The sequence below is a fragment of the Microvirga flavescens genome (assembly GCF_003290125.1).
Classification (GTDB): domain Bacteria; phylum Pseudomonadota; class Alphaproteobacteria; order Rhizobiales; family Beijerinckiaceae; genus Microvirga; species Microvirga flavescens.
Genome location: NZ_QMKH01000004.1, coordinates 1 through 115,343, shown reverse-complemented (window position 1 = coordinate 115,343; position 115,343 = coordinate 1). Strand labels below are relative to the sequence as shown.

99 protein-coding genes, 1 tRNA gene, 1 pseudogene, 1 CRISPR repeat array and 2 riboswitches (1 of these 104 running past the window's edge) are annotated in these 115,343 nt (G+C 60.7%); of the genes and pseudogenes, 46 read left to right on the top strand and 55 right to left on the bottom strand.

Annotated features, from left to right (window positions below; translation table 11 throughout):
• Positions 1-1,408, top strand: the 3' portion of a protein-coding gene (hydA, locus tag DQW91_RS09800; protein ID WP_112663443.1) for a dihydropyrimidinase. 32 nt of this gene lie to the left of the window's left edge; the window shows 1,408 of its 1,440 coding nt (coding positions 33-1,440); the start codon falls outside the window, past its left edge; its stop codon occupies positions 1,406-1,408.
• A 15-nt stretch (positions 1,409-1,423) separates the two neighbouring features.
• Positions 1,424-2,662, top strand: coding sequence for a Zn-dependent hydrolase (locus DQW91_RS09795; protein ID WP_112663442.1), 1,239 nt, complete (start codon positions 1,424-1,426; stop codon positions 2,660-2,662).
• Positions 2,663-2,695: 33 nt separating this feature from the next.
• On the opposite strand, the gene DQW91_RS09790 is transcribed toward DQW91_RS09795, so the two are convergent.
• Positions 2,696-3,625: a formylglycine-generating enzyme family protein gene (locus DQW91_RS09790; RefSeq protein WP_245410976.1), complete on the bottom strand. Its 930-nt coding sequence runs from the start codon at positions 3,623-3,625 to the stop codon at positions 2,696-2,698.
• A gap of 209 nt (positions 3,626-3,834) precedes the next feature.
• Positions 3,835-4,923: a calcium-binding protein gene (locus tag DQW91_RS16580; protein ID WP_157961396.1), complete on the bottom strand. Its 1,089-nt coding sequence runs from the start codon at positions 4,921-4,923 to the stop codon at positions 3,835-3,837.
• A 468-nt stretch (positions 4,924-5,391) separates the two neighbouring features.
• Between DQW91_RS16580 and DQW91_RS09775 the strand changes: the two genes are divergently transcribed.
• From DQW91_RS09775 to DQW91_RS09765, 3 genes and pseudogenes are all read left to right on the top strand, one after another.
• On the top strand, positions 5,392-6,813 hold the full coding sequence (locus tag DQW91_RS09775; RefSeq protein WP_112663438.1) for a calcium-binding protein: 1,422 nt from the start codon (positions 5,392-5,394) through the stop codon (positions 6,811-6,813).
• Positions 6,814-7,005: 192 nt separating this feature from the next.
• Positions 7,006-7,119: pseudogene (locus DQW91_RS16995) on the top strand (winged helix-turn-helix domain-containing protein); the annotation flags it as partial.
• A 374-nt stretch (positions 7,120-7,493) separates the two neighbouring features.
• The gene (locus DQW91_RS09765; protein ID WP_112663436.1) at positions 7,494-8,456 is read left to right on the top strand and encodes a hypothetical protein; all 963 of its coding nucleotides are present in this window, start codon (positions 7,494-7,496) and stop codon (positions 8,454-8,456) included.
• Positions 8,457-8,635: 179 nt separating this feature from the next.
• On the opposite strand, the gene DQW91_RS16570 is transcribed toward DQW91_RS09765, so the two are convergent.
• Positions 8,636-8,863 (bottom strand): hypothetical protein, encoded by a 228-nt coding sequence (locus tag DQW91_RS16570; protein ID WP_157961395.1) that lies wholly within the window; start codon positions 8,861-8,863, stop codon positions 8,636-8,638.
• 56 nt (positions 8,864-8,919) lie between these two features.
• On the bottom strand, positions 8,920-10,167 hold the full coding sequence (locus DQW91_RS09760; RefSeq protein ID WP_157961394.1) for a hypothetical protein: 1,248 nt from the start codon (positions 10,165-10,167) through the stop codon (positions 8,920-8,922).
• Positions 10,168-10,764: 597 nt separating this feature from the next.
• Here DQW91_RS09760 and DQW91_RS09755 point away from each other — a divergent pair.
• Positions 10,765-11,178 (top strand): helix-turn-helix domain-containing protein, encoded by a 414-nt coding sequence (locus tag DQW91_RS09755; RefSeq protein ID WP_112663434.1) that lies wholly within the window; start codon positions 10,765-10,767, stop codon positions 11,176-11,178.
• 96 nt (positions 11,179-11,274) lie between these two features.
• Here DQW91_RS09755 and DQW91_RS09750 read toward each other — a convergent pair whose 3' ends face one another.
• The 7 genes from DQW91_RS09750 to DQW91_RS09720 all read right to left on the bottom strand — a co-directional run bounded on the left by DQW91_RS09750 (position 11,275) and on the right by DQW91_RS09720 (position 22,068).
• Positions 11,275-12,579 carry a UDP-glucose dehydrogenase family protein gene (locus tag DQW91_RS09750; RefSeq protein ID WP_112663433.1) on the bottom strand — a complete coding sequence of 435 codons (1,305 nt, stop codon included), beginning with the start codon at positions 12,577-12,579 and terminating at the stop codon, positions 11,275-11,277.
• Between the two features lie 476 nt (positions 12,580-13,055).
• The gene (locus DQW91_RS09745) at positions 13,056-14,135 is read right to left on the bottom strand and encodes a hypothetical protein (protein WP_112663432.1); all 1,080 of its coding nucleotides are present in this window, start codon (positions 14,133-14,135) and stop codon (positions 13,056-13,058) included.
• A gap of 83 nt (positions 14,136-14,218) precedes the next feature.
• The gene (locus DQW91_RS09740) at positions 14,219-15,154 is read right to left on the bottom strand and encodes a site-specific integrase (RefSeq protein WP_112663431.1); all 936 of its coding nucleotides are present in this window, start codon (positions 15,152-15,154) and stop codon (positions 14,219-14,221) included.
• Positions 15,155-15,312: 158 nt separating this feature from the next.
• Positions 15,313-16,070: direct repeats of the CRISPR family, unit length 32 nt; unit sequence CCGCTAGACCACGATCTCTAAGCTGCTAGTCT.
• A gap of 73 nt (positions 16,071-16,143) precedes the next feature.
• Positions 16,144-16,449, bottom strand: coding sequence for a CRISPR-associated endonuclease Cas2 (cas2, locus tag DQW91_RS09735; RefSeq protein ID WP_198411843.1), 306 nt, complete (start codon positions 16,447-16,449; stop codon positions 16,144-16,146).
• Positions 16,450-16,478: 29 nt separating this feature from the next.
• Positions 16,479-17,402: a type II CRISPR-associated endonuclease Cas1 gene (gene cas1, locus DQW91_RS09730; RefSeq protein WP_112663429.1), complete on the bottom strand. Its 924-nt coding sequence runs from the start codon at positions 17,400-17,402 to the stop codon at positions 16,479-16,481.
• A gap of 12 nt (positions 17,403-17,414) precedes the next feature.
• A complete protein-coding gene (cas9, locus tag DQW91_RS09725) occupies positions 17,415-20,687 on the bottom strand; it encodes a type II CRISPR RNA-guided endonuclease Cas9 (RefSeq protein WP_245410974.1) in 3,273 nt (1,090 codons plus the stop codon).
• A gap of 406 nt (positions 20,688-21,093) precedes the next feature.
• A complete protein-coding gene (locus tag DQW91_RS09720) occupies positions 21,094-22,068 on the bottom strand; it encodes a hypothetical protein (RefSeq protein ID WP_157961393.1) in 975 nt (324 codons plus the stop codon).
• A 199-nt stretch (positions 22,069-22,267) separates the two neighbouring features.
• Between DQW91_RS09720 and DQW91_RS16565 the strand changes: the two genes are divergently transcribed.
• Positions 22,268-22,600 carry a helix-turn-helix domain-containing protein gene (locus DQW91_RS16565; protein ID WP_157961392.1) on the top strand — a complete coding sequence of 111 codons (333 nt, stop codon included), beginning with the start codon at positions 22,268-22,270 and terminating at the stop codon, positions 22,598-22,600.
• 82 nt (positions 22,601-22,682) lie between these two features.
• Here DQW91_RS16565 and DQW91_RS09710 read toward each other — a convergent pair whose 3' ends face one another.
• The 3 genes from DQW91_RS09710 to DQW91_RS09700 form a co-directional block, all read right to left on the bottom strand.
• A complete protein-coding gene (locus DQW91_RS09710; protein ID WP_112663426.1) occupies positions 22,683-23,723 on the bottom strand; it encodes a hypothetical protein in 1,041 nt (346 codons plus the stop codon).
• A gap of 15 nt (positions 23,724-23,738) precedes the next feature.
• Positions 23,739-25,439 carry a site-specific integrase gene (locus DQW91_RS09705; RefSeq protein ID WP_157961391.1) on the bottom strand — a complete coding sequence of 567 codons (1,701 nt, stop codon included), beginning with the start codon at positions 25,437-25,439 and terminating at the stop codon, positions 23,739-23,741.
• Positions 25,440-25,536: 97 nt separating this feature from the next.
• A tRNA-Ser gene (locus tag DQW91_RS09700) sits at positions 25,537-25,626 on the bottom strand.
• Positions 25,627-26,057: 431 nt separating this feature from the next.
• Here DQW91_RS09700 and DQW91_RS09695 point away from each other — a divergent pair.
• The 9 genes from DQW91_RS09695 (at position 26,058) to DQW91_RS09655 (ending at position 34,202) form a co-directional block, all read left to right on the top strand.
• The gene (locus DQW91_RS09695) at positions 26,058-27,083 is read left to right on the top strand and encodes a septal ring lytic transglycosylase RlpA family protein (protein ID WP_112663424.1); all 1,026 of its coding nucleotides are present in this window, start codon (positions 26,058-26,060) and stop codon (positions 27,081-27,083) included.
• Positions 27,084-27,164: 81 nt separating this feature from the next.
• The gene (locus DQW91_RS09690; RefSeq protein WP_112663423.1) at positions 27,165-28,406 is read left to right on the top strand and encodes a D-alanyl-D-alanine carboxypeptidase family protein; all 1,242 of its coding nucleotides are present in this window, start codon (positions 27,165-27,167) and stop codon (positions 28,404-28,406) included.
• Positions 28,403-29,080: a dTMP kinase gene (tmk, locus tag DQW91_RS09685; protein ID WP_112663422.1), complete on the top strand. Its 678-nt coding sequence runs from the start codon at positions 28,403-28,405 to the stop codon at positions 29,078-29,080. The genes DQW91_RS09690 and tmk overlap by 4 nt, the downstream gene beginning before the upstream one ends.
• The gene (locus DQW91_RS09680) at positions 29,070-30,131 is read left to right on the top strand and encodes a DNA polymerase III subunit delta' (protein WP_112663421.1); all 1,062 of its coding nucleotides are present in this window, start codon (positions 29,070-29,072) and stop codon (positions 30,129-30,131) included. The genes tmk and DQW91_RS09680 overlap by 11 nt, the downstream gene beginning before the upstream one ends.
• Before the next feature lie 26 nt (positions 30,132-30,157).
• Positions 30,158-31,714, top strand: a complete 1,557-nt coding sequence (gene metG, locus DQW91_RS09675; protein WP_112663420.1) for a methionine--tRNA ligase — start codon at positions 30,158-30,160, stop codon at positions 31,712-31,714.
• Between the two features lie 119 nt (positions 31,715-31,833).
• The gene (locus DQW91_RS09670) at positions 31,834-32,631 is read left to right on the top strand and encodes a TatD family hydrolase (protein WP_112663419.1); all 798 of its coding nucleotides are present in this window, start codon (positions 31,834-31,836) and stop codon (positions 32,629-32,631) included.
• On the top strand, positions 32,628-33,428 hold the full coding sequence (locus DQW91_RS09665) for an MBL fold metallo-hydrolase (RefSeq protein WP_112663418.1): 801 nt from the start codon (positions 32,628-32,630) through the stop codon (positions 33,426-33,428). The genes DQW91_RS09670 and DQW91_RS09665 overlap by 4 nt, the downstream gene beginning before the upstream one ends.
• Positions 33,429-33,777: 349 nt before the next feature.
• Entirely contained in the window at positions 33,778-33,981 is a 204-nt protein-coding gene (locus tag DQW91_RS16860) for a DUF6634 family protein (protein ID WP_198411832.1), read from the top strand.
• On the top strand, positions 33,978-34,202 hold the full coding sequence (locus tag DQW91_RS09655) for a hypothetical protein (protein ID WP_112663417.1): 225 nt from the start codon (positions 33,978-33,980) through the stop codon (positions 34,200-34,202). Before DQW91_RS16860 ends, DQW91_RS09655 begins: the two co-directional genes overlap by 4 nt.
• A 145-nt stretch (positions 34,203-34,347) precedes the next feature.
• Here DQW91_RS09655 and DQW91_RS09650 read toward each other — a convergent pair whose 3' ends face one another.
• From DQW91_RS09650 to cobD, 4 genes are all read right to left on the bottom strand, one after another.
• Positions 34,348-35,064 (bottom strand): CbtA family protein, encoded by a 717-nt coding sequence (locus tag DQW91_RS09650; RefSeq protein WP_112663416.1) that lies wholly within the window; start codon positions 35,062-35,064, stop codon positions 34,348-34,350.
• 11 nt (positions 35,065-35,075) lie between these two features.
• Positions 35,076-35,261 carry a CbtB domain-containing protein gene (locus DQW91_RS09645; RefSeq protein ID WP_112663415.1) on the bottom strand — a complete coding sequence of 62 codons (186 nt, stop codon included), beginning with the start codon at positions 35,259-35,261 and terminating at the stop codon, positions 35,076-35,078.
• A 33-nt stretch (positions 35,262-35,294) separates the two neighbouring features.
• Positions 35,295-35,492: riboswitch (cobalamin riboswitch) on the bottom strand.
• Between the two features lie 350 nt (positions 35,493-35,842).
• Positions 35,843-36,604 (bottom strand): precorrin-6A synthase (deacetylating), encoded by a 762-nt coding sequence (gene cobF, locus DQW91_RS09635; RefSeq protein WP_112663413.1) that lies wholly within the window; start codon positions 36,602-36,604, stop codon positions 35,843-35,845.
• On the bottom strand, positions 36,601-37,635 hold the full coding sequence (gene cobD / locus DQW91_RS09630; protein WP_112663652.1) for a threonine-phosphate decarboxylase CobD: 1,035 nt from the start codon (positions 37,633-37,635) through the stop codon (positions 36,601-36,603). The genes cobF and cobD overlap by 4 nt, the downstream gene beginning before the upstream one ends.
• An 11-nt stretch (positions 37,636-37,646) precedes the next feature.
• Between cobD and cbiB the strand changes: the two genes are divergently transcribed.
• Positions 37,647-38,636, top strand: a complete 990-nt coding sequence (gene cbiB / locus DQW91_RS09625) for an adenosylcobinamide-phosphate synthase CbiB (RefSeq protein WP_112663412.1) — start codon at positions 37,647-37,649, stop codon at positions 38,634-38,636.
• Here the strand turns inward: cbiB and DQW91_RS09620 are convergent.
• Complete coding sequence (locus tag DQW91_RS09620) at positions 38,620-40,068, bottom strand: cobyric acid synthase (protein WP_112663411.1); 1,449 nt, start codon at positions 40,066-40,068, stop codon at positions 38,620-38,622. The genes cbiB and DQW91_RS09620 overlap by 17 nt on opposite strands.
• Positions 40,069-40,079: 11 nt before the next feature.
• Positions 40,080-40,688, bottom strand: coding sequence for a cob(I)yrinic acid a,c-diamide adenosyltransferase (cobO, locus tag DQW91_RS09615; RefSeq protein WP_112663410.1), 609 nt, complete (start codon positions 40,686-40,688; stop codon positions 40,080-40,082).
• 115 nt (positions 40,689-40,803) lie between these two features.
• A riboswitch (cobalamin riboswitch) is annotated at positions 40,804-40,992 on the top strand.
• A 187-nt stretch (positions 40,993-41,179) separates the two neighbouring features.
• Between cobO and DQW91_RS09610 the strand changes: the two genes are divergently transcribed.
• From DQW91_RS09610 to cobJ, 7 genes are read left to right on the top strand one after another with little or no spacing between them, the layout of a single operon-like run.
• Positions 41,180-41,560 carry a DUF1636 family protein gene (locus tag DQW91_RS09610; protein WP_112663409.1) on the top strand — a complete coding sequence of 127 codons (381 nt, stop codon included), beginning with the start codon at positions 41,180-41,182 and terminating at the stop codon, positions 41,558-41,560.
• A gap of 33 nt (positions 41,561-41,593) precedes the next feature.
• Complete coding sequence (cobW, locus tag DQW91_RS09605) at positions 41,594-42,631, top strand: cobalamin biosynthesis protein CobW (RefSeq protein ID WP_112663408.1); 1,038 nt, start codon at positions 41,594-41,596, stop codon at positions 42,629-42,631.
• A gap of 1 nt (position 42,632) precedes the next feature.
• Positions 42,633-45,941, top strand: coding sequence for a cobaltochelatase subunit CobN (gene cobN, locus DQW91_RS09600; RefSeq protein WP_112663407.1), 3,309 nt, complete (start codon positions 42,633-42,635; stop codon positions 45,939-45,941).
• Complete coding sequence (cobG, locus tag DQW91_RS09595; RefSeq protein ID WP_112663406.1) at positions 45,938-47,236, top strand: precorrin-3B synthase; 1,299 nt, start codon at positions 45,938-45,940, stop codon at positions 47,234-47,236. Before cobN ends, cobG begins: the two co-directional genes overlap by 4 nt.
• Positions 47,233-47,865 (top strand): precorrin-8X methylmutase, encoded by a 633-nt coding sequence (locus DQW91_RS09590; protein WP_112663405.1) that lies wholly within the window; start codon positions 47,233-47,235, stop codon positions 47,863-47,865. The genes cobG and DQW91_RS09590 overlap by 4 nt, the downstream gene beginning before the upstream one ends.
• Positions 47,866-47,872: 7 nt before the next feature.
• Positions 47,873-48,613: a precorrin-2 C(20)-methyltransferase gene (locus tag DQW91_RS09585; RefSeq protein ID WP_112663404.1), complete on the top strand. Its 741-nt coding sequence runs from the start codon at positions 47,873-47,875 to the stop codon at positions 48,611-48,613.
• Complete coding sequence (cobJ, locus tag DQW91_RS09580) at positions 48,610-49,374, top strand: precorrin-3B C(17)-methyltransferase (protein WP_112663403.1); 765 nt, start codon at positions 48,610-48,612, stop codon at positions 49,372-49,374. Before DQW91_RS09585 ends, cobJ begins: the two co-directional genes overlap by 4 nt.
• On the opposite strand, the gene DQW91_RS09575 is transcribed toward cobJ, so the two are convergent.
• Positions 49,356-50,108, bottom strand: coding sequence for a cobalt-precorrin-6A reductase (locus DQW91_RS09575; RefSeq protein ID WP_112663402.1), 753 nt, complete (start codon positions 50,106-50,108; stop codon positions 49,356-49,358). The two genes, cobJ and DQW91_RS09575, sit on opposite strands and share 19 nt — an antisense overlap.
• Here DQW91_RS09575 and cbiE point away from each other — a divergent pair.
• The 5 genes from cbiE to DQW91_RS09550 are packed head-to-tail and all read left to right on the top strand — an operon-like array spanning position 50,107 to position 54,656.
• Positions 50,107-51,357 (top strand): precorrin-6y C5,15-methyltransferase (decarboxylating) subunit CbiE, encoded by a 1,251-nt coding sequence (gene cbiE / locus DQW91_RS09570; RefSeq protein WP_112663401.1) that lies wholly within the window; start codon positions 50,107-50,109, stop codon positions 51,355-51,357. The genes DQW91_RS09575 and cbiE overlap by 2 nt on opposite strands.
• On the top strand, positions 51,354-51,746 hold the full coding sequence (locus DQW91_RS09565) for a cobalamin biosynthesis protein (RefSeq protein WP_198411831.1): 393 nt from the start codon (positions 51,354-51,356) through the stop codon (positions 51,744-51,746). Before cbiE ends, DQW91_RS09565 begins: the two co-directional genes overlap by 4 nt.
• Positions 51,743-52,516 (top strand): precorrin-4 C(11)-methyltransferase, encoded by a 774-nt coding sequence (cobM, locus tag DQW91_RS09560; RefSeq protein WP_112663399.1) that lies wholly within the window; start codon positions 51,743-51,745, stop codon positions 52,514-52,516. Before DQW91_RS09565 ends, cobM begins: the two co-directional genes overlap by 4 nt.
• 20 nt (positions 52,517-52,536) lie before the next feature.
• Positions 52,537-53,331, top strand: coding sequence for a uroporphyrinogen-III C-methyltransferase (cobA, locus tag DQW91_RS09555; protein WP_112663651.1), 795 nt, complete (start codon positions 52,537-52,539; stop codon positions 53,329-53,331).
• A complete protein-coding gene (locus DQW91_RS09550) occupies positions 53,328-54,656 on the top strand; it encodes a cobyrinic acid a,c-diamide synthase CobB (RefSeq protein WP_112663398.1) in 1,329 nt (442 codons plus the stop codon). The genes cobA and DQW91_RS09550 overlap by 4 nt, the downstream gene beginning before the upstream one ends.
• A gap of 323 nt (positions 54,657-54,979) precedes the next feature.
• On the opposite strand, the gene DQW91_RS09545 is transcribed toward DQW91_RS09550, so the two are convergent.
• The 4 genes from DQW91_RS09545 to folE all read right to left on the bottom strand — a co-directional run bounded on the left by DQW91_RS09545 (position 54,980) and on the right by folE (position 61,138).
• Positions 54,980-58,984, bottom strand: coding sequence for a Pls/PosA family non-ribosomal peptide synthetase (locus DQW91_RS09545; protein WP_112663397.1), 4,005 nt, complete (start codon positions 58,982-58,984; stop codon positions 54,980-54,982).
• Positions 58,981-59,763: a 4'-phosphopantetheinyl transferase family protein gene (locus DQW91_RS09540; protein ID WP_112663396.1), complete on the bottom strand. Its 783-nt coding sequence runs from the start codon at positions 59,761-59,763 to the stop codon at positions 58,981-58,983. Before DQW91_RS09540 ends, DQW91_RS09545 begins: the two co-directional genes overlap by 4 nt.
• 148 nt (positions 59,764-59,911) lie before the next feature.
• Entirely contained in the window at positions 59,912-60,415 is a 504-nt protein-coding gene (locus tag DQW91_RS09535; RefSeq protein WP_112663395.1) for a 6-pyruvoyl trahydropterin synthase family protein, read from the bottom strand.
• A 36-nt stretch (positions 60,416-60,451) separates the two neighbouring features.
• Positions 60,452-61,138 (bottom strand): GTP cyclohydrolase I, encoded by a 687-nt coding sequence (gene folE, locus DQW91_RS09530; RefSeq protein ID WP_157961390.1) that lies wholly within the window; start codon positions 61,136-61,138, stop codon positions 60,452-60,454.
• 166 nt (positions 61,139-61,304) lie between these two features.
• On the opposite strand from folE, the gene DQW91_RS09525 reads away from it, so the two are divergent.
• From DQW91_RS09525 to mazG, 4 genes are all read left to right on the top strand, one after another.
• Positions 61,305-61,829: a putative pterin-binding protein gene (locus DQW91_RS09525; RefSeq protein WP_112663393.1), complete on the top strand. Its 525-nt coding sequence runs from the start codon at positions 61,305-61,307 to the stop codon at positions 61,827-61,829.
• Between the two features lie 31 nt (positions 61,830-61,860).
• Positions 61,861-64,287: a putative bifunctional diguanylate cyclase/phosphodiesterase gene (locus DQW91_RS09520; RefSeq protein WP_112663392.1), complete on the top strand. Its 2,427-nt coding sequence runs from the start codon at positions 61,861-61,863 to the stop codon at positions 64,285-64,287.
• 131 nt (positions 64,288-64,418) lie between these two features.
• Positions 64,419-66,263, top strand: a complete 1,845-nt coding sequence (locus DQW91_RS09515; RefSeq protein WP_112663391.1) for a mechanosensitive ion channel family protein — start codon at positions 64,419-64,421, stop codon at positions 66,261-66,263.
• A gap of 61 nt (positions 66,264-66,324) precedes the next feature.
• Positions 66,325-67,155: a nucleoside triphosphate pyrophosphohydrolase gene (mazG, locus tag DQW91_RS09510; RefSeq protein WP_112663390.1), complete on the top strand. Its 831-nt coding sequence runs from the start codon at positions 66,325-66,327 to the stop codon at positions 67,153-67,155.
• Here mazG and hflX read toward each other — a convergent pair.
• From hflX to dusB, 7 genes are all read right to left on the bottom strand, one after another.
• On the bottom strand, positions 67,152-68,552 hold the full coding sequence (gene hflX / locus DQW91_RS09505) for a GTPase HflX (protein WP_112663389.1): 1,401 nt from the start codon (positions 68,550-68,552) through the stop codon (positions 67,152-67,154). The two genes, mazG and hflX, sit on opposite strands and share 4 nt — an antisense overlap.
• A 1-nt stretch (position 68,553) precedes the next feature.
• The gene (hfq, locus tag DQW91_RS09500; protein WP_112663388.1) at positions 68,554-68,811 is read right to left on the bottom strand and encodes an RNA chaperone Hfq; all 258 of its coding nucleotides are present in this window, start codon (positions 68,809-68,811) and stop codon (positions 68,554-68,556) included.
• Between the two features lie 165 nt (positions 68,812-68,976).
• Positions 68,977-70,347, bottom strand: a complete 1,371-nt coding sequence (gene ntrX / locus DQW91_RS09495; RefSeq protein ID WP_112663387.1) for a nitrogen assimilation response regulator NtrX — start codon at positions 70,345-70,347, stop codon at positions 68,977-68,979.
• Positions 70,344-72,623 carry a sensor histidine kinase NtrY-like gene (locus DQW91_RS09490; RefSeq protein WP_245410973.1) on the bottom strand — a complete coding sequence of 760 codons (2,280 nt, stop codon included), beginning with the start codon at positions 72,621-72,623 and terminating at the stop codon, positions 70,344-70,346. Before DQW91_RS09490 ends, ntrX begins: the two co-directional genes overlap by 4 nt.
• Before the next feature lie 68 nt (positions 72,624-72,691).
• Positions 72,692-74,149 (bottom strand): nitrogen regulation protein NR(I), encoded by a 1,458-nt coding sequence (ntrC, locus tag DQW91_RS09485; protein ID WP_112663386.1) that lies wholly within the window; start codon positions 74,147-74,149, stop codon positions 72,692-72,694.
• Between the two features lie 9 nt (positions 74,150-74,158).
• On the bottom strand, positions 74,159-75,256 hold the full coding sequence (locus DQW91_RS09480) for a two-component system sensor histidine kinase NtrB (protein WP_112663385.1): 1,098 nt from the start codon (positions 75,254-75,256) through the stop codon (positions 74,159-74,161).
• Positions 75,256-76,272, bottom strand: a complete 1,017-nt coding sequence (dusB, locus tag DQW91_RS09475; protein WP_112663384.1) for a tRNA dihydrouridine synthase DusB — start codon at positions 76,270-76,272, stop codon at positions 75,256-75,258. Before dusB ends, DQW91_RS09480 begins: the two co-directional genes overlap by 1 nt.
• Before the next feature lie 133 nt (positions 76,273-76,405).
• On the opposite strand from dusB, the gene DQW91_RS09470 reads away from it, so the two are divergent.
• Both DQW91_RS09470 and DQW91_RS09465 read left to right on the top strand, forming a co-directional pair.
• Entirely contained in the window at positions 76,406-77,605 is a 1,200-nt protein-coding gene (locus tag DQW91_RS09470; RefSeq protein WP_112663383.1) for a bifunctional 2-C-methyl-D-erythritol 4-phosphate cytidylyltransferase/2-C-methyl-D-erythritol 2,4-cyclodiphosphate synthase, read from the top strand.
• Entirely contained in the window at positions 77,602-78,096 is a 495-nt protein-coding gene (locus DQW91_RS09465) for a CinA family protein (RefSeq protein WP_112663382.1), read from the top strand. The genes DQW91_RS09470 and DQW91_RS09465 overlap by 4 nt, the downstream gene beginning before the upstream one ends.
• Here the strand turns inward: DQW91_RS09465 and DQW91_RS09460 are convergent.
• The 4 genes from DQW91_RS09460 to DQW91_RS09445 form a co-directional block, all read right to left on the bottom strand.
• Positions 78,093-78,575, bottom strand: coding sequence for a type II toxin-antitoxin system RatA family toxin (locus DQW91_RS09460; RefSeq protein WP_112663381.1), 483 nt, complete (start codon positions 78,573-78,575; stop codon positions 78,093-78,095). The two genes, DQW91_RS09465 and DQW91_RS09460, sit on opposite strands and share 4 nt — an antisense overlap.
• Positions 78,576-78,578: 3 nt before the next feature.
• Positions 78,579-79,112: an AAA family ATPase gene (locus DQW91_RS09455; protein WP_112663380.1), complete on the bottom strand. Its 534-nt coding sequence runs from the start codon at positions 79,110-79,112 to the stop codon at positions 78,579-78,581.
• Positions 79,113-79,119: 7 nt separating this feature from the next.
• Complete coding sequence (gene lipA / locus DQW91_RS09450) at positions 79,120-80,082, bottom strand: lipoyl synthase (protein WP_112663379.1); 963 nt, start codon at positions 80,080-80,082, stop codon at positions 79,120-79,122.
• Positions 80,083-80,205: 123 nt separating this feature from the next.
• On the bottom strand, positions 80,206-80,466 hold the full coding sequence (locus DQW91_RS09445; RefSeq protein WP_112663378.1) for a GlsB/YeaQ/YmgE family stress response membrane protein: 261 nt from the start codon (positions 80,464-80,466) through the stop codon (positions 80,206-80,208).
• A 387-nt stretch (positions 80,467-80,853) separates the two neighbouring features.
• Between DQW91_RS09445 and DQW91_RS09440 the strand changes: the two genes are divergently transcribed.
• Both DQW91_RS09440 and DQW91_RS09435 read left to right on the top strand, forming a co-directional pair.
• A complete protein-coding gene (locus tag DQW91_RS09440) occupies positions 80,854-82,476 on the top strand; it encodes an ABC-F family ATP-binding cassette domain-containing protein (protein ID WP_112663377.1) in 1,623 nt (540 codons plus the stop codon).
• A 76-nt stretch (positions 82,477-82,552) separates the two neighbouring features.
• Positions 82,553-83,437 (top strand): alpha/beta hydrolase, encoded by an 885-nt coding sequence (locus tag DQW91_RS09435; RefSeq protein ID WP_112663376.1) that lies wholly within the window; start codon positions 82,553-82,555, stop codon positions 83,435-83,437.
• A 52-nt stretch (positions 83,438-83,489) separates the two neighbouring features.
• Here the strand turns inward: DQW91_RS09435 and lpdA are convergent, their stop codons facing one another.
• The 9 genes from lpdA to eno form a co-directional block, all read right to left on the bottom strand.
• Complete coding sequence (lpdA, locus tag DQW91_RS09430) at positions 83,490-84,926, bottom strand: dihydrolipoyl dehydrogenase (protein WP_112663375.1); 1,437 nt, start codon at positions 84,924-84,926, stop codon at positions 83,490-83,492.
• A 50-nt stretch (positions 84,927-84,976) separates the two neighbouring features.
• Entirely contained in the window at positions 84,977-85,405 is a 429-nt protein-coding gene (locus DQW91_RS09425) for a hypothetical protein (RefSeq protein WP_157961389.1), read from the bottom strand.
• The gene (locus tag DQW91_RS09420) at positions 85,402-86,745 is read right to left on the bottom strand and encodes a pyruvate dehydrogenase complex dihydrolipoamide acetyltransferase (protein ID WP_112663373.1); all 1,344 of its coding nucleotides are present in this window, start codon (positions 86,743-86,745) and stop codon (positions 85,402-85,404) included. The genes DQW91_RS09425 and DQW91_RS09420 overlap by 4 nt, the downstream gene beginning before the upstream one ends.
• Before the next feature lie 26 nt (positions 86,746-86,771).
• On the bottom strand, positions 86,772-87,068 hold the full coding sequence (locus tag DQW91_RS09415; protein WP_112663372.1) for a DUF5076 domain-containing protein: 297 nt from the start codon (positions 87,066-87,068) through the stop codon (positions 86,772-86,774).
• A gap of 3 nt (positions 87,069-87,071) precedes the next feature.
• Positions 87,072-88,466 carry a pyruvate dehydrogenase complex E1 component subunit beta gene (locus DQW91_RS09410; protein ID WP_112663371.1) on the bottom strand — a complete coding sequence of 465 codons (1,395 nt, stop codon included), beginning with the start codon at positions 88,464-88,466 and terminating at the stop codon, positions 87,072-87,074.
• 56 nt (positions 88,467-88,522) lie between these two features.
• Positions 88,523-89,584: a pyruvate dehydrogenase (acetyl-transferring) E1 component subunit alpha gene (pdhA, locus tag DQW91_RS09405; RefSeq protein WP_112663370.1), complete on the bottom strand. Its 1,062-nt coding sequence runs from the start codon at positions 89,582-89,584 to the stop codon at positions 88,523-88,525.
• A gap of 172 nt (positions 89,585-89,756) precedes the next feature.
• Entirely contained in the window at positions 89,757-90,071 is a 315-nt protein-coding gene (locus DQW91_RS09400; RefSeq protein ID WP_112663369.1) for an FtsB family cell division protein, read from the bottom strand.
• Positions 90,072-90,143: 72 nt separating this feature from the next.
• On the bottom strand, positions 90,144-90,668 hold the full coding sequence (locus tag DQW91_RS09395) for an Hsp20/alpha crystallin family protein (protein WP_112663368.1): 525 nt from the start codon (positions 90,666-90,668) through the stop codon (positions 90,144-90,146).
• Between the two features lie 425 nt (positions 90,669-91,093).
• Positions 91,094-92,377 carry a phosphopyruvate hydratase gene (gene eno / locus DQW91_RS09390; RefSeq protein ID WP_112663367.1) on the bottom strand — a complete coding sequence of 428 codons (1,284 nt, stop codon included), beginning with the start codon at positions 92,375-92,377 and terminating at the stop codon, positions 91,094-91,096.
• A 144-nt stretch (positions 92,378-92,521) separates the two neighbouring features.
• Here eno and queF point away from each other — a divergent pair, with 144 nt between their 5' ends.
• On the top strand, positions 92,522-92,974 hold the full coding sequence (gene queF / locus DQW91_RS09385; protein WP_112663366.1) for a preQ(1) synthase: 453 nt from the start codon (positions 92,522-92,524) through the stop codon (positions 92,972-92,974).
• On the opposite strand, the gene DQW91_RS09380 is transcribed toward queF, so the two are convergent.
• The 9 genes from DQW91_RS09380 to tpiA all read right to left on the bottom strand — a co-directional run bounded on the left by DQW91_RS09380 (position 92,956) and on the right by tpiA (position 100,473).
• A complete protein-coding gene (locus DQW91_RS09380) occupies positions 92,956-94,125 on the bottom strand; it encodes an MFS transporter (RefSeq protein ID WP_112663365.1) in 1,170 nt (389 codons plus the stop codon). The two genes, queF and DQW91_RS09380, sit on opposite strands and share 19 nt — an antisense overlap.
• Positions 94,126-94,244: 119 nt before the next feature.
• Positions 94,245-95,081 (bottom strand): 3-deoxy-8-phosphooctulonate synthase, encoded by an 837-nt coding sequence (gene kdsA / locus DQW91_RS09375; protein ID WP_112663364.1) that lies wholly within the window; start codon positions 95,079-95,081, stop codon positions 94,245-94,247.
• A 127-nt stretch (positions 95,082-95,208) separates the two neighbouring features.
• Entirely contained in the window at positions 95,209-95,613 is a 405-nt protein-coding gene (locus tag DQW91_RS09370) for a DUF350 domain-containing protein (protein ID WP_198411842.1), read from the bottom strand.
• A gap of 39 nt (positions 95,614-95,652) precedes the next feature.
• Positions 95,653-96,372 (bottom strand): VOC family protein, encoded by a 720-nt coding sequence (locus tag DQW91_RS09365; RefSeq protein ID WP_281024021.1) that lies wholly within the window; start codon positions 96,370-96,372, stop codon positions 95,653-95,655.
• On the bottom strand, positions 96,357-96,518 hold the full coding sequence (locus DQW91_RS17210; protein ID WP_281024020.1) for a VOC family protein: 162 nt from the start codon (positions 96,516-96,518) through the stop codon (positions 96,357-96,359). Before DQW91_RS17210 ends, DQW91_RS09365 begins: the two co-directional genes overlap by 16 nt.
• 138 nt (positions 96,519-96,656) lie before the next feature.
• On the bottom strand, positions 96,657-97,268 hold the full coding sequence (locus tag DQW91_RS09360) for a hypothetical protein (protein WP_112663362.1): 612 nt from the start codon (positions 97,266-97,268) through the stop codon (positions 96,657-96,659).
• A 5-nt stretch (positions 97,269-97,273) separates the two neighbouring features.
• Positions 97,274-98,902, bottom strand: a complete 1,629-nt coding sequence (locus DQW91_RS09355) for a CTP synthase (RefSeq protein WP_112663361.1) — start codon at positions 98,900-98,902, stop codon at positions 97,274-97,276.
• Positions 98,903-99,012: 110 nt separating this feature from the next.
• On the bottom strand, positions 99,013-99,411 hold the full coding sequence (secG, locus tag DQW91_RS09350; protein WP_112663360.1) for a preprotein translocase subunit SecG: 399 nt from the start codon (positions 99,409-99,411) through the stop codon (positions 99,013-99,015).
• A 294-nt stretch (positions 99,412-99,705) separates the two neighbouring features.
• Positions 99,706-100,473 (bottom strand): triose-phosphate isomerase, encoded by a 768-nt coding sequence (gene tpiA, locus DQW91_RS09345; protein ID WP_112663359.1) that lies wholly within the window; start codon positions 100,471-100,473, stop codon positions 99,706-99,708.
• Positions 100,474-100,608: 135 nt separating this feature from the next.
• Between tpiA and DQW91_RS09340 the strand changes: the two genes are divergently transcribed.
• The 8 genes from DQW91_RS09340 to DQW91_RS09305 all read left to right on the top strand — a co-directional run bounded on the left by DQW91_RS09340 (position 100,609) and on the right by DQW91_RS09305 (position 111,839).
• Positions 100,609-102,507, top strand: coding sequence for a SurA N-terminal domain-containing protein (locus DQW91_RS09340; protein WP_112663358.1), 1,899 nt, complete (start codon positions 100,609-100,611; stop codon positions 102,505-102,507).
• A gap of 3 nt (positions 102,508-102,510) precedes the next feature.
• Positions 102,511-104,019, top strand: coding sequence for an anthranilate synthase component I (gene trpE / locus DQW91_RS09335; RefSeq protein WP_112663357.1), 1,509 nt, complete (start codon positions 102,511-102,513; stop codon positions 104,017-104,019).
• A gap of 74 nt (positions 104,020-104,093) precedes the next feature.
• The gene (locus tag DQW91_RS09330; protein ID WP_112663356.1) at positions 104,094-104,699 is read left to right on the top strand and encodes an anthranilate synthase component II; all 606 of its coding nucleotides are present in this window, start codon (positions 104,094-104,096) and stop codon (positions 104,697-104,699) included.
• Between the two features lie 58 nt (positions 104,700-104,757).
• Positions 104,758-105,771 (top strand): anthranilate phosphoribosyltransferase, encoded by a 1,014-nt coding sequence (gene trpD / locus DQW91_RS09325; RefSeq protein ID WP_112663355.1) that lies wholly within the window; start codon positions 104,758-104,760, stop codon positions 105,769-105,771.
• A gap of 8 nt (positions 105,772-105,779) precedes the next feature.
• A complete protein-coding gene (gene trpC, locus DQW91_RS09320; protein ID WP_112663354.1) occupies positions 105,780-106,580 on the top strand; it encodes an indole-3-glycerol phosphate synthase TrpC in 801 nt (266 codons plus the stop codon).
• A complete protein-coding gene (moaC, locus tag DQW91_RS09315) occupies positions 106,577-107,053 on the top strand; it encodes a cyclic pyranopterin monophosphate synthase MoaC (RefSeq protein ID WP_112663353.1) in 477 nt (158 codons plus the stop codon). The genes trpC and moaC overlap by 4 nt, the downstream gene beginning before the upstream one ends.
• Before the next feature lie 10 nt (positions 107,054-107,063).
• Positions 107,064-108,293 carry a molybdopterin molybdotransferase MoeA gene (locus DQW91_RS09310; RefSeq protein ID WP_112663352.1) on the top strand — a complete coding sequence of 410 codons (1,230 nt, stop codon included), beginning with the start codon at positions 107,064-107,066 and terminating at the stop codon, positions 108,291-108,293.
• A gap of 228 nt (positions 108,294-108,521) precedes the next feature.
• The gene (locus DQW91_RS09305) at positions 108,522-111,839 is read left to right on the top strand and encodes a hypothetical protein (protein WP_112663351.1); all 3,318 of its coding nucleotides are present in this window, start codon (positions 108,522-108,524) and stop codon (positions 111,837-111,839) included.
• 383 nt (positions 111,840-112,222) lie between these two features.
• Here DQW91_RS09305 and DQW91_RS09300 read toward each other — a convergent pair.
• Positions 112,223-115,343, bottom strand: a 3,121-nt coding sequence (locus DQW91_RS09300) for a cadherin domain-containing protein (RefSeq protein ID WP_198411830.1), incomplete at its 5' end; no start/stop codon positions are given.

The window sequence follows — 115,343 nt, the reverse complement described above, 5'->3', positions numbered from 1 at the left end:
TAATGCTGACTTGAGCCGCCGGGCCGATGTTTTGGTGGACGGTGAACGGATCGTCGCCGTCGGCGAAAACCTCGAAGCGCCAGCTGGAACCGAAATCGTCGATGCGGGCGGCGCTTACGTCATGCCGGGCGGCATCGACCCGCACACGCACATGGAGTTCCTGTTCATGGGAACCGTGTCGGCAGACGATTTCGAGTGGGGCACCAAGGCGGCCTTGTCGGGCGGCACCACGACAATCGTGGACTTCTGCATTCCGGGCCAGAACCAATCCCTCGTCGATGCTTATCGCGACTGGCGGAACAAGTCCGAAAAGGCGGCGGGCGATTATTCGTACCACCTCGCGGTCACCACTTGGTCCGATCAGGTCGAACGCGAGATGGGGGAGATCGTGAACACCCACGGGGTGAACACCTTCAAGCATTTCATGGCCTATAAGGGCGCGCTGATGGTGGATGACGACATCCTCTTCCGCTCCTTCAAGCGCTGCGCGGAGCTTGGCGCCACGGCCCTCGTTCATGCCGAGAACGGCGACGTGGTCGCTCAGATGCAGGAAGACTTTATCGCCCAAGGCAAGACCGGCCCCGAATTCCACGCCTATTCCCGCCCGCCAGCGGTGGAGGGGGAGGCGGCCCAGCGCGCGATCGTCATCGCCGACATGGCTGGCTGCCCGCTCTATATCGTCCACACGTCATCCAAGCCCGCTCATGAGGCGATTGCCCGCGCGCGTGCTGCGGGTCAGCGCGTGTTCGGCGAGCCGTTGATCCAGCACCTCGTGCTCGATGATACGGACTATCTCAACAAGAGCTGGGATCACGCGGCACAACGCGTGATGTCTCCGCCCTTCCGCCACAAATCCCATCAGGACAGCCTCTGGGCGGGCTTGCAATCGGGCTCGCTGCAGGTCGTCGCCACCGACCATTGCTCCTTCACCATGGAGCAGAAGCGCATCGGCAAGAACGACTTCCGCATCATCCCGAACGGCACGGGCGGGCTCGAGGATCGCATGCCGGTGCTCTGGAGCGCCGGCGTGAATTCCGGCAGGCTGACGCCGAACGAGTTCGTCGCAGCGACGTCGGCCAACGCGGCCCGCATTCTCAACATGTACCCCCAAAAAGGCGTTATCATGCCGGGAGCCGACGCGGACATCGTGATCTGGGATCCGAAGGCGACCAAGACCGTTTCGGCCAAGACCCAGGTCAGCCGCATCGAATACAACGTGTTCGAAGGCTTCGAACTCACGGGCCTGCCCGCAAAGGTCTATCTGCGCGGGCAGTTGGCGGCGGAGAACGGACAGGTGAAGGCACAGCGCGGCCAAGGCCGTTTCGTCTCCCGCCGTCCGCTCCCGGCCTTTGCTGAAGCGCAGCGCCGCTGGAAAGCGAGCACTGCGCCGAAGGCCGTGGTTCGCTGAAACGAGGGCGAGATCATGCAAAACCTCACCATCAATCCGCAGCGCCTTTGGGACAGCCTGATGGAAACCGCCAAAATCGGCGGCACCACCAAGGGGGGAATTTGCCGGCTCACCCTGACGGATTTCGACAAGCAGGTTCGCGACTGGTTCCGCAGCCAATGCGAGACGCTCGGTTGCACGGTCACTGTCGATCAGGTCGGCAACATGTTCGCGTTCAGGCCGGGCAAGCGGAATGACGTGGAGCCGATTGCCATCGGCAGCCACCTCGACACGCAGCCGACCGGCGGCAAGTTCGACGGCATTCTCGGCGTTCTCGGTGGTCTGGAGGCCCTGCGCACGATCCACGATCTCGGTTACGAGACCAACGCCCCGCTGATGCTCGTCAACTGGACGAACGAGGAAGGCTCGCGCTTTGCCCCCGCCATGCTGGGCTCAGGCGTATATGCAGGCGTGTTCGACCGCGCCTTCGCCGATAGCCGGGAGGACAGGCAGGGCGTGCGCTTTGCCGATGCTATCGAGAGCATCGGCTATCGTGGCACGGCGGCCCCGGGTTCGGTGAAGTTCGGCGCAATGTTCGAGCTTCATATCGAACAAGGGCCGATCCTCGAAGCCGAACAGAAAGTCGTCGGCGTCGTCACCGGCGTTCAAGGCATGCGCTGGTATGAGGTCGAGCTGACAGGCCGTGAGGCCCATACAGGCTCGACCCCCATGAGCCTGCGCACGAACGCTCTTCTGGGCGCAGCGCGGCTTGTCGAGCGGGTGGACCAGATCGCTCTTGAGCACGCACCGTCCGCAGTCGGCACGGTCGGCCTTCTGGAGGTGAAGCCCAATTCCCGCAATGTGATCCCGGGCCACGTCTTCTTCACCGTCGATTTTCGGCATCCGGACGATGCGGTGCTGGACGTGATGGAACGCAAGCTGATGGAGGCCATTCCCGCCATCGCGAAGGAAATCGGCCTCGAAGCCGAAGCGAAGAAGGTATGGGATTCCCCCGCCGTTCGCTTCGATCCAGATTGCGTCGCGGCGGTGCGCGCTGGAACCGAAAAGGCGAGTCTTCCGGCAAGGGACATGGTGTCCGGGGCAGGGCACGATGCCGCTTACATCGCCCGCGTCGCGCCGACCACGATGATCTTCGTGCCATGCGAAGGGGGATTGAGTCACAACGAAGCGGAGAGCACCACCCTTGAAGAATGTGGCGCTGGGGCGCAGGTTCTGTTGAACGCGATCCTGGAATACGACCAACGCTACGCGTGACCAGCGCGGTTCGAGGGGGCGGCATGCGTACCGCTACCTCACGACACAGCGGAAGCCGACATGGCTCGTGGACGTATCGATAGGCTCCGGATGGCGCGCGGCCGGACGGTAGCGTCGGCAATAGGACGGCGCGCAAAGATGTGAGCCGCCTTTCAGCACCTTGCGAGGAATGCGGATCTGCGGCTGACAGGGATCGTAGCTTTGATCTTCCCGGCCTCCGCGTGGGTTGTGTGGAACGCAACATGGCCTCTCTGCATCGGCGGGGTGCTTCGAAGCGTAGAAATCGCTCGTCCATTCCCACACATTGCCGATCATGTCGTAGAGGCCGTGGCCATTGGGCGGGAAAGCCATGACGGGTGACGTCCGCTCGTAGCCGTCTTCGCGTGTGTTCTGGAGCGGAAAAGCTCCCTGCCACGTGTTCGCCATGTGGCGACCCTCCGGAGTGAGTTCGTCGCCCCAGGCATACTCGGCTCCGTCGAGGCCACCGCGCGCGGCGAATTCCCACTCAGCTTCCGTCGGCAATTCCTTGCCTACCCAGGCGGCGTAGGACACGGCATCGGGATAGGCCACATGAACGACCGGGTGATTATCCAGGCCTTTGATCGAGGATCCTGGTCCATAGGGCCGCCTCCAGTTCGCCCCGAACCTGAAGGTCCACCACTGGCTCCAATCGTTCAGATTGACCGGATGGGACGGCGGATTGAACACAAGAGAGCCCGCCTTCAGCATGTGCGGCAATGCGCCGGGATAATCCTTGGGATCGGGTTTTGTCTCTGCAACGGTAACATGCCCCGTCGCCGCGACGAAGGCGCTGAACTCCCGGTTGGTGACAGGCGTCCGGTCTATCCAGAATCCGTCGACGGTCACACGGTGGACGGGCGCTTCCTCGGGATAGTGATTGTCCGACCCCATGCGAAATGTGCCCCCCTCGATCCTCACCATTTCAGCGTGACGGTGGCTCATGGCTTCTCCTTAGGACATGTCCGTGGGCGGGGCGGCAGAAGGGCAGCCAAGGTCCCGGCGATAAACGCGAATGCCCGTCAAAGGTTGCCGTCGCTAACGGATGGGTTCTGATCAGAACCAGATCGGAGCGCACGCAGCGCTGTAGCGAGGTCTTGCCGTCACGAGTCCCGCCATCTGGGGAACTGCCCACGAAGACGAGGGAAGGGGCACTACACCAACAGGAAGTCGTTGTGGGCGAGATCGACGGGCTTGTTGGCCAGCGTGGCAATCTTGATTTGCGCCTTCGATCCCGTCCCGTCCGGGTCGTAATAGAGTGCGCCCGTCCCCTTGTCGTAGATGATGCGATCATCCGCGTCGTGCGCCTTGGCGCCCTTGTAGAAGACTTTTGATTTCAGCGCGCCTGTACCTGCCCCTTTAAAGATCGCCTTCGACAACCAAATCGTGTCGTCCGCATGGCTGAAGTCGGTGATTGTATCGACATTGCCCGACTTGCTGAGCGCGGTGTCGAAGGCGAAGATGTCCATACCCACGCCGCCAGTCAGGATATCCCGGCCGAGCCCACCATGGAGCTTGTCGTTGCCTTCATCACCAAGCAGCGTGTCGTTACCCACGCCGCCCATGAGGAGATCGTTGCCAAGGCCGCCGGAGAACGAGTCGTCGTCGATACCGCCGGTAGCTGTATCGTTACCCAGACCGCCAGAGAGCAGGCCGGACAGCCGCCCCGAAGCACCGCTATAAACATCGTCGCCCTCGCTGAGCTCGACAATGCCAACAATCCTGCCGGTATTGATGATCGTATCGATACTGCCGGAGGCGTAAAAAGCATACTTGCCCTGGATGAGGCCGCTGTTGGTGATGGTCACCGCCTCGTCTGCGTTGTGGAGCACACCATAAGTGCGACCAGCGATGGTGCCGGAATTGACGAGCGTCGTAGACGTGGCGGCATTCGCCGAGTTCAGGACAACACCGGCACTCGAACCAAAAATGTCCCCAGCATTGGTAAATTGGGTGCCATAACCAAAGGCTACGAATCCTGTATCGCCATAGCCCCGAATGAACGCACCGGCATGGACGTCAATCGTATGCCCTTGAGCGGCTGAGCCGTCCCCGAGTCGAATGCCGCTCGCGGTGGTGCTGACGACAGTGCCGTAGATGTCGGCAACGTTCCCCGTCCCCTGGAAATAAATGGCACGAGAACCGGTGACGCTGAGGGTGACGGTGGGGCCGATGAAGATACTCTCGCCATTCGCGGCGCTATTGACCGCCGTCGTTCCGGAGATCGGAGCGTACCAAGCCATGACCTATTTCCTCTCTATGGGCCGCGCACAAAGCCAAACTTGGCTTTGACCAGCTCTCTTCAAGAGACTAGGGGGCAAAATGGTGGAGGGAGTGGGAGAAGATTGCCAATTTTCCGATTTGAGAGGTCGCGGCGAGGGCACGCCTTGAACACTATACCTCTACGCCGGCTGAAGGTGTAATGCAGATCAGTTCCCTCTCTATCAAGACGATAATGTCGAACGTATTTACGCGTGCATCATCTCAAATTCTTCTAAGGCTATAAAAAATAAGCGTTAAGTCAGCTTCAGTCATATGAAAATTACTCACTTCACTCATTTCCCCATCTAAACAGAGAGTGCGCGCCCCCCTCCATCGCGGACAATCTTCCCTTGAGAAGACCTGAGCGAGAACAAGGCTAACTCAACGGGGGCAAGTAATTGGCGTCCAAAGCCCAATGGGGATGATGGACGCAGACCCGGGAGAAAATTATGGCTGTTAATCAACTCATGCAGGCTCACGATGAATTCTTCGATGGGACCGGTGGTATTATAACCTATGGAGGGTGGGTCCCTGGCACTATGATTATTTACGCAGACGGACACATTGATTTGGACCGCCCAAGTAGACCTCCTGCGCCATCTACGCCATCTGTTGAAATTAACGTTCTACCGCCATCGTTCTTGCCCATCGATTTTGATGGGGATTATCACAATGACTTCCTTTACGGCGAGGCAGAAGACCTTGCAGCGGAGGTCAACTATACAGGCACTTCTGGCTTTACGATTGTCAGTTACAGCGCTTCCACATCGGGCCTCGTCGCAAGTTTGAGCGAACCGTCAATTAATACTGGAGACGCAAAAGGAGACACTTACGGTCCTTCCGTCGAGGGCTTAGGTGGCACCGCCTTCAACGACGTCTTGTATGGCAGCAATCTCGGAAACATACTTTTGGGAGGTGCTGGCGCTGACCAACTCTTCGGACTTGGAGGCGATGACAGGCTGTTCGGGGACGGTGGAAACGACACTGTCGATGGTGGCTATGGTAATGACGTCCTGAGCGGAAATACCGGTAATGACGTCCTGTTCGGACGTTATGGGAACGATTGGCTCGATGGCGGTGGCGGCAATGATCACCTCGACGCTGGCGAAGACAATGATGTGATCTTCGGCGCAGGCGGCGATGATACAATCATCGGCTGGACTGGCAATGACATCCTTGCTGGTGGAATCGGCGCGGATTCGCTTGACGGTGGCGACGGTTTTGATACCGCCGTTTATTCAAGCACAACGTCTGGGATACGTGTGAGCTTGATGAATCCATCGATCAACACAGGCGAAGCGCAGGGCGACGTATTTGTCAGTATCGAAGGGCTACAGGGGACAACATACAGCGACATGCTGCAAGGCAACGGAGCAGCGAATGAGCTGCAGGGACTGGGTGGCAACGACGAGCTCCTGGGAGGTGCCGGGGCCGACACCCTCGATGGCGGTGCCTCTTACGACACGCTGGTAGGCGGCGACGGGTCGGACGTACTGAGCGGCAGCAGCGGCCGGGACGTGTTCCGGTTTGACTGGACGCTGGGTTCCAGCAACGTGGATACGATCACCGACTTCAATGTGACCGAAGGCGACAAGATCGAGCTCGAGACCCACGTGTTCCGGAAATTTCCGGATGTCGTGGTCGAGGAAACGGACGATGGGCTGATCGTCTATAACAGTCAGCTACAGGCAACGCAGTTTAAAATCGGGTCTGAAGCGACGACTGCGGCCCACCGGATCATCTACAACAGCACGACGGGTGCGCTGTTCTATGACGCCGATGGCACGGGCGCAGGCGTGCAGGTGCAGTTCGCGCAGCTGAAAGCGGGTCTCGCCCTCTCCGCCTCAAGCTTCGGTCTCTACACCCTCTAATTACGAGGCCCCCTTGCAACGGCGGCAGTCGGCACTGAGAGTGCCGACTGTTTTCGCGCTCGAAGGCAGGACGGTCGGGAATTTCTGGGTCGATATAACCCGCTCTACGGCGTTCACGAACTTCGTTCAGATTTGGCAGATGGAAGGCCGAACGCGAAAATGAAAACGTCACAGCCGTCTGGGGCGGCGGCGGCTCACGAGAACGACACGCAGTATTTGCGAGTCTACATCGGCCAACTTCGGCGGAAGATCGAAGCCAATCCGTCAGATCCCCGCTTCCTCCTGACAGAAATCGGGTATCGGGTATCGATTTCTCGATACGCACATCAACGAATGAACTGGCGGAGGGGGTGGGAGAAGATTGCCAATTTGCCAGGCAAGGAAAGCTAAGGTTTCGCTGGCCGCTGAACGTGTCGATCAACCGTTTCTGTACCAGATTAACGTACTAAGGCAATTCCCTTGGTCTGTATGTAAGCCACCAAATGACCTCAAAGACCTTCGTTGGCCTAAGATAACCGTTTAGTGTCCTCTGTCAGGCCATCAGGTTTTCGAGATCGATAATTTTGGGGTTGTCAGTGCTCCCCGTGAAGTTCAATAGACCAGACGATCAGGATGTCCGCACTGCCTATGCGGCGGACACTTCTCACTAAATTTTGACAGTCGATATCTACGGGGCAAGTATGCAGGATATCCTATTCGTTGGGACAAAGAAGAACGCACTGCATGGGAATGGCAAGGTTGGGTATTTTTTCCAGTATGCAGAACCGATCTTGAACCGGTGTGGCCTTAACGTCTTCAAGTACGAGAGTTTTGATGCATTAGAAGCGCGCATTTCTCAGCACAAGCGAGCTGTTGTTGCTCTCATATACAATGAGGAGGAATCCTTTGAGGAGGTGTTGAACACGGAAGACCTGTGTTCAAATCACTTGGAGCGGTTTCTGCTGGTACACCCTTACAAGACTGGGCAGATCGTTAGCAGCAAGGCCGCCTCCAACGAGGCGTTTTCGAAACGGGGTATCAACGTTCCGCCGATGGCGGCGGGCACAACCGCGTTAGGGAAAGTGTTCTCGAATGTGATTCAAGGGTCCGGCCAAGCGGTTTCAACAAGACACGCGGGTGAAACGTTGGATGAGCGGCGGTACAATACAGCCTTCATTAACACGGTGCATAGCTTCAGAGGAAAGGACTACTTTGTCTCGCTTCGGGCCATGTGTGTTGGTGGAGTTTGCCACTCCGTTTACGTGCGGTGCCGTCCGGTCGATGAAGGGAACCCATCAGTGCATGCTATCAATACGCCCCTTGAACCGGATCTCCTAAATTACTTGTACACTCGGCTCGTTATTGGATTTCGAGATTATATAAATGAAATTTGCCGTAGTGTTGGTGATGTTTTAGGTCTTGGTTTTTACTCGCATGATCTGCTCCCCTGCGCAGATAGCGGAGAGATTTACATTTGCGAAACGGGGTTCAAATTCGACGAGATCTCTCTAAAGCATCATCTGATGCCGATTAAAGATCAGGTTGTTATGGCTGACTTGTTTGAAGGCCGAGAAATCATCAAGGCGGCGCACCTTTTTGTTCAGCAGGCGGCCGATTTGGGGTTCTTAAGTTATAAAAAGCCACCCACCGCTCTGGGTGTTTAACCTCGCTAGCTGGCGGACACTCGCTCCAAGCTGAGCGTGGAAGCGAGCGGATGCAGGATAACATTCCAATACGGGCAATCCCTCCCTTAGATGTTACTAAATCACGCGCCGAGTTAGGCCCCAATTTGGGTTTCTGGGTGATGCTACGCTTCAATGCCGCCACTTAAATAGGAGATGTTTCAGGATCGATTTTGGTTCAGCGCCCTGTACTCTTGGCGCACCTGATCGCTTCTCAAGACGTCATAAACAAGCGGTGGAATAGAGACGCCGCGCTCGACAAGCTCTCTTACAACTCTACTCAAGTTGTGAATATGTTCACCACTGTCCAATCCCTCTTGGAGAAGAATTTTTATTTCTTTCGCTAGTTTAGAAGCCAGTTCAAGGAGCTCTGATTGCTGGTTTGGCATGTAATATTCTCTCAATGATTGCGTCCATGTCGCACGCTGACCAAATGATCAAAACCTTACTTCTTAAAATCAAACAACGCCGAGCTCACGAAGTGTTCTCTTGCCCAGAGATCTTCTTCTGAATTGTACCAAAGGCCAGAAAAAAATTCTTTTTCAAAACTCTTAAGAGCATCGCTGCTCAATAATGAAATTGGAGGAGCGCCACTAACCATTGCGGGGTGCTTGCTGATGACAACGCTTTCCAAGGCATAATCTGCTGTTTTTGAGACAGCATACTTCGTTTTTTGAACAATTTTTGCAACGTCAAGCCTGATTTTGTCGCAAGCCCACTTCAAATGAAGCGTCACGAAACCTTGACCTTCTGGCTCGAAGCGAGGTTTGTAGTTTGTAAAATGGTAGCCGACACTCCAACGCACTGGGATACGGGCGAGATGAGGTTTGCAAAGCCCTGAAGCGGCCAACCCAAAGCGCCGCTGTTGGAGAACCGGCTGGTTAAAGTCAAAGTCGAGCTCGTCATCGAGCTGAATTATATCAAACCCCCTTGACGTCGATATATCCGAATTCAGCGCTGCAAGCGTTTCAAAAAACGATTTGCCGGAAGCAGGATGCGGGACGACAATTTCGTCGACGTCGCACAATAGGGTCCACTCGAAATATGCCTGCAATCCTTGACACAACCGGGACATAATTTGCGAGCGCGCCGCATTGTCGTAAGGAAATCCGTCAATGGAAATTACACCGCCAAGAGCGTACTTAGTGAACTCCTGGGGATTAGGAGTGACAATGAAAATAGCATTCGGCTCAACAACTGAGGTATAATAGTTATAAAAATATGGGAACCATGCAGACGCATCGTGTGCATAAGAAATTACGCACAGTGGTTTCTTAGAGCCTAACTGTTTCCAGCTTTTTGGTTCTGCGAAAATCTTGTTGAATTCAAGGCGCTTCTCAGGGCTCAGAAATCGGACCGCCTGCGCCATCCCTCGGAAATCTGTGCTTTCTAAGCTCGCCGCCTGCCGAAGCGGCTCCCATACAGTCAGTGGAATTAAATGGCCATTGTGATTGGCATGTACAGCCAAGCGACCGTTGAAAAACTCACTAGGCATTGCAACGCGCGGGAGCTTGGCCTTGAATCCAAGGCGCCCCGAACTTTCAGCAAAATCCGTTCTGGGGACATTCACAGGAACAGTCACTGTATCCTGATCAAGGCTAATGACTACCGTGATGCCTGCGTGTCCATCACATGCTACCCATCCAGAGATGGTGTCTCCTATCAGTGAGTCTACAGCACCTGAGATAGCCATTTAATACTCCCCGTTGCCTGCTAGAGATGCCCTGAACTGTTACCAAGGTGCAAGTAAGTTTCAGCGGTTGTTACGCCGGTTGGCAAGGGTTTAGCAAGGGTTAGCGCGAGAGCTTGCTGCGCGGCTCGATGACCTATTGCGACTCGTAAGTTCGCGACGAAATCCCGCCGCCATCTGATCGCTCAACATCAAACTCGTGCGCTGCCGTGTCGGCGAACCTCATTCCCGGATTGTTGAGGCCTGCGATGAAGTGGGTTGTCTTGCTCTACCCACCGTTCCAGCCAACCAACCAGATCAGATGCGAGTCCGGCGCGCATTTGCCAGAGGAGCCGCTTATCATAATCGGGCGACAAGGTCGCGCATTGCGGACGTCGATCCGACCGACCATGCACTGGGCCTGTGCTAGGGCTCACGTTGGGTCAGGAGTTGCTCCGACAGAAAATAGCGCCAAAAACCAAATAGTTAACCGACTTAAATGACGGAGAGGGGACGGCTATACGACCGGCGCGGCGACATTGGTCAAGTTGCCATCGGATACGGGAGCGCCCTAAAGGGATGGGCACCGTTCAAGATCCCAGCAACTCTGAAGGTAAAACGATGACGAAGAAGCAGCCTAGTCCGCGGGACGAGGAGATCGGCCGCCGCATCCGTGCGCGACGAGCGTCGATCGGAATGTCGCAGATGGCCCTCGGCGAGAAGCTCGGCGTAACCTTTCAGCAGGTCCAGAAATACGAGAAGGGTACCAACCGCATTGGATCCGGCCGCTTGGAGGATCTGGCGCGGATCCTCAATGTGCCGATCGCCTTCTTCTACGATGAGATTGAGCCACAAGAGGGGAACGTAAGCAGCATCCTTGGGCTGGCCAATACGGTTCAAACCTTCAGGCTGCTGAAGGCGTTCTCAACCATCGAAAGCTCTGAGATGCGCCAAGCAATCGTCAATCTCGTCGTTCAAATCGCCTCCGGCAGCGGAGGTAGCGACAAAACATTGCAGATTTCGGAAGGCACATGATACTTGCCGCGCCTTGTACCGTCTTAAACCAGCAGCAAAATGCCTCCTGCGGACTAGGCGTTCATGCCATCATTAGGTCGGAGTGGTTGTGAGGGACTAAGGACGACCGACGCTAACATATCTGAAGCCGTTCCGCTGGAGATCCTGCGGATCATAGACGTTGCGCAAGTCGACAATCACTGGTTCGAGCAGAAGGTGTCTCAGACGCCCCAAATCCAGTGCGCGGAACACATCCCATTCCGTTACGATGACCAACGCGTCAGCATTTTGGGCACACGCGTAGGGATCCGACGAGAATTCCACATCAGGCAGAAGATCTCGGGCTGCCTCCATCCCCTCCGGGTCATAGGCGCGTACCCTCGCTCCTGCATCCTGCAGGGCTGTGACGATTGTGAGAGATGGGGCGTCCCTGAGATCATCCGTATTAGGCTTGAAGGTCAAGCCTAACAGCGCCACCGTCTTTCCTCTGACCGCCCCCCCACAAGCCGCAATGATCTTCCGGCTCATGGCGCGCTTGCGCTGATCGTTGATCGACGCAACAGTCTCGACCAATCGGACCGGAGAAGCGTTGTCTTGGGCTGTCTTGATCAACGCTAGGGTGTCCTTGGGGAAGCACGACCCACCATAGCCTGGGCCAGCATGCAGGAATTTCGGGCCGATCCGTTTATCGAGGCCAATCCCGCGGGCGACATCCCGGACGTCTGCCCCGACCTTCTCGCACAAATCAGCCATTTCGTTGATGAACGTGATCTTAGTCGCTAGGAAGGCGTTGGCCGCGTATTTTGTTAGCTCCGCGGTGCGCCGAGACGTGACGACGAGGGGCGCTTGGTTGAGGTAGAGGGGCCTGTATAGCTCCGCCATGACGGCCTGTGCGCGGCCGTCTTCAGTCCCGATCACGATCCGATCCGGTCGTTTGAAATCCGAAATGGCCGCGCCCTCGCGCAGGAACTCGGGGTTGGAGACTACGGCGAACTCGGCCTCCGGGCGGGTTTCGCGGATGATGCGCTCCACCTCGTCGCCCGTGCCCACGGGCACGGTGGACTTCGTCACGACGACGGTATAGCCGTCGATTGCTCCAGCAATGTCTCGTGCGGCCTGATACACGTAAGACAGGTCAGCGTGTCCATCTCCGCGGCGGGATGGTGTGCCGACGGCGATGAAGACCGCGGACGCCGATCTGACGGCCTCATACAGGTCTGTCCCGAATGTCAGCCGCCCACTTCTCACGTTGTCCGCGACGAGATCATCGAGCCCTGGCTCAAAGATTGGGATTTGCCCCTTAACAAGGGCGTCGATCTTCCCCTGATCCGTATCGATGCAGCAAACTTCATGGCCGAAGTCAGCAAAGCATGCCCCGGACACTAATCCGACATAGCCAGCCCCAATCATTGCGATGCGCATAGTATTTTCCTTCGGCGGGATAAGCGGGCACGAATACAACCGCTCAATAGGGAAGGGAAGACGGGACACAGCGCGCCTTTGCAAGTCGGCACTGATTTGGTCTGGACAAAGGGCACTTCAGGATACGGTGCGACACCTGTCACACCGTTCGGGCGGGCCGCAAAACGGAATGGGTCATGGCCATCACTAAGGCCGTAGGCTCATAATTGCGTAGCCACAGCCGCATTGCAGCGCTCGCTGAGCGATGCCCTTCAACTGGTGCTGTGCATCTAGCCATGTAGCCAAAATACCATCACCGCTCTCCAGCGCTAGCGCAGAGCGACTTCGCCCCCTCGGCTGTGGCCCGGTTTTCCACCATTTCCGGTCATTCGGTTTATGGGTACGCGACCTAGTGTAGTCTTCGCCAGGAGCGTCACCACACCGATAGAGAGCTCCAAAAGACAGGTGTGCGATGCCGTAGCTCAAGGCGGTCGGGCTCAGGAGCTTCGCCACGGCGTAAATGCGCACCGAATTGTATCGAGAATGCCAAGCGAAGATGCCATCGCTTCCGACATTGCCGCAATGTAGTCTTTTGCAATTCCCGCTCTCGCGAAATCGACCTCACGGCCATAATCTTCAAGCGCCTGCGATTGAAACCAATCCAGTCGCAACCTTGTTGGAACGCCGTCTGCGTAGAACGCAGCCATCAAAGCAGCATCTCGCCAGCGGTATTCCGGGACCGCTTCTTCAAGAATACCCCGCAGAGCAGGGCTCTCCCAAATCAGACGCTGGACGGCTTTCCGCCCGCTTCGCGTGTGCTTGTCCATCGCGTAGCTTGGAATACCATTGAAGGTCGCATAAGCCGGTGTCGGGCTCTCAATAATGCGAGTTAGGTCTTTTCGAACCTCCATCTGGATGAGCGGCACGAGGGCGACAATCGGCTCGCGGGTGAGCCGACAAGCCATTTCTGTCGCTTCTACGAGTCGAGGAGATATATCCGCGTCGCGGTAAAATTCGGCCAGAGCGCGCGCTTGTTCCCTTTCGCGGCTCGGGTTGAAGCGGCATCCCAATCCTGACGCGTACCATGCCGCCACGGCCCGTTCCGATAGGGAATGGTTGGCGCCCTTCACAATCGAGAAACGTTCCGATTGAGTGGCACTCCCACAAATGTCCCGCATCTGTGCCAAAGGAGGATGATGCATTGCGGCGCAGATCAGGTAATCCGCGCTTCGATCTTTGGGAGCTTCCGCAAGACGGCGCACGAGATGAAAGAGGAGGGCGATGTCATGTTTTGATCGCTTCTCGACTTTCAATTCCGCCACTACTTCGGTCACTTCGGCAACGGCTTCCTCAGATCCAACGCCGATGTCCTCGAATGCAATGACGATCAAGCGACGCCACACGTCACGACCGGCTTCGAGACATGTCAGTGCCGCCCGCTGTGCGGTGACGGTGTCGCTTCGGCGAATTGCCTTCTGTAACGCGCTTGCCGCAATCCACGGATCGCAGGGAAGGAGGGTGATGTCGGGGGCGAAATTTTGCTCAAAGAGGAGCGGCTGTTGATCGAAAGAAGGCATCCGTCAAACCTTTGTATAATAACGGTTTGACGTTAGCTTTGGCCGTCGGCGGGGCAATGAGGATGTCTTTGCCGCCGATGAAATTACAAGACGGACGCCGCGTTCTGGATAAACATCTCTCCATCACGGATATAGCGGGAAAGCACTGCATCGGACCGATGACCGGTTTGTGCTTTGATCTTCCAAGTCGGGACACCTGCTTCGGCGGCACTGGTCGCCAAACCAGCGCGGAGGGAGTGCCCGGAATAGCGCGTTGGGTCGAGGCCTGCGGCTTTGGCTCTTCGTTTGATAATATGGGCAACAGCCTCGCCGGATAGCGCGGTCTCAGCTATCACCCCTTGGCGGTCGATTGGCCGAAAGATTGGCCCTTCACCTATCTGAGCGCGTGCTAACCACGCTTCCAAGGCCAGCACAGGGCAGGCGACAGTTCGGCCGTAGGGAATACCGATCTTCCGGCCATTGCCTTCCTGATCCGTCTTGCTTCGGGTTATTTGGATGAGGAGCCCATGCGGGACGCGTGCGATATCAGAGCAGTTGATTGCACGCAGCTCGGACCGACGAAGCGCGCCCGCAAACCCGATCAATATCAGTGCTCGGTCCCGAAGGTCGGTCGGATTGTCGCCAAATCCCGCGATCATACGGCGAACATCCTGAACCAGAAGAGCTGCACTCTGACGCTGAGGTTTGCCGTGGACGCGCCGAATGCCTCTCATGGTGAGGTGTACGAGATCTGAGGTGACAGGGTTGGGAAATCCGCGGCTCGTGTGGGCCTTGCTGATGGAGACGAGGCGGCGGGCAAGAGTTGCGATGCTCAGACGCTCGGCATGCACCGATAGATATCGTGCGATGGTCTCAGCACTGGATGGTACCGAGCCACCCCATAGAAGAAAGTGATCGAGATCCGCCCGGTAGGCTCGCCGCGTATTCGCCGATATCGCAGCTTCGGTGAATTCCCTTACAGCGATTGGAAGTGTCTCACGAAGGCCTGAGGGTTCAGTCGCTGCTATGATCTGGTCCATACCTAATCCGCTATATTTTCGACGTTAACGGAGAGGCGGCGAGGTGCAAGGAGGGAAGTGGCGGTTGCGTTTTATACCTCTGATAATGAGGGATTATCAGAGGTTATGATGGGCTCATGGCCTCTTGGGTGAGGAGCCGTCCGGTGATCTCATAATTGCCGCTAGACCACGATCTCTAAGCTGCTAGTCTGATCTCCGTCGCGCCGCCCGCGCTCCCAAGGTTGCCGCTAGACCACGATCTCTAAGCTGCTAGTCTAACGTATCTGATCAAGGCTGTGTCGACGCAGTTGCCGCTAGACCACGATCTCTAAGCTGCTAGTCTCATCGAGCCCGCCGTGAAGATGCACACGCCGTTGCCGCTAGACCACGATCTCTAAGCTGCTAGTCTTCCATGACGAAAGTCAAAGCGTGGCGCCGGGTTACCGCTAGACCACGATCTCTAAGCTGCTAGTCTGAAGCCGACATGATGAGCGACGGTGCCATCGTTGCCGCTAGACCACGATCTCTAAGCTGCTAGTCTCTATGCGCCCGGCATTACTCCGCCCGTGGGGTTGCCGCTAGACCACGATCTCTAAGCTGCTAGTCTCATCGAGCCCGCCGTGAAGATGCACACGCCGTTGCCGCTAGACCACGATCTCTAAGCTGCTAGTCTTCCATGACGAAAGTCAAAGCGTGGCGCCGGGTTACCGCTAGACCACGATCTCTAAGCTGCTAGTCTGAAGCCGACATGATGAGCGACGGTGCCATCGTTGCCGCTAGACCACGATCTCTAAGCTGCTAGTCTTACATCTGATATATTCGGCAAGCTGTTCAGGTTGCCGCTAGACCACGATCTCTAAGCTGCTAGTCTCGGATCCGTCACCCATCCGCGCCTTTTTGGGTTGCCGCTAGACCACGATCTCTAAGCTGCTAGTCTAGATGCGCCGTTATCTTGTTGAAAAGCGTGAGATAACGGCGCTTCTTGGCAAAACAGAAAGCGTGCCAAATCTCTAAAACAGGGCCAACTGATCTGGGTTTTTCCGTCGCCGCTTGCGACGCTGGCCCGAGAATCGGACGATATTTTCATACTGCCGATCGGTGAAGGTAAGTATGTGAACATCACCCTGATCGGGCAGGTTGGCCTCGATCCGACGCATGTAGGCTTCAAATTGTTCTTTGCCGTTGCAGAAGCGCGCATAAACCGAAAATTGGCTCTTTTCGAAACCTTCGTCCAGCAAAAATTCCCGAAATTTGGTCGCCGCGCGCCCTTGCTTCTTGGTGGTGACGGGCAGATCAAACATAACGAAGATCCACATGAGTCGATAGCCACTGAGTTGGGTCGCCGTCATCGCAGCAGAGTGTCCAACCCGGCGAGATCGGCGGCAGACGGTGGTTGAGGCAGAATAAGGTTCGCAGCCTTTCCGCTTTGGAAGCAATCAGCGAGAGTCTGCGCCGTACGGATGGCAGTTCCTGTGACAGTAGTGATGCCAGCCTCTCCGGGAAGGTCAAGTGCAATCAGTCCGGCGAAGGCGCGCTTTGCTTCCGGCGTAACGGACTCGATCCCAGCCACAAGCAGGCGAAGGGTTAGAGCATCAACTAGCGGACGGAACGGCTCAATCAGATCGTCTGCCAATGCGAAGGCGTTGCCGCGGTTGGTGTGGTGAATTCCAATCGAGGGATGGAGCCCCGCAGCGACGACGGCGCGGGCGCACATGGAGCGAAGTATCGCATAACCATAGTTGAGCATCGCGTTTGCGCCGCCCGACTCACGGTCACGACGAAAATCCTCTCCCATCAGCAGCTGCCAATAGCGACGTGCTGCCTGTGCTTCCACATTCTCGGGATCCCCCGACCCAACTTTCCGTGCCAAAAGATCGAACGCGGAGGCCGATTTTCCGTTGGCTTCCAGTACTGCCGCCTGCCAGCGTATTTTTGCGATGACGACGCGCCGCCACAATTGCTTGGCAAGGGGCTTTCCTGCCTCCCATTGCGCGCGGATGCGGCCGTTCTGGGCATGATGACCGTCGAGAGGGAGGCACACGGCCACCGGCGCATGGTTCGATCCGCACAGCAGCATCAGTGCCCCCCGCTCGGCAAGAGCTACTACAAGATTGGTCGACCATGTGACTCCGTGCGCGTGCACGATCACGGCGGCGACATCATCAAGAGGGATCCGCCCGACCTCCTGCCGATCCTCCGAAACGATCATGAATCCACGATAGGCCGAAAGGTGGCGGCCATCGGTCGCGATATCGACGATCCGCTCCATATCCGCCTCTGCTTAGGTCGATTTTCTGCGTGTCTGACGTCTCGCTATCCGCGCAGGAAAGCCTGGATCCTGAACGCGCCCCAGTTCGTCGATGCGGACCTGACGGGCCTTGACCCTCTTCAGTCCTCCTGCTGTCGGCGCTATATATTTGAACGGATCCTCGTCATTTGGGGCAGCGTCACGCCGCTTAAGATCTCCTGCCTCGTTCGGCGCGGCCAAGGTGATCTGGCCGTTCTGCCCGAACTTGACTACCCGCATCAATCGCCGCTCGCCGCCCTCCGGTTCGATGGCTATTACATCGTTCTGCTGCAGGCTCAGAACCTTGCGCGCGGTGGGGTGGGCGGCTCTGATCCTCGATGACCAGCCGGGCTTATGTGCATCGAACATCGAAACGACCTCCGGCACCCACTTGCCGTCCGCCAGCTCCCATACGTCATAGCGATAATTGGAATCGCCCTTGTAACCCTTGTAGACGTGTCCGGAGGAGTCTCTGATCTCGATGACCTTCAGCGGCTCAACCGCGCGCACGCGGCGAATGCCGCGGTATTGCAGCGGGCCGAGATACGCGAAGTCGGCAAGGGCCTTCTCGAAGTCCTTACCCTGACGCCCTTTCGTGAAGTCACGCAGAGCCTCCTTGAGGTCCACATCGCGAATGATGTCGAGATCGGAAGGGCTAAGCCCGCCAAGGGGCTTTCGGGTTACGACGACGCTATTACCCTTCGCGTCCGTTTCACCGGTCAGACCGTAAGCAGTTTCATTGTGCAGCCGTCCAGCTGTGGTGTCCAGGCCCTTCTGCAATCTGGCTTTGGAAACCGTCCCGTGATCGGCACGGTGACTGACGACGATGTCATTGACGACACGGCGCAAGTCATCGCGGAACCCCTTCCACGGCTCGGGAACGATAATGCGTTCGCGCCCCTCGCTACCATCCTGTCCGGAAATGCGCGCGATAGCCTGCAGCATCGACCGATCCACAATGGCGACAACCGCTGCGTCGATGGCGTGGTGACGATGATCCAACCTGTTCTTGGAGGCATCACCGCCGGCGAAGTTGTGATCGGGCAGCAGCTCATTGAGCCCGAGCTTGCGGCGGACCATTTCTGTTAGGCGACCAGGTGAGACCCAGACGTGGCTGGAGCCCTCTCCCTGCTCCGGATAGAGAGCTGCCAGATATTCGCGGGCCAGTCGTGAGAGATATTGCGTGTCGACAAGGTGGCGAGCGAGAAAGCCTCCCTCGTCCTGAAAACGTTCCATTGCATCCGGCTCGAAGCGCCACCGCTTGTTATTGGGCAGGTGGGCAGCACGAGCGGCAATTTCGTCCCATTGCGAGTTGTGTCCCCACGCCTCATAAGGCGAGCGTTTGCTCTTGAACCGGTTCGCCTCGCGCATGCAGACGATCTTATTGCCGTTGGAATCGTCTAGGGTTGCCTCGAAGGGGAGGATATGGTCGATCTCGACCGCACCAGAAAAGAGCATGTCAATGGAGATCTGCTCTCCGGTATAAATGCATCGTCGGTCCAAGGCGTTGTCTCGATTCAGTTCCTCCCAGAGTTTGAGAAGAGCGCGATTAGCACCCGTATCGGGTTGACCGATTTCAAGGAGCTTCTTGGAGCGCTTTTCGGCAGCAATACGATTGTCGTTGTTCTCCTTGTTCCGCTGCCGCTTTTCGTCATCGGTGAGCTTCAAATCACGGGCAAGCTCGATAGCGATTTCCTTAGGAGGGCCATAAGCGCGGATGAGCCGGTTGACCACGCGACGAAGCTGGTTGAGCCCGATATGGACCGTTGGATTCGTGAGGCGCCCGATGCGCATCTCATCGGGATCCGAGGGTTCGCCCGTTCCCGGCATGATATGACGTTCAAGGACAGCGCCATAATAGGGCAAAGTCATATGAATCTCGCCCGTCCGGAGGTCACTATGGTGCCCAAGGTCAGCCCGTTCGACAGCCTCGCTGTAGACAATGACCCGTCCATCCTTCGTTTCGTGGCGCAGAGCCTTGATAAGGCGGCTTGTGGCCGTGTGGCCGAAACGACCGTATCCTTGGGGTAATCTGGCTCCAACAGACGCGACTGATGTCGCCTCATCGGCCGACAGGGCGTGAATTGCCGATAGCCAGGCGCAAAATTTTGCATCGTCCTGATCTGTCTCAATCGCGCGAAGCCGCGCCACAACCTCCCACTGCGCATCAGCAGACAGATGCGCCCAGCGCGGACCGAAACGTTTCTTGTCGCTCAACAGTGCGGAGACCTCATCGCCCTTTAGTTCAGGCCGATTCTCGCTCTCCTTATTGAAACGAGTCTCGGGGTCGAGTTTCAGCACTTTTCGCAAGCTCTCAAATTTAACTTTCGCCTTGTCTTTCAGCTTCAGGAATAAAAGATCGCGCTCCTCCATCATTAGCCGCTGGGCCTTTTCACCCGGGCGCACGATCATCAGCGCGTTCAGTTCTTCCAGCAGGCGGCGCTGCTGGAACAAAGGATGCGCTTTGGGAAGGCGCTTCTCCTCAGGGAGCAACATGCACGCTCCGACCTCCTGTTCCTTGAGCGGTCTCTGGTGGAAAACGATTTCGAAAAGTCGGTCATGCACTTCCTGCGCGAGCGCCTCAGGATGGTGAGGGGCCTGAGCTTGCCAGATAGCATCAAACTCCTCTTCGAGAAGAGAGCGGCCTGGGTAGAAATCATAACCGTCGCCCTTTGCTCCATCTCCCGCTTCAGGGCGCAGGCGAGCTCTTACACTTGGAATGCGATTGCAATCCGTGGCGGCACTTCGCCGGTTATGCAGAAAATCGCCAAAAGTCCTAGCTCCGCTTTCCTCGATAGCCATCCTCAACCGATCGATACCGACGGCGATCTTTCCGGCCTCGTCGTCCGCCTTCCTATCTGCCTTGCGGTTCGACTTAAAACCTCGCCTCTGATTGAGATGAAAAAAGGCGCGACCTATGTGATAAAGGGGGAGGCGTTCATCCAAAGCTCGCGACCGCAACTCAAAGGGATCGAGCCCTTCCAAGAGCTTCCGATCTCCAGGAGTCGCCGGAAACACCCCATCTTTCGTGAGGTGCTTGATAAGCGCCGCTTGACGCCGCTTAAACCGGTCGCGCCGCCGCCGCAGGGCCCTGGCGTTGCGCCGGTCGACAGCTAAGGAAGCGCCGGATTTCGGCTCGCGCCCATCACTGTAAATCCGGGCACCTGCACCGATGATTGCTGCAGGTTGACCATCCTCGTCGAGCAGAAACCCACACCATCCGAGCGAGGTTGCGCCGAGGTCAATTCCAAGCCGCCACTTCATCATTCCCTCCGACCTTCACTCAAAAGAATAAAATCCGGTTGACCTGAGAAATTCAACTGTTAGTTTGTGCTCAGAGATCGTGGTCTGGCTGTTAACAAGCAGCTAGTCTGCACCAGATAAGGGCGGCGCTCCGGCGTCGCCTTTTTTGTTTACCTACGTGGCACTGGAGCGTCAGATTTTTCGTTTTTGACGACAGTTTAGGTGAGGACGCTTGGAGCGCCTCCAAGGTAGGAAGGCCCGGCGGTAGCGCTATAACTCTGACTGTCCAACGCTGCAAAAAGCCCTTCTTTTTTGTCCGGGAACTTTCCGCGTTACGTACACAAGAACCGCCTCTTTCTCTTGCACCACAAGGAAATTCGCGAATAGGGGGAGCGGTCTTGCGTTTGTCCGAAACCGTGTCCGCGATATCTCATGGGACATCGTAGCTCTCGTTACCGCGAGACCATCGCGCAATGACCCCATCGTCGGGAGCGGTCAGTTTGTAATAGGTCAGCTGGGACGCTCCCTCATACCATTTGTATCGGACTTCACGAAAGCGATAGCGCGTGAGTTTCGCCGCGAGGACTCGTTGAGCCTCGGCGATGTACTGGTTCGAGGAGAAACGGGCATGGATATATGTAACCACCGTTGTTCCTGAGCCTGAACCTTTGACATCAATATCTTGGATCCATCCGTCCTTGGCTGCCTCACGTACATAGCGTTCCCGCAGCTTCGAGAACGCGGCCCGTTGAAATTTCACCACCTGCTGCAAAAGATTGTCAAAGGCTTTGCGTTGGGTTGGATCAAGGTCGTAGTGTTTTCGGGCTGAGATCAACATGGCGACACCATCAAGCCGATCCAGACAATCCTCCATTGCCCCATAACATGCCAATAACCATGAATTTGCGTCACCATACGTGGCTGATCGAACGCCGTCGCTCAAACGCCTCATGAAGTCATCGGCCTCCTTGCGGCGCTCTTGTGCTGCGGCCAGCTCCCGTTCCTTAGCAATCTGCGCCTCGCTCTTTACCGGCTCCAGCGGCTGTTTCTCAGATTCCACGACCTCAGTGACGGCAGTTGAGACTGGTGAAACAGGGACATCCACCTGCTTCGAAGCCTCGTGAGGTGTGGAGGTGGTTTCGACCACAATCTTGGTCGCGTCCTCAGCTTTCTTGTCGTCGGCGATCGCGTAAACAAAGCCTGCGAGAGAGCACCATACGAGCCCGGCCGCCATCCAGCGCGATCTCAATCCAGGGACAAGCGACGGCTTGATCATCACAACCAAGCCCACGGTCAGAAAACCCCAGGCCGCGACTTTGGTGATAGGGGAGGACCACGCCGCAAGTCCGGCCATAAGCACCGGCACAATGACGATGAAAATGAAAAGGTGCCCGAAAGCGCTCATCACTCGGGCCTTGAGTTGGCCAGGTTGGTCGTTTGCGGGAGAATACTGTGGCGGTGTTGGAGCAGGGCACATCGGGTCATCTACGCTCTTAAGACTCGAACATAATAACGATTGTCGCTATAGAAATCATAATAAATTTGCAAAGAAACGCATTTTAATAACATGTTCGTTGACGCCGCCTCAATTCAAACATTGGGGCATGGATTTGAAACGACACATTGGCGCACGCGTGAAATCTGCCCGTCGTGACGCTGGCCTGACGCAAGCTGGATTGGCGGAATTGCTTGATAGAGCCGTCGAGACGATTTCCAACATTGAACGCGGCCACGCGCTTCCCGGCATCGATACATTGGCTCGGATAGCGGCATTGACCGAGGTCGCTCCAGTTTATTTCCTTGAGGGACTGCCGGAGTTTCACGGGGAAAGCCCTCGAAGAGCTCAACAGGAGGCGGAGGCTAACAGCCTCGTCAGGGGCCTATCGGATGCCGAACTGACGTTAGCCTTGCGGATAATCCGGGCGATCAAGCGCTGAGGGGAAGGCGGGTTTGAGTGCAATCAATTGCAATTAACTTGCAATTGCAACGCAGTGGCAGCTTGGGGTGTTGCTCTCTCGATCAATCGTCGAGGGTGAGCTGCGCCGCCTTAAGGGCCTCAGGCCAAAATTTCCAAATGTCCTGAGGTCTCCAGAGATCCGCATGGGCCTCATTCAAGCAGGTCTCTATTTCCGAGCGAAGGCTTGCATCGATCACCGTGGCTAGAGCGGCCTTTTCTCCTCGGTGTCTCACGCTGTCGAGGAACCAGGTCCATGTTTGGCTTTCCATACCTTCTGGCCTGTAGGAGTTGGGAGAAGCCACGGAGATACCCATGAGCTTGTTCGGTAGCGTGCCAAGTTTCGGGATAGGAAGCGCCGTTTTGCGTGTCACTTCGATACGCGAATAGGGGATACCTCCGTAAGCCGGGAGCTTCCCTGTCTCTTCGAGTTCTTTGCGCTTGTTGTAGCCCTTTGTGTCGCTAGGTTTCTTTTTAGGCTTGTAGTTCAGATAAACGGATTGGACCGGCCCGGACTCCGCGAAATAGGCGAAACTCTTATGCGCTTCTCCACCTCTGAAGAGGAGATTGAAAATGCTGACGCCAACGACGTCTACAGCAATGTCGAGCCGAGTGATCGTTCCGTTCTTGAGGATGTCTTCCAAGCTGCCCGCTTGGATCGATAGCTCCGCCCACTCCTCGAAAAATCCGGCAATAGAGGCCTTAGAGAGGGTGGATGGATTGAACTCAAACCGAAAGAAATGTTTAACTTTCTTCGATTTGGGATGTGCTTGAATGAGTATGCCCCCCTCAGAAGGGGTCCCGTGCCAGATAATATTAGTTTTATATCGAGAGGGACTCTTACCCAAAGGTGCGGGCTTGAAGGCCGAGACGTCTTGATCAGCCGCATCCCAGAGCGCCTGCTCAACATGCTGCTGGAGTTTCATCATCTCGGCATGGGATTCGGTAAGGTCCCACATGCTATATGTGATAGAAACCTTATCTATCTTCGGTCGTAAGACGGCTACCTTCTCTTTTTCCCTCTTTACCCAATAAGCGATCTCTCTCGCATCTAGGAGCGCGCTCTTGTTAGAGGAAGGTGAGGGGAGTTTGAATTTGACCGGCATGGGGAAGGGCGAAGGTCAGTTCTTCGCGGGATAGAGCCCTGATAGGTCAATCTTGTAGGCCACACGTTGCAACTCTTCGTTCAACACGTCAACCGCGAAGGCCGATCCGTATTGATCATGGACGCTCTCACTCGCGTGCCCCATCAATGATCTCGCAATGTTCCCGGGCACTTTGGCTCTCACAAGCGCATCCTTGAAGGTGTGCCGGAAGCTATGGAACGTGGTCCTTTGCGACTTGATGTCGATGTCAGCCGTGTAGCGGCCGAACCATTTTGAGAAATTGTGCGAGTAATATCCGTCCGACCCAGGTTTGATATCGGGGAACAGGCGTCCCTTCGGGCTTTTCTTCTGAGTTTCCTGGATATGCTCCATGAGGCCCAAGCGGAGGAGTTCTGAATGAACTGGGATTTTCCTGACGCTTGACGCCGTTTTCACGGTCTTTCCCTCCCCCGGTCTGACATCGAAATAGGCGATATCATCATCGACTTTGATGTCGGAAACGAGCAATTGGACGATCTCTCCAAGGCGCATCCCGGAATAAAGGGCGACCAGTGGTATCCAGAATTTCCCGTCGCGGAGAATCAGGTGACCCGGTGCGCTTCTCCGAGTCTCGGATTTGCAGCCTCGATACAATGGCGAACTGAAAAGGCTACTTAGTTGCTCTGTCGAAAAGGACTCTCTCGCCTGCATGGCCTCCTGAGCCGAGATCTGCGGAGTCTTGATTTTGGCTCCAGGCTCCTTGGTCAGATAGCCTTCATCCACACACCACCGCAAAAAAGTGGTCAGATTGGATCGATATTTGGTCGCCGTCTTTTTGGCTAAGGGGGCCTTTCCATCTGCGGTCTTCAGGACTTCACGGATGTCGAGGTCAGTCCCTCCTTGCCGCTTCATATAATTCGAAGGCAAGCGGAGGAGAGCGTCGCGAAAATCGCGAACATCATCATCCTGAATTGAGACAATTGGCCGATCCTTGCCGGAAAGCGCCATGAACAAGCGAAGCACCCGGAGATTTTCGTTGAAGGTCTTCAATACCCAATCACTGCGCCGAATCTCGCAATATCGCTCAATCACCAGCTTCAAAGTGCGAGAAGGTGTCTGATCCTCAGCTATGGGGGGCGGTCCGAGAGCATGCACCCCCGCGAAAAGAGGATCTAGCGGTGCCGATTGGTCATACTGACCGAACAGCTTCGCGGCATAAATTCGATAGTTTTCGATCTGCGCCCGAAGGATTGCAGCGCAGAGCTGATCGAAACCCTCACCTTTGGCCAGTTCAGTTGGAAGGCCTTGGGTAGCGAGTGCCTCCATTGCTTCACCCCTCAACGAGGGACTGAAACGGCGCGCCGACAGATCCTGGCGAAGAATGCCTGCGTCCTCGAGGGCGCTCTTGGCTTCAAATTCGCGGTCGATTTCTTTGTCGTGAGAGACGAGCAACACGACCTCTTCAGCCTTATGCAATCGGGTCTGAAGATAATTCCTTGCAATCTCTTGCACTTGGGACGGAGACAGTTCGGGCATGTTCTGGACGAGTGTGATCAACTGCAAAGAGGCGGCGCTGAGCGCCCGTGCCCGCAGCCTAGCGAGGCCTGGGACACTTGTCTTCAGAGACAGCTTTATTTCCCGGCGACCAAATCGCAATACCATGCGATGGGGCAGAGCCATTCGAAACCAAAACACATGCCCTCTGCGCACCAGATGGGTGACATGGTAATGCGCCAAACCCAGCTCCTCTGCCCCAGGTTTCTGTACCAAGGACACGAAGCGGACAATTCCGAACTCCAATTAGCTCCGACTTTACAATCGCTTACCGGAAAAATGGCGGAGGGGGTGGGATTCGAACCCACGGTGGGCTTGCACCCACGGCGGTTTTCAAGACCGCTGCCTTAAACCACTCGGCCACCCCTCCGGGTCGTCTCGTCTCTCGTGGGATAGGGCTCCCCGGAGCATCGACGCGCCTTGTGCTTGATACGCCTTAATGCCACCCGTTCGAAGGTCAAGATTTTTCTGCGCGGCCGGCATAGAGGAGCGAGCACGGCGTCAGGCCATTGGAGCAAATTGAACTCCCCAGCAACAGCTTGATGGCAAGGCTATTATAATTGAGAGGATTGTTCAGACCATTCGTGAGCGGGCCTTTTTCTCTTCGCTAGACTTGCAACTGCCTTCGCTTGACCACCTCGACAACCTGTTGTTCACCGTAGAATAGCCTGATCGAGGCTTGGGCATTGACAAGCTTGACCTTTTAACATTTCCTAACCGCGCAAATGCATGGTGCGGGAATCTGTTTGCCCGCACATCGCCTGGCTAGGCCATCGGGCCGGAACAAGGAATGCGGACGGTATGATTGTTGATCGCGCCGATTCAAACCATCTCGTGAGCGAGGAGGGTGCTTCTTTCGCAAGCTCCACCCTTCTTCGTCTGGCTGGTGTCACTTTCGTCGCTCTGGCAGTCGCCAATTGCTCCAAGGTTGGGGGAATCGACCCCAAGTATGGCGTCGCCGCCAGCCCCCGCGTGGTTCGCGATGGCGAGCCAGTTCCCAAGGGTGGTGGACGCCAGCTTGTTGGCAAGCCTTATACCGTCGCCGGCAAGACTTATGTCCCCGGTGAAAATCAGAGCTATAGCCGGGAAGGGTTGGCTTCCTGGTACGGCGTCAATTTCCACGGCCGCCTGACCGCCAACGGCGAGGTCTTCGACCGCGCCTCCATTGCGGCGGCCCATCCGACCATGCCGCTCCCGAGCTATGCTCGCATCACGAACGTTTCGAACGGCCATTCCATGATCGTGCGCGTGAACGATCGCGGGCCCTATCACGGCAACCGCATCGTGGACGTTTCGGAACGGGCGGCCGATGCCCTTGGTTTCAAACGCTCTGGCACAGCCCGCGTCCGCGTCGAGTACGTCGGTCGTGCGTCCGTCAATGGCAGCGACGACCGCGTGCTCCTGGCCAGCCTGCGGACGGATGGCCAGCCGGCTTCGCTGACCGGCGGCGCGCCGACGATGATTGCGGCCGCTACTCCGCGCCCCACGCCCGTGCGCGAAACGATCGCGACACAGACGTATGAGGCAAGCGAGGAAGTCGCCGTCGTTGAGACGCCTGCTCCGGTCATGCCTCAAGCTCAGCCGCTTCGGCCCACGACCATCGGCATGATTCCTCTTCCGCCCGAGCGGCCCTTCGATCTCGGCACGATCCCCGGCGCAGCTACGCCGGTTCCGATGGTTGTCTCGTCTGCGGGCAGCAATGTCCTGCCGCCGTCGCGCCCGATTGTGGCGGGTCTCTACTATGCGGAGCCGCAATCGGCTCCGCAGAAGTTCGAGCGTTCAGCGACTTTTGGGACGCTCGACCAGACCAAGTTCGCGGTTCGATAAGCCTAGCCAAGATTGGGGTGAGGGCGTTGATTTAAACGCTCTCGCGCCACAGATTCATCTTTCCGCTTGGAGAGGTGAAAAATGCCGTTTCTGCAATGGCTCCCGGGCAGACGCTTCCACTCGGCATCAAGAGGCCTTTGGGGAATATGGACCGCCATAGCGGCCATCGTATTGCCCATCTCCGTTCCTGCACAGACATTTCAGACCACAGCGCCGCAAGCCATTCTCGTGGACGCCGGCACGCGCTCGATTCTATTCGAGAAGAATGCTGATGAACGTTTGACTCCCGCCAGCATGGCCAAGACCATGACGGCAGAGATTGTGTTCAACGAGATCAAGAGCGGCAGGCTGAGTCTCGACAAGGAATTCATGGTCTCCGAGAACGCCTGGCGAAAGGGTGGGGGACCCTCTGGCGGGCCTGCGATGTTTGCCAAGGTCAACAGTGCCGTCCGGCTGGAAGATCTTTTGCGCGGCCTCATCGTGCAATCGGGCAATGATGCCGCCATCGCAATCGCCGAAGGTATCTCCGGAACCGAGGAGAACTTCGCGAAGCTGATGAACGAAAGAGCGAAAGAGATCGGCCTGAAAAGCGCCTCTTTCCGCAATGCAACAGGCCTCAGCGATCCGCAACAGAAGGTGAGCGCGCGGGATCTGGCGACGCTGGCCCAGCACGTTATCGAAACCTATCCCGAGTTGTACAAGATGTTCGGGGAGCAGGAATTCACCTGGAACAAGATCCGCCAGCGCAACCGGAATCCGCTGCTGACGATGGACATCGGCGCTGATGGCCTCAAATCCGGGAACACCGAGGAGGCGGGCTACGGGCTCACTGGCTCCGCAGTCCAGAGCGGCCAGCGCCTGATCGTCGTCGTGAATGGCCTCAAAACGGCGCAAGAACGCTCCGGCGAGGCCCGTAAGCTCCTGGAATGGGGTTTTCGCTCATTCGAGTCCCGGGCCATTTTCTCGGATCAGGATGTAATTGGAGACGCCAAGGTCTTCGGCGGCTCCCAAAGTTCGGTCCCGCTGGTGGCGATGAAGCCTGTTCGCGTTCTCATGCCCCGCGGAGAGGCGCAGCGCCTGAGCGCTCGCATCCGTTATATAGGGCCGCTCAAGCCCCCAGTAGCGAAGGGAACGCAAGTGGCCCGCCTCGAAATCGACAGGGGGGACGTGAGAGCCCTCGAGATTCCGCTTTATGCGGCGGAGGATGTCGGGGTAGGAACGATCAGGCAACGCGCGTTCGACGGTCTGGTTGAGTTCAGCACCGGCTGGGCCCGCCGCGCCGCTTCGAATGCGCTCTCAAGCCTCTCCAGCCGGATCAGATGACGGGTTATTTTATTACTTTTGAAGGTGGGGAGGGCGCAGGCAAGTCGACCCAGATCAATCGCCTGCGCCAGCGTCTCGCACAGCAAGGACAATCCGTTCTGGTGACGAGGGAACCCGGCGGCTCACCGCGCGCGGAAGAGATCCGGACATTTCTTCTGAGCGGCCAAGCCAAACCGTTCGGAGCTTTCGCCGAGGCGCTACTCTTTTACGCCGCGAGACTCGACCACCTTGATCAGACCATTCGGCCCGCCTTGTTGAAGGGCACCCATGTGCTCTGCGATCGCTTTTCCGATTCTACGAGAGCCTATCAAGGCGCCTCAGGAAACGTTGATAAGCGATTGATAGAAGGCGTAGAAAGAGTTGTTGTTGCCGACAACAAGCCGGACCTGACGCTCATCCTGGACCTTCCTGTCGATGTCGGCCTGCAACGAGCCGGGGTCAGGCGAGAAGGAGCGGGTGAGGGGGTCGACCGTTTCGAAGGCGAAGGCCTTTCGTTTCATGAAAAGCTTCGTCAGGCTTATCTCGATATTGCCGCGAGCGAGCCGAAGAGATGCGTTGTGATCGACGCCAACCGCTCTCCGGACGATGTCGAAGCCTCAATCTGGCACGCGGTCCAAACCCGTCTCCCTCTCTTGGCCGTCAATGCTAAGGATGCCCAGCCACATGGCGCGTGACAGCGACGACAGCATCGAGACGGACAAGCTCGAAGGGGCCCTGCATCCGCGCGAGCAGCTTGCCTTCTATGGGCACGCCGAAGGAGAGGGCGCTTTCCTCGAAGGCTTGCGAAGCGGACGTCTCCATCACGCCTGGCTGATCGGCGGAACGCAAGGGATCGGCAAGGCGACTTTGGCTTACCGGGTCGCCCGCGCCATCCTCGATCTCGCTCCCGGCTCGACCGATCTCACAAGTCTTGATGTACCTGAAAGCTCTCGCACCGCCCATCAAGTCGCGGCCTTGTCTCACCCCAATCTTGCGGTCCTGCGGCGGGCGCCGGGCACCGACAAGAAGGCGGCTTCGTCGACCATTCCGGTCGAGGCTGTCCGCAAGGCGCTCGGCATGTTTTCGTCAACGGCAGCGAATGGAGGCTACAGGGTCTGCATTGTCGACAGCGCCGACGATCTCACCATCGCCAGCGCGAACGCGCTTCTGAAGGTCATCGAGGAGCCGCCTCCGCGCTCGATCTTCCTGATCGTCAGCCACGCGCCGCAGCGACTGCTGCCAACGATCCGCTCCCGCTGCCGCCGGCTTCTCCTTCGCCCTTTGAGCGAGACGGATATCAGAGCGGTGATCGCTTCCCTGGGCGCACCCTGGAGCGAAACGCCCGACACGGTGTTGAGCCGGGCCATCGCCCTCAGCGAAGGCTCCGCACGTCGCACGCTCGAATTGCTGGACGCGGACAAGGTGGCCCATATCGACCGGGTCACGGCGCTGCTCGACGCCCTGCCGCGTGGCGATACCAAGCAATACATCGCTCTGGCGGATAGCCTCGCGCGCAAAGATGCCGACGAAGACTACGCGCTTATGCTGGAAACCCTTCACCGTTGGGCGAGCGGTAGGCTCCATGAGAGGGCAGCCATAGGCGCTTCGCGTCTTGCACCGCTGGTGGAGGTGTGTGACAAGATCGCCCGCTCGGCGCGTGAGATTGATGTCTACAACCTCGACCGCCGCCCCTTCATCCTGGCGCTGTTCGACGATCTCGCCGAAGCGGTTCGGCGAACGGCCTGAATGGTTCTATCGGCAAGAGGATCGTCATGGCCGACAAGAAGAAATATTACATCACGACGGCCATTTCCTATCCCAATGGCGCACCGCATATCGGGCACGCCTATGAGATCGTCGCGTCGGATGCCATTGCGCGCTTCAAGCGTATCGATGGTTACGACGTCTTCTTCATGACCGGCACCGATGAGCACGGTCTCAAGATCCAGCAGACGGCGGATCGCAACAGCACGACCCCGAAAACCTTCGTGGACGAGATGGCGGCGAAGTTCCGCGCCATGGCCGATCGCCTGAACTGCTCCTATGACAGGTTTATCCGCACCACGGACGCGGACCATCTTCCGTCGACACAGGAACTCTGGCGCAGGCTTCAGGAGAAGGGCGACATCTACCTCTCCAAGTATTCCGGCTGGTACTCTGTCCGCGACGAGGCCTATTACGACGAGAGCGAACTGACCAAGCAGCCCGACGGCTCGTGGCGCGCGCCGACTGGCACGCCGGTCGAATGGATCGAGGAAGAGAGCTATTTCTTCAAGCTCTCGGCCTATGAAGACCGACTGCTGAAGTTCTATGAGGACAATCCGACCTTCATCAGCCCGGAGACACGGCGCAATGAAATCGTGAGCTTCGTGAAATCCGGCCTGCAGGATCTCTCGATCAGCCGCACGACCTTCAATTGGGGCCTGCCCGTTCCCGGCGATGCCAAGCACGTCATGTACGTGTGGATCGACGCCCTTAACAACTATCTGACCGGCTGCGGATTCCCGAACGAGAATGACAAGCGTTGGCATTACTGGCCGGCGGATGTTCACATCATCGGCAAGGACATTGTTCGCTTCCATACGGTGTACTGGCCAGCCTTCCTGATGTCCGCCGAGTTGCCGCTGCCCAAGCGCGTTTTCGGCCACGGCTTCCTGTTCAACCGCGGGGAGAAGATGTCGAAGTCGGTTGGCAACGTCATCGATCCTTTCGAACTGGCGGAGACCTACGGCGTCGATCAGTTGCGCTATTTCTTCCTGCGCGAAGTGCCGTTCGGACAGGACGGCAATTACTCGCACGAGGCGATCGTCAACCGTATCAATGCGGATCTGGCCAACGACCTTGGCAACCTGGCGCAACGTTCTCTGTCGATGATCGCGAAAAACTGTGATTCATCAGTCCCTAATCCGGGAGAGTTCACGCAAGCAGATAAGGATCTTCTCTGGCTCGCCGATGCTCTGCCAGGAAAGACGAGGGCGGCGATGGACGACTTTGCGCTTCATGTCCTGCTCTCCGAGATCTGGGCTGTCGTCGCCGAAGCCAACCGTTATTTCGCCTCGCAGGAACCCTGGACGCTGCGCAAGACCGATCCGGCACGGATGGCAACCGTTCTCTACGTGACGGCGGAAGTGCTGCGCGCGGTCGGTATTCTGGCGCAGCCGTTTGTTCCGACAGCAGCCGAGAAGCTTCTCGATCTGCTGGCCATCGCTCCAGACCAGCGCACGCTTGCGGCTATTGGAGGTCAGGCGCGCCTGAGCCCCGGAATTGCGCTTCCGCAACCGGCTCCGATTTTCCCCCGCTACGTGGAAGCGGAAACGGAAGCATCGTAACCAACGGCCTCCGTATGCGCTTCCAAGGCGCAAGCGGAGGCACGCCGGCATTATCCGTAAAGTCCCGTCGGGCTACGCTCGCAAAGCGTTAAAGCGTCGGGAGGAGGGCGCGTTAAGCCATGCTCGTCGACAGTCATTGCCATCTCGATTTTCCCGATTTCCAGACCCGGTTGCCGGACGTGCTCGCTGCCGCCGAAAAAGCGGGCGTCGGGCGCATGGTAACGATTTCGACACATGTTGCGCGCTACGACACCTATCGCCGGATTGCGGAGGATCACGACAACGTTTTCTTCACGGTGGGGACGCACCCGCACAATGCGGCCGAGGAACCCGATATCCCTGTAGAACGCCTTGTCGAGCTGGCCCAGCATCCGCGCTGCATTGGAATTGGCGAAGCGGGCCTCGACTATCACTACGACACCAGCCCCCGCGACGTTCAGCAGCGCGTATTTCGGGTTCACATCACCGCTGCTCGCGAAACCGGGCTGCCTCTCGTCATCCATGCGCGCAACGCCGATGACGACATGATAGCCATCTTGCGGGAGGAGATGGGGAAGGGGACCTTCAAAGCGGTTCTGCACTGCTTCTCTTCGGGCCAGAAGCTTGCCGATGTTGGAGTCGAACTAGGCCTCTCCATTTCTTTCTCGGGCATCCTGACGTTCAAGAAGTCCGAGGACATTCGCCAGATCGCCGCCTCCGTCCCGCATGACAGGTTGCTCGTTGAAACGGACGCGCCTTATCTCGCCCCTGAGCCGTTTCGTGGCAAAACCAACGAGCCGGCCTTCGTAAGCTACACTGCGAAGACATTGGCGCAAGTTATTGGAAAGACAGATCAAGGGACGGCCGCGCTTACGACGAAAAATTTCTACAATCTATTCTCCAAGGCAGCTTTGGCCGATAGGGTCGCAGCATCATGAGCCTGCTGCGCGTCAGAATCCTGGGGTGCGGATCATCCGGGGGCGTGCCACGCGTCGCTTCCGGATGGGGCGCGTGCGATCCGGCCAACCCTCGCAATCGGCGCAGGCGCTGCTCTGTTTTGGTCGAGCAAACAAACGGATCGGGCGCAACGAGCGTCCTTGTCGACACGTCGCCCGACCTGCGTGAGCAGTTGCTGGATGCTGGCGTTACGCAGCTCGACAGCGTCCTGTTCACACACCAGCACGCCGACCATACACACGGCATCGACGATCTTCGGCCGCTCGTCATTGCCATGAGACAACGCATTCCGGTCTACGCGGACCGCGTGACGAGCGACCTGCTTTTCGCGCGTTTTGGCTATTGCTTCGATGCGCCGCCCGGAAGCTCATATCCGCCCATCCTGGAAGCCCATCTTCTGAAGCCCGGCGAGCCGATCCGCATTCAGGGGGCGGGAGAGCCTCTTGAGGCCTTGCCGTTCCAGGTCGTACACGGCGACATCGACGCCCTTGGCTTCCGCTTTGGCAAGATCGGCTATGTGCCGGACGTGAGCTTCGTTCCGGAGGATTGCATCCCATATCTCGAAGGCCTCGAGGTCCTCATTATCGATGCCTTGCGCTTCACGCCGCACCCGACCCATTTTTCGGTCGCCGATGCTCTGGCGTTCATCGAGCGGGTCAAGCCGCAGCGTGCCGTCCTGACGAACCTTCACTCGGATCTGGACTACGAGACCCTGCGCCGCCAACTGCCGTCGAACGTTGAGCCCGCGTTCGACGGAATGGTTGTTGAAGCACGTTGACGGTCGGCATCGAGCTACGAGCGCACAAGGCGAAGCTGGTAACTCAATAAGGGTGAATTCTCTTAAAGCTTTGGAATTTCTTATATATTTTGGTTCCATAATATATCTTATGCGAATTTTATATGGGTGGAGGGCTGCCTTGTCGCTCTACCGTCCCACCTATTCCGAGTCTGATATTTTTCGCGTTCCGTCGGCGCCTTAAGATACCAACCTCGATTGACAATGTCCCCTCTATGTTCCGGCCTTTGCGCACGGCAGGGCCTCGCCCTTAGTCGTTCGATACGCTCTCAGACCTTCCGAAGGCGTATCCGATCCGAGCAAGCTGGGAGGTCTACGACGAGTTTATCCAATGTCGGTCTCCCTTCTGTTTCAGCAGCCTTTCGGCCCTTGGCAGGTCTTGGAAGGCTTCGGGGTTGACCATCTACGACTGGGAACGCAGCCCATCATCACCTCCGGTCTTTTCGCCATCGACGCGGCCCGGGGTTGGGCCCGCACCTATTCCCGCTTTTATCGCCTCGCCCTGCCCAGCCGTACCGAGGGAGGCGTGTCATGAGGCCGAACAATGAACGCTCCTCCCAGAGACAGGACGATCATCCCGTCATCGAGAAGCCGAAAGTGAGGCCTCGTACTGCCATCGCCCTCGCCTGTCTCGAGGCGGTGATGCCGAAGGACTTGAAAGCCCGCGTGAAGCGGGAGGCGCTGGCAATCCTTGTGCAGGTTCCCGATGCGTCTTGGAGCGAAGCGGTTGTAACCGGCGCGAGGCCGACGCAGTAACTTCAAGACAAGGTAATCTACAGATTTCCGACAAGCCGATCGGCCCCTGAAACGGCGACAGCGCCCTCAAGGGGCGCTGCGCTTATAAATAGAAGCTTGTCTGTCTAGAGAAATACGGGAGTCCTTTGGATGAGCCCGTCTCTCTTTATGCCATTTGCTGCGCTCGCGAACGGACGAAGCCGGCGACCCCGCCAAGAACGACCCAGAAGACAAGGCTGGTTACTGAGGCCATGACGACGAAATTATGCGCCAATGCTTCAGGAATCGGAGACTCGAAACTCTCCGGTTGAGGCGCGCCCACAAGGTGCGGTGCGACGATGAGAGCGAGCGCCAGAACGGCAAGAGGCAAGGATTGCTTGAAGACAAGCAGCGCAAGCCCGATGCCCGTCGCCAAAGCTGTACCGACCCACCAGATCTGACGTTGACCCAGCTCGGCGGCGGGCATAGCGGGCAATTCCGACGGAAGACCGAGGCCGGGTGCAAGCGTAAACACGACAAAGCCCGCCAACCCCCAGAAAATACCCTGGCGCCAGCCGCTCATTCCGCCCCTCAACTCCGATGCAGCGACGAGCAGCAGCGCGAAACCGATAGCGGTCACCACATTGGCGAGAGCCGTGTAGGCGGAGCGCTCAAAGCCATCCGCTGGTGCCCACCCCTCTTCCTTGTCGTGGTCGTGCGCGTGAGGTGCAGCCGCAGTGTTTGGCGTTGCCGCATGCTCATGAGCCGGCTCGGCAGCGCCTTCGAAGGTCTCTGCCTTCAAGATCAGGGGAACGGTCCCGGCATACTGCATGGCAGTCATTGTGAGACCTGCAATAAGACCCGCGAGTGCAGCAATGAAGACGATATTGCGAAAGAGTGCCATCGTTCGAACCCTCAGTGGCAGGGGAAGGCGAGCGAGTGGCGCACGTCATGCGCTGCATTGTGGATGGCTTCGATGTGCGAGAAGCCGGAGACTCCGACAACGAAGAGACCAAGGAAGATTGCGAGGCCGATCTGGGCCAAGCGGGGAGTCGATGTAGCCGATGACTGGATCGGGAGCGAAGTCTGCTGAACGTTCATGTGCTGTCCTTTGTCCTCCACCCGAGGACTTTGAGAAGGTTTTCGGTGCCGGCAGGTCTCCTGGCTCACGGATCAGCGCGTTTCCTCTTGCCTTCCCGGGAATTTCCCAGTGGCGCGGCGAGGAACGCTCTCCGCCTACAGTTGCGGGGGCAGCCGCGGCATAGGGCTAAAAGCGCCCGCACCGCATTCCCATAAATTCCCCCGAAGGGGACCGGCAGCTTGACTATAACCCTATTTCATCAAACGGCAAAGGCAAAGAAACGGAGTCCCCGCTAACCGTCGGCAGTTTCCGCAAGAGCCCGCCGGACATCCCGGCTTGTGAGATGGAAGTTCTGCTCAACCGAGACGCCAGCCTTTTGAATCTTGGCTCGGGCCGCCCGTTCGAAGGCGTCCTTGTTCGCCCGGAAGTAAACTTCGCAGCTTTCCCGGGATCCCTCCCCGCTCAAAGAACGGAATGCAAGGCGGTGGATGAAACAGCCAGCCTTATGCCCCCTCGGCGTGAACACCAGGGCATCGATGTCATGCCGCCATGTCAAATCATCAAGCGCCATTTTGACTTGAGAGATTCAGCCCTGACCGTGTCATGCGTCAGCCTGCTTCAAGAGGTATATGTCCATGATCCAGCCCTTCTTCTCGCGAAGTGTTTGGCGGACTGCTTCGATCCGGTCTGCAACCTCCTCGACGGGGCCGGAGATGATCGTCTCGTCCGGCATGCCGAGATAAGCTCCCCAGTAGATCTCGAGATCTTTGGCTGCGGCGGATCGAAAGCTGTTCTCGCCGTCGAGCATAACCACGACGCTTTCCGCGTTCACGGCATCGCCTCGGGCAAGCTTTCGGCCCGTGGTGATATGAACAGCCTCTCCGATATCGTTCAGAGGAATTTTATGGGCTGCCGCCAATGCCTGAACACTGCTGATTCCGGGAATGACTTCATAATCGAAAGTCACGGCCTTGCGGTCCTGGACGTGTCGCAGGATCCGGATCGTGCTGTCATAGAGGGCTGGGTCTCCCCATACGAGAAACGCACCGCATTCGCTGGACTTGAGCTCGTCGCGAATAAGGCTCGCGAAAACGTCCGCTCTTGCCCGATGCCAGTCATCGACACCTCGTTTGTAGTCCTCCGATCGCGCATCTCGGGTCGGATTTTGGGCCCGGACTACACGATAGCCGGGTTTCTCAATGAAACGTCGGCAGATCTCCTCACGGACATCGATCAGCTCACCGGCAGCAGCGCCCTTGTCGACGAGGAAGATGACATCGACCTTGTTGAGAGCCTTGATCGCTTGAATGGTCATATGGTCGGGATTTCCCGAACCGAGCCCGATCACATAGATCTTTTTCATCGAGAACCTGCTCCATGCAAAGGCTTGCGGTCCTGACAAGAAAACTCCGCGATCGCTCGTTCAAGCCGCGCCCAAGCCTGATCGGATCCCGGTAGTCCAAGCCGCAGGCGGTTCGGGTTCTCGCGGAAGCGCCGAGTCCAGATTCCGAACCTCCCAAGATGGCTGAACAGGCTCCCCGCTGCCGGGCTCTCTGCCAGACGATAGAGGCTCGTACCGACGGTATCGGCTCCGATGGCCTGTCGCAGAAGTTCGCCGAGACGGCTTGCATCCGCGGCCCTGGCCCTCCCGGCGGCATCGCGCCAAGATTTATCGCGTAACGCGTTTCGTCCCACCGCAATGGCTGGACCGGCGACCGCCCACGGGCCTAGAGCCTTCCGTAAGAGATTGGAGATATCCGGCTCGGCGATGGCAAATCCTAGTCTTATTCCAGCAAGCCCGTAGGTCTTTCCGAACGAGCGCAGGACGATCGCGCCTTTCGGCACACATGGCACGATCGTTTCTCCGGAGTCGAAATCGGCGAAGGCTTCATCCACGACGAGCCATCCCCCACGTCGATGCTGCCGTGCAGCGAGTTCGACCAGCATTTGCCGCGAGTGAATTCGGCCATCGGGATTGTTGGGATTGACGATAACCATGACGTCAGAGTCAGGAATTTGCTCGGAAACAACTTCCACGACCTCATGCCCTGACTGACGCCAAGTCAGCGCATGTTCCGCATACGTCGGACTGATGATGGCGACATGAGAATGGGGCCGCAGCAGAGGCAAGAGGCCGATCAGGATCTGCGTTCCGGGTGCTGCCACGACCATTGCCGGATCCCGTGCGCCATAGGCTTCAGCCGCGGCTTTCTCTAAATCCCGATGTTCTTCGGGCGAAGGCAGCCGCTCGAACAGGGAGGGTAGCAGAGCAGGCATCGGATAGGGTATGGGATTGATCCCGGTCGACAGATCGATCCATGGCTCGGGCGCTCGCGGAAACAGCTTCCGAGCCTCATCAAGATCGCCGCCATGCCAGATCTGCGTCTCGCTCATTCGATCCATCCATGCCCTGGTCCGACTTTCTGCCGATCCTGGTTCTCGCTCTCATGACGGAAGCCGTCCTGGGTTACTCCGACCGCCTTTATACGCGGATTGGACATCCCGTCACGTGGATCGGTCGGCTGATTACGTTTCTCGATAACAACTTAAACAGCCAAACGCGACCAGCCGAATGGAACCGTTTAGCCGGAGTAGCCGCTCTTCTGCTGCTCTTGGCCGTCACAGGCTTTGCGGGCGGAGTGTTGTCCTTATTTCTCCACGGGCTTGGATTTATTGGCATTGCCGTTTCGGCAGTTCTGGCAAGCAGCCTCTTGGCTCAAAGGAGCCTCCATGACCATGTGGCCGCAGTCGCAAAGGGATTGCGCACGGATGGCATCGCCGGAGGACGTGCGGCCGTTTCTCTTATCGTGGGACGCAACCCCGAAACGCTGAGTGAAGCAGGCATATCTCGCGCTGCTATCGAGAGCTTGGCAGAGAATTTTTCCGATGGGATTGTGGCACCCGCCTTCTGGCTCGGCGCAGGTGGGCTGACAGGAGGCGTTCTCTACAAGGCGGTCAACACCGCCGACAGCATGATCGGGCATCGCACGCCCCGGCACGAGGCCTTCGGCTGGGCCTCGGCCCGGTTAGACGATCTTGTGAACCTGCCTGCCTCGCGCCTGACAGCCCTGCTCATCATCATCGCAGCGGCCCTGAGCCGAGGCACTTCGGCGAGAGGCGCCCTCCGAGCCGTCCGGCGCGATGCGTCCCGGCACCGTTCGCCGAATGCCGGCTGGCCGGAAGCCGCGATGGCCGGAGCACTCGGCCTCAGACTGGCGGGGCCCCGCATCTACGGCGATGTCCGCGTCGAGGATCATTGGATGGGCGACGGGCGCGCCGAGGCAACGGCGGCGGACATCGATCGAGCGCTTGCCGTTTACCGCACCGCTTGCGGGCTGCTGCTCGCATTGGCGGCGGGGCTTGCTCTCTTGGTCTGGGTCATCGCGCGCTCATAGTCCAGAGCCGCTCGGAATCGATGTGGGTTTCGAGATGATCCGCCAGACGGTTGAGAATGTCGTCGACAAGAGCATCGTAGGAGACGCCGCTCGCCTGAGCCCCCAGGAGGGCGAGCCATCGCCTCCGTTGCCGATCATTCGCGAAGAGCCCGTGGACATACGTGCCGGTTACCTGACCGTCCGCGGAGACTGCACCGTCGAGCCTGCCATTTTCCAGGCGCGCGAATGGTCGTCCTGTGGCACCCGGGCCTGACGTCTCGCCGATATGCATCTCATAGCCCGACAAAGGAACATCGTCAGTTACGGTTATACCTGAAACGGCCTCGAGCCGCTTTCGCTCCGTCAGGATCGTCGTAACATCGAGCAGGCCCAGTCCATCGATCGAACGGCCTGCCTCCCCTTCAATGCCGTGCGGATCGTCGATCCTCTGTCCCAGCATCTGATAGCCCCCGCACAGGCCTAGAACGCGCCCTCCCCGCCGCCGATGAGCCTTAATGTCGATGTCCCATCCTTGCTCGCGGATGAAAAGCAGGTCGTCGATCGTCGTCTTGGAGCCGGGCAGAAGGACGAGTGAAGCCTCCGCCGGAATCGGATCTCCTGGCTCAATCAACGCGACTTCGACGTCGGGCTCCTCGCGCAGGGGATCGAGATCGTCGAAATTCGCGATGCGTGGCGTGACCGGAACCGCGACCAGCATACCGCCCTTATGATTGAGCTTTCGCCTGAGACCTAACCCGTCCTCTGCCGGGAGCCGCGCCGCATCCTGAAAGTGCGGCACGAGCCCGAGGGCTGGCCACCCCGTGCGCTCCGAAATGAAACGCATCCCGTCGTCGAACAGAACAGGATCGCCACGGAAACGGTTTACGATGAAGCCACGGATCATGGCATTGTCAGCCTCGTCCAGCACCGCCCTGGTCCCCACGAGGCTGGCGATCACGCCGCCGCGGTCGATGTCCCCCACCAGCACCACCGGCACCCCGGCAGCGCGGGCAAAGCCCATATTGGCGATGTCTCCGGCCCGAAGGTTTACTTCGGAGGCGGAACCTGCGCCCTCGACGAGAACGAGATCGGCTTCCTTCGAGAGACGCCCGAAGCTGTCGAGCACAGCTTCCATGAGGCGCGGCTTCCAGGATTGATATTCCCGCGCCTTCGCCGTGCCTGCCATACGGCCTTGGACGATCACCTGAGAGCCGATGTCGCTTTGAGGTTTGAGCAGAACCGGGTTCATGTGGACGCTCAACGGCACACCTGCCGCTCGGGCCTGGAGAGCCTGTGCTCGTCCGATCTCCCCGCCGTCCTCGGTGACCGCAGCGTTGTTGGACATGTTCTGTGGCTTGAACGGACGAACCCGAATGCCCCGGCGTGCGAACAGACGGCAAAGCCCCGCCACGAGGAGAGACTTGCCGACATTCGAGCCGGTCCCCTGAATCATAAGGGCGTGCGTCAAAATTCGATGCCTTCCTGGGCTTTGACGCCTGCCGCAAAATGGTGCTTGACCAGATTCATCTCGGTCACGAGATCGGCAGCCTCGATCAGCTCCGACTTGGCGTTGCGCCCGGTGACCACGACATGAAGATTCGATCTTCTCTTTTGGAGAGTGGCTACGACATCGGCGAGCGGAAGGTACTCGTAGCGCAATGCGATATTGAGCTCGTCGAGGACGAGGAGACGGATGTCGTCGCGCGCCATCATCTCCTTGGCCTTCTCCCAGGCACGCCCCGCCGCAGCAACGTCCCTTGCTCTGTCCTGGGTTTCCCAGGTGAACCCCTCGCCCATCGAATGCCAGTCGATCAGATCGGCGAAGCGCTCCACCGCAAGACGCTCTCCGGTTTCCCAGGAACCCTTGATGAACTGGACGACGCCAATCCGGAAGCCTCGGCCTAGCGCGCGCAACATCAGGCCAAAGGCAGCGGTCGACTTGCCTTTGCCCGGTCCCGTGTGGACCACGAGCAGGCCCTTTTCGATGGTTTTCGAAGCGACCTCCTTGTCCTGGGCGGCCTTGCGCTTCGCCATTTTGGCGCGGTGGCGCGCCTCTTCGTCATCGTGAATCATCACGCCCCGCTCACTCTGGAATGCACAGCACCTTGAACAGCATGCGAGGTGATTTTCAAGATCGCGCTAGCACAGATGCTCTTGCGCTCCGGGGTTGAAAGATCCCGTTAGGCTGGGTAATCATTGGGCTAACGGTGCCCTGGCGACAGGGTGAAAAGGGAATGCGGTGAGAAACCGCGGCTGCCCCCGCAACTGTAAGCGGTTGAGTCCTCGCTCCAAATGCCACTGGGAAGAACCCGGGAAGGCGGCGGCGAAGGCACCTGAACCCGCGAGCCAGGAGACCTGCCGTTATCGCCGCTTCTGTCGTGTCTGTTGGACGGGGTGTTCCGGCAGCGACTATAAACTGGACGACGACGTGTTGTCCGGCTTGGTCCGTGGAAGCTCGATCTGCTCTCAACGCTTGAGGGAAAGATGATGCGTCCCAAGGCTTACTCGCCTGTCTCTCGCGACTTACCTGTCTTCGGCGTCTCTCCGCTCCGTGGTCGCACATCATGAGCGCGCTGTCTCAGGAGATCTGCCTGCATGTCTGTGTCACCTGCCGCCAGGCAGGAGGCCCCGAAGAAAGGGAGCTTAGACCCGGTGCGCGCCTTCACCGGGCTCTTTTGGAGGCCCTCTCACGGCACGACGCGCCACCGATCCGCCTTGAGGCCGTCGAGTGCCTTTCGGTCTGCAAGCGGCCCTGCACGGTCGCCATCTCCTCACCCAAACGTTGGACCTATATCTACGGCGACCTCGATCCTCAGACATCGGTCGAGACGATCCTTGAAGGATTGCGGCGTTACGCAGCAACACCGGATGGGCTCGTGCCCTGGCGCGAGCGGCCGGAGGCCTTCCGCAAGGGCGTCGTCGCACGCATTCCTCCCCTCACCTGAAAAACTCAAGGCTCAACACAAGGTCTGCATCTCATGAGCGACACATCGAAGATTCCTTGCACGGTGATCACCGGCTTCCTCGGATCGGGGAAGACCACCCTGGTGCGCCACCTTCTCGAGAACGCCGGCGGGCGCCGTCTTGCTGTCCTCGTGAACGAGTTCGGCGATCTAGGTTTCGACGGGTCCTTCATCGAAGGATGCGGCATCGAAGGGTGTACTCAGGAGGACATCGTCGAACTGCCGAACGGATGCCTTTGCTGCACCGTGGCGGATGATTTCGTTCCCGCTTTGAACAAGCTGCTCGACCGGCCCAATCCGCCAGAACATATCCTGATCGAGACCTCGGGTCTCGCCCTGCCGAAGCCACTCGTCAATGCGTTCAACTGGCCGGCCATCCGATCCCGCGTAACGGTGGACGGCGTCATCACCGTGGTCGATGGACCTGCGGTAGCCGCTGGTGTCTTCGCCGACGATCCGGAAGAACTCGCCAATCAGCGTGCCGCCGACGCGGCCGTAGATCACGACAATCCGCTCGAAGAGGTCTTCGAGGATCAACTCCTGTGCGCCGACCTCATCCTCGTGAACAAGATCGACGCTATGAACGCACAGGATAGGACACGCGTTCATGCCGAAATCGGCAGTCACCTGCCTCGAGCCGTCAAAATCATCGAGACGGATCACGGCAAGGTCGATCCGGCTATCATCCTGGGCGTCGAAGCAGCCGCAGAAAGCGATCTGGCATCCCGCCCCTCTCACCATGAGACGGCGGACGATCACGACCACGACGATTTCGAGAGCATCGCCATCCCGATTTCCTCCATCAGCATTCCGGAGGAGCTTGTGCGTCGGGTGGCGCTCGCAGGTGAAGCGGACGGCGTCCTACGGATCAAGGGTTTTGCGCCCGTTGACGGAAAACCGATGCGTCTCGTCGTCCAAGGCGTTGGACGACGCGTCACCCACAATTTCGATCGCCCCTGGAAGGCCGGAGAACCCAGGGATGGGCGCCTTGTGATCATCGGCTTGAAGGGCTTCGACCGCAAAGCCGTCGAAGCAGCCCTGAACAACGGATAACATGCACCTCCTCCCGGTCACGACTGTTTCCCTCGAAGAAGGGCTGGAGGCTGTCGATCTCCAGCAACCTCCTGGAGACATCGTGGCCCTGTCCTTCGCGGACAGCGACCTCAGTGCCCTGGCGGCTGCGCATGGACGTGTTTGCGGCGCAGCCCCTTTGCGGCTCGCTTCGCTGAGGCGGCTTCGCCATCCTCTTTCGGTCGATCTGTATATTGAGCGAACCGCTGCGCAGGCGCGGTTCGTCCTCGTGCGTTGCCTCGGCGGCCTCGATTATTGGCGCTACGGCGTCGAGCGGCTCTCAGCTGTATGCCGAGAGAGAAATATCAAGTTGGCCATCCTGCCGGGAGACGACCGTCCCGATCCACGGCTTTCGGCTTACGCAACCGTGCCGGCTGAAGTCTGCCACTTGCTTGAGGCCTACTTCCGGGCGGGCGGCATCGAAAACATGGAGCGGCTGATTGCGCGGATCATCGGCGAAATCGATGGCGTCGCCTTTCCAATCCAGCCGCCTCGGCCCCTTCCTGCGGCCTTCGCCTGGACATCCGACGGTATCTTCGAGGAGCCAGAAGCGATCATCACGCAGGCGAGCCTCAATCGCCCCCTCGCATATTTCATCGCTTATCGCTCGGCAGTGTTGGCTGGCGACACGAACGCGGTAGAATCCTCGGTGTCTGCCCTTCTCGAACGCGGCATAGACACGGTCGTCCTCGCAGTCTCCAGCCTGAAAGATCCCGATGCAGCGGCAATCTTGCGCCGTGCGATCCAGGCTCGTCGTCCCGACGTCATCGTTACAACAACAGCCTTCTCGTCCCGAGACCATGTCGGCTTCGTCCTGGACGAAGCCGACTGCCCCATCCTGCAAGCAATCCCTGTCGGTAGCACACGTGACGCGTGGGATGCGTCTCCTCGCGGCCTGTCGGCTGCCGATCTCGCCATGCAGATCGCGCTGCCCGAATTCGACGGACGCATCATCACGGGTCCGATTTCCTTCAAGACCGAAGAGCCGGAGGATCCCCATCTCGCGTTCGCACGTCGCATCCAGGCACCGGATGAAGCCGGCATCGCCGCGGTTGCGGACACGGCTGCCGCCTGGGTGCGGCTTCGCCGCACGGCGCGCGCGGAACGTCGCCTTGCGTTGGTTTTGTCGGATTATCCCGCGCGGGGCGGCCGTGCGGGCTTCGCAGTCGGCCTCGATACGCCGGCCAGTTCCTGCTCCATTCTCGACGCACTTCATGAGGCTGGATACGATTCCAAGCGCGATTTCGAACCGGGCGATCTGATGCCGGGCCTGACGGCGGGAGAGGCATCCTTTGCCATTCCGCTCTCAGACTATCGCGTCTGGCTCGATTCACTTCCTGAGGAGCGGCGTATCGCGATTCATGCACGGTGGAGTCATCCCGAGGACGATCCTCACGTGAGCGACGGCGCATTTCGTTTTCGCGTACGGCGCGTTGGAAAAGTGCTGATCGCGCTTCAGCCTGATCGAGGACACGGCCGGGATCGCAAAGGCGGATATCATGATCCGGACCTTCCGCCGAGCCATGGGTATCTCGCCTTTTATTGGGGTTTGAGAACTCTCGAGTCTATCGACGCACTGATCCATCTCGGTACGCACGGTTCGACTGAATGGCTGCCGGGTAAGGCCGTGGCCCTATCGCCGGAGTGCTGGCCGCGCCTCGCCATCGGCACGCTTCCGGTCATCTATCCCTTCATCGTGGACGACCCCGGCGAGGCCGCACCTGCCAAGCGGCGCATCGGAGCGGTGACAATCGGTCACCTCACGCCTCCTGTCGCAACAGCAGGGCTTGATGGCGAGGCATTCGCCTTGCGCGAATTGGTGGAGGAATTCTCCTCCGCGCAAGTCCTGGATCCGAAGCGAGCCGACCTTGTGGCCAGAGAGATCCTCGAACGGGCACAGACAAACGGTTTGGCAGCCGTCTGCGGCGTCACCGCTGGAATCGCGATGGACGAGGCTCTGACCCGCCTTGACGCCCATCTATGCGATCTCGGCGAGGTCGCCATCCGCGATGGCCTCCATGTTTTCGGCTGTGCTGACGAGAGCTTCGAGGAGTGTGCCGCCGGTGAGCGCAGCGGACTCCTTGCCGCGCTCGATGGCCGGTTCGTCGTTCCCGGCCCTTCGGGCTCTCCTTCACGCGGCAGGCTCGACGTTCTGCCGACCGGCCGGAACCTGGCCACATTGGATCCCCGTGCGATCCCCACGCGGGCGGCGACCAAACTCGGCACGCTGGCCGCGTCGGAGGTGGTGCGCCGTCACTTGCAGGAGGAAGGTGACTGGCCCCGAAGGATCGTGATGGATCTGTGGGCATCTCCGACCTTACGATCGGGCGGAGAGGACATTGCGCATGCGCTCGCACTGATGGGGGTACGGCCGGTGTGGGATCACGCCTCCACGCGGGTGACAGGATTCGAGATCATTCCGCAGCCCCTTCTCGACCGCCCTCGCGCCGATGTGACGGTCCGCGTTTCAGGCGCCTTCCGGGACACGTTCCCCGATCAGATGGCCCTGCTCGACCAGGCCGCCCGCGCCGTAGCGGCATTGGAGGAAGACGACGCCTGGAACGAACTCGCCGCCGCCCGCCGACGCGGCGAGGCCCTGTCCCGTGTTTTCGGGTCGGTTCCCGGCGTTTACGGAGCGGGCGTGACCAACCGAGCACTCGATGGTGATGATTGGGCTGAACAAGACGATCTCGGCACAACCTATCTTGAAGGGACATCGCACGCTTTCGGCCCCGGCGGCGAGGCTCGCTTGGATACGAGTTTTCCGCGTCGGGTCGCGCGGGCCGATGCTTTCGTTCATGTCACTGACGTGGCAGAGCGCGACATATTGGACGGAGATTCCGTGGCGGATTCCGCGGGCGGTTTCGCCGCGGCCGCCAGAGTGCTTGGTGCCTCCCCTACCCTTTACAGCCTCGATACGAGCCGTCCGGAAGCGCCCAAGGCACGGACTCTGCACGAGGATATCGACCGGCTGGTGCGCGGACGTCTCACCAACCCGCGCTGGATTGCCGGCCAACTGCGCCACGGCTGGCGCGGAGCGGCGGAAATCGCGCAAGGGATCGACGCGCTCTTCGCTTTCGCGGCGACGACTGACAGCGTCCCGACTTCGCTCTTCGACCTGGTCTTCACCGCCATCCGGGCGAACGCGCCGATGTGGGAGCAGATCGCAGTCGCCAATCCACCTGCCGCCCAGGCCATTCACGAGCGCTTGGCGGAGGCCCGGCGCAGAAGATTGTGGCAAAGCAGGATCAATTCCGTCGCGGCCTTGTTCGATGGAAAGGAGCGACCATGAGTGCCGAAGCGGCATCTTCAAGCCGCCGCGGCTGGTGCCCTGGCGTACGCCGCCCGATGATAACGGGCGACGGGCTGCTCGTGCGCATCCATCCGCCGGCAGGCAGGCTGACAAGTGTACAGGCACGCATGATCGCGCAGGCTGCAAAAGACCATGGCAACGGACATTTGGACGTCACTGCCCGGGGAAATTTGCAAATCAGAGGCGTCCGGGAAGACTCCTATGGTGCACTGGTCGAGTGTCTCGACGAAGGAGGACTTCTCGAGCCTGAGGGTGATGGGCCGCACAGATTGTGCATCGTCTCGCCGCTTGCAGGCCTTGATCCGCAAGAGCGTTTCGATCCCCTATCGCTTTCGGAAGCGGTGGAAGCAGCCGCGCCAGGAAATCTGCCGGCGAAAATTTGCATCGCCATCGACGGGGGTGGAAGCATTTTGCTCGAATCCGTCGGTGCGGATCTGCATGTCACCGCGACGGACGACCTCGATGCGGTCGCGATCGGGCTTGCGTCCTCAGGCGGCATCCGGTGGATCGGTAAAGCTTCTCTTGAATCCGTGCCAAGCATCGCAGGCACGCTTCTGTCATCGTTCGTAGAAATGCGGCAAGCAGGACGAACGGATGCACGACGACTTCTTGAGTTGGACCCGGGTCTTATTCGCGAGCTTGAGGCATTAGTGGAGCTACAACCTGCTTCACCCCCATGTTCGCATGCGAACGGGCGTCTGGCGGGCGTGATCGACCTCGGCTCGGGTGGTCAGGCTGTCCTTGCTGCACTCCCGTTCGGCCGCTGCGAGAGTCAGCAGCTTACCCGGACAGCCGATTGGAGCCGTGACTTCGGCAACGATGAAATCCGCCTGTCCTTTACACGCGGGCTTCTCCTCCCGGGCCTCGCGGAGCAATCGGCCCAGCGTGTTGCCGATGAAGCGAGATTCCTCGGTTTCATCCTCGATGAGAGCGACCCGCGCCTCTCCATCCAGGCCTGTCCTGGCAAGCCCGCCTGCGCAGGCGCTTTCCGGCCTGCGTCGGAAGATGCCGTGCGCATCGCCCAGGCGGCCAGTCACCTGTTCAGTCAAGGAGCAAGCATTCACGTCTCCGGCTGCGGGAAGGGCTGCGCTCATCCTTCCCCCTCCGATCTCACCTTGGTTGGGAGGGAGGACGGCTGTTATGGGGTAATCGTCAGTGGCTCCTCTCGCGAGAAGGCGGCCACCTATCTCACCATCGAGGACATCATGATCCGCCTCTCATCACTGAACGCGCCCGGCGATATGGCGCGCGCTTTCCGAAAGGACCCCTCATGAGCGCGAGCCTCGACTACATTCGGGAAGGCGCGGAGATCTACCGCCGCTCCTTTGCAATCATCCGAGCGGAATCGGACCTGTCGCGCTTTTCAGGTACCGCCGAACGAGTCGTTGTCCGCATGATCCATGCCTGCGGCATGACGGATCTCCCGAAGGACGTGGATCTCTCTCCGGATTTCGCGAGTGCCGCCGAGACGGCGCTAAAGTGCGGCGCTCCCATCCTCTGCGACGCCAAAATGGTCGCAAACGGCATCACCCGCGCAAGACTGCCCGCTTCGAACGCAGTGATCTGCACCCTTGACGATCCGCGCGTTCCGGCTTTGGCGACCGAGATGGCGACCACACGTTCCGCGGCTGCCCTTGAGCTATGGCGCGAGCACCTGGACGGATCGGTGGTCGTCGTCGGGAATGCGCCAACCGCCCTCTTCCACCTTATCGAAATGCTGGATTGCGGAGCGCCGAAGCCCGCAGCGATTATCGGCATTCCCGTCGGATTTATTGGAGCCGCAGAGTCGAAGGATGCGCTTGCCCGCGATGGTCGGATTCCGTACCTCGTCGTGCATGGTCGGCGTGGTGGAAGCGCCATGGCGGCAGCGGCCGTCAACGCCCTCGCGTCTTCGGCGGAGTAAATCGACGATGGCACTGCAACAACCACGTTTTTATGGCATCGGCCTCGGCCCGGGTAACCCGGACTACATGTCCGTGCGTGCGCGGGAGGTGTTGGAGAAGGCCGATCGCCTCGTCCATTTCTGCAAACGCGGACGGCGTGGCAATGCTCGCACCATCGCCGATGCGGTTGTCGGAGCCGATCCGCAGCGGGAGATCGCTCTCGTCTATCCATTGACGACAGAAGTCCCAGCCGATCATCCAGACTACGCCGCCGCCATCCGGTCGTTCTATGAGCAATCGGTCCAGCTCCTGTTACGGGAGGCCGAGGCCGGGCTAACGATTGGCGTGCTGTGCGAGGGCGACCCCTTCTTCTACGGGTCGTTCATGCATCTGTGGCGACGGCTGAAGGATTTGGTCCCTGTAGAGGTGGTACCTGCGGTCACCGCGATGTCCGGCGCATGGACCCATGCCGGTGCCCCAATCACCTGGGGCGACGACGTGCTTACCGTCATTCCGGGGACCTTGCCGTATGACGACCTGGTTCGGCACCTCGCCGGAACGGATGCCGCAGTGCTGATGAAACTCGGCCGCAATTTGCCCAAGGTACGTGCGGCCCTGGGCGCCGCCGGCCTGACGGATCGTGCGATCTATGTGGAGCGTGCAACGATGATCGAGGAACGGATCGTGCCCCTTTCGGCGCTGCCCGAAGATGAGGAAGCGCCGTATTTCTCGCTCATCATCGTACCGGGTGAAGGGAGACGTCTGTGAGCGGCTGCCTTACCATCGTAGGCCTCGGTCCCGGAGACACGCGTTGGCTGACGCCCGCAGCATCGGAGGCTTTGGCGCAAGCGACAGATCTCGTCGGCTATGGCCCCTATCTCGTCCGGGCTCCTGAACGGCCCGGACAGCGCCGTCACCCATCGGACAACCGGGTCGAGCTCGATCGGGCGCGCTATGCGCTCGAGCTCGCCGCCGATGGCGCCCGCGTCGCGGTGGTCTCAGGCGGCGACCCTGGTGTCTTCGCAATGGCCGCCGCGGTGTTCGAGGCCGTTGAAAGCGGTGATCCGGCCTGGCGCAGTCTCGACATCCGGGTCGAGCCCGGCGTCACGGCGATGTTCGCAGCCGCGGCGCGTGTCGGTGCTCCCCTCGGCGGCGACTTCTGCGCGATATCCCTTTCGGACAACCTGAAACCGTGGGAGGTCGTAGAAGCGCGCCTGAAGGCTGCCCTTAGCGCGGATTTCGCTATCGCTCTCTACAACCCCATTTCCTCTGCGCGCCCTTGGCAACTCGGAGCCGCGCTGTCGCTCGTGAGAGAGGTCCGCGATCCCGACACACCCGTTGTGCTGGCGCGCGCCGTGGGAAGGCCCGACGAGCGGATCACCGTGAGATCGCTTTCGGAGGTGGAGCCCTCCCAGGCCGACATGTCCACGCTTCTCATCATCGGTGCGAGCACAACACGGCTTATTGAGCGAGACGAAGGCCGGGGACCTTACGTCTACACGCCGCGATCCTACGGAGTCCGCTCGTGAAGTTGTCTCAGCCACTCAAGAGCGGCTTCAGGCAAGGTTACCGTCGGCACGTCTGCCGGCTTATCGGGCCGCGCAACCATCACGACCGGCAATCCCAATGCCTGGGCGGCGGCTATTTTGGGATAGGTTGCGGACCCACCGGAATTCTTGCTGACCAAGATATCGATGCCCTCCCGCTCCATGAGCGAGCGCTCAGCCTCCTCGTCGAAGGGTCCCCGGTCCCGGATTGCGATGACGTTCGACGAGGCAAGCGCCTCACCGATGGGCTCGACCGTGCGAACCAGATAGATGTGCTGCTTCGCCGCCTCGAAATGGTGGAGTTCCTGTCGGCCGATGGTCAGAAAAACCCTGCGGGGCGCGGTTCCGAGCGCCTCCGCCGCACTGGTCATCGATTCCACATCGATCCAGTGATCCCCCTGCTGACGTATCCAAGGCGGCCGTCGCAGAGCAAGCAGCGGGATCTGCGCCTGAACGCAGGCCAGAGCCGCATTACGGGAAATCCTTGCGGCAAACGGATGGGTCGCATCGATGACGGCTTCGACCCCATCGTCGGCGAGGAATCGTTCAAGGCCATGAATGCCCCCAAACCCACCGATACGAGTTGGGATGGACACCTGACGGGGATTGCCTGTCCTGCCGGCGAAGGACAGAAGAGGATGGAATTCGGTAAATCCGGCAAGGCGCCCCGCAAGCGCGAAAGCCTCCGTGGTGCCGCCCAGAATGAGAATGCGCATGAGCATCTTGTCTCCGAAACCTGAGGCAAAGTCGAGATCGGTTTCCCAGCCGTGGCTCACCATCATTGGCATTGGAGAGGATGGCCGCGCCGGGCTCTCGTCGGCAGCTGTGGCGGCACTCGATCAGGCGGAGCTTGTCGTCGGCGGAGCGCGACACCTTGCGCTGGCCGCGCCGCTCGCCGCGCGCGCGCTCCCATGGCCCAGCCCGATTTCCGAAGGCTACCAAGCTATTCTCGCCCGGCGCGGCGAATCGACCTGCGTTCTCGCCACAGGCGACCCCTTCCATTACGGCGTGGGAGCAGAGTTGGCCCGCCTCGTTCCCCCCGAGGAAATCATCTGCTTCCCGCAAGCCTCGGCCTTCAGCCTTGCGGCCGCGCGCATGGGTTGGTCACTGCCGGAGTGCGACTGCATCAGTCTGCATGGCCGGGCATTGGAGCGGATCATTCCCTATCTGCAACCTGGTGCGCGTCTTATCGCGCTCTCCTGGGACGGCACGACGCCCGGCAGGCTCGCCGAGCTATTGAAGAGCCGCAATCTTTCGCACTCCACGATCACTGTACTGGAAGCCATGGGCGGTCCCCGCGAGCGGGTTCGCGGCGTCGCCGCAGCAGAATTCGCGCTGACCGATGTCGATCCGCTCAACACCGTCGCCATCGAGGTCGTGGCCGGGCAGGATGCGCGGGTAACCGCCCTCACCCCGGGCCTCGACGATTCCTTGTTCGAGAATGATGGGCAGCTTACGAAGGCCGAAATTCGCGCACTGACCCTTGCGGCGCTCGCGCCTCGCGCAGGAGAACTCCTTTGGGATATCGGTGCAGGAGCAGGGTCCATCGGCATCGAATGGTGTCTGCGCCACCCGAGAAACCGCTGCCTCGCTGTCGAGGAGAGCATGGAACGCGCGGAGCGGGCACGCCGGAACGCGAAGCAATTAGGCGCCACGCAGCTTGAGGTTTGCGTTGGCCGAGCACCGGAGGCGGTCGCTGAATGGCCCGAGCCGGATGCGGTCTTCATCGGTGGCGGTGCAACGGATGCGGGCGTGTTCGAAACCGCCTGGGCCTCACTCAAACCGGGGGGCCGCCTCGTTCTCAACGCGGTTACCCTGGAAACCGAAATGCTGCTCGGATCGCTCCATGCGCAATACGGCGGCACGATGCGGCGCATTGCGCTGTCACGTCTGGACAGGATCGGCGGCATGCATGGTTGGCGAGGTGCGATGCCGGTAACGCAATGGACAGTATCGAAGCCATGATCATCGCTGGCGTTGGATTCAGGCATGGTGTCACCGGCGACGAGATTGCGGAGCTCGTGCGTCAGGCGTTTGCGCATGCCGCTGTCAGCCTGAACCAGTTGGCTGGGCTCGCGACGATCGAGGCACTCGCAAATCGACCTGCCTTCAGCGATGCGGCTATCAAGCTTTCCGTAAAACCACTTGCTGTTGGAAAAGGTGCGTTGGCATCCTCCGCTCCGCAGGTCAGGACGATATCGCCACGCGCCCTTGTCGCTCACGGCGTCGGTTCGGTGGCAGAAGCGGCAGCACTCGGCGCCGTCGGGCCGGGTGCCCGACTTGTCCTCGAACGCGTTGCTTCACCCAACGCCACTTGCGCTCTTGCCTCCACAGGATCGGAGAATTCCCCATGACAGTGCATTTCATCGGAGCGGGCCCAGGAGCCGCCGATCTCATCACGGTGCGCGGCCGCTCCCTCGTCGAGCGCTGTCCGGTGTGCCTTTTCGCGGGCTCGATCATTCCGCCCGAAATCTTGCAATGGTGCCCGCCCGGCGCGCGCATCGTCGACACGGCTCCCTTGGATCTCGATGCCATCACAGCCGAGTATGAGCGCGCTCACAGGCAAGGCGAGGACGTGGCACGGCTTCATTCCGGAGACCTTTCGATCTGGAGCGCGCTCGGAGAACAGTTGCGCCGTCTCGACCGTCTCGGCATTCCCTACACACTCACGCCGGGCGTCCCTGCTTTCGCCGCGGCAGCGGCCACGCTCGGACGTGAATTGACCGTGCCCGAGGTCGCACAGTCGGTCGTGCTGACCCGGACCTCGGGACGAGCCTCCTTGATGCCGGAAACCGAGCGCCTCGCAACCTTTGCTCAGACGAAGGCAACGCTCGCGATCCATCTGTCGATTCATGTCATCGAACAGGTGGTCGAAGATCTGCTTCCAGCCTATGGAGCGGATTGCCCGTCAGCGGTCGTTTGGCGTGCCTCGTGGCCGGATGAGCGAGTGCTGAAGGGCCCGCTCGGAACGATCGCCTCGATGGTGCGGGCGGAAAAGCTGGAACGAACAGCCCTCATCCTGGTTGGCCGCGCTCTCGATGCATCGGACTTTCGCGACAGCGCCCTCTATTCGGCAGATTACGATCGCCGCTTCAGGCCCGGCCTGAAGGAGAGTATCCGATGAAGCCTGAGTCAGAGGGGTTCATGACCTCACTTTCACGTCTCTCCCCTCCCTTCGCACCGGGCACGGTATGGCTGGTCGGGGCCGGACCGGGCGATCCCGGTTTTCTGACCATTCATGCTCTGAACGCGCTCGCGGCAGCCGATGTCGTCGTCCATGATGCCCTTATCGATCCCGGCGTGCTTTCGCTCGCCCGCAAGGACGCCGTTCTCGAAGATGTGGGAAAGCGAGGCGGTCTTCCGTCAGTGTCCCAAGAGGCAATTTGCGAGCGCCTCATCACACTTGCCCGGATGGGTAAACGGGTTTTGCGACTGAAGGGCGGCGATCCTTTCATCTTCGGCCGGGGCGGCGAGGAAGCGTTGGCCCTTACCGAAGCCGGCATTCATTTCCGGATCATTCCCGGTTTATCGAGCGGCCTTGCTACGCTCGCCATTCATGGCATTCCGGCAACGACCCGCGCCACCAACCACGCCGTAATCCTGGCAACGGGCCATTGTGCGCCGGATGCGTCCATGGACTGGGCGGCGCTGGCCCGCGCAGGAGCGCCGATCATTCTTTACATGGCGGTGTCGAACATCGCCGACATCGTCGATGAGTTGATGCAAGGCGGGCTTGCGGGATCTACTCCCGTAATCGTTGCTCACGCCGCAACGACGTCCCGCGAAAGACTCGTGGATGCAACGCTCCTGAACCTGCCTCGGCTGGTGCAAGAGGGAGAGATCCGCTCGCCCGCCGTCATCGCCATCGGAGCCGTCGCTGCGTTCCGCTCAGCCATCGCCAATCATCTTTTGGAGTTCAGCAACGAGGCCGCACAATGACGGGGGCGCGTGGCCTTCTCATTGCCGCTCCACGATCAGGATCGGGCAAGACCACTGTGGTGCTTGGGCTGCTGCGTGCTCTGACGCGCCAGGGGCTGCGTGTCCGCGGATTGAAATGCGGACCCGACTACATCGACCCAGCCTTTCACGCCGCAGCAACGGGCGCGCCAAGCTTCAATGTCGACAGCTTTGCCATGAGTGCGCCTCTCCTGACGAAGATTGTCGCCGATACCGCGCAAGACGCGGATCTCATCATTGCAGAGGGCTCCATGGGCCTTTTCGATGGGGTCCGTCAGGAGACAGGCCGCACAGGTGCGAGCGCCGACATCGCCGCCCTATTCGATTGGCCTGTCGTTCTCGTTCTCGATGTTTCGGGCCATGCTCAATCGGCAGCGGCCGTGGCGCTCGGCTGCGCCAGTTTCGATCCTCGCATTAATGTTCAAGGCGTCATCTTGAACAACGTAGCGAGTGAGCGTCATCGCCGATTGGTGGAGGATGGCATGGCTCGGATCGGTCTGCCGGTGGTCGGAGCTCTGATGCGAAATTCCGGGCTGGCCCTGCCTGAACGCCACCTTGGTCTCGTCCAGGCAGCGGAGACGGAGGAACTTGAGACCAAGCTCGAAAGGCTCGCCGACACAATTGACCAAGCAATCGATCTCGATCGCCTTGTGACGTTTACCAAGCCGATCCGCGCCGCGCCGATCGAGCCGACCCAAATCCTTCCTCCACCGGGGCAACGTATCGCGCTGGCTTTCGATCGGGCATTCTCGTTCATCTATCCGCATGTGCTCGCTGGTTGGCGAGCCGCGGGCGCGGAGATCGTCACCTTCTCCCCGCTCGCGGATGAGCCTCCCCCCTCTGGCTGCGATTCATGCTGGCTCCCTGGAGGCTATCCAGAGCTTCATGCAGGCCGCATATCCAATGCCCGCCAATTTTTGACAGGCTTACATCTCTTCGCGGAGAAGTACCCGGTTCACGGAGAATGCGGAGGCTACATGGTCTTGGGCCGCACACTGGAGGATGGCAGCGGCCATACCCACGAAATGGCGGGCTTGCTTCCGGTGGACACGAGTTACGCTAAGCGCGAGATTCATCTCGGATATCGTGTGGCACGGCTCCTGCACGACGGCCCGCTCGGGCGGAGCGGACAATGCCTTGTTGGCCATGAATTCCACTATGCTTCCGTGACAGCGAGCGACGGCGCCAGAGCCTCGGCATTTGCCATGATTGCGGATGCCGAGGGCACCGATCTCGGAACGGCCGGCCATCGCAGCGGATATGTGACAGGAAGCTTCTTCCACGTCATTGCCCAGAGCGCGTATTAAGGACTCGGGTTTCGTGAGATTGGACTCAAAGTCAGCAAAACGTTGATCGTTAATAAATCAGCGAAATTTCAGATTACAGACTCGGAATAGGTGAGACGGCACATCGCGGACGTTAAAGAGCCGCCCCTTTTTCCCGCTCGCAAGCCTGGTCGCGCAAACTCCAATGACCTGAGGACGGCTTTTGACGCCAGTCTTCAAGCCAAGCTGAAACGGTTCGCTATCGACCCACACGAGCTGCGCTTTAGCCGGCACAGATCAATGGCCTTCACGCCGCGGCCGGACGCTGTCGATCCTAACCTGGCGCCAGTTGAAAACGGGCCCGCTTAGCCAGCCAGTTGAGGAGTCAGGCTTGGAGCAACTGCCTCCTGTACGAATGTTTGGGCTGGAGAACCCCACCACTCGCTGCCAACCGGAATTGCCTCTCCCTTCATCACGAGCGTCAGAGGCCCGAGCGTGGAGAAGTTGCCGAGATTGGTGTCGTAGAGAACGGTCGAGCCCGAACTGACGGTGACGCCGGTTCCGACCTTGATGCGGCCCACCTTCATCAGCCGATCCTCGTAGAGGTGGGTTTGCAGGATGGCGTTGGCATTGACGACGGCAAAGTCGCCAATATCGACGCAGTCGAACTCCGTGATGTCGGTCGTATCCATGTAGACCCCCTGCCCGGTTTTGGTGCCGAACAGCCGCAAGGCCCAGGGCAGGAACGGCGTTCCCCGGAAATGATCGAGGATCGCCTTACCCGCCATGCCCCAATACATGACGGAGACAGCCTCCGTGCGAAGCGCCCACCAGGACCACATCGGGTGCATGGTCGGCTTGTAGGTCCCCATCAGCAGCCACTTGTAGGCGACGCTCACCAGAAGCTGCGCCACCGAGATCACGACGCTCGCCAGAACGCACAGCCCCAACGCCGTTCCCCAGCGCCCTTCCAGAACGGAGGACGTCAGGACTTCCATCGCCATCGTCGCGAAGGTGATGAAGAGAGCGGTGGGAAGCGTGATATTGAAGGCCTCGAAAAGCGCCCGCGTAATTTTCAGCCACTTGGAAGGCTCATAAGTATCCGTGACGGCGGCGTTGAAACGCTGGCGCACAGGCAACTGGATCGGCGGCGAGCCGAACCATGTCTCGTCCGCGCCCACCTTCCCGCCTTCCGGCGGCTTGGATTTCACGCCGATCAGCGCCCCGGTCGCGATAGCATAACCAGGAGGGACGACAGCATCGTTGCCGATGAAAACGCGGGAGCCGGTTTTGACCGTGCCGAGCGTCATCCAGCCACGACGCATCTCCTCATCGCCAAGAACCACGTCATCGGCGATAAAGTTCTGGTCTCCGAGTTCTATCAGGTCGAACCGGCCGGCAAGGTTCGTCGAGATCTCCGATCCCTTGCCGATCTTGGCCCCCATCAAACGATACCAGGCCCGCATGTAGACCGTCGCAAACAGAGACGAGAGCACTTCGAGCATGACTTCCGTCGCAAGGCCGACGATCCACTTGCGGGCGTAGAGGCCGCTGTAGACGGAATAGACGCCGGGGCGCAGGCGCGGCAGCAAAATCCAGCGGATCGCCGCGATCAGAAGCACCGTTGCGAAGATCATCAGCGCCGCCGCCGGCAGCGCCAGAAGCGGCATGTAATAGAGATAGTGGATGTGGACGAGCGGGTGAATCCAGCTGTCGATGACTTCCATCACATGGAAGGCCGGCACGATGGGGATGAGCGCAATCGGCGGCGCTACGATCAGCATCACGATGTAAAAGACGGCGAGGAGGTTGCGCCGCAGCGGAGTGGCCTCGGCAGCCGGGGGAAGATGCACCGGATCGACGGCGCCGACTTTGGCCGCGGGCGAGCCTCTCCACTGTTCCCAGGCCCCAAGGGTCGAGCCGGCCTTCACCGCCGTCAGATCGGCAAGTTCTGCCCCCTCCCCGATTGTGACGTCATTTTCAACCACGCAGGACGAGCCGATGGACACATCGCGCCCAATGATGACGGGGCCGATCACCAGTTCATTGCCGACGACACGCGCGTTGGAGATCGTCACCTTGCCGCCGATGCTGGCGTGATCGCCGATTTCGACGAGATCGGGAGCACCCGCATCGATCTCGGAAATAAGAGCCTCGGCGCCGACCTTCGCTCCGAGCAAGCGCAGATAGATGCGCATGGCGGGCGAGTTCTGGAACCACTTCATGTGAACGAGGCTCAAGATCCGCTGAACGAGCCAGAGCCTGTAGTAATAAAAGCCCCAGAGAGGATAGCGACCAGGTTTGATCCGCCCGATAATCAGCCATTTGGAGGCAATGGCGATGAAGGTGGTCGCAACGGTCACGAGCATATAGGCGAGGAAGACCCAGCTCGTGTCCCGTAGCAGAGAGGCATCCTCACCCGTGAGCAGTGTGTAGCTGATGAAGATGCTGAGCCACGGCGCTGACATTAGCGTCAGAATAAACGGCATGGCAGCCGCCTGCCCCAGGCCGCACAGCACGCGACGCGCCAGCGGCGGCGGAACGAAACCAAACTCTCGTTGGGAGGCGTTTTCATTCTGCTTCACGCGTGAATCGAGTCGGACGGCGATTTCGCGCAGAGAGCGCCCCGAATAGACATCCTGCAAGGTTATGCCCGCAAGGAGTGGGACTTCACGAACGACCGACACGAAACGCGCCGCCAGCAACGAGTGCCCACCAAGCTCGAGGAAGAAATCGGCGGTCAATGGCACGACCTGATCCGGAAAAACGCGCTTGGCCGCCGCCAGAAGGGTGGCCTCGGTTTCCGTTTCAGGCTCGTCTTGTTCCAATACGCTTTCGGCAAAGGCCAAAGGAAGCGCCATGAGCGCCTTGCGGTCGACCTTGCCCGAAGCCGCCAGGCGCGGAAATGCCGGTATGATCTCGAAGTGCGCCGGCACCATGTAAGGCGGAAGACGCTCGCGCAACGCGAGGCGAAGTTGCGCAGCATCCGGTGTAATGCCTGTCTCCGCCATCAGGAACGCCACCAGCCGGTCAAGCCCATTATCCTTGCGCAGGACAACAGCTGACTGAGCGATCCCGGGCAGGCTGACCAGAATGCTTTCGATCTCGCCGGGCTCGACCCGGAACCCTCTGATCTTGACCTGATCGTCAATGCGTCCGTGGAAAACGATCCGACCGGCCGCGTCGATCTCGACCGCATCCCCGGATCGATACAGGATCGGATCGGCCCCATCTGATCCGAACGGGTTGGCGATGAATTTTTCGGTGGTCAGATCTGGCCGCCCCAGATAGCCCGCAGCTATGCCGGGACCGCCGATGAGAAGCTCTCCCTGGACGCCGGGAGCCACAAGGCTCAACGCCTCGTCGACGACATAGCAGGAGTAGTTGGGAATCGGTCCTCCGATGGTGATCGGATCGCCAATGCTCAACTCGGCAACGCTGGCGACCACAGTCGCTTCGGTGGGGCCGTAGCTGTTGAAGACACGGCATCCATTGCCCGTGAAACGCGCAGCCAGAGCCGGCGGGCATGCCTCGCCTCCGAGCACGATGAGGCGCAACGTCGGCACCTCTCCCCCGATCATCGACAGCAAGGTCGGCACCGTGTCGACCACGGTCACGCAAGCATCGTGCATTCCTTGTGCAAGCGCTTCCGTGTCAACCAGCAGCTCCTGCCGCGCGACCCAAAGCGTCGCGCCGACGAGATACGGAACCCAGATCTCCTCCATCGACAGATCGAAGGCGGCAGAGCAGGCCTGAAGAACAACGTCTTCCGCGTGGATGCCGTAGACGGCATTGGACGCGCGGAGGTAGTGGCAGATGTTGCGATGAGTGACGACGATGCCTTTCGGCCTGCCTGTCGAGCCGGAGGTATAAATCATGTATGCCGGGCGGTCGGCGGAAAGGCCTTGGTCGCGAGGGGAAAGGACGCCCCCCTGCCCCGCCGCAGCCATCGCGTCCGGCGTAAAAACCCTCACTCCCGACAAGGCGGCACGCTCAGCCCAGTCGTCCGGCACCAGGAGCCCCCTCGCCTCGGCGTCGGCCAGGCACGCGGCGACGCGCTCAACCGGAGCTTCCGCATCGAACGGCAGCCAGGCAGCGCCTGTTTTCGTGATAGCGAGTTGAGCGATCAGAAGATCGGAGCCGCGCGGCATCCAAAGACCCACCACGTGCCCCGGCCCAATCCCTTGAGCGACGAGCCCACGAGCGATCGCCGAGGCCGCGCGATCGAGCCCCTCGTAAGTCAGCCGCACATCACCGTCGATGATCGCGATCCGATACGGGCTTCGGCGGACGGTCGCTTCGAAGATCTCGGACAAGACTTCGTCCCGAATGAATTCAGGACAGGCAAGACCACGGAGAGGGTTGGTCATTTTACTTTGATCTCGTCGCCGGAACTGGCGCGTCTGCCCCTGAAGGAGCCTGAGAAGCCGGTTAATTCTGCCGAAGAAAGTTTACAAGATAGCGCCTCCCCGTCCTGTCGAACGGTGACGCTTGTCCTGTTGATTGGTTCAAGAGTCGCCAAAGCCACCACATAGAGCGGAGAGACGTCGACAAGTTGCACGAAGGCCCGACGAACCGGCGCACTCGCCGTCATGGAGGCGTCGAGAAGAAAGTCCTTATCCCGCAAACGGGTAACAGCAAGATGACGTGGGTCGGTCATAACTTCACCCGTCAGCTTCAAAGCCGCTTCCTTGATCGACCACAGGATCGTCTCGGCCTGACTCCGGTTCGCGGAAAGGTGCGGCAATAAGTCCGTTTCTTCATCGGCAATCGCAGCGGAAAGGAAGCCCGCCTGGATCTCCTCGCTAGGAAGCAACTCGATGTCCAAGCCAACCTCCCGGTCGCTGGATGAAATGGCGACACAGGTCAAATCCGCCGAGTGACTCATGCTGAAAAGCGGCCCGCCAGCACAGACCGGCTTGCCGGAAGCAGCCCTTTCAATCTCGATAGTCCCAGGCAAGCGGCCTGTTTCACGCGCTATCGCGAGGCGCAACCCGCCGTGACTGACTTGGTAGGAGAAGCGATCTCTCGCACGATGCAGGCGCTCTGCATGCGCCCTTTCCTCATGGCTGGCGAAGTCCGAAAAATGCGCTAGGCACGCAGAGACCGTAGCTTCTCGAGAATGGTCGATTGCGTAGAGGGAGATCATACCGCAAACAACGCTCCCTATTCCAAAGTCGCGCCTCCAGCGATCTTCGGGCCTACCCACTCAAATGTTGGGACAAACCTTTGCTGTCAAGCACCTAAGGCCAACTGCCGCAGCTCGAATATTCCCAAGCTTTTGGGGAAGACGCCATTCAACGGCCATAAATGGCCGAATTTCCACCGTGCTCGCTAACCTCCGTGCTTTCCAGCCAGACCCGGCCGTTGGTCTGCTCGTGCACGAAATCCGAAACATAATCGTACACATACTTGGCCGTGGCCTCGCAGCCGACAGCGGGCAGGATCCGCAGGTCGATCAAGCCTTCCGCATGCAGAATCTCGAATCGGGCCCGCTCAGGATCGTCCTCGGCCACGAGCATCGTATGGTCGAACATCGACTTGAGCCACTGCTTGACCGGCTTCAGGCCACCAAAGTCGAAGCACCAATTGCGCTCGTCCAGCTCATACGTTGCGAAAACAAAGCGAAAAGCGAGCGCGTATCCATGAACGAGACGGCAATGGGAATGGGTCGCCCGCCATTGCCGAAAGCAGCACGAAAGCCCCTCGATGTGATCGTAGGTCTTTGTCGACCGATAGATCTCGCGCGACGTTGCCCTCAAGGAAGAATCGAGAGATGAAACTGCAAGAGGACGGTTCATGCCGAATATCCTTGGGCTGAAATGCGTTCTGCGCGCTTAGTCTGACGCTGCTCGATCAAGAGCGATGCACTCGTCGAGAAACTCGCGCTTGAGGTCCTGGCGCACGGCAAGCTCGCCCCAATAGTAAGTATTGACCATCCGAGACCGACGGCTCGCCCGCACCCCCCGCTGGGTTTTGCACATGTGGACGGCGCTGATGCGCACGGCAACGCCACGGGGCTTCGTCACATCTTCAATATATTGGCCGATTTGCTTCACCAGTTCTTCCTGGATCTGAAGCCTTGAAGCGAAGTACTCGACAATGCGGTCGTACTTGGAGAGCCCGATGATCTTGCCCTCCGCAGAAGGCAGAATGCCGACATAGGCACTGCCGTAGATCGGCATGAGGTGGTGAGCGCACATCGAACGCAGTTCAATCGGCCCAGTCACGATCAACTGGTCATATGCCAGTGCATTCTCGAATTCCGTGATCCGCGGCGGCGCCGTGTAGCGACCGGCGAGAATTTCCTCGACGAACATTTTAGCGACGCGCTTGGGCGTTTCGCGGGTATTGTGATCGTTCGCGTGATCGATTTTGAGAATATCAAACAATTCGGCCAGCTTTTGAGCGGCCTGATCCGTCATCGAACGGCGATCGGATTCATCAATCGGCTCATCCAACGCTTCATTACAGAGGCGTGGCCCCTTCACATCGCGGGCATGGAAATTCATATCGACCTGCACCGTTCTTGAATTAGAATTCTCACCTAACGTGATGTTAATATAGCCAAGGCTACCTTGCGGCAACTGATAAGTTATTTATGATAGTTAAACTATCAACGGCATGCTTTGAAACTCGGTAAGCTTTAAGAATTCAATGCATTGTCGCCATTTAAAGTGGAACAGGATTATGGCCGCAACCAAATCAATCGCCGGTGCAATCGCTGCGCTGATCGGCATTTTCAGCCTTTTCTGGATGAGCGCGGCCTACGCCGATCCCCTGCCGGCCCCTACGGAAAAGCCGATCCTGACGATCGCCGGCAACATTGACACGACGAACAAGGACGGCACGGCCCAGTTCGACCGTGCAATGCTTCTCGAACTCGGACTGGAAACGATCGAGACGACGACGCCCTGGTACAACGGCCCAGTCAAATTCGAGGGTGTCTCACTCGACAAGCTCTTGAAGCGCGTCGGCGCGAAAGGTGAGCGTGTCGTGGCGATTGCGCTTAACGATTACAGCAGCGAGATTCCGATGGAGGATTTTGCGAAACACGACGTCATCCTCGCGTTGAAGCGAAATGGCGAATACATGCCGGTCCGGGACAAGGGCCCCCTTTTCATCATCTATCCGTTCGACAGCAAGCCTGAACTCAAAAGCCAAACATATTACGGACGTTCGGTTTGGCAGGTGGCAAAGCTGGTCGTGAAATAACGTGGATCGGTGAAGGCGAAGGGGGCAACCATTGTCGCTGCGCACACTCAAGATCGTGCTGGCCGTGGTCATTGGATGCTTCATCCTGTCCGCTTCGTATATCTCGACCCTGATCGTCGAGCGCCAAAGCGCGTTGCGGCAAGTCTCCCGCTACAACACGTCCTGGCTTGCGAGCCAGGCCGTTTCCGAATTCACGAGACTTGAGCAACGCGTCAGTGCCTTCGGTCTCCCCGACAGCACTGTGGACAAAGACGAAGTCTCGCTTCGCTACGAAATCCTGACGAGCCGGGTAAAACTCCTCAGCGAAGGCGAGTTTCTGGACTTCGTTCAACGGGACCCTGAGCTGGGCGCGACGGTCCAGTCTCTCAAGGAAGCAATCGTCACTCTCCAACCACTCGTGGACAACATCGAGGCCCCGGGCGCGCCTCAGCAGGCGCTCTTAGTCCTGATGCCGCTCGAAACGAAGGTCACGAGCCTGGCATCGGCCGCTAACCATAATGGCGCAGCACGCGTCGCGGAAGATCAGCATGAACTCATCCGGCTGCATTGGCTCTTCTCAAGCATCGCTGCCGGCCTGATTGCCTGCGGGCTCATCCTGATCGGACTGCTCGGAAGGCATAACCACCTGCTCGAGCGAGCCCATAAAGAACTGCGTTCGTTGGCGGAAAACCTCCAGCACACATCTGCGGAACTGGCCGAGGCCAACAAGGCGGTCGGGAGCGCCTATGCCGAACTCCAGATACGCAACGAGACGCTTCTGATGCAGGAGGTCGAGCTCAGAACGCAGAACGACAGGTTCGACGCCGCTCTCAACAACATGCTGCACGGGTTGTGCATGGTTAACGCGGATGGCCGCATCATCGTTTTCAATGCCCGCTTCGCGGAACTGTTCGGTCTCGACAGCACGGTGCGGCCCGGAGATACGCTGAACGGCCTGATCGAGCAGGCGGAGAGTAAGGGGGATGAGCTGAATGCTCTTGCCCTCCGGCAGATCTCAATTGAGCAGCAGGAGCTCATGCGTTCGCGTCGCTCCGGCTCCTTCATTCAAGGGCAACCCGATGGCCGGACTTTCGCCGTCTCACACCAGCCAATGGCGGGCGGCGGCTGGCTCGCGACCTATGAGGACATCACTGAGCGCCGACAAGCCGAAACCCAGATCGCCTACATGGCTCACCACGACGCCCTGACCGATCTGGCCAACAGGGTCCTGTTCCGGGATCAACTGGAGCAAGCCATCGCCGTTGCACAGCGGCAGCAGGAGCCCCTCGCCGTTCTGTGCCTCGACCTCGACCGGTTCAAGGATGTAAACGACTCCCTTGGCCATGAGACCGGCGATGCGCTCCTCAAGGCGGTTGCCGTTCGCATTCGAGACTACATCGGCAAAAACGACGTCGCCGCCCGCCTCGGCGGTGACGAGTTCGTGGTGCTTCAGACCAAGCTGAACGACCCGCACGATTCCGCCTTGCTGGCCACGCGCCTGATCGATGCGCTCAGTGCGCCTTACGATATCGAGGGGCAAGAGATCGTCATCGGCGCGAGCGTCGGCATAGCCCTGACCAGCCAGGGCAGCGGCACGCCGGATCAACTTCTCAAACATGCGGATCTCGCGTTGTACCGGGCCAAATCAAACGGCCGGAACACGTTTCGCTTTTTCGAGCCGGAGATGGACGAGCAGTTGCAGGTTCGCCGCCAGTTGGAGATCGACCTGCGAAAAGCCCTCGCGAACGATGAGTTCGAGCTGTTCTATCAGCCGCAGGTCTGTATCCGGGCCAACGACATTTGCGGGTTTGAGGCGTTGCTGCGGTGGCACCACCCTGAACGCGGCATGGTGCCGCCGGCAGAATTCATCCCGGTTGCTGAGGATATCGGACTGATCGTGGCGTTGGGAGACTGGGTCATTCGGCGCGCCTGTGAGGAGGCCGCCGGATGGCCCGACAACATCAAGGTCGCCGTTAATTTGTCTCCCGTTCAATTCAGGAACCGGACCCTCGTTCAAAGCGTCTTGAGCGCGCTTGAAAAGTCGGGACTTACTCCGGACCGCCTTGAACTTGAGATCACAGAATCCGTCCTGCTCCAGGACAGTTCGTCGACGCTCGCGACGCTTTACCAGCTGCGCGAATGCGGCGTGCGCATTGCGATGGACGATTTCGGGACGGGCTATTCTTCCCTGAGCTATCTCCGAAGCTTTCCCTTCGACAAGATCAAGATCGATCAGTCGTTCGTCCGGGAGTTGAACTCGCGCGCGGATTGCCTTGCCATCGTGCAATCGATTGCAAGCCTTGGAGCGAGCCTCGGCATGTCGGTGATTGCCGAAGGCGTCGAGACGGAAGAACAATTCCAACAGCTCAGGGCAACAGGCTGCACCGAGGTTCAGGGCTACTATTTCGGGCCTCCGATGCGCGCCGACACCCTTGCTTATTCCTTGACTGATCTTCGCCCGGATACGCGGGTCGCATAAGGTCGGACGTCCGAAAAAACGTGCCGGTCTTATCTGGCGCAGCTTCCCAAACCGGCAATAATTGAGTTCAGCTTGTCTTTGTGTATGCTCATGCCCTAGGGGAATGAACTCCTAGTTGCCTTGAGGGCATTATGGCGGAAGCAGCGGAACTCGCAGAAGATACCGCAGCAATCATCAAGCACCTGGAATCCTTGGGTTCGACGCTTGAACAAAGCCTGCTCGATCGCATCGCCCACCTGGGACAGGTCAAGACGGACTACTTCGGGCTTAAAGGCGCGGTAGAGGCCCAAGGCCTGTCGCTGACGAAGGTGCTTCTGCTGTTCATCGGAGTGTCGATCCTCTCATATCTCTTGCTGAGAGCGTGCCGACATCTCCTGAGGCGTTGGGTGGATGGCGAACAGCCTTTCCGAAGCGGTCTCGCGACGATTGCAAGCGCCATTATGGCCCTTGCCATCATGTTCGGCGCCATGCGCCTTCTCGTTTCCGACGAAACCCTGAGAGGCCTGGACAGGATCTGGGCCGCGGCCAGCGTTCTCTCGAGCCTAGCTTATTCCGGCCTGCGTGGGCTGCTGGAGGTCGACAGGAACAGGCGTCGCCACCTCAACAGAAGAGCCCGGCACTTCTGCCAAGTCATGGGCCTTGCCGTGGCCTGGGCGCTTTTCGGCATCGCCCTGGTGACCACCGCGCGAACCTGGAATGCCGGGCCGGGGCTGAGAGATTTCCTTGGCACGGGCCTGGTCCTGATCCCCGTCACAGCTCTTTTGTGCTACGCCTATTGCCGTCATCACCTCACGGTCACGGCGATTGTCGCCGGCCCGCGTCCGCGCAGCGGGTGGAGAAAGCGCTTCGCCATCGCCTGGCCGCTGCTTGCCACTTCAATCGTTGTCATTACGGTTCTCGCGGCTCAAATCGGCGCAATGCTGGGCCGCCCTCTCCCTCCCTTCTCCACCTTCGTCAGCCTGCTTCTGGTTCTTGTCGCGCCGAATCTCGATACGGTCGTTTCACGTTGGGCCGAGCGTGGTGTTGAGAACAAATCGGTCTCGATCCTCGCCGCCGCGATGCGCCGTACGCTGCGGTTTGTAATCCTCATCGCTATCGCCACATTGCTCACTTACATCTGGATCGGTCCCATCCTCGTCGCTATGGGGCTGGATTACTCAACCGTGACGGCAGGCGCGATCGGGGTTGCTCTTGTCGCCCTCTCATCCGCCTTTCTGTGGAATGCCGTTGGATCTCTAACGAGCCGGCTCGCGCAATCCGAAGGACACGACGGGACAGCCCATGAGAACGGCGCCCCTCGCACCCGCCTCGGCACGTTGCTCCCCTTGATCTCGGGGACCGCGAAAATTTCGATCTTCGCACTTGGCCTTTTGACGATGTTGATCGTGCTCGGCATCAATGTCTGGCCGATCATCACGGGCTTGAGCGTCTTCGGCCTCGCCATCGGCTTCGGCTCTCAAACTCTCGTCAAGGATATCGTCTCCGGTCTGTTCTTCCTGATCGACGATGCTTTCAGGCTCGGTGAGTATATCGAAACGTCCGGATCCAAGGGCACGGTGGAGAAGATCTCGGTCCGCTCAGTAAGCCTGCGGCATCCCAGAGGAGCATTGGCTACCGTGCCTTACGGCCAGATCGGCAAGGTTGTGAACTACAGCCGCGACTGGGTCATCGAAAAGCTTGTCTTCCGTGTCGCGTTCGACACGGACATCGACCTGGTGCGCAAGCTGTTCAAAAAGGTCGGACAGGAAATTGCAGAGAACCCGGAACTCAACAAAGACCTGCTGGAACCCTTCAAGAGCCAGGGGATTGCCGCCGTTGAGGACGGCACCCTCGTCATTCGCGGGAAATTCAAGGCGCGGGCAGGCCAGCAGTTCGCCGTGAAAAAAGCCGTACTCTCGGCGGTGCAGAAGGTTTTCAACGAAAACGGCGTTCACGTTGTGTCGAAGCCCCTCGGGGTCGGGCCACCGGGTTCGTAGCACTGGCATGTCCGCGAAACTCGCGTTATGCGGGGTGCGGACAGGTATGGAGCTATGAGCGATGCCGCCCTCCTCCGAAGTGAAGCGACTTCTCGAAATCATGGCGGCGCTCCGCCATCCTGAAACGGGTTGCCCGTGGGACCTGGAGCAGGATTTCGCATCCATAGCTCCCTACACTCTCGAAGAAGCTTATGAGGTGGTCGATGCCATCGAGCGCGGCGACTTCGTCGATCTGAAGGAGGAGCTCGGCGATCTGCTGCTGCAGGTCGTCTTTCATGCACGGATGGCTGAAGAGAAGCACCTCTTCACGTTCTCCGATGTCGTCGATGCCATCGTGCAGAAGCTCATCCGCCGCCATCCGCATGTCTTTGGAGACGCGCGCGACATGTCTCCGGAAGAGGTCAAGGACACCTGGGACAGGATCAAGCAGGAAGAGAAGGCCGAACGCCTCGCCGCACGGGCAAAGGCAGGGCTCCCGCCGGACATGACCGGCTTCCTTGGCGGCATACCAACTCCCCTGCCCGGCCTGACGCGCGCGCAGAAGCTCACGGCGAAAGCCGCAAAAGTCGGCTTCGATTGGCCCGAAGCGAGGCAGGTGGTTGCAAAGATCCACGAAGAACTCGATGAGGTTCAGGAGGCCGCCGAAACAGGCATTCGCGACCGTATCGAGGATGAGATCGGCGATCTCCTTTTCGCCGTCGCCAACCTCGCCCGCCATTACGACATCGATCCCGAGGCGGCCTTGCGGCGAACGAACGCCAAATTCGAGCGCAGGTTTTCAGCGATAGAGACGGCTCTGGCCGAGAAAAACCGCACGCTCGACGAGGCCAGCCTGGACGAGATGGAAAACCTTTGGGTCGAGGCGAAATTGAAGGATCGCGGCTCGCCTTAACCCGGCAACGCCTTGGCGTGGGGGAACCGCGCCAGAAAGCGCGGCTCCTTGCCGGACGTAACCCGAACCTGAAGGATCGAGTGCCCCTCCTCGGTCACCTTCCGGCTTACGATTTCGGTGTTCTCGTGAAGCCAGGCAAAGCCCTGACCATCCTCCGGCGCGACATCGACCTCATAGCGCATGCGCTCGGCGGCGAGGTGAATGCTGATTGCCGCCAACAATTCGGGGATGCCCTCCCCCGTCAGCGCCGAAATCAGGATCGGGCGACGGGCCGCCTCCGTACGCTCCGACGTAACGGCAAGACGCTGGCGCTCGTCCTCCGACAAAAGATCGGCCTTGTTCCAGACCTCGACAACGCGCCGCGTATCTTCAGGATCGATGCCGAGTTCCCGGAGGACAGTTGCGACATCGCCGGCCTGGGCCTCCGTTTCGCCATGCGAAACATCGCGCACATGGAGCAGGACATCGGCTTCCACCACGTCCTCCAAAGTCGCGCGGAAGGCGGCGACGAGCATGGTCGGCAAATCGGAAATGAAGCCGACGGTATCGGAGAGAATGGCCTTGTCGCCGGAAGGCAACTCGATGGCGCGGGAGGTCGGATCGAGAGTGGCGAAAAGCATGTTCTCGGCCAGAACCTCCGCCTCCGTCATGCGATTGAAGAGCGTTGATTTTCCGGCGTTGGTATAGCCGACGAGGGCGACGATCGGATAAGGCACGCGTCGGCGGCTGGCGCGATGGAGCGCGCGGGTCTGAACGACGGTTTCGAGCTCCCGCTCGATCCGCTTCATCCGCTCTTGAATCATGCGCCGGTCGGCTTCGATCTGCGTCTCGCCCGGGCCGCCAAGGAAGCCGAAGCCACCACGTTGGCGCTCCAGGTGGGTCCAGGACCGGACGAGGCGGCCCTTCTGGTAGGCAAGATGGGCCAGTTCGACCTGAAGAGTGCCCTCTTTGGTCCGCGCCCGTCGACCGAAGATTTCAAGAATGAGCCCGGTCCGGTCGATGACTTTCGCACCCCAGGCCTTTTCCAAATTGCGTTGTTGGATCGGGCTCAAGGCGCAATCCATCACCACGAGCCCGATCTCTTCCGCGCGAATGAGCCCGCCCAGCTCCTCGACCTTGCCGCTGCCGATGAAGGTCGAGGGCCGTGGCGAGGAAAGCTGTGCGATCAGCGCGTTGACAATATGGAGATCGATGGCCCCAGCGAGGCCCACAGCCTCTTCGAGCCGGGCCTCGATGGGGCGCGGGTTAACCGATTGTCCCTCGATGGCAGCCCCGCCACGCGGACGGCGCGTCAGATAAGGGCCGACGACAAGCGTGCGCGTGCCTGCGGCTACATCCTTCTCTGGCTCAGCCAATTGACTGAGGCGCTGTTCTCCGGGGGACCGGGGTTCGGTCAAATCAGGCCTTCTCGCCGCCGGTCGGGTCGTCCTGGTCGAAGAGCTGGACGGGCTGTCCCGGCATGATCGTGGAAATGGCGTGCTTGTAGACCAACTGCGAGTGCCCGTCGCGACGAAGCAGAACGCAGAAATTATCGAACCAAGTGACAACGCCCTGAAGTTTTACCCCGTTTACGAGAAAGATCGTGAGAGGGATCTTGTTCTTCCGCACGTAATTAAGAAACGTGTCCTGAAGATTTTGAGCGCGTTCACCCGCCATTGAAGTTGCCTCGCCAGCCCGTCGCCGCCGATCTTGGCTATAGGGCTGTTCATATTGCTTGTCCGCATCCGTGCGGTCGCTGACCGGCACTCTTATTACAGGGCGAACCTTGCCGTTACGCAAGAGGCTTGCCCGATATTATGCCTTTTTTCCGTGGATCGCCCCTCAGCCGCCGATCCCCAAGGACTTGAGCTTGCGGTGCAGGGCGGACCGCTCCATGCCGATGAATTCGGCCGTACGCGATATGTTGCCGCTGAAACGGGCGATCTGGGCGAGCAGGTATTCACGCTCAAAAATTTCACGGGCATCACGCAGCGGCAGGCTCATCAGTTTCTCGCCACCGGATCCCGCAGGGGTCGTCGGTACGAGGCTGCCGAGTTCGGCAGGAAGCATGTCGGCCGTAATGGCTGCATCCGGCTCGCCGGAACTCAGAATCATCAGTCGCTCCACATTATTGCGGAGTTGCCGGACATTGCCCGGCCAGTCATGCGACTGCAGAACGGCCATCGCATCGTCGGCAATATGGCGCTTGGAAAGACCGGTCGCCGCCGAAATCTGGTCCATGAAGAACTCGATCAACTCCGGCACGTCCTCTCGATGCTCGGCCAGAGACGGCACGCGGATCGGGATCACGCCGAGGCGATGGAACAGGTCTTCGCGGAAGCGCCCTGCCGCGATTTCGGCCCCGAGATCCCGGCTTGAAGAGGAGATGAGGCGCACATCCACATGAACGCGCGCCGTTCCCCCGACCCTCTGAAAGTTCTGGTCGACCAGCACGCGCAGGATGCGGTTCTGGGTCTCGCGCGGCATATCGGCGATCTCGTCGATGTAAAGCGTTCCGCCATGCGCCTCTTCCAACGCCCCGATGCGGCGTCCGCGACCGTCACCGCTTTCGATGCCGAAGAGCTCCGCCTCCATGTTGTCCGGCGTAATCGTCGCGGCAGGCAGTACGACGAAGGCGCCGTTCGCCCGGCTCGACAGGGAGTGGATCGTCCTCGCCGCAAGCTCTTTGCCCGAGCCCGGAGCACCGGTCACAAGGATGCGCGCGTTCGTCGGAGCAGCGCGCTCGATGGCCTGCCGAAGCTGATTGACAGCAATCGACTTGCCCATGACGCGGTCTGCCTGGATCGACCGTGCACGAAGATCACGCACCTCACGCTTGAGACGGGAGGCCTCGAGAGCCCGCTCAGCCACCAGCACCAGGCGGTCCGCCTTGAACGGCTTTTCGATAAAGTCGTATGCGCCGGCCTTGATGGCGGAAACGGCGGTTTCGATATTGCCGTGCCCCGAGATCATCACCACCGGCAGGTCGGGATGCTGCGCCTTGATCAGGTCGAGAACCTGCAATCCGTCAAGGCGGCTTCCCTGCAGCCAGATGTCGAGAAAGACCAAGTGCGGCCGCCGCGCCTCGATGGCCGCAAGCGCCTCGTCGGACGAGCCCGCCGTCCGGGTCCGGTGCCCCTCGTCTTCAAGAATACCTGCGACAAGGTCTCGAATATCGATCTCATCATCGACAATCAGAATATCGGCGCTCATGAGCTTGCCCTGTTCTTTTCACGGTCGGCTTGGGTTTCGGACGTGTCCGAGACGGCAAATCCCGCCTTCGGAATCCACATCCGCACTCGTCCCCCGCGCCCCGCGGGATTGTCGACGAGTTCCATGCCACCACCGTGGTCTTCCAAAATCTTGCTGACGATAGGCAGTCCAAGCCCCGTCCCGCCTTCGCGCGTGGTCATGTAAGGCTCCAGCAGCCGCTGACGCCCCTCGACCGGAAAGCCCTTGCCGTTGTCCGTAATCTCGATGACCAGAAAATCGGCATGGCTATCGTCGAGCGCCACCGAAATCTGCCCCGGCCCGCGCTCGTTCTCCGGAACAGCGGCAATCGCTTCCGTGGCGTTCTTCACGATATTTGTCACAGCCTGCGACAGAAGCCGCCGGTCGATGGGGACGACGACGGGATGGTGCGGCAGAAGATCGGTGAACTGAATGTCGGTATGCGCAATGCGCATCATGAAAACGACCTGCCGGATCGTTTCATTGAGATCCTCATCCCCGATCTTGGGCTTCGGCATCCGCGCGAAGGAGGAGAACTCGTCGACCATTCGCTTGATGTCGTCGACCTGCCTCACGATGGTGTCGGTGCATTGGTCGAAGACTTCCCGGTCCGTGGTGATCACCTTGCCGTACTTGCGGCGGATGCGCTCGGCCGAGAGCTGGATCGGCGTGAGCGGGTTCTTGATTTCATGAGCGATGCGACGCGCAACGTCGGCCCATGCGGAGGTTCGCTGCGCCGTGACGAGATCGGTAATATCGTCCAGAGTGATGACGAGATCGCCTTCCTCACTGCGCGCCTGCTCGCTCGCAATGCGCACGTTGAGGGTTCTTTCCTTGCCCCGCCTCGTGATCAAAATCTGTTTCTGCAGAATTCGTTGCCGCGAACTTTTCATCTCCTCTACGAGATTCAAAACCTCCGGCAGGACCGCCCCGATCTGGCGCCCGAGAAGCTCCTCGCCGGAGGTCGCAAGGAGCGCTTCGGTCGAAGGATTCACGATGGTGATGTTGCCCCGCGCATCGATGCCGATGACGCCTGCGGACACTCCGGCCAGCACGGCCTCTGTAAACAAACGCCGGCGGTCGATCAGCTCGCTCGCAGCCGTCAGGCCGTCATGCTGATGACGAAGCTCTGAAGTCATCTTGTTGAAGGTTTCGCCAAGATGCGCGAGATCGCCCTCACCGCGCTTCACCGGCACCTGCACATAGAAATTACCGGTGGCCACCTGGTCCGTCGCATAGATCAGTCGCCGGATCGGAGCGACGAGACGGTTCGCGAAATTGAGGCCGAACCAGATCGCGGACAACAGAACGATCAGCGCGATCAGCGTGAACATGGACGCAAAGGCGACCTGAATGCCGACTTTCTTCTGCTCCAAAGCCTCGTAGATGGCGACACCCGCCTCCGCGATCTGAGGGAACTCGACAGCACGCGGATCGACCTCACGGGCGACGTAAAGAATTCGTCCATCGTGCGCCTGAAGCTTCAACAGAGAGCGGAACACGTTGCCACTGCGCGGGAACAGGCATAGCGCCTCTGTCTCGTTGGCATCATCGAGATCCGCTGCGGACGGCATCGGCATCCCTTCGATGGGGCGCGGTTCGATCTTGTCGACGACGCTCCCATTCGGCTCCAGGATCATCGCCACAGGAAACCCGAGAAAGACCGCCCGGGAATTCAGGAAATCGTGAAAGACCTTGCGGTCCGCGTCGTACAGGACCTTGGCCCGGTTGAGGTCCGCCGCCATCAACTGAGTTTCCCGGGCGAGGGTCCGGCATTGGGTTTCACGATAAGCGCGGGCGATCTCGACGGTGTTGGTCATCAGCCCCTTGATCGAGCCGGTGAACCAGGGATCGAGGCCGCGCTCCAGGGTCACCGTCGCCACGACAGCGACCAGAATTGCCGGAAGAACCGCGACGAGACTGAAGAGGCTGACGACGCGGATGTGCAACCCGGCGGCGGCGGCCCCTACCCTGCGTTCCCGCATCAGCCTCTTGGTCTGCCAGGCAACAACACCAAGCAGGACCAGGATCAAGGCGCCGTTGAGGATGAAGACCCAGATGACCACGTCATGGGTCGGCAGAATGGGCGTCAGTCCCGCGAGAACAAGAAACGTTGTCAGCGCCGAGGTCAAAGCCGCCAGCACCGCGATGGGCCCGAGCCATCCCGGCCCCTGCTGGCCAGTTTCGGCGAGCTGCCGTTGTGCTTGTGTGTCGAGGCTGGTCAAAACAGACAGTTCCACCTTGCCCGGCCCATTCATCCTTAGCCGGTTCCTGCGGTGATGCACCAACACAACACTGTGGTCAAATTATTACAGGCGGTTGCCGCTCAGCGCGTGCTCTTGATCACCTGAAGTTCAAGGTCGCGAACCTTTTTTCGCAAAGTGTTGCGGTTCACTCCGAGCAATTCGGCGGCCCGGATCTGATTTCCGCGCGTTGCAGCGAGCGCCGCGCCGATCAAGGGCCCTTCGATCTCCCGCAGGATTCGGTGATAGAGGCCGGGAGGAGGCAGGGAATCCTTGAAGTTGGAGAAATACTCCGCGAGATGGCGCTCCACGGCGTCCGCAAGAGGCTCCGAATCAACCTTCAGAGCCGTTTTTCCAGCAACCGCCTGCGGCAATGACGGGGCCCGCGCGTCCAGTTCGGCGTCGATGATCGCTCCCGTAATGGTATCCTGCGGATAAAGAGCGGCGAGCCGGCGGATCAGGTTCTCAAGCTCGCGCACGTTGCCGGGCCAGCGATATCGCTTGAGACGGTCCATGGCCTCGACATCGAGCTGCTTGCGGGAAAGCCCTTCCTTTTCCACCAACGCGAAAAAGTGCCGGGCAAGATCGGGAATATCCTCGACGCGCTCGCGCAAAGGAGGAAGGCGCAGCGGCACCACGTTGAGCCGGAAAAACAGGTCCTCGCGGAAGAGCCCCTGTTGAATCAGGATGCGCAAGTCCTTGTTGGTCGCGGCAACGATACGGACATTGGTCTTGATCGGAACCCGGCCACCAACCGTCGTATATTCCCCCTGTTGCAGAACACGCAGGAGCCGGGTCTGGGCTTCCATCGGCATGTCGCCGATCTCGTCGAGGAAGAGCGTGCCGCCCTCGGCCTGCTCGAAACGGCCGGTGTTGCGGGATGTCGCGCCTGTGAAGGCTCCCTTTTCGTGGCCGAAGAGTTCGGACTCGATGAGTTCACGCGGAATGGCCGCCATGTTGACGGCGACAAACGGCCCCTGCCGGCGCTTGCCGTAATCGTGCAACGCGCGAGCGACGAGCTCCTTACCCGTTCCGGATTCACCCGTAATCATCACGGTGAGATCCGTCGGCATGAGCCGCGCGAGGGCGCGGTAGATTTCCTGCATCGCCGAAGAGCGTCCGACGAGCGGAATATCCTCGTTGTCGGCCGTCGGCTGCACGCTGGAGAGTGCCCGCGGGCGCGAAAGCGCGCGCCCGACAACGGCTACGAGCTCCTTAAGATCGAAGGGCTTCGGCAGATACTCGTATGCTCCGCGCTCGGAGGCCTTGATCGCCGTCATGAACGTGTTTTGCGCGCTCATGACGATGATCGGCAGGTCCGGGCGCAGTTTCTTGATGCGAGGCAGAAGATCGAAAGCGTTTTCGTCGGGCATCACGACGTCGGTGATGACGAGATCCCCCTCGCCTTGCGCCACCCATCGCCAGAGCGTCGCGGCGTTGCTGGTGGAGCGAACCTCGTAACCGGCCCGGGAGAGAGCCTGATTCAGGACCGTCCGGATGGCGGCGTCGTCGTCAGCGAGGAGAATGTGTCCGCTTGGCATGGTCGGTCCTCAATGATCCGATCCCCGGCCGTCATCGGCGCGATGCATCGGCAACAGAATTCGGAAGGTTGTGCGGCGGGGAGCGGGGTCGCATTCGATGATCCCGCCGTGATCGCCGACGATCTTCGCAGCGAGAGCAAGCCCGAGGCCGCTCCCTTGCGCCTTCGTCGTCACGAACGGATCGAAAAGATCGCCCACAAGGTCCGAGGGAATGCCCGGCCCGTTGTCGCGAATGCTCACCTCGATAGGCAGGCTGACGCGCTCGCGCGACCCCGGCACTTGCAGGCGCACGCCGGTCCGGAAGGCCGTACCAAGCGCAATCTCGCCATCGGGGCTGTCCATGCCGATGGCTTCAGCCGCGTTCTTGACGAGATTCAGGATGACCTGAATGAGTTGATCGCGGTTCCCCAGAACCGGCGGCAGGGACGGATCGTAGCTCTCGACGAAACGGATATGGCGCGCAAAGCCCGACTGCGCGAGCCGCTTCACATGATCAAGAACCCCGTGGACGTTGACGGGACCGCGCTCGATGGGACGCTCCTCTCCGAAAAGCTCCATGCGCTCGACGAGCTTCACGATCCGGTCCGTCTCGTCGCAAATCAGGCGTGTCAGGAGGCGATCGTCCTCGCCGGCCGACTGCTCCAGCAATTGCGCAGCACCACGGATTCCGGAAAGAGGATTCTTGATCTCATGCGCGAGCATGGCGCCCAGCGCCGTGATCGAGCGCGCGGCCCCACGATGGGTCAATTGACGATCCATCTTCTCGGCAATCGTGCGCTCCTGAAGCATGACAACAACGCCGTCGCTGTGATCGCCCAAAGGCGTCGCAAACACATCGACGATCCGCTCGGCCCCGATGCGTGGGGAGCCGATGTCGATCCGATGCTCGCTGACGCCGGCGCCGCGCTTCCGCACGTCCTCTATCAAGGCGAGGATCGGTGAACCGTAAGGGATGAAATCGTTGAGCCGCTGGCGCTGCATCACGCGCAGGCTCATCTCGAAGAAGACTTCAGCCGCGGAGTTGGCGTTAAGAACGTGACCGTCCTCACCGATTGTCAGCACCGGCAGCGGAAGCGCGTTCATGATGAGATCGCCTCCGCCTCCCATCACGCGGCCTTCCGGTTGGGTCGCGAATACACCTCGCGCAACAAGGCGATCACTTGCTCCGGCATTTCGGACGTCACGAGAGCGAGCCGCTGGGCCGGATCGCCATCGAAACCGGAAGCGGCTGCGACCTCCGCATAGCCCGCCAAATGCTTGCGGGCGTGCCGGATGCCGACCTCGCGCCCATAGAGGGACAGCAAGCCCTCGTAGTGCTCGATTGCGATCTCCGCCATGACGGTGGGTTCCGGGTCCGGCAGGAAACGCCCGTGCAACGCCGCACCGATCTGCCCGACCAGCCACGGACGTCCGACGGCGGCCCGGCCGATCATGACGGCGGATGCGCCGGATGCCGAGAGGCAGCGGCGCGCCTCTTCGACGGATCCGATATCACCGTTGGCGATCACGGGAATCCGCACGGCTTCGACCACCGGCGAAATCGCCCCCCAGTCAGCCTGCCCCTTGTAGAATTGCTGCCGCGTCCGCCCATGAACTGTCACGGCGCTGACGCCGAGATCTTCCGCTCGCCGGACCAGCTCCGGCGCGTTCAGGCTTTGATGATCCCAGCCGAGACGCATCTTGACGGTTACAGGGACTGTCGCCGCGAGAACGCTGGCCTCGATCAGGCGGCAAGCGTGGTCGAGATCGCGCATGAGCGCGGAACCGGCATAGCCGCCGATCACGCGCTTTGCCGGGCAGCCCATGTTGATGTCGATGATGCGCGCGCCCGCCCCCTCGGCGACCTTCACCGCTTCCGACATCCAGCGCGGATCACAGCCGGCAAGCTGCACGACATGAGGCTCGATCCCGGCTCCCTCAGCCCTCAAGACAGCTTCCGATGAACCCTGGACCAGTTCGTCCGAGGCGACCATCTCGGAAACCACGAGGCCTGCCCCAAGGCGCTTGGCGATCCGCCGAAACACGACATCGGTTACGCCGGAGAGAGGTGCAAGAACAGCGTTCGTGCCGATTTGAACCGGCCCGACCTGAAACCCATCGCCTATTTTTTGATCAAATTTCATTCTGCCTACTGAATAACCAAATCCACTGACTGCGCAACCCCTCGAAGTGCGTTTTCACGCCGCAAAGATACGGGGGTTTGCTTTAGCCGAGCGGGGCGCGTAGGACAGCGCCAGTCGCCGGGGCTGCTTTCTCATGACTGTTATCGCTCTCATTGTTGCGGCGGGACGTGGAGTTCGGGCCGGAGAAGGGCTGCCGAAGCAATATCGGCCCCTCGCCGGCCGGACCGTTCTGGAAAGAACACTGACCGCCTTCTTGGCCCATCCCGGAATCGACCGTGTCGTCGTGGTGATTAGTCCCGCCGATAAACGTCTATACGATGACACCGTCCGAATGATCCCGCATGAGATTGCCGGAAAACTGGCGCAACCTGTCGCCGGAGGCGAAACGCGGCAACAATCAGTCCGGAATGGCCTGGAGGCGCTGCCTTCTCTCAATGCCACCATCGTACTGGTCCACGATGCGGCCCGGCCTTTCGCGGATGCGGCGCTGATCGACAGGGCTATCGAGGCGGCAGCAAAATTTGGAGCGGCGGTCCCAGGGGTCGCCGTTACGGATACGATCAAGGTTGTTGGAGCCGAGGAAGAAGTCGTCGCGACGCCGGACCGCGCTAGCCTCAGGGCTATCCAGACACCCCAAGCCTTTCAATTTGCGCCCCTGCTCGATGCCCATCGCAAGGCCCTGGAGAGCGATGCGCTGACCTTCACGGATGACGGCGGTCTCATGGAATGGGCCGGGTACCCCGTCCACGTCTTCGAAGGGGATTCTCTCAACGTGAAGCTCACGAGTTCCAATGATTTCGCTGAAGCCGAAAGGCGACTGAAGGGCGAGCCCATGACTTATCTGACAAAGCTCGGCACGGGCTTCGACGTCCATATTTTCGGCGAGGGAGACCATGTCTGGCTCGGCGGCATCAAGGTTCCGCACAGCCGGGGCGTCGTCGCCCACTCCGATGGCGATGTGATCCTTCATGCCTTGACCGACGCCATTCTCGGCGCGCTGGCCGACGGCGACATCGGCGTGCATTTCCCGCCGAGCGATCCGCAATGGAAAGGGGCCTCGTCAGATCGATTCCTGGCCGACGCTGTTACCCGGGTGCGCCGCCGGGGCGGCATCGTCGATCATCTGGACGCGACCCTGCTCTGTGAAGCGCCCCGCCTAGGGCCGCACCGCGAGGCCATGCGCCGGCGGATCGCCGAGATCGCCGGGATTGGAATCGACAGCGTCTCGCTCAAAGCAACAACGACCGAGAAGCTCGGCTTTACCGGCCGCGGGGAAGGTATCGCGGCCCAGGCGGCGGCGACGATACGCCTGCCGAAGGAGAGCGCTCCATGACCACCCCTGTCCTGCAAGCCCGCGCCGCCGATCTGCTCAAGGCCTATGGGGCCCGGAGATGGAAAATCGCCACCGCTGAGTCCTGCACGGGCGGCCATGTGATTGCCCTTCTGACCGACATCGCCGGTTCTTCCGCCGTGGTGGAGCGCGGGTTCGTGACCTATTCGAACGAGGCGAAGAGCGAACTGATCGGAGTTCCTGCGGAACTGATTGCCGCTCATGGAGCAGTGAGTGAGCCGGTCGCGCGCGCCATGTCGGAAGGGGCGCTGGTCCATTCGCGCGCCGATGTGGCGGTTGGCATCACGGGCATTGCCGGCCCCGGCGGCGGCACGGCGGCAAAGCCCGTCGGGCTGGTGCATTTCGCCTTGAGCGTGAAGGGCCGCCCGACCTTCGCGCTGGAGCGCCGATACGGCGATCTTGGCCGGGAAGCCGTGAGGCGCTCCGCCGTCGAGGACGCTCTCGGACTTCTGGAAAAAGCCCTCGCCGATTAGACCCCGGTCTGATCGGGGCTCGTCAGGGACGGCTTGCCGTAGACGACCCCGGCACGCTTTTCGAACGCTTCTGAGAATTTGTGGAAGGCCTTGTCGAACATGGCTCCCATGAGCATGCCAAGAGCGAAGCTCTTGAACTCGTAGGAAATGTAGAACTCGATATCGCAGCCGGTGTCCGTCGGCTGAAAGCCCCAGCGGTTTTCAAGATACTTGAACGGCCCGTCCACGTATTCGACCTGAATGCGCAAACGCGGACGGTCGAGGGTGACGCGGGTGGTGAAGACTTCCTTGATCGCCTTGTAGCCAACCCCCATCCGCGCCACGAGGGTCTCGATGCCCTCCCCGCTCTGGGTCTTGCGGACGATGCGCAGCGACTCGCACAGCGGCAGGAATTCCGGATAGCGCTCCACGTCCGCCACCAGCTCGAACATCTGGAGCGGCGTATGCGCCACCGGCTGGATGCTGCGGAACGACGGCATGGCTCAGGCGGCTTTCAACAATGCCGGGAGCCCAGCCTCGAAGGCCAGAACCTCAGCCTGCGATGAAAGCAGGAAACCGGCCTGATCTGGCCGCAAGGCGCGCAGGACCGCCAGCATCTTCGGGCGCACTTTTTCCGGATAGGTCCAGATGAAACGGGCGAAAGTCCAGTAATCCCGGTTGAAATATTCTGGGCATCCCTCGCCGAGATCCGCGCGCTCTTTGCGGTAGTTCACGAGGACGCGCCGCACCGCGCGGGCAAGGCACAGCCCTCGAGGCATGTCCAGCATCACGATAGAGGTGGCGCGGGCGACCTGAATACCTGCCGCGTCCGGATACTCGCCGTCCATGATCCAGGCGGGTTTGGCAGCGAGTTCGGCGGCTTGCGCGTCCCATTCATCGGCGTCGGGCTTCACCCAGCCCGGCCGCCAATATTCCCGGTCGAGATGGATCAGCGGCAGGCCGAGACGCTCCGCCATGAGGCGGGCGAGTGTCGTCTTGCCGGCTCCGGGCGAGCCGATGACCAGGATGCGCTGCATCGCTTAATCAGGCTCCGAGCCTTTCGAGGCGCGCCGCCTTCAGTTTCGCGAAATCGTCCCCCGCGTGGTGCGAGGAGCGCGTCAGCGGCGTCGAGGACACCAGCAGGAAGCCTTTGGCGTAAGCGGTGGTCTCGTAGGCCTTGAATTCGGCCGGCTCTACGAAGCGGATCACCGGGTGGTGCTTCTTGGTGGGTTGGAGATACTGACCGATGGTCATGAAATCCACCTCCGCCGAGCGCAGGTCGTCCATGAGCTGGAGCACCTCGTTACGCTCCTCGCCGAGGCCGACCATGATGCCGGACTTGGTGAAGATGGTCGGATCGAGCTCCTTCACGCGCTGCAGCAGGCGGATGGAGTGGAAATAGCGCGCGCCGGGGCGGACCTTGAGGTATTTGGACGGCACAGTTTCGAGATTGTGGTTGAACACGTCGGGCCGCGCCGCGACGACGATTTCGAGCGCGCCGGGCTTGCGCAGGAAATCAGGAGTAAGAATTTCCACCGTGGTCTTGGGCGAGCGGGCGCGGATGGCGTTGATGACATCCGCGAAATGCTGCGCGCCGCCGTCGTCGAGATCGTCCCGGTCGACCGAGGTGATGACCACATGCTCCAGGCCGAGCTTCTCGACGGCCTTCGCCACGCTTTCCGGCTCATGCGGGTCGAGCGCCTGCGGCATGCCGGTCTTCACGTTGCAGAAGGCGCAGGCTCGCGTGCAGGTGTCGCCCATGATCATGAAGGTGGCGTGCTTCTTCTCCCAGCATTCGCCGATGTTGGGGCAGCCCGCCTCCTCACAAACCGTGACGAGCTTGTTCTCGCGCACGATGCGGTTCGTCTCGGCCCATTTGGGCGAGCCGGGCGCCTTCACGCGGATCCAGTCCGGCTTGCGCTGCTGGACAGGCTGATCCGGCCGGTGCGCCTTTTCCGGGTGGCGGGGGCGGTTGTCCCTGTTCAGAAGATCGAGAACGACGGCCATGGAAGCGTGCCCATTGTTGCGAAATGCTCAACCCGTGACTTAAGGGTTTCGGCGCGCGGGTGCAAATGGCGAAATCGCCTGCGGCATGGCCGGTCCTCATCCTGCGAATGGGCGGATGCGGCCCTAGTAGGACGGCCTGCGCCCGGTGATCGCCCGATAGACGACGATCAGCACCGTCGCGCCGAAGATCGCCGCGATCAGCACGCTCCAGAACCCGCTGACCTCGATGCCCGCCAGATTGGCCAGAAACCCGCCGACGAACGCCCCCACGATGCCGAGCAGCATGTTGGTCAAAAGCCCGTGGCTCGATTTCGTGAACCGCTCAGCGACCCAACCGGCGATGACGCCGATCACCAGCATCATGAAGAACCCGACACCTTCCATCACGCCTCTCCTTCGTCGTCCGAAGAATGAACGGCCACGCCCCCTCTTTTGTTGCGCCATTCCATGAGAAGGCGCTCGCGTACAAAGGAGGCAGTTCCTGCCGCCGCAGCACCCATTCGCCTCGTCACCACAATCGGGAGTTTCGCAAATGGAACTCAACAAATTTGAAAGCTATCGCCCATAATCATATGTAGTCATTAGATTTTTTAATTTCAAATACGCCAAATCACCCCGCTTTGGATGACGTGTCTGGTGCCTTCGGTGGTTATGGGTTCCGCTTCCGCCGCAGCTTGGCGCGCGCACAGCTATGACACCGTATGATTGGGACGCACTCGTCGCTGAACGCGGGCCATGCCATAAGGCCGCCCTTCTTCAGGCTCGGGACCCATGATTCGCGTCGAGAACGTTACTAAGCAGAACAGCCACCGGATCCTCTTCATCGAGGCGTCCGCGACCCTTCAGAAGGAAGAGAAGATCGGTCTGGTCGGCCCCAACGGTGCGGGCAAGACAACCCTCTTCCGGATGATCAACAAGGAAGAGGAACCGGACGAGGGCCAGGTGTCCGTCGATCGCGGCGTCACGATCGGCTATTTCAGCCAGGATGTCGGCGAAATGGCGGGCCGGAGCGCCGTGTCCGAGGTGATGGACGGGGCCGGCCCCGTAAGCGAGGTCGCGGCCGAGTTGCGGGAACTTGAAGCCGCGATGGTCGATCCGGAGCGGATGGACGATCTCGACCGGATCGTCGAGCGCTACGGCGAGGTGCAGGCGCGCTATGAGGAACTCGACGGCTACTCCCTCGAGGGCCGCGCGCGGGAGGTTCTCGCGGGGTTAGGCTTTTCCCAGGAGATGATGGACGGCGACGTGGGCGCTTTGTCCGGCGGCTGGAAGATGCGCGTCGCGCTTGCCCGCATCCTCCTCATGCGCCCCGACGTGATGCTGCTCGACGAGCCGAGCAACCATCTCGATCTCGAAAGCCTCATCTGGCTGGAAGGATTCTTGAAGGGTTATGACGGTGCATTGCTCATGACCTCGCACGACCGCGCGTTCATGAACCGCATCGTCAACAAGATCGTCGAGATCGACGGCGGCACGCTGACGACCTATTCCGGCGATTACGAATTCTACGAGCAGCAGCGCGCCCTGAACGAGAAGCAGCAGCAGGCGCAGTTCGAGCGGCAGCAGGCGATGCTCGCCAAGGAGATCAAGTTCATCGAGCGCTTCAAGGCGCGCGCGTCCCACGCCGCGCAGGTGCAGAGCCGCGTCAAGAAGCTGGAAAAGATCGACCGGGTGGAGCCGCCTCGGCGTCGGCAAACCGTGACGTTCGAGTTTCAGCCCGCGCCCCGCTCGGGGGACGACGTGGTCAGTCTGAAGGGCGTCCACAAGCGCTATGGCGGCCGGAGCATCTATGAGGGACTGGACTTCATGGTGCGCCGCAAGGAACGCTGGTGCGTCATGGGCGTTAACGGTGCCGGAAAATCGACCCTGCTGAAGCTGGTCACGGGTTCCGCATCGCCCGACGTGGGAACGGTGACGCTCGGCAGCAGCGTGAAGATGGGCTACTTCGCCCAGCACGCGATGGAGGTTCTGGACGGGGAGCGCACGGTGTTCCAGTGGCTGGAAGACTCGTTCCCGCAGGCGGGCCAAGGCTCGCTGCGCGCGCTCGCCGGATGCTTCGGCTTCTCGGGCGACGATGCGGAAAAGAAATGCCGCGTGCTCTCGGGCGGAGAGAAAGCGCGGCTGGTGATGGCCAAGATGCTCTATGACCCGCCGAATTTCCTCGTGCTCGACGAGCCCACCAACCATCTGGACATGGCGACGAAGGAAATGCTGGTCGAAGCGCTGTCGCGCTATGAAGGCACAATGCTTTTCGTCTCGCACGACCGCCACTTCCTGAGCGCATTGTCCAACCGGGTTCTCGAACTCACGCCGGATGGCATCCACCAGTACGGCGGCGGCTATACGGAATACGTGGCGAGCACAGGCCAGGAAGCGCCGGGCCTGCGGAGTTAATCGCTCGGCGTCCCTCGCAGACCCTTTTCATATCTCGCGCGTTGTTCCGCGCGGGCATTCATGAGAAGGCGAAACGATGGGCCAGAGCGAGATCGATGCCATTCGCACCCTTCTAACCTCCAGGCCCCGGCCCGTCGGGTGGATCGAGCGGCGACAGCGCATCGAGGAGGTAGGCGCGGTTTGGCCCGTCGCAGGCGACATCGTCCTTGAGCCGGTGCAGATTGATGGCTTCTCTGCGGAATGGTCTCTCGCACCGGGAAGCGACGCCTCGCGGGTGCTCCTGTTCTTTCATGGCGGAGGCTATTGCTCGGGCTCCGTTCTGAGCCATCGTCGACTGATCACAGAGGCCGGGCGGGCAGCGGGTATTCGCACGCTTGCTGTCGCTTATCGTCTCGCTCCCGAAAACCCTTTTCCTGCCGCCTTCGATGACGCCAAGGCCGCGTGGCGATTTCTGCTGTCGCAGGGCATCGCGGCTGAGCGCATCGTCGTGGGTGGGGACAGCGCGGGCGGCGGGCTCACGCTGGCGCTGATGACCTCCTTACGCGATGAAAGGGCTCCCCTGCCCGCCTGCGGCTGGCTTATGTCGCCCTGGACAGACCTAACCTTGTCAGGTTCGACCCTCGCCACCAAGGATGCGGTCGACCCGCTCATACACGAAGGCTATCTCGAAGAACTCGCGGCCGCTTATGTTCCTCGAGGCATTGACCGCAAAGACCCGCGCGTGTCGCCGCTCTATGCCGATCTCACCGGTTTGCCGCCGCTTCTCATACAAGTCGGGTCAGCAGAGACGCTGCTCTCCGACGCGACGCGCTTCGCGGAAGCGGCGGGCTCGCAGGACGTCGCTGTGACGCTCGAAATCTGGCCGCACATGATCCACGCCTGGCTCTTATGGAACGCACATCTCAAGCCGGGGCGAGATGCGCTTGCCAACGCAGGCGCATTCATGCGGCGGCACTTTTGATGCAAGCGGAAGATGCCATCACTCCGGCAGGAATGGCACCTTCAGGCTGCGGTCAAACGTGAATCACCCGCCCATACGCATCCAGTACGCTCTTGTGCATCGTCTCGGAGAGCGTCGGGTGCGGGAAGACGGCGTGGATCAGTTCCTCTTCCGTCGTCTCGAGGTTCATCGCGATCACGAAGCCCTGGATGAGCTCGGTGACTTCCGCGCCGATCATGTGCGCGCCGAGCAACTGTCCGGTCTTCTTGTCGAAGATCGTTTTCACCAGGCCGTCCGGCTCGCCGAGCGCGATGGCCTTGCCGTTGCCGACAAAGGGGAAGCGCCCGACGCGGATGTCGTAGCCGGCTTCCTTCGCCTTCGCTTCCGTGAGGCCGACCGAGGCGATCTGCGGGTTGCAATAGGTGCATCCGGGGATCTTGGTCTTTTCCATCGCGTGGGTGTGCAGGCCCTTGATGGTCTCGACGCAGATCACGCCCTCGTGTTCGGCCTTGTGCGCGAGCATCGGCGGGCCTGCCACATCGCCAATGGCGTATATGCCGGGAACGTTGGTGCGCCCGAGGCCATCCGTCACGATGGTGCCGCGCTCGATCTTCACGCCGAGCTTCTCGAGGCCGAGATTTTCGATGTTGCCGACGACGCCGACCGCCGAAATCATGCGCTCGGCGGTGATTTCCTGCGTCCCCTTGCCGTCATCGATGGTGGCGGTAATCGAGTTCGCGCTCTTGACGACCTTCGTCACCTTCGCACCGGTGAGAACCTTGATGCCCTGCTTCTCGAAGCGCTTGCGGGCGAGCGTTGCGATCTCCGCATCTTCCACGGGCAGGATCTGCGGCAACACCTCGACCACCGTCACCTCCGCGCCCATGGTGCGGTAGAACGAGGCGAACTCGATGCCGATGGCACCCGAGCCCATGACGAGGAGCGATTTCGGCATGGCTTGCGGGACCATCGCCTCGAAATAGGTCCAGATCAGCTTGCCGTCCGGCTCGATGCCCGGCAGCGCGCGGGGGCGTGCACCGGTCGCGACGATGATATGCTTCGCGCCATAGGTCCCCTCGCCCAGAATGCCCTTCGGCGCGGGAGCCTGCGGCTGCATGGCCGCCTTCTTCGGCTTGGAGACGACGACCTCGCCAGGCTTCGTAATCGCCGCCTCGCCCCAGATCACATCGACCTTGTTCTTCTTGAGCAGCATGCCGACGCCGCCATTGAGACGGCCCGACACGCCGCGCGAGCGCTGCACGATAGCCGCCGCATCGAAACCGATCTTCTCAGCGGAGAGGCCGTAATCCTTGGCGTGCTCCATGTAATGGTAGATTTCCGCCGAGCGCAGCAGCGCCTTCGTCGGAATGCAGCCCCAGTTGAGACAGATGCCGCCGAGATGCTCGCGCTCGACGACTGCCGTCTTGAACCCGAGCTGCGCCGCGCGGATCGCAGCGACGTATCCGCCGGGACCACCGCCGATGACGATGATGTCGTATTGATTGCTCATATTTTCTCGCTTTCTCGGATCGTCTGGCGAAGCCGATTTTCTTACGCGATCTAGAGTGGAATGGTGTCGAACAGTCGACGATAAAGCCGACGCATGAAGGGGATTTCCGGGATCAGTAGGGATATCGCCGTGAAGGTGAATATCCAAAGGATCATTCCAAAAAAGCCGGGAAGCTGGACGCCGGACGAACCGCCGTCTGTCAGCAGTAGATACGAACCAATCCCGACCAACGGCACGGCTACCAATCTACCTTTGTAGGTTGGCATCAAAATGGAACAAAGCAGAATGGGAACGATAAAAAGAGAGAGCATGACCATGACACCGATCATCGCGAAGTCGAAATCCCGCCCGCCCGGTGTCCAGTAGGATAGGTAAAGTGGCACCCAACCCAATCCTACGAAGATGAAAACCGCTCGTATCTTGCCGAACCAATTTCTTGGCGACATTCCGCGGCGGTTTGTTCTCTCTTCTTCGCTCACACAAGCATCCCCATCGGGTTCTCGATCAGTCCCTTGAAGGCCGACAAGAGTTCCGCGCCGAGCGCGCCGTCGACCACGCGGTGGTCGCAGGAGAGCGTCACGGTCATGGCCTGCACCACTGTCGGGGCGTTGTTCTTCACCACCACGCGCTGCTCGCCCGCGCCGACGGCGAGGATGGTGCCGTGCGGCGGGTTGATGACCGCCTGGAAGTTCTTGATGCCGAACATGCCGAGGTTCGAGACCGCCGTCGTGCCGCCGGTGTATTCCTCGGGCTTGAGGCGGCGGTTGCGGGCGCGGCCCGCGAGGTCCTTCATCTCGGCGGAGATGGCGGTCAGCGTCTTGGTCTCCGCGTTGCGGATGACGGGCGTGAACAGACCGCCCTCGACAGCGACCGCGACGCCAACATCAGAATGCTTGAAGCGAAGGATCCGGTCATCCGCCCACACGGCATTGGCGTGCGGCACGCGCTGGAGCGCAACTGCCATCGCCTTGATGACGAAATCGTTCACCGAAAGCTTGAAGGCGGGCTTGCCGTCCTTGTCCTTCGGCGCGCCAGCGTTGATCTGCTCGCGCATTGCAAGCAGCGCATCGAGCTCGCAATCGAGCGAGAGATAGAAATGAGGCACCGTCTGCTTGGATTCGACGAGGCGCTTGGCAACGGTCTTGCGCATGCCGTCGAGGGGGATCTCCTCGTAGGTGCCGGGCTCGAACATCGCCTTGACCTGATCGGCGCTGGGGTTCGCCGCGAGCGACGCGGCGGCAGCAGCCGGAGCACCGGCAGGCGCGGCCGCGCGCTTGACGCCGCCGCCGGCAATCGCCGCGCGCACGTCCTTCTCGATGATGCGGCCATGCGGGCCGGTGCCCTGCACGGCCGAAATGTCGATGCCCGCATCCTTGGCGATGCGCTTGGCGAGCGGCGACGCGAAGACGCGCGCGCCGGTGGCGGCAGCCTTCGGAGCGGGAGCCGGGGCGCTCGCTGCGGGGGCGGCCACAGCAGCCGGTGCCGGGGCTTCAGCTTTCGGCGCAGGCGCGGCAGAGGCGGGAGCCGGAGCGGGAGCAGCGCCAGCACCGGAGGCGGCGACCGACTTCGGGTCTTCCCCCTCGCCTGCGATCAGCGCGATGAGCTGGTTCACGGGAACGTCGGCGGAGCCTTCCGGCACCACGATCTTGGCGAGGACGCCTTCATCCACCGCCTCGACTTCCATCGTGGCCTTGTCGGTTTCGATCTCGGCGATCACATCGCCGGCTTTGATCGTGTCGCCTTCCTTCTTCAACCACTTGGCAAGGTTGCCCTTTTCCATGGTTGGCGAGAGAGCGGGCATCAGGACGTTGATGGGCATGGCGTTTTAGATCCTGAGCAAAAATTTCAGTTGAGAGATTGGGTCGTGCCGGGATCGGAGGGATTTTCGAGCTCGGCCTGAATTCCGGAAACGATTTCGGCCAGGGCTTCCTCCTCCGAGAGGTCGGTTTCCATGGCGTAGATGCGCGCGGCGTGACGGGCGAGATCGACGAGAAGCACGCCCCAGGTGAACGGATCGTCGAAGGCGCGGCGCAAAGCGATGCTCACCGCGCCCTCTACCACCGAAGCCCGCAGGATCTCGACGCCGCCCTTTTCGACAGCGTCAGGAGGAACGTTGAGGGCCTCGAATTTCCGTTCAGCCATAGATCACCGATACGTCACGGCCTTCACGGCCTGCACCACCTCGCCCACATTCGGCAGGGCGAGCTTTTCGAGGTTCGCGGCGTAGGGCATGGGCACGTCCTTGCCGGTGACGCGGATCACGGGAGCGTCGAGATAATCGAACGCATTCTCCATGATGCGCGCGGCGATTTCAGCGCCGACGCCGGATTGCGGATAGCCCTCTTCCACCGTGATGCAGCGGCCCGTCTTGATGACGGAGGCGACGACGGTTTCGATGTCCATCGGGCGGATAGTGCGAAGATCGATGATCTCCACATCGATGCCTTCCTTCGCCAGCTCTTCCGCCGCCTTGATGGCGTAGGTCATGCCGATGCCGAAGGAGACGATGGTCGCGTCCTTGCCCTGGCGATGGATGCGCGCCTTGCCGATGGGGATCGTGAAATCGTCCATCACCGGCACGGGGAAGGACTGGCCGTAGAGGATCTCGTTTTCGAGGAACACGACCGGGTTCGCATCGCGAATGGCGCTCTTGAGCAGGCCCTTCGCATCCGCCGCCGAATACGGCATCACCACCTTCAGGCCGGGAATGGCCGAATACCATGCCGCGTAATCCTGGCTGTGCTGCGCCCCCACGCGCGCCGCCGCGCCGTTCGGGCCGCGGAACACGATGGGCGCGCCGAGCTGGCCGCCGGACATGTAGAGGGTCTTGGCCGCCGAGTTGATGATCTGGTCAATCGCCTGCATGGCGAAGTTGAAGGTCATGAACTCGACGATGGGGCGCAGGCCCGTGAACGCCGCGCCGACGCCGATACCGGCAAAGCCGTGCTCGGTGATCGGCGTATCGACAACGCGCTTTGCCCCGAATTCCTGCAGGAGACCCTGCGTGACTTTGTAGGCGCCCTGATACTCCGCAACTTCTTCGCCCATGACGAAGACATTGCCGTCACGGCGCATCTCTTCCGCCATCGCATCGCGCAGCGCCTCGCGGACGGTCATCGACACCATTTCCGTGCCCGCCGGGACTTCCGCACCGGCGTCATAGGCGACTTGCGGCGCGGCGGGAGCCGCAGGAACGGTCGCCGGGGCCTCGCTCACGACCGGAGCGGCGGGAGCCGCCGCAGGCGCGGCCACGAGATCGGGCATCTTCGCGTTGGCGGCGGCGGTGGCCAGATCCTCCCCCTCGCCTGCCAGAACCGCGATGGGCGTGTTCACGGCAACGTTGTCGGTGCCGTCACCGACGAGGATCTTGGCGAGAACGCCTTCGTCCACCGCCTCGACTTCCATCGTCGCCTTGTCGGTTTCGATTTCGGCCAGCACGTCGCCGGGCTTGACCTTGTCGCCTTCTTTTTTCAGCCACTTGGCCAGTTTGCCCTGCTCCATCGTCGGGGAGAGCGCGGGCATGAGAATGTCGATCGCCATAGAAGACTCGTTTATCCAGTTATGCTTTCGGCGAATTCTTCAAAGCGCGGGAGCGCTCAGAGGAGAATGTCGGTGTAAAGCTCGGACGGATCGGGCTCCGGATCGTGCGTGGCGAATTCGGCTGCCTCGTTGACGATCTCGCGCACCTTGCCATCGATGACCTTCAGCTCGTCTTCCGACAGCTTCCAGCTTTCCAGAAGGCGGCGGCGCACCTGCTCGATGGGATCGTGCTCCTCGCGCATGCGGGTCACCTCGTCCTTCGTGCGATACTTCGCCGGATCGGACATGGAGTGGCCGCGATAGCGGTAGGTCTGCATCTCGAGGATGTACGGGCCCTTGCCGGAGCGCGCATGTTCGATGGCGCGCTGGCCCGCCGCGTAGACCGCGCGGACGTCCATACCATCCACCTGCTCACCCGGAATGCCGAAGGACACGCCGCGCTTCGAAAAGTCCGTCTGCGCCGAGGCGCGGCTGACCGCCGTGCCCATCGCGTAACGGTTGTTCTCGATCACGTAGACGACCGGCAGTTTCCAGAGCTGCGCCATGTTGAAGCTTTCGTAGACCTGGCCCTGGTTGGCCGCGCCGTCGCCGAAATAGGTGAGGCAGACATTGCCGTTGTCGCGATAATGGTTCGCGAAGGCGATGCCGGTGCCGAGCGACACCTGCGCGCCCACGATGCCGTGGCCGCCGTAGAAATGCTTCTCTTTCGAGAACATGTGCATCGAGCCGCCCTTGCCTTTCGACAAGCCGCCACGACGCCCGGTGAGTTCGGCCATGACGCCCTTGGCGTCCATGCCGCAGGCCAGCATGTGGCCGTGATCGCGATAGCCCGTGATGAGCTGATCGCCCTCTTTCGTCGCCATCTGCATGCCGACGACCACCGCTTCCTGCCCGATATAGAGATGGCAGAAGCCGCCGATGAGGCCCATGCCGTACATCTGGCCGGACTTCTCTTCGAAACGGCGGATCAGGAGCATGTCGCGGTAAGCCGACAGATCCTCATCCTTGCTGAATTGCGGGGTGTTGGGAGCGGCTTTGCGCGCCGCGCTCTTATTGGAAATGGACTTGTTAGCCGCGCCGGATGCGACGCGGCCCGCCTTGCGGGCAGCAACAGCCATCGGGTCCTCCGAAGGGTTTCCTCAGACAAAAGTTTTATCGCAGGCCAAGGCGGAAATCGAGGGGGTTAAAAAAGAGTTTACATAAAAAGGTGAACGAATTAACGCTCTGAAATTAAACTAGAAAATACCGATCAACTGATTTTCAGTTAATTAGAAATTTGGGAGTAATCGCTCACTGACCCGTCATGATGACGAGATCGTTGCGGTGCACACGTCCGAGCATGACGCGCGCTCTCTCCTCGAGAAGATCGCGGTCGATCTGATCGCTGCGCAAAAGCGCTATGCGGCGCTCCCAATTGGCACGGTCCGCCTTCAGTCCGTTGAGCTCGTTCGTAAAGTCGGCGGCGAGCGCCTCATATTGCTCGCGCGCCTGCGCACCGCGCGCACCTGTCTGCGCGTGATGGAGGAAATAGCCGACGACCCCAGCCGAGATGCAGTAGAGCATCAGCGGGATCAGGACTCTTCTGGCGCGTCTGCGAACAACCATAAGGAGAGACATACAGACACATGGTTAAGAAGCCGTTAGGGCGCCGCCATTCTTCTTCCATCACAGCGGCTTTCAAGCGCCGAACGGACCGCTCGCGCCGCCAGGCCCGCCGGATTGCACCTCGATCTTGCGGGAGCGTTCCTGCTCCTTGCCCTTCGGCAGAACGACACTCAACACGCCGTTCTCGAACTTCGCCTTCACCTCTTCGGGATTGATGGCATAAGGCAGGCGCAGCGCGCGCTGGAAGGTACCGAAGGACCGCTCCATGAAATGGTAGTCTTCCTTGTCTTCCTTGGTTTCGGACTTCTTCTCGGCCCGGATGGTCAACATCCCGTCATCGAACCGGACGTCGATGTCCTTCTCGTTCACGCCCGGCAACTCGGCGCGGACGCGCACTTCCTTGTCGGTCTCGCTCACATCCATCTGCGGCATCAGCATCCCGGCACTCTGCTGCCCGCCTGAGGTGAGCATGTTGCCCCGCATCATGTCGTCGAACATGCGGTTCATCTCGCGGTTCATGGACAGGAACGGATCGCGACCGAACCCCGATTCCATCAAACCGCCAAAGCCGTAGGGGGACAGTGGATTACGCGCCATGACTTCCTCCTTGCTCGATTGCACGCCGTTCAGGCGTTCAGCTTCTCAACGCCGCATCCGGGGCGCGGTTTCTTGGCTAAGTGGAAATCTTGACCTTTGAGGCGCGACTTATCGGTTGAGGCGGAAAATGAGAGCCTAGAGCGTCACTCTGGGAGTGAGCGCAGCGAGAGCTCGGAATGACGGGGGCACGCTGCACGCTGCGTCATTCCGGGGCGCCACCCTGGTGCGAGCCCGGAACCCAGACCTGCTGACGCTGCCTGATCTCTCTCACCCGCAGCCGTTGCGTCTTATTCGGGAACGTTAGTGTTTATGGGTTCCGGGCTCCGCTTCGCGGCCCCGGAATGACAGCGACACGCGGCAAAAAAGAGAATGGCCGGGGCGAGGCCCGGCCATTTTCTTGAAGAAACTGATGTTTGAGAAACGATTTAAGCCAGCGCCTTCAGCGCGGCACGGCCAGCGTAGCGGGCCTGTTCGCCGAGCTCTTCCTCGATGCGGATGAGCTGGTTGTACTTGGCCAGCCGGTCGGACCGGGCCAGCGAGCCGGTCTTGATCTGCCCGCAATTCGTCGCGACGGCGAGGTCGGCGATCGTCGCATCTTCCGTCTCGCCGGAGCGGTGAGACATGACGGCGGTGTAGCCCGCGCGCTGGGCCATATCGACGGCGGCCAGCGTCTCCGTGAGCGAGCCGATCTGGTTCACCTTCACGAGGAGCGAGTTGGCGACGCCCTTCTTGATGCCCTGCGAGAGGCGGTTGACGTTCGTCACGAACAGATCGTCGCCGACGAGCTGGCACTTGGAGCCGATGAGATCGGTGACGGCCTTCCAGCCCTCCCAATCGTCTTCCGACATGCCGTCCTCGATGGTGGCGATGGGATAGGCGGCCACGAGCTTGGCGAGATATTCCGCCTGCTGCTGCGGCGAGAGCTTTTTGCCTTCGCCTTCATAAACATAAGCGCCGTTCTTGAAGAATTCGGTTGCGGCACAATCGAGACCGATCACCATGTCCTGGCCCGGCTTGTAGCCAGCCTGCTCGATGGACTTCATGATGAAGTCGAGAGCGGCTTCCGCGCTCGGCAGGTTGGGGGCGAAACCGCCCTCGTCGCCCACATTGGTATTGTGGCCGGCGTCTTTCAGAGCCTTCTTGAGCGTATGGAATACCTCGGCGCCCATGCGTACGGCTTCCGACAGCGTCGGCGCGCCGACGGGCATGATCATGAATTCCTGGAAGTCGATGGGGTTGTCCGCATGCGCGCCGCCATTGATGATGTTCATCATCGGCACCGGCAGCACGCGGGCCTGCGTTCCGCCCACATAGCGATAGAGCGGCAGGGAGCAGGCATCCGCAGCGGCCTTGGCGACGGCTAGCGACACGCCGAGAATGGCGTTCGCGCCGAGGCGGCTCTTATTCGGCGTGCCGTCGAGCTCGATCATCGTCTCGTCGATGAAAACCTGCTCCTCGGCATCCATGCCGCCGATGGCGTCGAGAATCTCGTTGTTGACCGCGTCGATCGCCTTCAGGACGCCCTTGCCGAGATACTTGGACTTGTCGCCGTCGCGCAGCTCGACCGCCTCGTGAGCGCCGGTCGAAGCGCCGGAGGGAACGGCGGCGCGGCCCAGGGAGCCATCCTCAAGCGTCACGTCCACCTCGACGGTGGGGTTGCCACGGCTGTCGAGAATTTGACGGGCATGGACGTCGATGATCGCTGTCATGAAAAAAGGCTCCTGAAGTCGGACAAGGCCATTGCGGCCAAAAGCACCATGCGAGGCTTATTGACCGAAACGCCGGATCGGGCAAGGACGCTACCTGCATCGCACCGCGAAAATCCAAAGCTCAATTGCTGAAGGCCCAGACCCATGACGGATACCTCGCTCCAGCTCGGCCACGCCACGGCGCAGCCGCAATCCCCCGAGGAAGCGACCCTCGACCGGGTGCCGAACCCGCATCAGGACACGGATTACGTGGCCCGCTTTACCTGCCCGGAATTCACCTCGCTCTGCCCGGTCACCGGCCAGCCCGATTTCGCGCTTCTGGTCATCGATTACGTGCCGGGGCCGTGGCTCGTGGAATCGAAGTCGCTGAAGCTCTACCTCCACAGCTTCCGCAACCACGGGGCGTTCCACGAGGATTGCACCGTCGCCATCGGCAAGAGGCTGAACGAGCTTCTTGAGCCACGCTTCCTGCGCATCGGCGGCTACTGGTACCCGCGCGGAGGCATTCCCATCGATGTGTTCTGGCAGACCGGCGAGATGCCGAAGAACCTCTGGCTGCCCGATCAGGGCGTCGCGCCCTATCGCGCCCGAGGCTGAGCGGGGCGCGACAGCACGTAAGCGGCGGTGAGGCCGAGGCTCGCGATGACGAGCGCGGCTATCATCGTCGAGGCGGTGAGGCCGATGGACCGCAGACCCACGCCCATGACCACCACGCCAAGCGCCTGACCGCCGAAGAACGAGAAGGCATGCAGCGCCACGGCAGAAGCGCGCGCTTGCGGGGCGACCTCAGTCACCTGGGCCTGGAACGTGTTGTGCAGCATGTAGAAGCCGAGGCCCATCAGCAGCATGGCCAGCGCATCGACCTTCCAATCGGCTCCAAAGCCCATGATAACAAGCGCCGCCGCTGCGAAAAGCCCACCCGCCGCCAGAATGCGGGTGATGCCGAGGCGGCGAAGCATCCATGACACCAAAGCCGAATAGACCAGCCCGCCGATGGCAAAGCCGCCGATGGCGAAGCCCGCCTGCGCCGCCCCGCCCCCGCCGCGCTCATCGAGGAGCGGTGCGAGATAGGGAAAGATGCCGAAGATCGAGATCGCCTCGATGAAGACGAATCCGAAAAGGGCCAGCGCGCGCGGATTGGAGAGAATGTCGCCGTAGCGGCGGCCCGCCGCCCTCAAGTCGAACTTCCCGCCGGGAGGCGCGCCGCGAAAGCCGATCAGTGTGGATGTAAGCGCAAGCGCCATCATGCCGGTCGAGAGCGTGAACACGCCGCGCCAACCGACGATCTCCGCCAGGAGGCCCGCGAAGGACGATCCTGCGAGCTGGCCGACGATCACAGCCACGAGATAGCGGCTCAAGGCCAACTGCCTCTGCGCCACGTCCACCCTGTCACCGATGAGCGCGATGGAAAGCGGTATCGCGCCGCCCGCCGCCGCGCCTGCGACGATGCGAAGGCCGAACAATGTGTGCGCGTCGGGCGCGAAGATCGAGCAGGTGAGCGCGATGAAGAGAATGGACAGCGCCACCTTCATGACCCGCTCCTTGCCGAGCGCATCGCCGATGGGCCCGAGGATCGGCTGGATGAAGGCATATGGCAGGGTGAACGCCGCCGACAGGAGCGCAATGGTCTGCGGGCTCGTGTGAAGATCCCGCGCGATGATGCCGACCATCGGCTCGACGGCCCGCGAGGAGAACGTTCCCGCAAAGCCGCTGGTACCGAGGATCAGGATCAGGTTGCGAGGAGACATGACGCCCTGCCGTTCGCGTAAGAAGCCGGATGTTGCATATCACGGCCACGCGACAGGGCGACCCGCGGGAATGCAGACCTCCCTGCCCTCAGCGCATAACGCGGCAGGCGTTTTAAGCGTTAAGCCTTGGCCAGCGCGTCGAAGGCCTTCAGCTGGGACAGAAGTGCCTCCATCTCCTTCAGCGGCACCATGTTGGGGCCGTCGGAGGGGGCCTTGTCCGGGTCCTGATGCGTCTCGATGAAGACGCCCGCGACGCCGACGGCGACAGCCGCACGGGCCAGAACAGGCACGAACTCCCGCTGGCCTCCCGTCGTCGTGCCCTTGCCGCCTGGCTGCTGCACGGAATGGGTGGCGTCGAAAATCACCGGCGCGCCGGTCTCGGCCATGATCGGCAGCGCGCGCATGTCGGACACAAGCGTGTTGTAGCCGAAAGACGCGCCGCGCTCGGTGAGCATCACGTTCGGGTTGCCTGCGCTCGTCACTTTCGCCGCGACATTCGCCATGTCCCACGGTGCGAGGAACTGCCCCTTCTTCACGTTGACCACCTTGCCGGTCTTGGCGGCCGCAACGAGAAGGTCCGTCTGGCGGCACAGGAAGGCCGGGATCTGCAAAATGTCCACGACCTCGGCCACAATGGCGCATTGCTCGTTTTCATGGACGTCGGTGAGAACGGGAAGCCCGAGCTTCTCCTTCACCTCCGCGAAAACCGCCATCGCCTTGTCGAGGCCGATGCCGCGCCCGCTGGACGCCGACGTGCGGTTCGCCTTGTCGAAGGACGACTTATAGACGAGCCCGATGCCGAGCTTCGTCGTGATCTCCTTCAGGGCACTCGCCATTTCGAGGGCGTGCTCGCGGCTCTCCATCGCGCAGGGTCCGGCGATGATGCTGAGCGGGAGATGATTGCCGAAGCGGACGGAGCCAGCTTCGACCACGGAGGATGAGGTCTGTTTCGTCATGGCCCGTGACCTAGCCTGTTTGGCGCGAAAGGGCAAAGGGGGAATGGGGGCGACAGGATCCCCCCATTCTCAAGCCTTCCCGTCATTCCAAGGCCGCGGACGGAGCTCGGGATGACGGCGGCAATGCTTAAAACGTCATCGCCGAGGCGTTGATGATGCCCGCCGAGAGCGAGGCCGCGCCGAGGAACAGGGCCGCCGCCATTTCGCCTGAGGCGATGCGCTGCGACAAATTCGGCATGACGATACGCACAAGCCAATAGACGAGGATTTGCACCGACATCGCCACCAGACCCCAGACGAGACAATCGACGATGGTCTGCGCGTGGACGATGGCGCTGGCGAGGGGCAGCGCGAAGCCGACAAGGCTGAAGCCGAGGGCTGTCGCCGCCGAGATCACGTTCTCCCGGATCAGGGCGAACTCGTTGTGCATCGTCGCGAGAGTGTAGATCGTCAGGTAAAGCGCCACGAGAGCGGTGGCGATGACGAAAAAGATCAGAAAGTCGGGCAGGCCCGCCAGAGATGAAGCCACGATGAGTTCCCCCAGAACACGTCTTTGATTCGTGGGCCGATCTTACGTTGCCTCGAACGCAATCGCGACGCCGAAAGCGGCACTGGCGGGGATAACGAGGCGCGTTCCGATGAACTGGTAGGGAATTTTGGCCGCATCCAGCCTTTTCGCCTGCGCGGGGAGGTCCGCAAGGCGCGCGCCAAAGGCCACAAAACCGGGCTCGTTCGAATCGATCTCAACCGGCCCGTAAATCTCGCCCGCAACGTCGGGTGTCAAGAGATCGACGTGCCCGCGCGCAAGGGGGTACGTGAAATCGTGCACATCGGGCTCCGCCGGTGCAACGTCGGTGAAGGCGCTCAGGAACGCGACATGCCGCTCAGGTTGCGGCGCGGCCAGAGCCACGGCGGACAGGCCGGTTGCCCCGTTCTCATGCACCTGAAAAGCCGGATTCCAGAAGTTTTCCGGGTAATGATGCTGGCACACGAAGAAGCCCGCGCGAGGAGCGCCTTCGAGAGCGGCAAAGGCCAGGGTGAAAGCCACCTTGGTCTCGGTGCCGTCGGGCTTCTTGCCGATCCGCTCGAAATGAAACGGCTCGAACGCACCGATGCCTTTCCGCGAGAAATTGGCCGCGTCCGCTTTGGAATCCGGGCTCTGAAGAACCAGCATAGCGAGGCCTTCGCGAGCGAGAAGGTAATCCCGCACGAAAGCTCCGAAGCTGAACTGGCCTTGCTTGTGCGGAGGGATCTGAGCGCCCTCGCCCACCGTGATCAGCTCCAGAAACATGCCGGGAAACTGCACCAAAGCCGGTTCTCAGTGCCCCACGAATGCCGGTTGCGCGCGCCGACCTGAAAGCCGAGACGCCGATAGAAATCGGCCGCCTTGTCGAGGTCGTGAACGGCAATGACGAGGTGATCGATCCGGCGGGGCATCAAGCTCTTTCCTGAACGCTGCGCACGTAACCTAGGGCAGCGGTCCAAATCGTAACATGGGCAAGAATAAAAAACGCCGACAGGATCTTCCTGCCGGCGCATGTTCTTCACCGAGCCATTTCTGGAAACTGTGTTCTTTTATTCACCCTGCTCTTCGAAATAATCATCGAAGATTTCAATGGCTTCAGTCGGCGGAAAAGAGTTGTCGGGCCAGGGCTCGCCAGGAGCCAGGAGTTGCGGGCTGATCCCCTCGATCTTGGTCTCGACGTCGAATTCCCCGAAAATGTGGGTCAGCTTCGTCAATGTGATGGCATGGAGAAGGTCGTCCGCAATCTGGCTTTCCGAACGAAGGATGAACCAGACATCGAGCCCTCCGTCTTCGCCTTCTTCGAAAACGATCCGGATGTTTCCGGGCCCGGCCTCGACACCGCCCATGACGATGGTGCTGTCGCTCGGCTTCCTTTGCCGAAACGGGACGATCTGCCAGCCTGCAACCTCGGGAGCGGCATCGATCAAATCAATGACGGCCTCGAACTTCTCGATGTCGCCTCCGGCACTGATGACGAGCTGCATCTCGTCCCCGTCGACGCCCATCTCGGCGATCAGGCCGGGAGACGCCTTGGACAACTGGTCCTGCATCGCATCGAATGATGCGCGCCATTCAGGCGAGTTGAAACGCTCCGGGCTGTCGATGACGAGCTTGTTGCCGTGGGACGTGAACCAGTCCCAAAAGGTTTGAGAGTTTGCCATGTTGCTTAGACCAGTCGGCTCTGCTCGATGGCAGCGTGGATGAAGCTCTTGAAGAGCGGGTGCGGCTCGAAGGGGCGCGATTTCAGTTCCGGATGGTACTGCACGCCGATGAACCAGGGATGGTCCACGTATTCCACGATCTCGGGCAGGATGCCGTCCGGCGAGACGCCGGAGAAGCGCAGGCCCTTGGCTTCCAGCCGCTCGCGATAGGACATGTTGACCTCGTAGCGGTGGCGGTGGCGCTCGGAGATTTCCGTCGTGCCATAAATCTCCGCAACCTTGCTGCCGGGGGCAAGTGAAGCCTGGTAAGCGCCAAGGCGCATGGTGCCGCCAAGGTCGCCGCCAGCCGCGCGTCGCTCAAGCTCGTTGCCGCGCAGCCATTCCGTGAGAAGGCCGACCACCGGCTCAGGCGTCGGGCCGAATTCGGTGGAACTGGCTTCCTTGATGCCTGCGAGCGAGCGGGTCGCCTCGATCACCGCCATCTGCATGCCGAAGCAGATGCCGAAATACGGTACCTTGCGCTCACGGGCGAACTGGGCCGCGCGGATCTTGCCTTCCGCGCCGCGCTGGCCGAAGCCGCCGGGCACGAGAATGCCGTGAATGCCTTCGAGGAACGGAGCCGGATCCTCACGCTCGAAGATCTCGCTCTCGATCCATTGCAGGTTCACCTTCACCTGATTGGCGATGCCGCCATGATGAAGGGACTCGATCAGCGACTTATAGGCGTCCTTGAGGCCGGTATACTTGCCGACGACGGCAATGTTCACCTCACCTTCCGGATTGTGGATGCGTCCGGAAATGGTGGTCCAGCGATCGAGCGTCGGCGGCGTCTTGGCCTCGATGCCGAAGGCCGCGAGCACCTCGTTGTCGAGCCCGGCCTCGTGATAGGCCAGCGGCACGTCGTAGATGGTCGAAGCGTCCCGCGCCTCGATCACAGCCGTCTCGCGCACGTTGCAGAACAGCGCGAGCTTGCGGCGCTCGTCAGCCGGAATCTCGCGATCCGTGCGGCACAGGAGAATGTCGGGCTGGATGCCGATGGAGCGAAGCTCCGCGACGGAGTGCTGCGTCGGCTTGGTCTTGAGCTCGCCCGCCGAGGGAATGAACGGCAGGAGCGTCAGGTGAACATAGATCGCCTGACCGCGCTCAAGGTCGTTGCCGAGCTGGCGGATAGCCTCGAAGAACGGCAGGCCCTCGATGTCACCCACCGTGCCGCCGATTTCCACCAGCACGAAATCGAAGCCCTCGTTGCCGCTGAGCACGAAGTCCTTGATGGCGTTGGTGACGTGCGGGATGACCTGGATCGTCGCGCCGAGATAATCGCCCCGGCGCTCCTTGGTGATGATATCGAGATAGATCCGGCCCGTGGTGATGTTGTCGGCCTTGGTGGCCGGCACCCCCGTGAATCGCTCGTAATGGCCGAGGTCGAGGTCGGTTTCCGCCCCGTCATCGGTCACGAACACTTCGCCGTGCTGATAGGGACTCATCGTCCCCGGATCGACATTGAGATAAGGATCCAGCTTCCTGAGCCGGACCTTGTAACCGCGAGCCTGGAGAAGCGCTCCGAGGGCCGCCGAAGCCAGACCCTTGCCGAGCGAAGACACCACGCCGCCGGTGATGAATACGTACCGCGTCATGGACCCCTATCCAATAAGATGACGTGCCGATTCGCAAACACGAACCAGCTCCGTCGATTGCCATCCACACAAAAAGAGAGGGCCGGAAGGTCCGGCCCTGTTTTCGTCACTTACTGAGACTGTGGCACCTGCGGTGCAGCCGGGGCTGCGGGAGCCGCCGGTTGCGCGGGCTGATCGCCCTGCAGACGCTGCAACTGCTCGAGCACGTTGCCGCCCTGGGCCGGAGCCTGCTGGCCCGCCGGAGCGGTCGGGGTCGCGCCGTCGAGAATCGAACGGGGACCGCTGCCATAGCCCGCCATGATCGTCAGGGCGAGGCTGGTGATGAAGAACAATGCAGCCAGAATCGCTGTAGCGCGGGTCAGGGCGTTGGCCTGGCCGCGACCGGTCATGAAACCGGAAACGCCGCCGCCACCGCTGAGGCCGAGGCCGCCCTCCGAGCGTTGCAGAAGAACCACGCCGATCAGCGCCAGGACGATAATCAGGTGAATGATAATGAGGACTGTTTGCATCGTTTCCAAAACCTCAAGCGGCCGAAAGCCAAAGCTCGGCCGCTCGCATCAAGCGTTGGGCGGGCTGTAGCATAGGTGTGCGCGGGATCAAAGACCCGCAAGCACCCTTTTGCGGAAAGCCCACCGTGAGCTGACGTCATTGCTACATCGGCCCCGCTACCCGAGCCTCACCCCGAGGAGGACCGACAGGTCCGTCTCGAAGGGCAAGGCGTCTCCAGAGAGTGCTGAACCCTCCTTCAAGACGCGGCTTCGCCGCTCCTCAGGATGAGGATCGCGGCAAATCAAACGCAAGAGCTACTTCGAATAAGCTCTTGCAATTCCAAGAAAATCGACAGCCACGAGGCTGGCGCCGCCGACGAGTGCGCCGTCCACGTTCGGCACGGCCATGAGCTCCCCGGCATTGGAGGGCTTCACGGAGCCGCCGTAGAGGATCCTCACCTTGTTCTGCTCAGCCTTGCCGACGAGGCGCTTCAGGTCGTCGCGGATGGCCGCGTGGACTTCCGCGACGTCGCCCGCCGTCGGGGTCAGGCCCGTGCCGATGGCCCAGACAGGCTCATAGGCGATGACAAGGTTTTCCGAGGTCGAACCTTCGGGGATCGAGCCGCGCAACTGCTTGCGCACGACGGAAAGCGTCTTTCCGGCTTCGCGCTCCTCGCGCGTTTCACCCACGCAGACGATGGCGGTGAGCCCGGCGCGGTGGGCGGCCTCGGCCTTGGCGCGGACATCGGCGTCCTTCTCGCCGTGGTACTGACGGCGCTCAGAATGGCCCAGGATGACATGGGTCGCGCCAGCATCCACCAGCATCTCGGCGGAGACGTTACCGGTATAAGCCCCTGATTCTTTCGCGTGGCAGTCCTGTCCACCGATGCCGATCCGGGTACCGACGGCGGCCAGAGCGAAGATTGCCGTCAGGGGAGCGGGCGGGCAGACCACGAGATCAACATGTCGCCACAGGCCGGGGCCGTAATCGGCCTGAATCTCGGCCAGGACCTTCGTGGAGGCCTTCAATCCGTTCATTTTCCAGTTTCCCGCCACCAGCGGGCGCGGCCGATCGACGCTCATGAAGCACTCCTGTCACGCTCGAATATCCGCCACTACCAGAGGCGCGATGTATCTTTCAACCGGAACTGCCCTTTTCCCCGGGCCTTTGATCGGTTATCCGCGTGGCTAACGAGTTTTGAGAAGAACGGGTTCACAATGCTTCGCGGAATGCGCCAGATCGGACAAAGCCTGGTCGGCAAGATCATCGGCACCATCTTGTTCTGCCTCCTGATCGGCAGCTTCGCGGTCTGGGGGATCGGCGACATCTTCCGCGCCGCCCCGCCGAGCATGGTCGCCCGCGTCGGCAAGACCGACATCACGCGGGAGGAGTTCCGCATCGCCTACAACAACGAGCTTCAGCGCCTCGGGCGGCAGTTCCGCACCGTCATCACGCCGGAACAGGCCCGGATGTTCGGGATCGACCAGCGCGTTGCGAATTCCCTCGTCACCCAGGCGGTGATGACGGAGGAAGCCAAAAAGCTGGGTCTCAGCATCTCCGACCAGCTCGTGGCGCGCTCCATTCTGGAAGAGCCCGCCTTCCGTGGCTCGGACGGCCAGTTCAACCGCGCCCTGTTCGACCAGATGCTGCGCAATGCGGGCCTGTCGGAAGCAGGCTTCGTGCAGGAGCAGCGCAGCACGATAACCCGGGCGCAGCTCGCGGATGCCATCGTCGGGGACCTGAACGTGCCCGCCGCCGCCCGCGACGCCATCCACCGCTACGGCAGCGAGCGCCGCGCGGCGTCCTATTTCGTGCTCGAACCTGCCCAGATCGGCGAGATCCCCGCACCGACCGCCGAGCAGCTTCAAACCTTCTACAACGAGCGCAAGGCCAGCTTCCGCGCCCCCGAGTACCGCGCCCTGAGCGTGCTTTCTCTCAACGCGGCCTCGGTCGCCGATCCGAGCAAGGTTTCGGATGCGGACGCCCGCCAGCGCTACGAACAACAGAAGGCCAATTTCGGCTCTCCGGAAAAGCGGACGATCCAGCAGATCTCCTTCCCCTCGCAGGAGGAGGCGGAAGCCGCCTTCAAGCGCATCAAGGAAGGCGCGACCTTCGACGCCGTTGCGCAGGAGCGCAACGTCCCGGCGCAGGATCTGGAACTCGGCACCTTCACCAAACAGCAGATGCTCGACCCCGTGGTGGCCGAGGCAGCCTTCGCGCTGCAGGAAGGCGCGACCAGCGGTCCGGTGGCGGGTCGCTTCGGGCCGGTTCTCGTCCGCGCGACGAAAGTCGAGTCGGAAGCCGTGCGCCCGTTCGAAGAAGTCGCGGGCCAGCTCCGCGCCGAGATCGCCAACGAGCGCGCCCGCTCGGAGCTGGAAGCTGCCCACGACACCATCGAGGACCTGCGCGCCTCGGCTCGCCCTCTTGCCGACATCGCCAAGGAAAAGGGCCTCACCGTCCTGCAAATTCCGGCCGTCGACAGCAACGGTCTCGACAAGGACAGCAAGCCTGTCGAGATCCCGAGCAAGGATGCGCTTTTGAAAGCCGCCTTCGCCTCCGACATCGGCGTCGACAACGAGGCTCTGCGTGCGCAGGACGGCGGTTATCTCTGGTTCGACGTGACAGACATCGAGCCCTCCCGTGAAAAATCGCTCGACGAGGTCAAGGACGCGGTCGCTTCCCTGTGGAAGCAGGACGAAACCGCCCAGCGGCTTTCGGACAAGGCCCGCCAGCTCACCGAACGCCTTGAAAAGGGCGAGGCCATCGAAGCCGTCGCGAAGGACGCGGGCGCTACGGTCAAGACCGCAGCCGACCTCGCCCGCAACGGCGCGAAGGATGACCTGACCGCCGAGGTTGTGAACCGAATCTTTGCAGTGCCCGTGTCGAAGGCCGGCAACGCTGCGAATGGCGTGAGCAACCGCGTCGTGTTCAAGGTGACAAGCGCCGCCGTGCCTCCGCTTGCCGCGGACTCGCAGGAAGCCAAGACGATCACCGATCAGCTGCGCACGGCCATGAGCGACGACCTGATTGCACAATACGTGGCGCAGATCAGGCAGGATCTCGGCGTCACCATCAACCAGACAGCCATGCGTCAGGCTATCGGCGGTGAACTCTAAGCGATGAGCACCGCGACGCCCGACTTCGAAACCTTCGCCAAGGGCTATGCTGCCGGCGAACCATGCGTTGTTCGCGCCACCCTTGTCGGCGATCTCCTGACCCCGGTCGCGGCCTTCATGCTGCTGCGGCAGGGCCACAAGGGCACGGCGTTCCTGCTGGAATCCGTGGAAGGCGGCGCGGTGCGCGGCCGGTATTCGATGATCGGGCTCGATCCGGACCTCGTCTGGCGCTGCCAGGACGGCGTCGCCGCCATCGGGCGGAACGGGGAATTCGCGGTCGAGGAGAAAAAGCCGCTGGAGAGCTTGCGCGCCCTGATCGCGGAAAGCGCCCTGCCCCTCGGCGATGACCTGCCGCCCATGTCGGCGGGCCTGTTCGGCTATCTCGGCTACGACATGGTGCGCCAGATGGAGCGCCTGCCCGAACCGAACCCGGATGTGCTCCACGTTCCCGACGCGATCCTCGTGCGGCCGACCGTGATGGTGGTGTTCGATGCGGTGAAGGACGAGATTTCCCTCATCACACCCGTGCGCCCGCAAGGCGGCGCGACGGCCAAGGTGGCCTATGAGGCCGCCCTCGCCCGTATCGAGCAGGTAACATTCGCCCTGGAGCGCCCTCTGCCGCTGGAGGACCGCGCCGACCCGAGCGCCATCCATTTCGAGCCGCCGGTTTCGAACACGAGCCCGGAGGAATTCGAGCGCATGGTCGCCAAGGCGAAGGAATACATTTCCGCCGGCGACATCTTCCAGGTGGTGCTTTCGCAGCGTTTCGAGTCCGCCTTCCCGCTTCCGGCCTTCGCGCTCTACCGGGCGCTGCGCCGCGTGAACCCGGCCCCGTTTCTCTGCTATCTTGATTTCGAGGACTTCCAGATCGTCTGCTCCTCGCCGGAAATTCTGGTGCGGGTACGCGACGGCAAGGTTTCGATCCGCCCCATCGCGGGCACCCGCCCGCGCGGCAAGACGGCGGAGGAAGACCGCGCCCATGCGGAGAGCCTCCTCGCGGACCAGAAGGAGCGCGCCGAGCACCTCATGCTGCTCGATCTCGGCCGCAACGATGCGGGCCGCGTCTCGGCGATGGGTACGGTCAAGGTCACGGATTCGTTCTTCCTCGAATATTACAGCCAGGTGATGCACATCGTCTCGAACGTGGAAGGCACGCTCGACGAGAAGTTCGACGCCCTTGACGCCCTGATCGCAGGCTTCCCGGCCGGCACCGTCTCCGGCGCGCCGAAGGTCCGCGCGATGCAGATCATCGATGAATTGGAGAAGGACAAGCGCGGGCCTTATGCGGGTTGCATCGGCTATTTCGGCGCCAACGGCGAAATGGACACCTGTATCGTCTTGCGCACCGCCGTTGTGAAGGACGGCCGCATGGCCGTGCAGGCAGGCGCTGGCATCGTCTACGACTCCAACCCGGCCTCCGAGCAGCAGGAATGCGTGAACAAGGCGAAAGCCCTGTTCCGGGCGGCGGAAGAGGCCGTGAATTTCGCAAGCCGCTCCCGGTTCGGGCAATAGGGCGGCAGGCGCATGGGGCTCAAGACAATGATTCTCTTGACCTTCCACCCCCGGTCGGCAAACGTGCCTGTGTCATGACCCGCGTTCTCGTTATCGATAATTACGACAGCTTCACCTGGAACCTGGTGCACCTCATCGCGCCCCTCGCCACCTCGATGGACGTCGTGCGCAATGATGCGATCACCGTGGATGAGGTGATCGCCGCACGGCCTGACGCCATCGTGCTCTCGCCGGGCCCCTGCTCCCCGAACGAGGCCGGCATCTGCCTCGATCTTGTGAAGCGCGCGAGCCCGGAGATTCCGACCTTCGGCGTCTGCCTCGGCTTGCAGACCATCGGCCAGGTCTTCGGCGGCAAGGTCACCCGCGCCCCACTGCCGATGCACGGCAAGGTTTCCGAAATCTCCCATCGCGGCGAGACCGTGTTTCGCGGCATCAATCACTCCTTCCGCGCCACGCGCTATCACTCGCTGATCGTCGAGCGCGACAACAGCCCTGCCGATCTCGCCATCACGGCGGAATCCGAGGATGGGCTGGTGATGGGCATGTCGCACCGTACGCTGCCGATCCACGGCGTGCAGTTTCATCCCGAGAGCATCCTCTCGGAACATGGCGACACTATCATGCGCAATTTCTTCAATCTTGCAGCAGCGTGGAACGCCAAGCACGGCAGCAAGCACTAGAGTTACGGTCCGGTCTCAAAACTGACCCGGCTTTCAAGTTTCCAAGGTCTGAGTTCACATGGAATCCTTCAAGCCCTATCTCGCCAAGGTCGCCACCGGCGCATCTCTGTCGCGGGACGAGTCCCGCGCCGCCTTCGACAATCTGCTGTCGGGCGAAGTCACTCTCGCCCAGGCCGGGGCTTTTCTCATGGCCCTGCGGGTGCGCGGCGAAGCGCTCGATGAGATCGTCGGCGCGGTGTCTGCCATGCGTGCACGCATGCTCAAGGTCGAGGCCCCGGCGGGCGCCATCGACATCGTCGGTACGGGCGGCGACCATTCGGGCAGCTACAACATCTCGACGCTCGCCTCGCTCATTGTCGCCGGTTGCGGCGTGACGGTCGCCAAGCACGGCAACCGCGCGGCGTCATCGAAATCAGGCACCGCCGACGTGCTGGCGGCGCTTGGCGTCAAGCTCGGGCTCGATCCGGCGGGCCTCAGCCGTTGCCTCGATGAGGCGGGAGTGTGCTTCATGTTCGCGCAGACGCACCACGCCGCCATGCGCCATGTGGCTCCCGTGCGCGTTGAACTCGGCACCCGCACCCTGTTCAACTTCCTCGGCCCGCTGGCCAATCCGGCTGGCGTGAAGAAGCAACTTCTCGGCGTGTTCTCAGAGGTTTGGCTGGAGCCGCTGACTCAAGTTCTGAAGGAACTCGGCGCGACCAATGTGTGGGCCGTCCACGGCTCCGACGGTCTCGACGAGATGACCACCACTGGCCCGACCTACGTGGCGGCTCTGGAGAGCGGCACGATCAAACGCTTCATCGTGACGCCGGAAGAAGTCGGCCTGCCGGTGGCGAAGCTCGAGGATCTCAAGGGCGGCGATCCGGAACACAACGCGGCGCATCTGCGCGGCGTGCTGGACGGCGCGCGCAATGCATACCGCGATGTCGGCGTTCTCAACGCGGCGGCCTCGCTTGTCATTGCGGGCGAAGCCGCGAACCTGCGCGACGGCATTGACCGCGCCTCCCGCGCCCTTGACAGCGGCGCGGCAAAGGCGGCTCTTGAACGCCTCGTTCGTGCGTCGAACGCATAAGGCATGACATGAGCGACGTCCTTGCCCGCATCGAAGCCTACAAGCGCCAGGAAATCGCGGCGGCGAAAGCCGCTGTGCCGCAGGCCGAGATCGAGAGCCGCGCGAAGGCGGCCCCTGCCCCGCGCGGCTTTGCCAAGGCCATCGAACGGCATTTGACTGAGGGCCGCCCCGCACTCATCGCGGAAGTGAAAAAGGCGAGCCCGTCGAAGGGGCTCATCCGAGCGGATTTCGACCCTGCTCTTCTCGGCAAGGCCTACGCCGAAGGCGGCGCGACCTGTCTTTCCGTGCTTACGGACGAGCCGTCCTTTCAAGGAAAGCCTGAATATCTCGGCCTTGCGCGCGAGGCCTCGGGCCTGCCCGCGCTGCGCAAGGATTTCCTGTTCGAGCCGTATCAAGTTTACGAAGCGCGCGCCTGGGGCGCGGATTGCATTCTCGTCATCATGGCGAGCGTGAGCGACGATGAAGCGCGCGCGCTGATCGACACGGCTCATGCGCTCGACATGGATGTGCTGGTGGAAGTACACGACCGAGAAGAACTCGAGCGCGCATTGCCGCTCGGCACGAAGCTCATCGGCATCAACAACCGCAACCTTCGCACCTTCGACGTAACGCTGGCGACAAGCGAGGCCCTTGCCCCGCTGATCCCGTCTGACCGCATCGTCGTCGGCGAAAGCGGCATCTTCACCATCGACGACATCAAGCGCCTGTCGAAAGTGAACATCAACACCTTCCTCGTGGGCGAGAGCCTGATGCGGCAGGCCGATGTGAGCGCCGCGACGAAGAAGCTGCTTTTCGGCGAGGCCGCATGACGAAGCTCACGCATCTCGATCCGACCGGCGCGGCCAACATGGTCGACGTTTCGGAAAAGAGCGTGACCGCCCGCACCGCCATTGCCGAAGGCTGCGTCGTCATGCAGCCGGAAACGCTGGCCCTCATCCGTCAGGGCGATGCCAAGAAGGGCGACGTGCTCGGCACCGCGCGCCTTGCGGGCATCATGGCCTCCAAGCGCACGCATGAACTGATCCCCCTCTGCCATCCACTTCTTCTCTCCAAGGTTACGGTGGATTGCAGCATCGACGATGCGCTCCCCGGCATCCGCGTGACGGCGGAAGTGAAAGTCTCCGGGCAGACCGGCGTCGAGATGGAAGCGCTCACCGCCGTCTCCGTGGCGTGCCTCACCATCTACGACATGGTGAAAGCCGCCGATCGCGGTATGACGATCGAGGGCATTCGCCTGCGCATGAAAAGCGGCGGGCGCTCCGGTCTCTACGAAGCGCCATGAGGGCTGGACAATGAGCCTCATTCCGGTGGAGGACGCCCTGAGCCGCGTTCTGGCGGGCATCGCAAGGCCCGTCGAAGCGGAACGGATCCCCCTCGGACAATGCGCGGAACGCACCCTCGCGGAAGACGTGAAGGCCGAGCGCGACCAACCGCCCTTCCCCGCCTCCGCGATGGATGGCTACGCGGTTCGCAGCATCGACACCGCATCGATCCCCGCAACCTTACGCGTCATCGGCGTGAGCGCCGCAGGCGCGCGCTTCGAAAGAGAGGTCGGCCCCGGCGAGGCCGTGCGCATCTTCACCGGCGCGCCCTTGCCGCAAGGCGCGGATGCGGTCGTTCTTCAGGAGGATACGGATCGCGACGGCGACATTGTCACCGTGAAGGAAGCGGCGCGCGAAGGCCGCCATATCCGCGCCGCCGGTCTCGATTTTCGTGCAGGCGAGACGCTGCTTACGAGCGGCCAGCGTCTCGACGCGCGGCACATCTCGCTTTCCGCCGCGATGGGGCGCGGATCTCTCCTCGTGCGCCGCAAGCCGCGCATCGCCATTCTTGCGACGGGCGATGAGTTAGTGCTGCCGGGAGAGCCTGCGGGGCCCGACCAAATCACAGCGTCGAGCCTACCCGCGATTGCGGCAATGGTCACCAAGGCCGGAGGCGAACCCATCGATCTCGGCATCGCCCGTGACAGCCTCGAGGCGCTGAACGAACGGCTCGACGCCGCCAAGTCCGTGAAGGCCGACATGCTCGTGACGCTCGGCGGCGCCTCCGTCGGCGAGCACGATCTCGTGCAAAAGGCGCTTATCGCGCGCGGGATGGCGCTCGATTTCTGGCGCGTGGCCCTGCGCCCCGGCAAGCCGCTGATGCACGGGATCTTCGAGGGAGCGACGATGCTGGGCCTACCCGGCAATCCGGTCTCGTCCTTCGTCTGCGCCATCCTTTTCGTCGTGCCCGCGATCCGAGCTCTTCTCGGCGATCCACGAAGCGCCGCCGACCCGACGGAACCCGCGATCCTCGGGGAGGATCTGCCCCAGAATGCCCTGCGGCAGGACTACATGCGCGCGGCGCTCGCCTTCGAGCGTCTCGAAGGCGAGCGCCCCGTGGTCCGCCCCCATCCGGTGCAGGATTCCTCGATGCTGTGCCAGCTCGCCCAGTCCGACGTCCTGCTGATACGCCCGCCCCATGCGCCGGCGGCGCGGGCCGGCGATCCATGCCGCATCATCCGGCTGGAGCGGTTCTGCTGAAATTCGCTTTTCAGCAAAAACTCCTATTCGAACAACTAGGGTGGCAACGCGAAGGCCCCTGTAGCTTTCGCTATAGGCTCTTCCTCAAAGGCGACCTGGATCGAACCGACGAACCAGTATCGTCTCGTCAATCGTGAGCCAGAAACACTCCGCCAGTCTCGTTCCCTGTCAGGTCGAACGGCTCTCGAACCGCAACGGGCGTGACTGCGACCAACCGGGGACGGGAACATGGCCATTTCAGTGCTGCGCCTCAGTGCAGAGACGCAAGTCAATGCGACAACGATCGACAGTCAATATCATCCGGCCATAACATCTCTCCCGGATGGATGGCTTGTCACCTGGTCGTCAGAAGGTCAGGACGGCAGCGGCTCGGGCATCTACATGCAGAAATACAATCTGCAGGGTGAGCCGCAATTTTTCTCCGGAAGCGCGCCGGCCGACCGTCTGGTGAATACCGCATCGACGACTGGCAATCAGATCTGGTCCACCGCGACGGCCCTTCAGGGCGGCGGGTTCGCTGTGACCTGGATCGATCTTGGAGCCAATGGCGCCAATGCCTTTCAGCAGCGCTACAACGCCAGCGGCGATCCGGTAGGCGCGGCTCAAAAAGTCAATGGCAGCACCAGCATCGATGAGGCCAAGCATCTCGACATCACGGCGCTGCCCGGCGGTGGATGGCTGACGACGTGGAGCGCCTTTGACGGGAGCGGATACGGCGTATTCCAACAGCGGTTCGACAGCAACGGCGCCGCACAACTCGGCGCGGAGGGTTCCCGTGTCAACACCGCGACGACCGGACACCAACAATACGCGACCACCACCGCGCTCGCCGGTGGCGGCTGGGTAGTCACCTGGGTCGGCAATCCCGATTTCCAGGGCTCAGCCTTCGATCCGGGCGCCGACATCTTCATGCAGCGCTACGACGCGGCCGGGACTGCCGTTGGCGGCGAGAGCCAGGTCAACATCACGACCGATAAGAACCAGACGCTGCCGCAGATCAGCGCCCTCCCCGACGGCGGCTGGCTCGTGGTATGGCAATCCACAGATCAGGATGGCAGCGGCACCGGCATTTTCATGCAGAGCTACAACAGCGCTGGCGCTCGGGTCTTCACCACGGACCAAAAAGTCAATCTCACGACGGAAGGCGCCCAGAGCGCGCCGCAAATCTCGGTTCTTACCGATGGCAGCTGGGTCGTCACCTGGGAATCCCAATCCGACATCCGGCAGCGCTATTTCAAGGCCGACGGCTCGACGAGTGGCCCCGATCTCCTCACTGCGGACCCTCTCAGCACCAGCGTCTGGAACCAGAACGCCAACATCGCAGCCCTGCCCGGAGGCGGGTGGGTCGCCACCTGGCAGACCCAGAACCAGGACCAGGCACCCGGCTACGGAATATCGCAGCGCATCTTCACGCAGTCCGGAGAGCAAGTGCTGACGACGGCGCAGGAATACGCGCTTGGAACCGATGCCGATGAAACTCTACAGGTCCGCGCGGGAGGCCTGTCCTGGGGCGATGTCGTTGACGGCGGCGGCGGAACCGATACCCTCCAGATGATCGAGGCCGGAACGCTGGACCTCTACAATGCGGGGCTGAAAGGCTTCGAGGCCATTACAGGCTCTGCGGGAGACGACGTCATCGTCTCGGACTCCACGCAGCTTGCCACCTTTACAACCATCGACGGCGGCGCGGGCAACGACGAACTGCGCCTCTTCAACGGTGGCGAGACTTACGATCTGCGCGGCAAGACCATCTCCGGCATCGAGCGCATCGTGCTTGCCGATTTCGGGGCCACGGTCGAAGTCTCCGACACGGCCACTGCGCTTCTCGTCTTCGGCGAGGGAAGTAGCGACGAAGTGCGGCTGCATGGCGCAGACTTCACCGCCGAGCAGCGGCTGCAATTGTTCCGTCAGGGAATCGAGACGGTCATCGACTCACGGATCTGGACGAACGCCGCTCCTGTTCTCGACAATCTCAACGGTGATCAGGTCATAGCCCAGGTCGGAGGAAGCGTGCGGCTCGATCTCGACGGCGATGCCATCGTGACCGAGGATACGGGCCGCTTCACCTCCCTGACCGTCAAGATCGGGAACAGGGTCGCCGCTCAGGACAGACTCAGCTTCGCCCAAGGCGCCGGGGTGAGCGTCAGCAACGGTACGATCTCCGTCGACAACGTCGCCATCGGCACTCTTGTCGCGGACGGAACAGGGGCTGATGGCCTAAAGGTAAGCTTTTTCGACACGGCGACCTCTGAGGCCGTGGAGAAGCTCATCCGCGCTCTCACCTATGTCAACGTCGCCTCCGCTACGCCAGTCACCCGCACGCGCGATGTCTCGATTACTCTGGTCGATGGCGGCGGCGCCGAAAACACAGTGACCACGCTGGTCGACGTGGCGACGCCCGGAGGCGGCACAGGTGGCAATTCCGCTCCTGTCGTGGATGTGCCGGGTACGATCCCCAGAGGAGCGGACAACGGCCTGATCTCACCTTTTGCCGATGTCCGGATCAACGACGACGGCACGCGGGTCACAGTAACGATCATCCTCGACCCGGCAAAGGGAACCCTCGTTCTTTCTGCGACCAACAGAGGCCACTACATGCCGCAAACGGGCACGTACACGGTCATTGGCCATCCGGACGATGTGACAGCCGCAATTCGCGAGCTCCAGTTTAACCCCAAGGATCGCGCCGGCCCTGTCGGTGCTTTGGAAACGACGATCTTCACTATCAGAGCCGAAGATGACGGCGGTCTCGTCAGCGAAGCGAATGTGACCGTCGAATCCGTGACGGCTGACCGTGCCCCCTCGCAACCCACCTTGTCCAATGCGAGGGTGAAGGAGCTTGCGTCGGACGATGAAGTTGTCGGCCTCATCAACGCGACCGATGATAATGGTCAGGATATCACATATTCGCTGATCGGCGCAGAAAGCGCCCCTTTCCACATTGTCGGTAGCGAATTGCGTGTCGCAAGCGGCGTTTCACTCGATTTCGAGCAGAAGGCGTCTCACACCTTCACCATTCGCGCGACGGCGGGTGGCCTTTCGACAGACCGCGTCGTCACCATCTCCGTCGTGAACGTCAATCCGGAAAAGACGGCTGGGAACGCCTTCGACAACAAGATCGTCGGAGGCTCCGGAAAGGACACCCTGGGTGGCGGCCTTGGCAACGACACGCTCTGGGGCGGGCTTGGCAACGACACATTGCGGGGCGATGGCGGCAAGGATGTGTTTGTATTCAATACAAAGCCGAACAATAGGACGAACCTCGATACGATCAAGGATTTCAATGCCAAGGATGACTCGATCTGGCTGGAGAACAAGGTCTTCACCAAACTCGGCGCGAAAGGCTCGGAATCGAAACCTGTGCAGATCAATAAGAAGTTCTTCGCCCTAGAGACCGCCAAGGACGCGGACGACTACATCATCTACAGCAAGAAGACAGGCAAACTGTACTATGATGCGGATGGCTCCGGCTCAGAGGCAGCGGTGGAGATCGCCACGTTCAAGAGAAACCTCCCCCTGACCTACAAGGACTTCTTCGTCATCTAAAGGCCGTCTGCTCAAAGCTTCGAAAGCGCGGGCCCTACTTCGGTTCGACGAGCAGTCCGCGCTTCCATTTCACTATCGGCACACGACAACCACCTATTATCGTGCGGCGGCCAGCAGGCATAGATTGCTCTCGCCTCGATAAAGGCTGACACCTGCGTACTTGGCGGCCTGCAGGCTCGTCCCCCGGTTCCCCTTTGCGCGGCAAAGGCACCGAGAGCCACCGATGCCATGCCCTCGCCAATTCAGAGCGTATCACTTCTCGCAGCCATGACGCCTCAATAGAAAAGCCTCCCGTGGCAGACACGGGAGGCTTTTGTTTTGGTCTCTAGCCTGAACAGACGAAAAGCAGATCGCGTTTCAAAGAGACGCAATCTGCTATCGTGTCAGATGAAGAACAGTTCCTTGACGGTGAAGTTCTTCAGCGCCTTGTTGTTGGTGAAGGTCGCAATCGCAACCCCCGCCTTGGCGCCGTTGCCGTCCGCGTCGTAGTACAGGACGCGCTTCTGGCTGTCGTAGACGAAGTAGTCGTTGGCATCCTTCGCCGTGTCGATCGAGAAGAAATCCGCCTTCATCTTGAGCGGCTTGATCTCGGTGCCCTTCTTGATCGCGTTGTACAGAGTCTTGTTCGACTTGAAGAGGGCGTTATCAAGCCAGATCGAGTCGTCCTTGACGCTGTAGTCCTTGATCGTGTCCTTGTTCTTCGAGCCGAACTTGGCGTCGAACACGAATGTGTCCTTGCCTTTGCCGCCATAGAGCGTGTCGTTGCCGTATCCGCCCCAGAGCTGGTCATTCCCTTCGCCGCCACGCAGGATATCCTTGTAGTTGCCCGTCGTGGACCCCTTGATGATGTCATTGCGTGCCCCAACTGGATCGGCCAGCATTCTCTCCACCAGAACGTCCGTAACCTGGATTGCGAAGGATGCGACGCTGGAGGCACCAGCCTTGTCCTTGACCTGGATGTTGACCAGGTGAGACCTGGCCTGCTCAAAGTCGAGGCCTGTGCCGTAAGCGACCTGGAGCTGGTTGTTCACGATCTTGAACCGGCCGTCCGCACTGGTGTCGGTACCGGTTTCAAGGAAGGTGTAGGTCAGCGTGTCACCAGCATCCGGATCGTTGGCACTGAGCGTGCCGATCAAGGTCCCGGTCGCCGCCAGTTCTGCCACCGACAAGCTGTCTAGGCCAAGGCCTCCAGGAGCATTGTTGGGCGGTACCACAGTATCCTTAATCGTGATGTTGACCGTGCCGGTGGCCGTGGCGTTCGCCGCACCCGAACCGTCGTTGGCGACGATCGTATACGCCCTCAGATCGTCCGCTGTCACATCGGCGAGCGTCCCATTCACCACGATCGTGTTGTTCACGATCCTGAACTTGCCGTCCGCGCTGATCTGGCCGCTCGAACCCGCTTGGGCACTCTGGAACGTATAGGCTATCACCTGGCCATCGGCATCCGTCACAGCCAGGGTATGAACCAGTGTACCGTTCCCCGAGTGCTCCACGATGTTCACGTTGCCCGACGGAGCCGTCGGCGCTTGGTTGACGTTCTTGACCGTGATGTTGACCGTACCGGTCGCCGTGGCGTTCGCCGTACCCGAATTGTCATTCGCGATGACCGTATACACCCTGGGATCGTCCACCGCCACTTCGGTGAGCGTCCCGTTCACGACGATCGTGTTGTTCACGATCCTGAACTTGCCGTCCGCGCTGATCTTGCCGTTCGAGTTCGCCTGGGCGCTCTGGAACGTATAGCCGATCGCCTGGCCGTCGGCATCCGTCGCCGCCAGGGTATGAACCAGCGTGTTGTTCGCCGAGCGCTCGTCGATGTTCACGTCACCCGACGGAGCCGGCGGCGCCGTGTTGGCCACGGGCGTGTTCTTGACCGTGATGTTGACCGTGCCGGTGGCTGTGGCGTTCGCCGTCCCCGAACCGTCGTTGGCGACGATCGAATACGTCCTCAGATCGTCCGCTGCCACTTCGGCAAGCGTGCCGTTCACGACGATCGTGTTGTTCACGATCCTGAACTTGCCGTCCGCGCTGATCTGGCCGTTCGAACCCCCCTGGGCGTTCTGGAACGTATAGGTGATCGTCTCCCCGTCTGTATCCGTCGCCGCCAGGGTATGAACCAGCGTGTTGTTCCCCGAGCCCTCAATGATTTCAACGTTGCCCGACGGAGCCGTCGGCGCGCGGTTGACGTTCTTGACCGTGATGTTGACCGTGCCGGTGGCCGTGGCGTTCGCCGCTCCCGAGCCGTCGTTGGCGACAACCGCATAGCCGGCGGTCACGTCCGCCGACACATCCGCGAGCGTCCCGTTCACGACGATCGTGTTGTTCACGATCCTGAACTTGCCGTCCGCGCTGATCAGGCCATTCGAGCCCGCCTGGGCGTTCTGGAACGTATAGGTGATCGCCTGACCGTCACCATCCGTCGCCGCCAGAATATGAACCTGCGTGTTATTCCCCGAGCGCTCGTCGATGTTCACACTGCCCGACGGGGTTGGCGGCGGCGTGTTGGCCACTGTCGTGTTCTTGATCGTAATGTTGACCGTGCCGGTGGCCGTGCCGTTCGCCGCCCCCGAGCCGTCATTGGCGATGACCGCATAGCCTGTGGTCACATCCGTCGTCACATCCGCGAGTACGCCGTTCACGACGATCGTGTTGTTCACGATCCTGAACTTGCCGTCCGCGCTGATCTGGCCGTTCGACCCCCCCTGGGCGTTCTGGAACGTATAGGTGATCGTCTGACCGTCACCATCCGTCGCTGCCAGGGTATGAACCAGTGCGTTGTTCCCCGAGCCCTCATTGATGTTCACGTTGCCCGACGGAGCCGGCGGCGCCAGATTGACGTTCTTGACCGTGATGTTGACGGTGCCAGTCGCCGTGGCGTTCGCCGCGCCGGAACCGTCGTTGGCGACGATCGTATACGCCCTCAGATCGTCCGCCGACACATCCGCAAGCGTCCCGTTCACGACGATCGTGTTGTTCACGATCCTGAACTTGCCGTCCGCGCTGATCTGGCCGTTCGAACCTGCCTGAGCGCTCTGGAACGTATAGGTGATCGTCTGACCGTCACCATCCGTCGCTGCCAGGGTATGAACCAGTGCGTTGTTCCCCGAGCCCTCATTGATGTTCACGTTGCCCGACGGAGCCGGCGGCGCCAGATTGACGTTCTTGACCGTGATGGTGACCGTTCCGGTCGCCGTGGCGTTCGCCGCGCCGGAACCGTCGTTGGCGACGACCGCATAGCCGGCGGTCACGTCCGCCGACACATCCGCAAGCGTCCCGTTCACGACGATCGTGTTGTTCACGATCCTGAACTTGCCGTCCGCGCTGATCTGGCCGTTCGAACCTGCCTGAGCGCTCTGGAACGTATAGGTGATCGTCTGACCGTCACCATCCGTCGCCGCCAGGGTATGAACCAGTGCGTTGTTCCCCGAGCCCTCATTGATGTTCACGTTGCCCGACGGAGCCGGCGGCGCCAGATTGACGTTCTTGACCGTGATGTTGACC

Excerpts from the sequence above, each read along its gene's own strand:
- DQW91_RS09540 (WP_112663396.1), bottom strand. The coding sequence starts at position 59,763 with ATGATCTCCCTCTACGCAATCGACCATTCTCGAGAAGCTACGGTCTCT.
- cbiB (WP_112663412.1), top strand. The coding sequence starts at position 37,647 with ATGCCCTGGTCCGACTTTCTGCCGATCCTGGTTCTCGCTCTCATGACG.
- ntrX (WP_112663387.1), bottom strand. The coding sequence starts at position 70,347 with ATGAGCGCCGATATTCTGATTGTCGATGATGAGATCGATATTCGAGAC.
- DQW91_RS09360 (WP_112663362.1), bottom strand. The coding sequence starts at position 97,268 with ATGGCAAACTCTCAAACCTTTTGGGACTGGTTCACGTCCCACGGCAAC.
- DQW91_RS09710 (WP_112663426.1), bottom strand. The coding sequence starts at position 23,723 with ATGCCGGTCAAATTCAAACTCCCCTCACCTTCCTCTAACAAGAGCGCG.
- cbiE (WP_112663401.1), top strand. The coding sequence starts at position 50,107 with ATGAGCATCTTGTCTCCGAAACCTGAGGCAAAGTCGAGATCGGTTTCC.
- pdhA (WP_112663370.1), bottom strand. The coding sequence starts at position 89,584 with ATGGCTGTTGCTGCCCGCAAGGCGGGCCGCGTCGCATCCGGCGCGGCT.
- DQW91_RS16570 (WP_157961395.1), bottom strand. The coding sequence starts at position 8,863 with ATGCCAAACCAGCAATCAGAGCTCCTTGAACTGGCTTCTAAACTAGCG.
- DQW91_RS09590 (WP_112663405.1), top strand. The coding sequence starts at position 47,233 with ATGAGCGCGAGCCTCGACTACATTCGGGAAGGCGCGGAGATCTACCGC.
- DQW91_RS09445 (WP_112663378.1), bottom strand. The coding sequence starts at position 80,466 with ATGGAAGGTGTCGGGTTCTTCATGATGCTGGTGATCGGCGTCATCGCC.
- moaC (WP_112663353.1), top strand. The coding sequence starts at position 106,577 with ATGACGAAGCTCACGCATCTCGATCCGACCGGCGCGGCCAACATGGTC.
- DQW91_RS17210 (WP_281024020.1), bottom strand. The coding sequence starts at position 96,518 with ATGCCCCGCCGGATCGATCACCTCGTCATTGCCGTTCACGACCTCGAC.
- DQW91_RS09655 (WP_112663417.1), top strand. The coding sequence starts at position 33,978 with ATGAGGCCGAACAATGAACGCTCCTCCCAGAGACAGGACGATCATCCC.
- DQW91_RS09755 (WP_112663434.1), top strand. The coding sequence starts at position 10,765 with ATGACGAAGAAGCAGCCTAGTCCGCGGGACGAGGAGATCGGCCGCCGC.
- DQW91_RS16565 (WP_157961392.1), top strand. The coding sequence starts at position 22,268 with ATGGATTTGAAACGACACATTGGCGCACGCGTGAAATCTGCCCGTCGT.
- cas1 (WP_112663429.1), bottom strand. The coding sequence starts at position 17,402 with ATGGAGCGGATCGTCGATATCGCGACCGATGGCCGCCACCTTTCGGCC.
- kdsA (WP_112663364.1), bottom strand. The coding sequence starts at position 95,081 with ATGACGAAACAGACCTCATCCTCCGTGGTCGAAGCTGGCTCCGTCCGC.
- DQW91_RS09790 (WP_245410976.1), bottom strand. The coding sequence starts at position 3,625 with ATGAGCCACCGTCACGCTGAAATGGTGAGGATCGAGGGGGGCACATTT.
- DQW91_RS09620 (WP_112663411.1), bottom strand. The coding sequence starts at position 40,068 with ATGATTCAGGGGACCGGCTCGAATGTCGGCAAGTCTCTCCTCGTGGCG.
- DQW91_RS09535 (WP_112663395.1), bottom strand. The coding sequence starts at position 60,415 with ATGAACCGTCCTCTTGCAGTTTCATCTCTCGATTCTTCCTTGAGGGCA.
- DQW91_RS09720 (WP_157961393.1), bottom strand. The coding sequence starts at position 22,068 with ATGAGCGCTTTCGGGCACCTTTTCATTTTCATCGTCATTGTGCCGGTG.
- DQW91_RS09645 (WP_112663415.1), bottom strand. The coding sequence starts at position 35,261 with ATGAACGTTCAGCAGACTTCGCTCCCGATCCAGTCATCGGCTACATCG.
- secG (WP_112663360.1), bottom strand. The coding sequence starts at position 99,411 with ATGCAAACAGTCCTCATTATCATTCACCTGATTATCGTCCTGGCGCTG.
- lpdA (WP_112663375.1), bottom strand. The coding sequence starts at position 84,926 with ATGAGCAATCAATACGACATCATCGTCATCGGCGGTGGTCCCGGCGGA.
- DQW91_RS09665 (WP_112663418.1), top strand. The coding sequence starts at position 32,628 with ATGAGCCTGCTGCGCGTCAGAATCCTGGGGTGCGGATCATCCGGGGGC.
- DQW91_RS09395 (WP_112663368.1), bottom strand. The coding sequence starts at position 90,668 with ATGGCGCGTAATCCACTGTCCCCCTACGGCTTTGGCGGTTTGATGGAA.
- DQW91_RS09610 (WP_112663409.1), top strand. The coding sequence starts at position 41,180 with ATGAGCGCGCTGTCTCAGGAGATCTGCCTGCATGTCTGTGTCACCTGC.
- DQW91_RS09480 (WP_112663385.1), bottom strand. The coding sequence starts at position 75,256 with ATGGGAGGCGGAGGCGATCTCATCATGAACGCGCTTCCGCTGCCGGTG.
- DQW91_RS09365 (WP_281024021.1), bottom strand. The coding sequence starts at position 96,372 with ATGTTTCTGGAGCTGATCACGGTGGGCGAGGGCGCTCAGATCCCTCCG.
- DQW91_RS09740 (WP_112663431.1), bottom strand. The coding sequence starts at position 15,154 with ATGGACCAGATCATAGCAGCGACTGAACCCTCAGGCCTTCGTGAGACA.
- cobA (WP_112663651.1), top strand. The coding sequence starts at position 52,537 with ATGACCTCACTTTCACGTCTCTCCCCTCCCTTCGCACCGGGCACGGTA.
- cas2 (WP_198411843.1), bottom strand. The coding sequence starts at position 16,449 with ATGTGGATCTTCGTTATGTTTGATCTGCCCGTCACCACCAAGAAGCAA.
- DQW91_RS09440 (WP_112663377.1), top strand. The coding sequence starts at position 80,854 with ATGATTCGCGTCGAGAACGTTACTAAGCAGAACAGCCACCGGATCCTC.
- lipA (WP_112663379.1), bottom strand. The coding sequence starts at position 80,082 with ATGGCCGTCGTTCTCGATCTTCTGAACAGGGACAACCGCCCCCGCCAC.
- DQW91_RS09455 (WP_112663380.1), bottom strand. The coding sequence starts at position 79,112 with ATGCAGCGCATCCTGGTCATCGGCTCGCCCGGAGCCGGCAAGACGACA.
- DQW91_RS16580 (WP_157961396.1), bottom strand. The coding sequence starts at position 4,923 with ATGGCTTGGTACGCTCCGATCTCCGGAACGACGGCGGTCAATAGCGCC.
- tpiA (WP_112663359.1), bottom strand. The coding sequence starts at position 100,473 with ATGAGCGTCGATCGGCCGCGCCCGCTGGTGGCGGGAAACTGGAAAATG.
- metG (WP_112663420.1), top strand. The coding sequence starts at position 30,158 with ATGGCCGACAAGAAGAAATATTACATCACGACGGCCATTTCCTATCCC.
- trpC (WP_112663354.1), top strand. The coding sequence starts at position 105,780 with ATGAGCGACGTCCTTGCCCGCATCGAAGCCTACAAGCGCCAGGAAATC.
- DQW91_RS16860 (WP_198411832.1), top strand. The coding sequence starts at position 33,778 with ATGTCGGTCTCCCTTCTGTTTCAGCAGCCTTTCGGCCCTTGGCAGGTC.
- dusB (WP_112663384.1), bottom strand. The coding sequence starts at position 76,272 with ATGAAATTTGATCAAAAAATAGGCGATGGGTTTCAGGTCGGGCCGGTT.
- DQW91_RS09795 (WP_112663442.1), top strand. The coding sequence starts at position 1,424 with ATGCAAAACCTCACCATCAATCCGCAGCGCCTTTGGGACAGCCTGATG.
- DQW91_RS09515 (WP_112663391.1), top strand. The coding sequence starts at position 64,419 with ATGGCGGAAGCAGCGGAACTCGCAGAAGATACCGCAGCAATCATCAAG.
- DQW91_RS09760 (WP_157961394.1), bottom strand. The coding sequence starts at position 10,167 with ATGGCTATCTCAGGTGCTGTAGACTCACTGATAGGAGACACCATCTCT.
- DQW91_RS09775 (WP_112663438.1), top strand. The coding sequence starts at position 5,392 with ATGGCTGTTAATCAACTCATGCAGGCTCACGATGAATTCTTCGATGGG.
- cobM (WP_112663399.1), top strand. The coding sequence starts at position 51,743 with ATGACAGTGCATTTCATCGGAGCGGGCCCAGGAGCCGCCGATCTCATC.
- DQW91_RS09525 (WP_112663393.1), top strand. The coding sequence starts at position 61,305 with ATGGCCGCAACCAAATCAATCGCCGGTGCAATCGCTGCGCTGATCGGC.
- cobW (WP_112663408.1), top strand. The coding sequence starts at position 41,594 with ATGAGCGACACATCGAAGATTCCTTGCACGGTGATCACCGGCTTCCTC.
- mazG (WP_112663390.1), top strand. The coding sequence starts at position 66,325 with ATGCCGCCCTCCTCCGAAGTGAAGCGACTTCTCGAAATCATGGCGGCG.
- DQW91_RS09490 (WP_245410973.1), bottom strand. The coding sequence starts at position 72,623 with ATGAATGGGCCGGGCAAGGTGGAACTGTCTGTTTTGACCAGCCTCGAC.
- hfq (WP_112663388.1), bottom strand. The coding sequence starts at position 68,811 with ATGGCGGGTGAACGCGCTCAAAATCTTCAGGACACGTTTCTTAATTAC.
- DQW91_RS09550 (WP_112663398.1), top strand. The coding sequence starts at position 53,328 with ATGACGGGGGCGCGTGGCCTTCTCATTGCCGCTCCACGATCAGGATCG.
- DQW91_RS09435 (WP_112663376.1), top strand. The coding sequence starts at position 82,553 with ATGGGCCAGAGCGAGATCGATGCCATTCGCACCCTTCTAACCTCCAGG.
- DQW91_RS09415 (WP_112663372.1), bottom strand. The coding sequence starts at position 87,068 with ATGGCTGAACGGAAATTCGAGGCCCTCAACGTTCCTCCTGACGCTGTC.
- DQW91_RS09680 (WP_112663421.1), top strand. The coding sequence starts at position 29,070 with ATGGCGCGTGACAGCGACGACAGCATCGAGACGGACAAGCTCGAAGGG.
- DQW91_RS09565 (WP_198411831.1), top strand. The coding sequence starts at position 51,354 with ATGATCATCGCTGGCGTTGGATTCAGGCATGGTGTCACCGGCGACGAG.
- DQW91_RS09765 (WP_112663436.1), top strand. The coding sequence starts at position 7,494 with ATGCAGGATATCCTATTCGTTGGGACAAAGAAGAACGCACTGCATGGG.
- tmk (WP_112663422.1), top strand. The coding sequence starts at position 28,403 with ATGACGGGTTATTTTATTACTTTTGAAGGTGGGGAGGGCGCAGGCAAG.
- DQW91_RS09380 (WP_112663365.1), bottom strand. The coding sequence starts at position 94,125 with ATGTCTCCTCGCAACCTGATCCTGATCCTCGGTACCAGCGGCTTTGCG.
- trpE (WP_112663357.1), top strand. The coding sequence starts at position 102,511 with ATGAGCACCGCGACGCCCGACTTCGAAACCTTCGCCAAGGGCTATGCT.
- queF (WP_112663366.1), top strand. The coding sequence starts at position 92,522 with ATGACGGATACCTCGCTCCAGCTCGGCCACGCCACGGCGCAGCCGCAA.
- cas9 (WP_245410974.1), bottom strand. The coding sequence starts at position 20,687 with ATGATGAAGTGGCGGCTTGGAATTGACCTCGGCGCAACCTCGCTCGGA.
- trpD (WP_112663355.1), top strand. The coding sequence starts at position 104,758 with ATGGAATCCTTCAAGCCCTATCTCGCCAAGGTCGCCACCGGCGCATCT.
- DQW91_RS09305 (WP_112663351.1), top strand. The coding sequence starts at position 108,522 with ATGGCCATTTCAGTGCTGCGCCTCAGTGCAGAGACGCAAGTCAATGCG.
- DQW91_RS09745 (WP_112663432.1), bottom strand. The coding sequence starts at position 14,135 with ATGCCTTCTTTCGATCAACAGCCGCTCCTCTTTGAGCAAAATTTCGCC.
- cobO (WP_112663410.1), bottom strand. The coding sequence starts at position 40,688 with ATGATTCACGATGACGAAGAGGCGCGCCACCGCGCCAAAATGGCGAAG.
- DQW91_RS09340 (WP_112663358.1), top strand. The coding sequence starts at position 100,609 with ATGCTTCGCGGAATGCGCCAGATCGGACAAAGCCTGGTCGGCAAGATC.
- ntrC (WP_112663386.1), bottom strand. The coding sequence starts at position 74,149 with ATGCCAAGCGGACACATTCTCCTCGCTGACGACGACGCCGCCATCCGG.
- DQW91_RS09545 (WP_112663397.1), bottom strand. The coding sequence starts at position 58,984 with ATGACCAACCCTCTCCGTGGTCTTGCCTGTCCTGAATTCATTCGGGAC.
- DQW91_RS09400 (WP_112663369.1), bottom strand. The coding sequence starts at position 90,071 with ATGGTTGTTCGCAGACGCGCCAGAAGAGTCCTGATCCCGCTGATGCTC.
- DQW91_RS09330 (WP_112663356.1), top strand. The coding sequence starts at position 104,094 with ATGACCCGCGTTCTCGTTATCGATAATTACGACAGCTTCACCTGGAAC.
- DQW91_RS09670 (WP_112663419.1), top strand. The coding sequence starts at position 31,834 with ATGCTCGTCGACAGTCATTGCCATCTCGATTTTCCCGATTTCCAGACC.
- DQW91_RS09465 (WP_112663382.1), top strand. The coding sequence starts at position 77,602 with ATGACCACCCCTGTCCTGCAAGCCCGCGCCGCCGATCTGCTCAAGGCC.
- cobG (WP_112663406.1), top strand. The coding sequence starts at position 45,938 with ATGAGTGCCGAAGCGGCATCTTCAAGCCGCCGCGGCTGGTGCCCTGGC.
- DQW91_RS09420 (WP_112663373.1), bottom strand. The coding sequence starts at position 86,745 with ATGCCCATCAACGTCCTGATGCCCGCTCTCTCGCCAACCATGGAAAAG.
- DQW91_RS09750 (WP_112663433.1), bottom strand. The coding sequence starts at position 12,579 with ATGCGCATCGCAATGATTGGGGCTGGCTATGTCGGATTAGTGTCCGGG.
- DQW91_RS09355 (WP_112663361.1), bottom strand. The coding sequence starts at position 98,902 with ATGACGCGGTACGTATTCATCACCGGCGGCGTGGTGTCTTCGCTCGGC.
- DQW91_RS09690 (WP_112663423.1), top strand. The coding sequence starts at position 27,165 with ATGCCGTTTCTGCAATGGCTCCCGGGCAGACGCTTCCACTCGGCATCA.
- DQW91_RS09585 (WP_112663404.1), top strand. The coding sequence starts at position 47,873 with ATGGCACTGCAACAACCACGTTTTTATGGCATCGGCCTCGGCCCGGGT.
- DQW91_RS09460 (WP_112663381.1), bottom strand. The coding sequence starts at position 78,575 with ATGCCGTCGTTCCGCAGCATCCAGCCGGTGGCGCATACGCCGCTCCAG.
- cobD (WP_112663652.1), bottom strand. The coding sequence starts at position 37,635 with ATGAGCGAGACGCAGATCTGGCATGGCGGCGATCTTGATGAGGCTCGG.
- cobN (WP_112663407.1), top strand. The coding sequence starts at position 42,633 with ATGCACCTCCTCCCGGTCACGACTGTTTCCCTCGAAGAAGGGCTGGAG.
- eno (WP_112663367.1), bottom strand. The coding sequence starts at position 92,377 with ATGACAGCGATCATCGACGTCCATGCCCGTCAAATTCTCGACAGCCGT.
- DQW91_RS09695 (WP_112663424.1), top strand. The coding sequence starts at position 26,058 with ATGATTGTTGATCGCGCCGATTCAAACCATCTCGTGAGCGAGGAGGGT.
- cobF (WP_112663413.1), bottom strand. The coding sequence starts at position 36,604 with ATGAAAAAGATCTATGTGATCGGGCTCGGTTCGGGAAATCCCGACCAT.
- DQW91_RS09650 (WP_112663416.1), bottom strand. The coding sequence starts at position 35,064 with ATGGCACTCTTTCGCAATATCGTCTTCATTGCTGCACTCGCGGGTCTT.
- DQW91_RS09310 (WP_112663352.1), top strand. The coding sequence starts at position 107,064 with ATGAGCCTCATTCCGGTGGAGGACGCCCTGAGCCGCGTTCTGGCGGGC.
- DQW91_RS09410 (WP_112663371.1), bottom strand. The coding sequence starts at position 88,466 with ATGGCGATCGACATTCTCATGCCCGCGCTCTCCCCGACGATGGAGCAG.
- DQW91_RS09575 (WP_112663402.1), bottom strand. The coding sequence starts at position 50,108 with ATGCGCATTCTCATTCTGGGCGGCACCACGGAGGCTTTCGCGCTTGCG.
- DQW91_RS09470 (WP_112663383.1), top strand. The coding sequence starts at position 76,406 with ATGACTGTTATCGCTCTCATTGTTGCGGCGGGACGTGGAGTTCGGGCC.